This window comes from Bacillus sp. FSL R9-9492, from assembly GCF_038007365.1.
Taxonomy (GTDB): Bacteria; Bacillota; Bacilli; order Bacillales; family Bacillaceae_G; genus Bacillus_A; species Bacillus_A mycoides.
The window spans coordinates 4,228,157-4,337,534 of sequence record NZ_JBBOXC010000001.1 but is presented as its reverse complement, the minus strand read 5'-3'; the positions used below and the strand labels follow the sequence as shown (position 1 = coordinate 4,337,534).

Below are 109,378 nucleotides of genomic sequence, written 5' to 3'. Positions count from 1 at the left end.
TCTCATTTAGATGAAGAGTTAAACGAAAGGGCAGCGCTTTTGGCGAAGCAAGCGGTTAAAGAAAGTGGGAAAGAAGTGTATGTTGCGGGAGCGATGGGACCAACGACGAAAGCGATTAGTGTTACAGGTGGTGTGACTTTTGAAGAGTTAATTGAAGCCTATACAAGGCAAGCGAGAGGACTATTAAGAGGAGAAGTTGATGTATTACTCGTTGAAACGAGTCAAGATATGCGTAATGTGAAAGCTGCGTACATTGGAATTCAATCGGCGTTTGAAGAACTAAACAAAATAGTACCTATTATGATTTCTGGAACAATTGAACCGATGGGAACGACTTTAGCGGGTCAAACGATCGAAGCCTTTTATTTATCGGTAGAGCATATGAAGCCATTATCGGTTGGATTAAACTGTGCTACTGGTCCAGAATTTATGAGGGAACATATACGTTCCCTATCTGATTTATCGGAGTGTTATATTTCGTGTTATCCAAACGCTGGTCTTCCTGATGAAGATGGGCATTATCACGAATCTCCAGCGTCACTTGCTGAAAAAGTAAAACGTTTTGCTGAAGAAGGATGGATTAATATTATTGGTGGTTGTTGTGGCACAACACCAGAACATATACGTGTAATGAAATCGGCGCTTGCCTCGATTAATCCTCGTGAGCATCATGAAAGGGTTGGACATGGAATTAGTGGACTAGAAGCGTTGCAATACGATGATTCTATGAGGCCTTTATTTGTTGGAGAAAGGACGAATGTAATTGGATCGCGTAAGTTTAAAAGATTAGTAGCAGAAGGGAAATTTGAAGAGGCTGCTGAAGTGGCAAGAGCGCAAGTGAAGAAAAATGCTCATATTATTGATATTTGTATGGCAGACCCTGATCGTGATGAAATAGAAGATATGGAAAGATTCTTGGCAGAAGTTACGAAAGTGTTAAAAGTACCGATTATGATTGATTCAACAGATGAAAATGTTATGGCGAAAGCTCTTACTTATATTCAAGGAAAAGGTGTTATCAATTCTATTAATTTAGAGGATGGAGAAGAACGTTTTGAAAAAGTGACACCCCTTCTTCGGAAATACGGTGCTGCGATAGTTGTAGGGACAATTGATGAAGATGGTATGGCAGTTAGTGCAGAAAGAAAGATAGAGATTGCTAAAAGAAGCTATGAATTACTAACGAAAAAGTATGGTATACGCCCATCTGATATTATTTTTGATGCGCTTGTGTTTCCTGTAGGAACAGGTGATGAAGAATATATAGGTTCAGCGGCAGCGACTATAGAAGGAATTCGTCTTATTAAAGAAGCGTTACCAGAATGTTTAACGATTCTAGGTGTGAGTAATATATCTTTTGGTTTACCACCAGCTGGACGTGAAGTATTAAACTCTGTCTTTCTATATCATGCAACGAAAGCAGGATTAGATTATGCGATTGTTAATACGGAAAAATTAGAACGCTATGCGTTAATTCCAGAGGAAGAAAAACGTCTTGCGGATGCATTATTATTTGAAACGACGAAAGAGACGTTAGAAAAATTCACAAACTTTTACCGTGTTGCCAAAAAGAAAGAAGTCGCTACACAAGAAACGCTAACGCTTGATGAACGACTGGCAAATTATATTGTGGAAGGTACGAAGCAAGGACTACAAGAAGATCTAAGTCTCGCGCTTACAGAAGGACGAAAACCTCTGGATATTATTAACGGGCCGCTTATGACAGGAATGGATGAGGTGGGGCGATTATTTAATGGTAATGAGCTTATCGTTGCTGAAGTATTGCAAAGTGCTGAAAGTATGAAAGCTGCCGTAAGTTATTTAGAGCCACATATGGAATCTAGTGAGAGTGCAAAAAAAGGGAAAGTATTATTAGCGACTGTTAAAGGAGACGTACATGATATTGGGAAAAACCTTGTTGAAATTATTTTATCAAATAACGGATATGAAATTATTAATTTAGGAATTAATGTTCGTTCGGATCGAATTGTTCAAGAAGTACAAGAAAAGAAACCTGATATTATTGGCCTTTCTGGTTTGTTAGTAAAATCAGCGCAACAAATGGTAACGACTGCTGAAGATTTAAAAGCAGCGAATATTGATATTCCAATTGTTGTAGGTGGTGCAGCACTAACGAGGAAATTTACAGATAATCGTATTTCTCCATCTTATAAAGGGCTCGTATGTTATGCAAGTGATGCAATGACAGGTCTTGATATTATTAACAAATTACAAAAAGAAGAAGAACGTGAAAAGATGAAGCGAGATAAAAAGGAACGCCATCTTCATATTGTGAAACAAGAGGAGAAAAAAATAGAAATTCCCGCAGTTATTGAGCCGTTGCCAAAAGCAACTGTTATAGTGCCAGATTCGACGAAACGAGTTGTATTACGGGATATTCCTGCCCTCCATCTTGCACCGTTTTTAAATAGACAAATGTTAATTGGACACCATCTTGGGTTAAAAGGAAACGTAAAAAAACTCTTGCAAGAAGGGGATAAAAGAGCACATGAGCTAAATGATTTAATTGATGAATTATTACAAGAAGGACAATCTTGGTTACGCCCAAAAGCGGTGTATCAATTTTTCCCGGCGCAAAGTGATGGACAAAATATAATTATATACGATCCGGAAGATCACACACGTATTATAGAGCGATTTGAATTTCCGAGACAAGGGAAAGCACCATACCGTACTTTAGGAGATTATATACGCCCGATTGGAGATGAGATGGATTATGTCGCTTTCTTATCTGTTACCGTTGGAGAAGGGGTTCGAGATATTGCAGAGGAATGGAAGGCGAAGGGAGATTATTTACGCAGTCATGCGATTCAGTCGTTAGCACTTGAATTAGCAGAAGGACTTGCTGAAAAAACACATATGCTCATTCGTGATCGTTGGGGAATTCCAGATTCACCTGAACTGACGATGGAAGAGAGATTCCGTACAAAATATAGAGGAATACGCGTATCATTTGGTTATCCAGCATGCCCAGAACTTGCTGATCAAGAAAAATTATTTCGCTTAATTCATCCAGAAGAAATAGGTATTTCATTAACAGAAGGATTTATGATGGAGCCAGAAGCGTCTGTAACGGCTATGGTATTTTCTCACCCTGAGGCAAGGTATTTTAGTGTACTATAGTGTAGAAGGGGGAGACGTATGAAAAAAATAGTCTTTACAGGTGGCGGTTCGGCCGGGCATGTAACACCTAATTTAGCAATTATTCCACATTTACAAAAGCAGAACTGGGATATCTCTTATATTGGTTCTCATCAAGGGATTGAGAAAACGATTATAGAAAAAGAAGGAATCCCATACCATAGTATTGCAAGCGGGAAGCTACGTCGTTATTTTGATTTGAAAAATATAAAAGATCCTTTTCTCGTGATGAAGGGTGTTATGGATGCGTACGTAACAATTCGTAAACTAAAACCGGATGTTATTTTTTCAAAAGGTGGTTTCGTATCCGTACCAGTCGTAATAGGAGGGTGGCTAAATAGGGTGCCAGTTTTATTACATGAATCTGATATGACACCTGGACTAGCAAATAAAATTGCGCTCCGTTTTGCCTCGAAAATATTTGTTACATTTGAAGAAGCAGCGAAACATTTACCGAAAGAAAAAGTAATATATACAGGATCGCCTGTACGTGAAGACGTACTAAGAGGAAATCTTGAAAAAGGTTTAAAGTTTCTAGGGTTTTCCCGGAAGAAATCAGTTATTACTGTTATGGGAGGAAGTTTAGGCGCAAAGAAAATTAATGAAACGGTTCGATCGGCACTTCCAGATCTTCTGAAAAATTATCAAATTGTGCATCTTTGCGGAAAAGGAAATCTTGATGAATCCTTACAAAATAAAGAAGGATATAGACAATTTGAATATGTACATGAAGAGTTGCCGGATATATTAGCAGCAACAGATTTTGTTATTTCACGTGCGGGATCTAACGCGATTTTTGAATTTTTAACAATGCAAAAGCCGATGGTTTTAATTCCGTTATCGAAATTTGCAAGCCGTGGAGATCAAATTTTAAATGCTGAATCCTTTAAAAGACAAGGGTATGCATCGGTATTATATGAAGAGGATGTAACGGTGAACTCACTTATAAAGCATATAGAAGAGCTATCTCATAATAATGAGACGTATAAAACAGCATTAAAAAAATATAATGGAAAAGAAGCGATTAAAACTATCATTCAACATATTTCAGAGGCATGATTAAACAATCATGTCTTTTTTAGTAGGATGAAAGATTCCAAGAATTGATATTTTTATGTTACAATAAAGTGAAACTTTAATCAGTGGGGGGGCATCCCCACTGATTATTAGTTGAACCAATCGGGCTTTTACGGGCAGTTAATCCCACATCTAACTTCTTTGCTTTTGCTGAATTTTGAGGTGGGGGTCTTACTGCCCGTTAATGCGGGATAACAAATGGTTAATAGGGAAATTCCAATTGATTAAGCGTGAAAATACGAATGGATTAGGAGTGACTGTGTTGGAGCTAAGTCTCTATGAAAATACTGCACTTATTATATGCTTTGTGTTGTACGTTGGTAGTGTTATTGTTTATATTTCACGGAAATTTTCACAAGAACGAGAGCTTGAAAAATCAGAAATAACAGCTGAACTAGAAATGTTAGCTGATGAAAGTTATAAAAAACAAAAAATAAAAGAAGATCATGAGGCACCCCATCATTGAAACGCAAATAAGTTCTAAGGATGGGGATTTTTTTTGAAAAAATCCCATTAACGCTAAAAAAGGAGTTTCCCCATACATATTTAAGGAGTGAATATAAATGAAATTTTATATTGCTTCAGGATTTCAAAATAAACATCTTGTTCGTTTCGTATCAAGCCAGTTGAAAGAAGTGGGATGGCAGCATACATATGATTGGACGAAAAATGAAAGAGCAACCAATAGAGAACAATTGCAAAAGATTGGTGAAGAAGAACAAGAAGCGATACGAGAAGCTGATGTTTTCTTACTCATACTAGAGGGTGGGAATGGAAGTCATACAGAATTAGGGATGGCAATTGCTTTAGAAAAGAAAATTTATATATATCACAAGGGCAATGAGTTGCAAACGACATTCTACCATTTACGAGAAGTTGATATTTTCGAAGGAGAAATTGAGGGGCTTGTCTCATATATATTGAATAAAGTGGAATGTTAGACGTGGGAATGCAGCGAGAAATATTTCTTGCAAAAAAAGAGTGAAGGTTACCATTAGGCTATTTTGGGCACAGTTATTATAAGTAAAGCATATAAAGGAGTTATAAATATGAAATTAGAAAATGGATGGGAAACAAGTTTTTTAGAGGTTGTACAAAACAGTGAATTTAAGAAAGATGCAATTCTTAGTCAATTGCTTTTTGCGGATAGTGAAGAAGTAGAAGAGCTTGTTGATGATTACGGTTATGAAGAGATTATTGAACGCGAACATGATGATGAGTTAGCAGGAATTTTAGGAGAAGAACTTTTCAGTGAGCTGGAGCGAAACGTATTCTTATCTCCACAGCCAGAAGAAAAACTTATTTCATTCGTAAATGGATTAGGTTTTCATGTGTTAGATTGGATTGTGCTTCTTGAAACAGAATTTGGCATTGATAGCGCAAACTTCACATCGGATGCAGTGAAAATGTTAGAAAAGCGCTTTAGACAGTTTCCCTATATAGAAGAGAAGACAATTTTTGATATGACGTTTGAAGAAGCGATGGATGTATTAGAATCTGTTACAGGATTACAGCTGAAGGGGAAAATGAACGTATAATGAAAAAGAACGTGATAGCTTCACGTTCTTTTTTTTTACATAATAATAATTTTATCATCTAGCTTTGTTTGTCCAGTAAGAAGTGCATTTAAATACTCTACTTTTCGTATGCAAGCTTGTATATGTCTTTCAACCTCTTGTAACTCTGCTTGGTGATGCGTTTCAATTGGATGAATTTGTACGTTAAATTTTTCGAATTGACTACTATATGTTATTTCTGCATAGCCGCTCATAATATCGGTTTCGTTATGAAATAAAAATTGCTTCGTTTCTTCACAGAATGATACATCCTGAAAGCCATATACTTTTAATGCTTCAATTACTTTGTTAATCATGTTTATATTCATTTTTTAACCCTCTTTACGAAGTTCTACTTTTATATTATAACATAAAAAATTACGTAGAAAGCGCTTCCAAGTGTATTTTATTATAAACTTTACGTTTCAATCATAAAAATGAAACAAAGAAAAAATAATTGTAAAGAAGGAAGGACTCTTTTATTGTTTCGTCATATATATAGAGAAATAGTGCAATGAAAGGAAATTTTCCGAGGTGGAGATTGTATTTCCAATTTGAGCGCAGTAAAAGAGGTGAGAATCTTGAACTTTGATATTGTAGGACAAAAAGCATATATAAAAAATGGGCCGCATCGGAACCGAATTGGAACTGTAAAGAAAAATGAAAAACAATTAGAATCCCATTTTGCTATTGTAATTGGAGAACAAAGTATTGATGTAGAGCTAAAGGATATCGTGTTAGTTGGAGTAGATGTAGGACAATTTCATACATGGTGCGAGCAAAATGGTTATTTGTGAAAGGGACGGGCTGTGAGATAATGAAATATATTTGAGAAAAGAGAATATGTTATTGTATTCTCTTTTTCTATGTTTAAGGAGGCGGAAATGAAATATAAAGCACAGGAGCTTACATTGGAGTTGAAAGAGAAGATTCAATGTATGGAGAATGGAATAGAGCGAATATCACTTGAACTTTTTAAAGAGTATTCATATTTATACATAGAGAAAAACATGGAACTATCTATGGAACTTGTTAAAGATAAAGAGCATCCTTTTGAGGTGGGTTATTATTCATCAGTTGCCATAGCTATATTAGATGAAGAAAAAGAGATGATTGGATTTTATAATATTCCAATTTGGAAATGCGAAAGAATCTTTTTAGGAATGCAAATTCAATTAAGCATTTGGGGAAGTAAGAAAGTAGGGGAACTTGTTGATGAATCTTGTTATGAGATTGAGGAAGAGTTAAAAGAGCAACTAGAAGAATACTTGGAGTGATAACTTTCAAGAGAAGATGTATAGAGATGGAACATAATAAAAAAGACGCTAACAGTATAAATTGTTAGCGTCTTTTTTTATTATGAAGCAATCTCACCAGTTTTTACATCATCTTGATTGTACGTATCCTGATCTAATTCACCAAGCCATTTACTAGAAATAAGACCTGCTGTCATAGAACCACTTACGTTAAGAGCTGTACGACCCATATCGATTAATGGTTCAACGGAGATAACAAGAGCGACAATGCCGATTGGTAAGTTCATTGTAGATAGTACGATTAACGCTGCGAATGTTGCACCGCCACCAACACCGGCAACACCGAATGAGCTAATAGCAACGACAGCGATTAAAGTTAAAATGAATTGTGGTTGTAATGGATCAATTCCTACAGTTGGAGCGACCATCATAGCAAGCATTGCTGGATAAATACCTGCGCAACCGTTTTGACCGATAGATACCCCAAAGGATGCAGCGAAGTTAGCGATTCCTTCAGAAATACCAAGCTTTTCTTTTTGAGCTTCAATATTTAATGGCATTGCACCAGCACTAGAGCGAGATGTGAATGCAAATGTTAATACAGGGAACACTTTTTTCAAATATTGAATTGGATTTAAACCAGATAATGCGATTAATAATAAGTGAATGATAAACATTACGATAAGAGCTACGTAAGATGCTAAAACGAAGTTACCAAGTTTTAAAATAGCGTTAATATCGCTACCAGCAACTGTCTTTGCCATAAGAGCTAATACGCCGTATGGAGTAAGACGTAAAATTAATGTTACCATACGCATTACGATTGCATATACAGCATCAAGCATTTTCTTAAATAGCTCTGCTTGTTCTGGATATTTTCGTTTTACACCTATAAAGGCAATCCCGATAAAGGCTGCAAATATTACAACAGAAATTGTTGATGTTGGACGAGCACCTGTTAAATCAAGAAAAGGATTCGTAGGCAACAGTTCTAACAATTTGTCTGGAATTGTTGTCTTTTCAATAGAAGTAAATCTTTCTTCTACTAATTTCAGACGAGCAGATTCTGCATCACCTTGTTGTAATCCTGTTGCTGATACATCAAATCCTGCGCTTGCAGCTATACCGACAGCTGCGGCAATTCCTGTAGTAAGAATTAAAATTCCGATAATAAGACCACTGATTTTACCAAGGTTTTTCGTTAATTGTAATTTTGTAAATGCTGAAATAATAGATACTAAAATAAGTGGCATAACGATCATTTGAAGTAATTTCACATAACCGTTACCAATTAAACTAAACCAGGTATTTGATTCGATAATTACTTTAGAAGTAGGTTCATAAATAAATTGTAATATAAGACCAAAGATAATTCCGACTCCTAAAGCAGTAAATACACGTTTATTAAAAGATACATGCTTACGTTGCATATAATACAATACGCCAACTAAAATGAGCATGACTGTGATGTTAATCCCGACAAGCAGTGTATTCATGTTAATCCCCCCTAATTCCAATGTGTTATATAGAATATAAGGTAATAAAACCTATAAGTCAACTAGGGAATTGCGGAATTAAAAAAAGATGGCAATTTGCCATCTCTTAATGCCCAGCTCCAGGGACAAGCAAAAATGTTGTGTACCATGTAAATCCGATGAAGAAAACGGTTAAATATGCCCCGAATACGTATATATACATACGCTCTGTTAATTTTAAATAACTTAAAAGTACGAAGAATCCTGTTTGTCCTAAAAATAGTAGTGCGGTCGAATGCATATCCCCTACGTAAAACATAACCGAGAAAATTCCAGTCCAAAAGCCGAGAACGCGAAACATGCGCTCCATGCCATCTCCCTCCTTTTCTAAAAAAAGTAAAACCTCTTTTCATTATAGTTTATTTTTCTAACTATTGTAAATATTCATTTATATAAAAAAGAAGCCAATTATAATATTGACTTCTTCTTAGTTGAAAAACTAAATTTGAACTTTATCCCGCTATTTGTGGGCAGTAAAACTCCCATCTCAAAATTCGGCAAATGCGAGGAAATTAGGTGGGAGATAACTGCCCGTAAAAGCCCGATTGGTGAAAGCTAATAATCAGTGGGGGAAGAACACCCCCCACTGATTAAAGTTTCACTTTATAGTTACAAGATTTGCAGCCATCTAGTAGACTATCGTTTCGTGTTAATTCCACGTTCGGGAATAGGATTTCAAAAATCCCCTTCATCATATCTCCGTGCATATTACAAATTTCAGTCGGATGATGCGCAGCAACTTCTTTAAATGGGCAATTGTGTACATCATAGAAAATTTTTGTGCCATCTGTACTTAATTCAAAAGCAGGGGATAAGCCAGCTGTTGAGAATGCTTCTTTTGCGATTAGCATTTTTTGTTCTATCGTCAATGCTTCTGCACTTACATTTAAGCGATGCATATGTTGTTGCATTAATTCTTTGCCGAATTGTTTCCCTGTTTCATATAGCGCTTTTTCACCAGCACTACCTAAGCTTAGCAGTGAATTAAATGCTATCTGCGCTAATAATTGATAATCGCGAAATGGGAATTGTAACTGGATGACATCTTGAGACAAGACGTATAGTCTGCTTGGTCTGCCGCCTTTCCCAGTTTTTTTTGTTTCTGATTTGAGCATATTAACATCTTCTAATTTAGATAAATGTAAACGCGCTACGTTTGGATGAATGTTAAATTCATCTGCGATTTCTTGTACAGTTACGTAATTATGTTTTTGCGAAATATATTTATAAATATAATAACGAGTAGGGTCAGATAATACACCTGTAATTTTTAAAGCTTGTTCCATGAGGATCTCCACCTTTATCACTTTATCCAAGATATTAACATTATAATACAGATAAACTGCTATATAGGTAATTTCAGACAATAATTCGGAAATTGTTCATAATTTCACAAACATATTTTTCCTTTTTCTCTTAGTGAAAATACAAAATCTCTAATTTTTCTTGTGCATTTTTTTATGATATATACATAGTGAGGAGGGAAACTTGATGAATAGTGTCGAGCTTTTTGCAAATATGATTATAAAAGAAGCTTGTAGGGTGCAAGCATCGGACTTACATATTGTGCCCAGGCAGAAGGATGTGGCGATTCAATTACGTATTGGAAAAGATTTAATTACGAAACGGTGTATTGAGAAAGAATTTGGAGAAAAGCTTGTTTCACACTTTAAATTTTTAGCATCAATGGATATAGGAGAGAGGAGAAAACCTCAAAATGGTTCGTTGTACTTACAAATTGATGGACAAGAAGTGTATTTACGCTTTTCAACACTTCCAACAGTATATCAAGAAAGTCTCGTTATTCGCCTCCATTTACAAGCATCTGTACAGCCACTGTCTCATCTTTCGTTATTTCCAAGTTCAGCGGAAAAATTACTCTCTTTTTTAAAGCATTCTCATGGGTTACTCGTATTTACTGGGCCAACTGGTTCTGGAAAAACAACAACAATGTATGCGTTATTAGAAGTAGCTAGAAAATGGCAAACACGTCGCATCATTACACTGGAAGATCCAGTTGAGCAAAGAAAAGACGGTTTATTACAAATTCAAATAAATGAAAAAGCTGGTATCACATATAAAACGGGATTAAAGGCTATTTTACGTCATGATCCAGATATTATTTTAGTTGGCGAAATTCGTGATGAAGAAACAGCAAAAGTAGCTGTAAGGGCCAGTTTGACGGGACATTTAGTAATGACAACCTTGCATACAAATAATGCGAAAGGAGCGATACTACGATTTATGGATTATGGTATTACAAGGCAAGAAATTGAACAATCATTATTAGCAGTAGCTGCTCAGCGGCTCGTCGAATTAAAATGTCCATTTTGCAGAGGGAAGTGTGCAACTTTATGTAAATCAATGAGGAAAGTGAGACAGGCAAGCATTTATGAACTGTTATATGGATATGAATTAAAACAAGCGATTAAAGAAGCAAGTGGAGAACATGTTACGTATCACTATAAAACGTTGGAATCGTCGGTTCGAAAAGGGTATGCTTTAGGCTTTTTAGAAGAAGATGTATATGTTTAAGAGAAAATGGAGTTTAAGTGATCAAGCATTATTATGTAAAAGATTAAGTGATTTATTAGAGAAAGGTTACTCACTTTTGCAGGCGTTAGAATTTTTGCAGTTGCAACTACCATTAGGAAAGAAATTACAGTTACAGCGTATGATCGAGGGATTGAAAAATGGACAAAGTTTGCACGCTTCTTTTCACCAATTAATGTTTCACTCTGAGATGTTAAGTTATTTGTTTTATGCAGAGCGACATGGTGACATTTCTTTTGCTTTGCAACAAGGGAGCGTACTTCTTTACAAGAAAGATAAATATAGGAAAGATATGATGAAAGTAATGCGATATCCTATGTTTTTATCATTTTTTTTAATGATTATGCTTTCTGTTTTTAACCTCATTTTATTGCCTCAGTTTGAAATGATGTATAGTTCTTTACGTTCTACAGCACCACCACTTACGGAGCAAATTTTAGTTGCAATTAAATTATTACCCTACTTCATTTATATGATTGTTCTTATCGTTATAACGGGATTTAGTTTATATATATTTTATTTCCGAAAACTTCCGCCTACTCAAAAGGTAAAGATTATGATCCGTATTCCCCTTATGAAAAAATTTCTTATTTTAAATCATTCGCATTATTTTTCCACTCAATTAAGTGGTTTATTACACGGTGGATTGTCGGTACACGAAGCATTAACAATAATGATGAAGCAAAAGTATCATCCGTTCTTTCAGTATGAAGCAGACCGAATTGAGCGGCAATTAATTGCAGGAGAACCGTTACAATCTATTATTGATAAAAGCGGTTATTACGAGAAAGAACTTTCTTATATCATTACGCATGGACAAGCAAACGGTAATTTAGCAAATGAGCTTGGTGATTACAGTGAGCACATTATTGAAAAGGTAGAACAAAAAATTAAACGTATGTTATTTGTGATTCAACCCATTTTATTTACATGTCTTGGGGTTATAGTCATTTTGATGTACTTAGCGATGATTATGCCGATGTTTCAAATGATGAATTCTATATAGGGGGCATTTACATGCAGAATGAGGAGGGTTTTACTCTTTTAGAAATGTTATTAGTTATGGTTGTCATAACTGTATTATTACTATTAATTATTCCAAATGTAGTTACACAGCGCTCATCCGTCCAAGGAAAAGGATGTGCAGCCTATGTGAAATCTATAGAAGCACAAATACAAGCATATCACTTGCAACATAATAAGATTCCATCAATAGAGGAACTTGAAACAGGAAAGTATATTACTTCAAAAACTTGCCCGAAAGGTGAACCAATCCATATTTCCGATGATGGTACGGTATCAGCTGGGAAATCGTGAAGCAAAAAGGTTTTACTCTTTTAGAAATGCTACTTGTCTTATTTGCTATTTCTGTACTGAGTGTTGTTACGCATTTTAACGTTACTTCATTACATGAAAAACAAAAAGTTGAGCAGTTTTTGAAACAGTTTTCAAATGATATTTTGTATATGCAGCAGTTAGCGATTAAGCGTCAAAAACATTATACGTTACGCTGGTTTAAAGAGAAACATATGTATTATATTTCGGAATCGGAGACAGCCCTTTTAATTGCTAAGGGAGAATATGATAAAGATGTCCAAATTGATCTGCATACCTTTCCAAATCCAATGACATATAATCCGAGCGGGAATATTAATAGGGGTGGTACGATTTTACTTTCCTATCGAGGGTATAAATATGAGATTGTATTTCAGCTTGGAAGAGGGAGATTTACGTATCGTGAAGTGTCAAAAAGGATCAGTAATGGTTGAAATGGTTGTAGCGTTAAGTTTAATAATGATGGCGGCATCGTTATTGCTCCCGCAAACATTATTAATTATGCAAGAAAGAAAAAATATAAAAATGAGCTATAAAGCATTAATATTATTAAAAAAAGAAGCGGCCTTATTTAAGTATGAGAATGAGGAAAAGCGAGTAAAAGAGCAAGTCATAAAAGGAATTGTATATTACACATATTGGAGAGGAGATGAAGTTTGTACGATGTGGAAAGATATGAGAGGAAAAGCGATGGAGCAATGCCTTTATGCAAAGGAAAAATAAAAAAGAAGCGGGATTTACATTAATAGAAATGATTGCATGTTTGTTGCTTTTATCAATGTTCTTTTTACTTTTACCGCGTCTTCATATTATGGGGATAGAAAATACACATTCAAAAGGATTAAATGACTGGGAGTGGGATGTGTTTTTAGGACAAATACTTTAAAGGATTTAGCACCTCTTAATCGGAATTGAATTAAATCCGAAACCCTTTGATAAATAAGGCTTTAATGGGTTTCTTTTCGGGTATCGAAGAAAGGTATTTTGTCTGAAAAAAATGAAATGCCCCGCTTTTGCCCCGCTTTTTTTAAAAAATAAATTCCCTCCCCACATAATCTTCATATTTACTCTGTTCATTTTCAATTATTTTAGGTGTGACATGTGAATAAATATTAGAAGTAATTTCTATACTTTTATGCCCCAATCTTTCCTGGATATATTTCATTTCTACTCCAGCTTCTAAAAGAAGAACAGCATGAGTATGTCTTAATCCATGAACGCCAATTTTAGGTACTTCAGCATTTTTTAAAATACGATCTAAAACGTTTTTTAATGTGGAATGTGGTATCGGTTTTCCGGTAGTAGTGAATACAAAATCAAAGGTTTTATCATACTTAGCGCCAAGTTTTAGTTTACATTCATTTTGATATGTTTTAAATGTTTTAAGCACAGAGACAAGTCTATCCGAAATAGTAATTGAACGCACAGAATCATAAGTTTTCGTTTTGCCTATTAAGTCCTTACTGTTCTTTTGTCCTGTAGGAGTATAAGCGTGATAATTTATAGTTCTATCAATGTGAATCATTTTGTTATCTAAATCAATATTTGTATCCCACTCTAATGCTGTTGCTTCACCTTTACGCATCCCGGATTCCACTAAGGTGTAAATTAATGTATAGTATAGGATTTTATCTTTATGGGCCGCATTCAATAATTTTGAAACTTGTTCTTTTGTTAAATAGTTATCTTTTTTTGAATGTTGATTGAAACGATCCGCGGCGATTAGAATGCTGTTTGTGAAATCTTTGTAGATCATATCTAAATCTATAGCACGTTTTATTGAATTGGACATTGTTGTATGAATAATTTTTACTGTTCGTTTGGAATAACCTTTATTTATAAGGTGATTAATAAATTTTTGGTATTCGATTTTATTCATATCCGCTAATTTGATGTTTTGAAAATACGGAATGATTTGCTTATTAATATTTCTTTCATGGAGAATATAAGTGCTTTGCGCCACTTTTCCTTTTTTATAAGTTTCTAACCATTCAATTAAATATTCACTTAACAGAGTTTTTTTGCCGTCCGCAGCCATTCCGTGAAACAACTGACGTTCTCGTTCGTTAGCATGAAAGGTAGCTTCTTTTTTTGATTCAAATCCACCTTTACTAATTTCTTTTTTCTTACCTGTAGTTTTATCGACATATCGGATTCGATATTCCCATTTTTTGCCCCGCTTTCTGAAAGTCGCCATATGATATCCTCCTTTATATTTGTGACACAGCAACAGATTTGGGATATGTCACTGTCAAACTTAATTAGAATAATATCACGCCAACCTAATTAATGTAAAAATAAAAAAAGAGAGGGATAATACCCTCTCTCCTTCAAATTGTAAAAGGAAGAAAATTTTACAATTTGAAATTGGAAAACATTTCTTCTACAATCAAATCATAACAACTCGTCAGTCTCGGCTAAGACTTTAGAATAAAATACGAGTTGTTTGCAGAAACGCTCTCGTTGTGGTTCTTCCAACGCCGCATACGTTTGTTGAACTTCTTCGAGAGTGTTACGTAGTATTGCATCTTTTGTGTTGCTATACCCATTGCAAAGCAGGTCTAACGATACATCAAAAAAGGAGCTGATTTGAAGAAGTGTTTCCATGCTCGGCTCAAACATTGCATTCTCATAATTATTTATCTGATTGCGACTGAGGTTTAGTTGTTCGCCAAGCTGTCTTTGTGTTAAATCCCTAGATTTTCTAAGCTTCTTTAAATTTTGACCAAATACTTCTAACGCTTTCATAATTCGAGTATAATCTTTAAGTATTCAACATACTATATATGATTGTAAAACAATCATAATGACGAATATTGATTGTCAAGAGGTTTGAAAATAAATAAAATGAGAACTTATGTTCTTATTCAGGTGAATTAGTGGTAATATATTCATATGGGTTCTTAAAAGTCTAAATGCATAATTGCATATTCAAATTATTTTAATTCGAGAAACGTTGTTGTACAGGGGTTTCTCAACTTTCTCAATAATAGTCTGATAACTATACGACTGAATTTTGGGAAATTTGTGTTATTATTAATACAAAATAAAAGGAACGAAAAAAAGACTCACAGCGTGTATAAGTAGTGTTAGCGCACTCTTACACCGTTCGCCCGACTCACGAGGGGAACATCTGCCATAAGTCTCTTTTCGGTTACTACACGAGTAACACTTACATTATAACATGCCGATAATACTAAAACATTACTGTGGTATTAATTTCCTATTAAAAAGTTGAGAAAATGAGCGAAGCGTCTTTGTTCCAAAAGGGAGGAACAAGAAGTGTGGAAGGTATTAAATATTCTTGAGGGAGAATTGTATGTAGCCGGATTTAAGAAAAAACAGTTGGCTGATTATTGGGGAGTGAAACCTGCTACCGTGACCAAAGTTTTTAAAGGAGCTAACGATATAAGTTTCGGATATCTTTCGAAGACGCTTATTTTATTAAAAAAGAGTTTGATTTCACAGGCGAAAGTTGTTAATGACTACGTAACGAACACAGACCCTAAACCTGAAAATTTAAGAGAAGCTATGGAAGATTTAGCTATCAGAGGTAAGTTCGATTTATTGAAGGTAATTATAGATCAAGAGATTCATTCTGACGTCGCCGAAAATAAAGAATTTGCAGAAGTATATGAAATGATTTATAGAAGATATCAGGACGGTTTAGATGCTTCGATTTATTTCCAATTATTAAGACAAAAAAACAAAAATGTTAAAACGATTGAAATGGAGATTTTGACAGAAATCTTATTATGCCAGGCGCAATATCAGTCTGGGAATTACAAAACACTATACGAGAGACTAAAGTCAGTTAATGAAAAAATAAATGACATAACAAATAAATTTATAAAAGAATGCCTGTTACTAAGGTATAAGGAAGCGCTAGCAGTAACTTCTTTACAAGGTGGTGAAGTAGTTGAATCTCGTTTAAAGTGCCAAGAACTATTATCTGATTTGGAATGGGACGGATTTTTCTCATTACCAAAACTAAATGCATATTTAAAAATTGGAGAATCGTTGATATTCGAACCTGAAAAATACGAAAGCGCTAAACATTTTTTAGAAAAAACCTTAGAATTATTAGGAGAACCTTCTTGCAAAGGATTTGAAATAAAATGGAAACTCGTCCAGCAAACCTTATCATTCTTGAAAATTCATTACCAAAGAGATTTGGATACCTTGGAATTTGTACACCCAAGCGAAAATGCATATTCAAAGATACTTGAAGGTGATATTTTAGGCGCTAAAAAGATTTTATTGGACTTAAAAGAAAAAAATGGAGAATGGACAGATATCCAAACGGCGTATTACGCTCTTACATGTGAAGGAAAAGAGAGAGAATCTCTACTACGAAAATCCTTGCTGATGTGTCAAAAGTCTGGGAATATCCATTATTCACAATTACCTAAAATTTACTTGGGTTTACTATGAAAAAATGGTATAATTATCTTCGAAAGAAGAGGTGAAAACAATGAAGAAAATATTAGTTTTATTACCGATTTTATTAGTAGCTGGGTTGTTCACTTTTTCTACTGATAGTCAACAAACAGACAATAAACAAGAAGCGTCTAAACCTGTAGTTCAGCGTATGATGACGGATCCAGGTGGAGGTTGGTAGGGGTTACCAGCTCCAGTATCGCTTTTAATTAAATATAAATCAAAAATGACATCGTCTTAACTGGCGGTGTCATTCGTATTTTACGGAGAAATTTCCTTTTTGGGGAAAAAGACAAAAAAGTAATTAATTCCAAAAATATACAAAAGAGGATGTAGAGGGGGATTTATCATGACAAAAGAAGAAATCGTGAAGATGTTTTTAAATACTGTAGGGGAAGTAGAGCCGGAAAAATTAGATGGATACATAGAAGAAATCAAAAAAAATAGCCAATCCTCTTAATGGGTGGCTATTTTTTGTTTTTATTGTGATGTTTACTAAGTGTTTGAGCTATAGCGAGGAATTGTTCTAGCGCCATATCTTCTTTGTCTTTCGGTAATGGATCCAACCATTCCATAATTTCTTTAAACTTCTCATATTTATCTGCATTCAAATCTTTTTCTGCACTTTCTCCATATAAATAATCAACAGAAACATTAAATCTCTTCGCTATTTTCTCTATCGTTTCACGACCAGGAAACGCTTTACCATTTTCAAACTTCGAAACAGTTCCTTTAGTTAAATCGACTTCTTTACCGAATTGCTCTTGGCTCATTTTGTTTTCTATCCTAATTTGTTTAATCCTATCTTTCATTTCCATTCTAAAAAACTCCCCTTGCTACGACTTATCGTAAACTATGTTAATTTCATTATAAAGTTTCTTGAGAGGAAACGTAAAGAGAAAAAAGTTTCCTTTTATGAAATTTTTTTATAAAAAGTACTTGAAGTTTCATGCAACGAAACATATAATAAGTTTGTAAGCATCAGAAGGGAGTGATCAGATGCAGAACGAAACGGCAAAAACAGAACTTCAAAAAGCATTTGAAGAATCTGGTCTTAAATATCATGAATTAGCTGTTATGGTTGGTATATCGAAGTCATACTGCTATAAAATAATCAATTGGAACTTAAGAGTCTACTATGATGTAGCAGTTAAAATATCAGAGGTTTTAGGTAAAGAGACATCAATCCTGTTTAAAGAACAAGAAAAAATTTTAAACATGTAGTTTCATATAGTGAAACTTTAAAAGGAGGAAAGATAATGAATCAATTACAAGTTGTGCAGCATCCAGTAAGTGAATTTGTTTTTATGGAAGGAAACAAAGTAGTAACAGATAGTTTAACAATGGCCCAAATGTTTGGGAAGGAACATAAGAATGTAATTCGAGATATTGAGGTTCAACTAGAAAAATTGGTTGAAGCAAACGAGACAGAATGGGGGCAGCTCAACTTTGAGCATACCCAATATCAACATTACCAAAATAAACAGTGGTATCCAAAATTCAATTTAACAGAAGATGCATTCGCGATTATAGCGATGAGCTACATAACACCAGAAGCAATGAAGATGAAAATCAAGTTTCTAAATGAATTTAAACGAATGAAAGAACATATCCAAAAAACACAGCAACAACCGAAAAGTGTTGAGGATGCAATTATCTACAGTATGACTGAACTAAAACAAATAAAATCACGACAAGATCATACAGAAGAAGAAATGAACAAAATGAAACTTCTAGTAGATAACGAACTATGGCTTACTGAACAACACAAAGGAGCTGTGCAGCGTAAAGTAAAACAACGTGTTTTTGAACTTAAAAAAGAAGGGTATGATAACGCATCGTATCAAGGAATCTATGGCGCACTAAAAAGACATTTTGGTGTAGCTAAATACGATAAAATCCCACGTAAATATTATCAAAATGCTATGCGATTTATCGCTGGTTGGTATCCGCCAGAAAGACCTAGTTTATTCGATGATCATGTTTCTTAATTACAAAATTAAAATTTTATAGAGAAGGAGATGTAAAAAATGATTAGTGTTCAAGTTGATGAAAAAGAAGTGAGAAATCTTTATCTAGCAAAAGTCGAAGAAAAAGTTAAAGAAATCGATGCTGAGTTAGTGTATTGGGACTCTAATGAATTAAAACGAAGAACTTGTATGGGATGGAATACGATTCAAAAAGAGTTCTTCTTTGATCCTAGATTTCCAAAGCACAAAGTAGGAGGGAAATGGTACTTTCCAGCTCAACAAGTAAAAGATTTTTTATTGCAATGGCTATCTGAAAGATAAAGGAGGTAATTTAGTGGAAGATACAACATCGTTAGCTGTGTTTGTAATGTTTATCGCAATCAGCGCATGGTTGCTTTACATTACTTATGAACCAATAAAACAATGGGCTTGGAGTGATGTAGAACAAAATAAAAAGACCCATGGCAGTGGGTCCTTTAGGAAAAATAATTTGTTATAAGTATACCACGGAAAGTAGGGAAATAGTACATGGATTTAGTTGAATATCAAGTGCTACTACCTAATAAGTTCTGGGATTTAGCAAAAAACGAAGAAGAATTAAAACAGATGATTGAGCGATACTTCAGTGTTGGTTATCCACATTACAAAATAAAGAAAATTATTCAAAATGGTAAATCGTACATAGCGATTTGTGAAAGGAAGTGGCTGGTTTGAACAACGTAGTTTTACAAATAGGACAGATGAACTTCCGTGGAAATGTCATAGATCATGGTTGGTTTAAAACAATCACACTAGACAACGGAAAGCCAAATGTGGTGGCGATTTCCATATTAGGAGAGGTTGTTTATTGGTACAAGCCTACAGAAGTAAGAGATGAACATTCAAATAATGTGAGATACAAACAAAAGTTTAAAGCGGATACGCTTCAAAAAAGTTATCAGCAATTTGCAGATTCATTTGGCTTTACAAAAAGACAAGTGAAAGACGCATGTGATTATTTGAAGGACAGAGGGCTGGTTCGTATTGAGTTTCGTACAGTGTTTGCAAACGGAACTAGGTGCAACAATGTAATGTTCATAGAACCCGTTCCTGAAGAAATACAAAAAATATCAATTTTATATTGGGAGAACAGTACCCCTCCTACATTAGAACGTAATAGGGTATTACAACCAAATGTACCACCCTATTACTATAAAACGGAAGAGCCTCCTACATTAGAACGTAAGACAAATACAGAGATTACTACAAAGATTACTACAGAGAATGTAAGTAGTAGTAGCATCTTCTCTTTCTACGAAAATAATTTTGGAATTTTAAATTCATTCATAGCCGAAAGTATTTCACAATGGGTAAACGATACAAGCGAAGAACTTGTACAAGCAGCTATGGAACGTGCTTTGAAACAGCAGAAGAAATGGAATTATGCTGAGGGCATTTTAAAACAGTGGATTAACAACAACGTGAAGACTTTAAAAGATGTTGATGCTTTAGAAACAGAATATCAACGAAATAAAGGAGGGAAAAAACGTGTCGGAATCAATCGGAAGTGTGATGACTCGGATAGTGAATACATCGGCTTGTAATGAAGAAACAGAAGGATATACATGCGAACATTGTAATAAGTATATCGCAGCAATCACTATTGAAGTTCCGGAGTTGCTTATTAAAAATAAAATCCTTCCTACTTGTGAATGTGTTGTAGAGCGAGAGGAAGCGAAAATACGTGAAGCACAAAACTTTGCTAAGAAGCGAGAAATAGAAAAATTATTCAGTATAAGTAATTTAGGTGAAAGGTTTTCTAAAAGTACATTTGAGTCATTTTTGGATCGAAATGGTTCAGAAACAGCGCACAAGATAGCGATGAAATACGTAAAAACGTATAAGGAATGGAACGGTGAATCATTAATGGTTTGGGGAGAACCTGGAAACGGGAAAACGCACCTAGCAGCTGCAATTGCAAGTGAGCTTTCGAAAAAAGGATATATTGTAGTTTTCCAAAGCGTACCTGAATTGTTACAACGTATTCGCAGTACGTTTAACAATGAAAATAAAGAAAATGAAACGCAAATTATGAGGGCTCTTTTAGAGTGTGACTTGCTTATATTGGATGATATCGGGGCAGAAAAGACTACCGAATGGGTGGAAGAAAAATTATTCAATATTATAGATGGGCGTTATAGAAAAGAACTTCCAACCTTATATACAAGTAATCTTCAACCTAAAGAAATCCAGAATCAGGTGGGGAAACGTTCGTATGATCGAATGGTTGAGACAAGCTTAATAGTTGAGAATAAAGCGGAAAGTTATAGAAGAGAGATAGCAAAGCAGCGTTTACAAAGGTTTATAGAAGCATAAAAGGAGGAATAAACATGTGTGCATTATGTCATGATACAGGAATTATTCGTAAAGAAACTTATCCAGGTGTAATTGAAACGAACGGTTGCAATTGTGAAGTAGTAAAGCAACAGCAAGAAGAAAATGATAAGCGTTGGGAAGCGTGGTTAATAAAATTTGAATCAATGAAACAAGATTTAGAAAGAAAAAAACAACAAAAAGCTAGTTAACAAGGGGGAGTAAGGTATGAAAAACACAGGTGTTGCAAGAAAAGTAGACGAACTAGGGCGTGTAGTAATTCCGGTAGAGTTACGCAGAACTTTGGGGATCGCTGAAGGAACGGCACTAGACTTTCATGTTGATGGGGAAAACATCGTTTTAAGAAAACATGAAAAGTCATGCTTTGTAACGGGTGAAGTTTCCGAATCAAACATGGAATTGTTGGGTGGTCGAATGTTTTTGAGCAAGGAAGGCGCAAGTGAATTACTGGACCTTCTTCAGAAGAGTGGGATGGCACATGCCTAAGCAATTAAATATTTTCGATGTAGAGCCAGCAATTTGTGAGTTCGATGTAATGAAAGCAAATGTAAAAAGGGGAACTGGACGCACTACATATGCAGATGTACGTGTCCAAGTTCCAAGAAATGCAAAGGGTACGGATGAATTACCACGCACAACTAAACAAGATGATCGTTATGACATCTTTGAACAATATACAATGGCAATTTGGAGATTTCAAAGAGCTGTAGATAAGTTTTTTAATTGGGAGACAGCTGAAGAATTGTGTAAGGCAGCAAGGGATAAAAAAGAAGCTATTCCGGTAAGGATTTATTTAGGAAGTGGCTTTAAACCTGATGTTGTCGAGTACATGCGGTAGTAAAAAGGAGATGGACATATGAAAAAAATAGAAATTGATGTTACTAGCAATAAGCTCTATGTAGTTAAGGATGGAAATGTTATAGCAGTTAATCCACCGATGAGCGGATTTGGTGAACAAGTTGCGGTTTGGGTTAACGGTAAAGTTGATCGCGTGGATACTAAGTTTACTGAAAAGATAAAATAATCATTTTTAGAAGGTAGGTTCGCTTATGAGCGTAGCAATAAATCATGAAGCGATGAAGGAATCACGTTTGAAAATATACATCGCTTTAGAAGAAGCTAACTTCATTTGGGATGAAAGGGACATTATACGGTTTCGTGAAATGTGGAAACAAGATATGAGTTTACCAGAAATGGCAAAAGCATTAAGGAGACACCAATCAGAGGTGGCACTTCTCGTAATAGATCAAGCTGATAAATATATGATTGAAAACCGTCCAATAGGATTAGGAGTTTGTTAAAGAGAGGGGAAAGCAAAATGAAAGCAATGGAAAACGGTGTATATGCAACAACTAAATTAGTTAGTGAATCAAAGGGAGGACAAGCTGTAATGAATATCAATCAAATTTGTGAATTAGATCAATATCAAGAAGCAACATTACGTACATGGAATACAAATAACGATTTCGGTGGACGTGTCTTAAATGCAGCATTAGGACTTACAGGAGAAGCTGGCGAGGTTGCTGATATCGTAAAAAAAGCTATTTTTCATGGTCATGGATTCGATCCGGCTCATTGTCCAGGTGAAGAGGACGGGAATACTCATAAATTGGCTTTAGAGTTAGGAGACATCTTGTACTACCTTTCAATTATGTCTCACGAAATGGGATATACCTTAGAAGATATTGCGCAAATGAACATTTCTAAACTAGCAAAAAGATATCCAGATGGGTTTAGCAGGGAAGCAAGTCAAAAACGTGTTGATGTGAAGTAAGACCAAATTTGAATTTTATTAAAAAACGGAGGTAATGAAAATGGAATTAATTCACGAAAGAACCTATCCAGAACAATATGATTTAGAAGGGGCAATCGAGCGTTTTTATGACAGTTTCCCCAATGCATGGGGTTCGTTGGATAATAACAAAATCGAAAGAGATAGTCATGTAGAGAATGTTTATGAAGCAACAGATGTAATGGGAAATGGTCTTAAATTAAAGGTAGAAATTTTTTTAGCAGATGATACGGATTGTGCGGATGAAGATGAAGCGTGGGTTTGCAAAGCGTATAAAGTTTCTTAACAAAAGCGTTATTTGAATACAAAACAAAAATAAGGGAGCGATAATAATGAATTTAGAAAACAGCATTAAAGACGTGATTGGCAAGAAGTTAGCAGAGGGAATGGTTGAGAAGTTAATTGAGGAACAGTTAGAAAAAGGCATTAACAATGCATTAGGAAGTTTATTTGGATCATATGGCGATTTAACAAAAGTGATTGAAGAAAAAGTGAAGTCGGTTATGGTTCCATATCTAGAAAACTATGATTACTCGAATTATATAACTAAATTAGACAGCGTAATGGTCGCTGTTCTAAAGAATTCAGCATTAGAAAACAAAAAGTTATTAAGTAATTTCCAAGAATTAATGATACCGGCAGCAGAAAAAGAAATTAAGGTAACAGACTTATTTGATAAATGGAAAGAACATGTTGAACAAAATGTAGAAACAGATGGATTAGAAGTTGATTACGATGATGAACCAACGTATGAATATGTGGATGTTAGATTTGAAGTAGTTGAGGATGATGATAGGGATTGGAGTTCCTTTAAATATGCAACATTAGTATTTGAATGTGATCATGATGAGAAAATGAACTTTGCCATTCGATTATCTAAATGGAAATCAGGAAAAGGTGAAGGATGGGACATGCAATTTGATAATGTTCCTGATTTAAAATCTTTAAGAAATTTAAACTCATTTGAACTGCTATTAATGAAAATGAATCAAGATTGTACGCAAATAATTCTTGATGAAATAGATGACAGTGATTCCATCGTACCAGAAGAAAGACCAGAGTTATCTTATTAATAATAGGCAATTGGTACTGTACTTACCTAGCGATATTAAAGAGGGGTTTAAAAAAAGTACAGTACCAATTTAATAGGGTTCTAAAACCAAACAAAATAGTTATTTTAAAACGAAAGGGAGAATGAGTGTAATGAAATGGATGTATAACCTTGATAGCGATAATGATATTTGGACAAGTGATAAATACGATACAAAAGAGGAAGCTATTCAAGCAGCCTTAGAAAATTGGACGGATAAAATGCTTGCAGATAGAGCATCAGTTGATAAGGAATTCCAAATCGGACAATTCAAAACATATGCACCATGGATAAATGCGGATGTATTGTTAGATGAATTATATGAGCGTGCTCATGATGAGTGTGGGGAAGTTGCAGAATCATGGCTTTCAAGCATACCGATGAATGAAGGTGAAAAGCTTCAAGAACAAATTAATAAAGTAGTTGTAGAATGGCTAAAAGAAATCAATGAGCATCCAAGTTTTGGGTCAATTGAAAATATCGAAACGTTAGACGCTAGCAAACTTGAATATAAAGAGAATTAAACAAAATTCTTATTTTAAAACGAAGGGGAGAATGAGAGATGTCTAATATCGAAAAAGCAAAAGAAATGTGGAAACAAGGTGCAATTGAAATAAATGCAGTTGATAAGAACGGTGAATCGTTAAAACAATATGATTCTGTAATAGCACATGATGGTTGTGAATGGAGAATCGGATGTATTACGTATAGCGCTATTGATGAAAATTTTGTGGCTCATTTTGAAGAAAGTTGGATTTCATTTGAAGACTTGAATGAAGTTGAAAAATTAAATGATGTAATTGCTCTTGAAGTGCTTGGATGGGTAAAGGTAGAAACTCATTGGGGGAAAGATGGAAAAGCGTTTCATGATATGCCAATAGAAAAATTCGATGCAATCAACTACGCGGCAATCGTCTTAGATCGTTTGGATGAAGATGACCGTGAAGTGAGGATTAAAAATGAAAATGGTAATTGGCAAGTTAACATAGATGAAAATGATTACATCGTTGAAGAAAAGTTTGGAATTGCTGTTTGTGCAGCAGCCGTAAATGCAGTTAGAGAAAATTAAGACAAAATCCTTATTTTAAAAAAAGGAGCTGTGAAATATGAAAGATGTGAAAATCGAATACATTGAAAATAAAGCCAGAATTACTGTAGATGGCAAGGAAATTGCTTTTGCTACTAATACAATCACAAAGAAAGTAGCAGAGAATTTATTAATAAATTTAGATCAAGCTGGAGCTATTAATCTAATCATTGAAAACTAAACAAAATCGTTATTTTAGAGAAAGGTGAGACGGAATGATAAAGATCAGTAAAACTGAAGAGTTTGAAGAAAAACTACGTCGGCACAATAAACGAATGGAAGAAGATGAAACATATAGAGCAGCTACAAAAATGCTTACATTTCCTGCTGGTCATAAACTTGAATTAGTGATTGAGGTAACGGATGAGTATTATAGCCATAATTTACACAACTTGCTTAGAGGGAATATAGAAGGTGCTGAATTGTTGGGATTTAAGGTAAATGAGCTTGTAATTAATCCAAAAGAAAGAGAGAAGAGTACAGTAAGGAAATTCTTAAACCAGGTAGCACAAGATTATAATTTGTAACAAAAACGCTATTTTAGTAGCAAGGAGGCGGAATAGTGGACTTAAAGGAGTACGTCGTTTATAAAGGTGAATCATTCGTGTGTATTGGAACTGTACAAGAGTGCGCTCAACATATGGGCGTACTTCCTAAAACGGTACGATACTATGCAACTCCATCATATAAGAAAAGAGCGGCTAAAAGGAAAAAGGCAAGAAACTACTTAACTGTTTCGGTACTTGAGGAAGATTAGTATAAAAATTTCATTTTGTAGAAAAAAACTAAAAAGAGCACTATCAATTAGTGCCCTTTGTAAAAATAGCGTAAGTGGCCAGCTCACGTTATAAAGAAAGGTAGAATTTAATATATTCAAAACCCACTTGAATGGTGAAAACAAAAGAGCAGCTAGCAAAAGCTAACTGCTCTCCAGAAAAGCATTAAGAAGGAAGTTCAGAACTCAAGTGTATTTATAGTATGAACAAGATTTAGAAATTTATTCAAAGGGGAATGGATATGATTGATGAATTCGAAGCGTTATTTACAAAAGTGGCTCAAGTGCAAGGTGATCAAGAGTTAACATGTAGTTGCACAGAGTGTTACTGGAATATGTATTTTCCTAATCGTTCTAATTCAAAGGAATGCGTATCAGAAAGCTTAGCAGACTTCAAAATGACACCTAATTCAACTGAATGTAAAGGATATTGGGATTATACAGAAGCGTGTGGTCATCCAAAACGATAAAAGAGCAGCTAGCAAAAGCTAACTGCTCGGCTCTCAACCAAGAAAGCTAGAGTGGGAGAAATCGACTTTTTAAAGCCTTATCTACAGTGTTAGACAATGTTTAAAATTTTATTCACTTAAAACATAAAAAGAGCAGCTAGTAAAAACTAGCCGCTAAACTCTCGGGTATGAAGGGAAATCAGAAACTGTATCTACAGTATTGACGGAATATTGAGTTTTAATCAGGGGGGGTAGAGGGAAATGAAAGTTATAGTACATTTTGTCCATGGCGGACAGAGAGAGCTGTATGTTTCTGATGAAGAATTTGAAAACGAGTTTGGACCAATTTTTAACCAAATGTATCAGAAATCAGATTGGCAAACCGGATGTATTCAGTTTCAAAACGCATTAATTCCTAATAGAGAAATTAAATTTATAGAGTTTAAGGAACCACCAGAACCACCAAAATTGCCAAAAAACCAAACAAAATAATCCTTTGAGTAGAAAGTGGGGTGAATATATGGATAAGATATATGCATTTCAAATCGCAACAACAGTGGGCTTATTAGCTATGATCATACTCAATATTATAACTGGACAAGAAGTAAGACCATCTTCAATAGTTGTAGCAGCATTTTGTTGCGTAGGAATGTTCAAATTTAATCCATTGTATAGAGAAATAGTTGAAAAGTATAGAAAGCGAGGTTAAAAGAATGGAAGGCAACGTAAAGTTATTAGGTGTAGACGGAATGTACGGAATGGAGTTTAAAGAGAATAAAGTAAGTGTTTATAACGATGAAGGATACGTAATGGAAAGCATGGCGACAAGGGAGCATGTTCAGGAAGTTATTGATTTTCTTGAAGAGTGTAAAGAACAAATGGAATAGAAAGTGAGGTTAGGAGAAATGTCTAAATTAAAGAAAAAGAAAACCAGAAAAGCTATTGCTCGACGTGCGAAATCCTTTGAAAAATATAGAGTTAAAAGCGCTTGGAGAAACATATTTGTACAAGCTGGTATTTTAAAGTGAAAAGAAACTGAATATAGTCCGGCTAGAAAACTAGAGGACACCAATTTTTAGAGCAGCAATCAAGCTGTTTTAAGAAATGGTGTCCTCTTTATTTTTGAAAGGGGATGTGGAGAATGAAGAACTTAAAAGATCAAATACGTGAATGGAAAAAGCAATCTAAGCTAGCAAAAAAGAAACATAAGAAAAAGAAAGAAGAGAAGCTAACTACTCGTGAAATTGAAGATTTAATGGGGATTCATAGACCTTGTTATGAGCGTAGACGTGGGGCTTTAAGACAAAAGTAATTTAAAAATAAAAAGGAGTGGTCTTACATGACTAAACAATTATCTTTCTTACCGAAAATTGATAGAACGGCAACGCAGAAAAAATTAGAAGGTGTTCTCGAAAATGTACGTTTATATAGACAGTTTGGAATGATGCGTGAAGAAATGAAAGTCACTCCTTCTTATGAAATTAGATATCACGGACCTACAAATGATGTAGGAAATCCATTAGAAGATGTAGCGATGGCTAATATACAACAAAGTGAACGAGAAGAGTGGATTAAGAAAACGTCATTTCGTATTGATCAGTTTCTTAGTCGCTTGGGCAATGGGCGTGCAGGAAAGGATCAAAGAAACATCATCATTAAGCGTTATTTAGAAGATGAAGATGTATGTGATTATATGGTTTATAACGAGATTGGCATGAGTGAGCGTACTTATCGACGCGTTAAGGCTAGAGTGTTTTATAAACTTGCTTTTGCTCTTAGATTAGAAGTTTACGAGACAGAAGAGACTGGAGGTAATGAATAATGAATTTTGTTCAGCCAATACGTGATCCAGAAGAAATACAGCAGCTGAAAGATTATTTTAAGGAAAAGAGCTTACGTAATTACATTCTCTTCATTATGGGAATCAATACAGGCCTAAGAATCTCGGACATTTTGAAATTGAAGGTAGGAGATGTTAAAGGTAGTCATATATCTATGAGAGAAAAGAAAACAGGGAAACAGAAACGAATACAAATTACTGCAGCACTGAAAAGAGAACTTAAATGGTTTATTGAAGAAAGAGAAGATAATGAGTACTTATTGCAAAGTAGACAAGGAAAGAATCGTCCTATTGGTCGTAGCATGGCATATAAGATATTAAGTATAGCCGCAGCAGAGTTTGGTTTAGATGAAATCGGAACACATACGCTAAGAAAGACGTACGGGTACCATATGTACATGCAAACGAAAAACATAGCATTACTCATGGAGATATTCAATCACTCGTCAGAGAAGGTCACGTTACGTTATATAGGTGTAAACCAAGATGCAATGGATAAAGCAATGACTAGGTTTAAAATCTAATCATTGCTTTTTTCTTTTTAAATCTATACAGTTACTCATAAATTTCGTACTGTGTAACTCAAAAGAGAAAGTATTATGAATTCAATAATAGCAAGGGATTCAGCAGAGGGGGCAGTTACACACAATATAAGATATGGGTAAGTCAATACTATTAAAATATTAATGTTATTTGCTAAAATTAAACAATAAGGAGGTGATATCATGAAAACGTATATTATTTATAACTTGTCTGTTAAAGGATTGGATGAAGAAATTAAATTCGATAAGGGGTATCTATATGTACATGAATCGAATTATGTTAATTGGAACATTGATATTGACGGAGCAGAACAAGTTTCAGTATTTAGAAATGCAATAAGAAATAGAGAATATCTAGAACTATCTATTTTTACTAGTAATAAGAACCATTTCAAGGGAACTGTTATGGTTAAAAACATAACTAATGACTCAATTGAATTAAAAGGATCTGGTGAATTATTAGGTTATGTAGAGAAATAAAATAAGTGGCAGAGTCGTGACCGCTTTTTGGCAGGAAAAGTGCCGGTTGTTTTGAACTCAACATGATATATTTGTATTGTGAGAAGTGGCGGAAAACACAACTCACTATGTCGTTTCTAAAATTCTAAACGGTTCATAATGACGGCACATAAAATCCGAAACCAGCAGATGGTACTGATTGAATGTTACCGTTAATAAGGAGAGCTTTTGCTCTTCTTTGAGCTAACAACATCCTAGGTAGATGGAATGAGGGAAACCTGATAAGTTTGCCGATAGTGTCTGTCGTGGTTGTTAGCTGAGAGAAGAATAAAACTTCACATACCGGAATTAAAGTGCAAATTAATAATCTATAAAAAAGCATCCATTTGGGTGCTTTTTATTTTGGAGGAGGATGAATGATGTCTATACTTTTTTCTGATAAAGATGTAAATCAAAACATTGACTTTTATGCTGGTGGTCAAGTGATTATATCTCTCAAGGTCAATGGAGATATCTATGTTAAAGGTAAGCTTGTTGAAAACGATAAAGAAGTTGTAGATGGTATGAGGGGGTTATTGGGGTTATCTAGTGGTGGTAAGTAATGCAACCTCTAACAATACAAGAGATTAATAAACTATATGAGCAAGATAATATCATTAAGTTCTATAAGCATCCTTATTGGAGAAGGAACATTAGGATTAAGGCATTAGAGAGAGACAACAACGAATGTCAAGAATGTAAGCGTAAAGGTAAGTATAGCAAAGGTAGGAACGTCCATCACATCAAAGAGTTACGTGACAGACCAGACTTAGCTTACACGTTAAGTAACCTAGAAACGCTATGCATTCAATGCCATAACAAAGAACATGGCAAAGAGAAGAACATAGTGAAGAAGCGTTGCACGATAGTAGATGAGGAGAGATGGTAAGTGTGGACAGCCTAGCAATACAAGGTAACATATATGACTTACAATTCATCGAGACATTAATGAAAGACGGAACAGATGATGAACGCGCTTTAGATATATTCAAACAGTTCCAGCGTGATATCTACACAACATACAAACAGATACGTCACATATGTAATCCAAGAGCATGTGAGAAGACTACACTTGAAACAGTAAAGAAAAGTCTACGTGAACATTGGCTAGAACATTATCTAAATATGTCATTAAAAGAAGCTCACATTGTTATTGAATATGCTGAGCTCTTCTTCGGTTTAGCTATAAAATAATTTAAAATAATTTTCCCAAGACACCCCCCGGGTAAATTTTAGAAAGTTTTTTGCTGGGGGACCAGGCAACGCGGGGGGGAGATTTCTCTTTTTATTTTTTGCTTTCCGCGCGTGAGACAGAAAAAAACGCAAAAAAATACCATCCCTTCACTTGGATGGTGAAAATTTTTGATATGTATCTGTGATCAGTATGCAGTTGCTACTGTTTCCTGCTAAGTAAAAATAAACACGACTATTTTCGTCATTTTAAGTAATGTTTTTAAAATTAATCTTCGGAAAAATCTAATGAAAAAGCGGGGTGATGATATTGTGAGCGGAAAACAAAGTAAATATAAATTAGCGTTCAAAGATTTCTTAGAAGGCGTTAAATACAAGGATATTGCGAATAAATATAGCGTATCTGTTAGCACTGTTAAATCATGGCGTAGCCGTTATTGGGAAGACATGATAAATGAAAAAGGTCTAAAAAATGTTTCAGAAAAGGTTGCAAAGCTTCAAAAGAACAGAGAAAAAACGCTTAGAAATAAAATAAGAGATGGTTTATATGAACAACTTGGCACAAACGGTATCATACACGCTCATTTTATGGATTTAGTAGAAGATTATATGTCATTTTGGGATATAAAAAACAAATTGATAGCTGATGTAAAAGAGCGCGGTGTTTCAGTTTTTGGTGCTAATGGATTTATGAAGAAAAACGATAGCATTAATGAGTTGAATAAGACTAATACGCAAATGTTAAAGATTCTTAATGAGTTGGGCCTTAAAGCGGTAAGTGAGGATGATGACGATGATACAGAAGTCTAATCTTCCTTATAAATATCACCCTTACATTAGTGAGTATATGTATAGTGTGGAAAGCGGAGCTATCCGTTCTTGTAATGAACAGAAGCAATTAATGGCCTTAGTTCGAAAAACTTTAGATGATCCAAATGTTTATGTTGATGTTCAAGCTATTGAGGATAGTGTTAATATCCCAGCTAAATATTTTCCATTCGAATTATTCGCATGGCAACGTTTTGTTAATGCTTGTGTGTTCGGCGTTCGTTATAAGGACACCAACCGTCTTGTTTGGAATCAAATATTAATACTGATGGGACGTGGTGGTGGTAAAAACGGATATGCTGGATATTTAAACTTCTATATGCTATCTAAACAGTTTGGTATAGATAGATATCACATTGAATGGATCGCGACATCTGAAGAACAAGCAAAAACTACATTCGATGACGTGAAGGAAGTAATAGAAACTCCTGCAAATAAGGTTTTAAAGAAATCATTTAGTGCTACAAAGGTACTAATTAAACATAAAACAAACAAATCTCACATGAAATTCAATACTTCTAATGCTAGAACGAAAGATGGACGACGTCCTGGATCAGTTTGGTTCGATGAAATTCATGAATATGAAGATTATAAGTCGATTAAAGTATTCCGTTCGGCTTTAGGTAAAGTTAAAGATGGACGAACTTTCTATTTAACAACGGATGGATATGTCCGTGGTGGCGTTTTGGATGATATGAAAGAGAAGGCTCGAATGATTCTAAGCGGAGAAGTTGAAAATAGTAAGGTTTTCCCGTTCATTTGTAAATTAGATTCCGAAGAAGAAGTCGAAGATATTGCAAACTGGGAAAAAGCCAATCCTTCTATTCGAGATAACAGAGAATTATTCGAAACAATGAAAGAAGAGTGGGCGGATTGTCAGACCAACATTCCAATGCATGTTGAGTTCATGACAAAAAGGATGAATATTCCTAAGCAGTTATTTCAACATAAAATCGCTACTTATGAGGATCTTCTTGCAACAGATCAACCTTTACCTGAGAATTTACACAAATATGAATGTATTGGTGGTGTGGATTACGCAGAATTACGCGACTTCTGCAGCGTCGGTTTGCTATTCAAACGACAGGGGAAGCGTTATTGGATTCACCACACTTTTATATGGCATCAGGCGTTGAAAATGCAGGATATTAATCAAGATATTATTGATATTGGTGTGGAAAAAGGACTTTTCACCATCGTCTACGATAAGGAAATCAAACCTGAACGTGTTATCAATTGGTTTTTAGAAAAAGCGAAAACATACAGTATTAAATATTTAGCAATTGATAAATTCCGTTCAGTAATTTTAAAGCCTTTATTAGAACAAGCAGGATTTAATGACCGTGTACAAGTTGTAAGGCGTGGACAGTATATTCATGCCATGTTGGACCCATTAATCCAACATCTATTCATCAATAATAATATCGTTTTCCATGATGATCCTGTTATGCGTTGGTATTGTGGGAATATTTATGTGGATGAATTAGGGAATGGCTCAAAAGAATATAAAAAAATCGACCCTGTCAAAAGAAAAACTGACGGGTTTTTTGCATTCACACACGCCCTTAATTTCGATGGTGATCTTGAAGACTATGCAGTCGATTTAAACGATATGCAAGTATGGTCATTCTAAGAAAGGGGGTGAAAAAATGGGAATTCGTAATGTTTTAAAAACCTTTTTAGGTACAAGTGATAGTGGGACGACTCCAGATGTTGATTGTAGTGTAATGACACTTAAAGCTGAAATTGCTTACAAAAAACTGTATGTTAACGCTGCTATTGATTTAATTGCTCGTAGCTTAGTAGCTTGTGACTTTGAATCTTATAGAGATGGCAAGTTAAAACGGTATTTAAACTACTATCAACTAAATGTGGCACCAAATAAGAATGAAAACGCTCATGAGTTTTGGTGTAAGGTTGTCCATCAGTTAATTTACGAAAATGAAGCGTTAATTCTGCCTATTGGAGAAGAAATGTGGGTAGCTGAATCGTTTCATCGTGAAACTGCGAATGGTTTTAATGAATACGTTTATAAAAGTGTTTCAATTAACAACGAATTATTAACTAAACCATTTAAAGAACAAGACGTTCTATATTTGAAGCTTTCTGAAGAGTCGATAAACAACGTGATTGATAGTCTATATAGTTCATATGGACTATTACTAGCTAAAGCGATGTCAGATTACAAAGGCAACGGAAGAATACGTTATCTCTTTAAAGGTAGTTTCATGTCTTCATTAACAGATAAGGAAGGCGAAGCATCTAAAGCCTTATTTGAAGAAAAAATGAAGGATTATATGAACCCTGAAAAGTTATTTTCCGTTCTTTTTCTTCCTAAAAATGTAGAGATGGAAGATCAAAGTAAAGATCCTAGAAATCTAGATACAAGAGACATTAAAAATCTTGCTAAAGACATGCTAGATTTCGTAGCAACTGCCTTCCACATTCCGCCATCTTTATTAAGTGGAATAAGTGAAGGTGGTATTTCAACTTCTGGAAACCCAACAGGAGATTTAGATAACTTCATATTATTTGCCGTTCGTCCTATCGGTGACATGATTGCAAATGAATACAATAAGAAAATGTTTACACGTGATGAATATCTGAATAAAACATACGTTAAATTCAGCATGGACAACTTCAAATTGTTCGATCTTACTAAGTTTGCTAATTCGGTTGACAAGTTATTTGCAGTCGGTGGCATGAGCATAAACGATGTATTAGAACGATTAGGAAAAGAACAAATAGAAGAAGATTGGGCTGATGAACGCTATGTCACTAAGAACTATGAGAGAGCAAGGATAAGCGGAACTATGGAAGGGGGTGAAAATGATGGAAATGGAAAAGATTCAGCCGAAGTTCCTAATGATGGAGAATCAGGAGAACAGTAAAAAAGTTGTTGCTTATATGCATGGAACTGTTGGCGCTGGTTGGTGGGGCGATATTAACGCTAAAAAGACTCGCGAAATGTTCGACAACATTGATGCTGATGAAATCGAACTACACATTCATTCTGGAGGAGGTGACGCATTTGAGGGTATAGCAATCTGCAATTACCTAAGAAGTCATAAGGCTAAAGTTACTGCTGTAGTTGATGGCCTTGCTGCTTCTGCTGCTTCTTTGATTGCAATGGGCGCTGACAAAATTATCATGCCATCAAATACAACAATGATGGTGCACCGTGCTGCAACTTATGCATACGGAAATGCTGATTCATTAGAAAAACAAGCGAAAATGTTACGAGATGTTGATTCAGCTTTAATTCAATCATACAAAAATCGTTTTAACGGCGAATTCCACGAATTAGAAGCGTTATTGGATAACGAAACTTACATGACTGCTGAAACTGCTAAATCTTATGGTTTCTGTGATGAAATTGTAGATTCAATAGATAGTGTGGACAACGAAGAACCCGTTATCGAAGAACCTGAAGAAGAAGCACCTATCGAAAACGAAGGTGACAAACGTATTCAAAACGCTGAGAAATCAGCAAACTTTATGGCTTCACTATTAAAATCTATCAAACTATAGGAGGTACTTTACAATGGGTAAAGATTTAGAAACGAAAATTGACAATAAAAAGAATTTAAGCGAGGTTTTAGCGTCGGGGACACCTGAACAAGTAGATAACGCTTTAGTACAATTCGCGCAAGGTATTCAAAACGAAATTCTACAACAAGCTTCTGTACAATCTAGTGATCAGGCTGTATTAGCTGCTCGTGGAGGTCGTGCTTTAACTAGTCAAGAAACAAAATATTACAACCAAGTAATCGCTGGTAACTCATTCGCTGGAACTGAAGCATTAGTACCACCAACTGTTATCGAACGAGTATTTGAAGACTTAGTTCAATCTCACGAATTACTATCTAAGATCAACTTTGTTAACGTAGGTGCTTTAACTGAATGGATTCTTAAAAAGGGCGATATCCAAACAGCGTTCTGGGGCAAATTATGTGCTGCTCATAAAGAACTTTTAGACGAAGGTTTCGAAACAATTAACATCAGCCAATATAAATTATCTGCATTTATGCCAGTTTGTAAGGCGATGCTTGATTTAGGGCCAACTTGGTTAGACCGTTATGTTCGCACTGTATTAGTTGAGTCTTTAAAAATTGCTTTAGAACTAGCTATCGTTCGCGGTACTGGTAAAGATCAACCTATCGGTATGATGAAAGATTTATTGACAGTTGCTAACGGCGAAAACGCTGATAAAGCTGTAACTGCTGTGTTAAAAGACCTTTCTCCTTACACACTAGGAAACATCATGGCGTTACTTACTCGTGACGGTAAACGCAATCCTGACAATGTAATGCTTATTGTAAATCCAGTTGATTACTGGGCTAAAATTTATGGTTACACTACACGTCCTAATGCGGATGGAACTTACGCTTACAATGTTCTTCCGATTCCTGGTTCAATCGTTAAATCTCACGCTGTTCCAAAAGGAAAAATGGTTGTAGGTATGGCGAAAGATTACTTCTTAGGATTAGGTGGAGCACAACGTTTAGATGTGTACGACCAAACTCGTGCTATCGAAGACGAAGATTTATACATCGCTAAAATGTACGCTAACGGTCGCGCTGATCGTAACGATTCATTCTTAGTTTATGATATTTCAGGATTAACTGATCCTAATGCGGTAAAACCACCAGCAGGAGAATAAGGAGTGATCCTTAATGGGAGAAAATCAATCGAAGGTGGCCTTAGTGTCACCTTTTGATTTGCTTGATGATGTGAAAGAAGCGCTAGCGATTACGTGGGACGAGGAAGACAATAACATCGTAAAGCTGATAGATCGTTCTGTTTACTACATCAATGATTTAGTAGGTGTTGAACTTGATCTTAAGGTTAACTTGTCCGCGCGTGAGTTAGTTATAAACCGCATCCGATACGAGTATAATAACGCTCTCGATCAATATGAATCTAACTTTTACCAACCGCTAACACGACTGATTTTACACGCTGCCTTAAAAGAGAGGGAAGTGTAATGGCAATCGAACGGCATAGAAAGACTTACAATGACGGGTTTGTAAGTGTCATGGAGAAGAAAACCATTCGAAATGCCAAAAAGAAAGTAATTGGATATGAAAATGTCGAGATTATCAAACTTAGATTTGCAGAACTTTCGTGTCGTGAAATCGATATCCAGTTAGTGAACAGTGTGGGTAAACAGTTAGATATGAAGATTGAAACGTTGTATGCTCCTATATTTAAGAAAAAAGATGTGGACAGCCTAACTCTCAAATTGCGTGGTGTTTCTTATAGCATCATTAAAGCTGATCGTTTTAAAAACAGCATGTACTTATATTTACAAAAGGTAGGTGGTCTTAATGACACTGGAACAACTGATTGAAAAGTATAATCTTAGGCTCGTAGAACATCTAGAATCGTTTTTTAACGGCGCTGAAGTGTATCAGGATGTTGTGCAAGAAGATGAAGCTAATCTATCCACAATTAATCACGTTGTGTTTGAGACTGGCGGATTTGAAAGAACAGGCGCTAAAAATTACAGCCAAGAAGTTACTGTTTATTTCTTCTCGGAAAATAGAGAAGACTTGGACATTATGCAATTAGAATTCATGGGCAGCCTTGCTAAAACTGGCCACACTTGCAATAAATCGCTCAAAGATAGGATGAAAAAGAAAGATACTGAATTCTTTGTGGACGTACTCACATTCGAATTGACGAGGAACATCAAAATTGTCTGCTAAGTTTAGCGTTGATTCGGCGCAATTTGAAGCGTATCAAAGGAACATTGAGCGATTACCAAACATTGCGGAAAAGGTCATAAATGAGAATTTACAAAAGAAAGTTTCGCCGATTTTACAAAAATCTATCCTTGGTTTAATGCCAATTTCAGATAGAAAGAAACCGCATGCCAAACTATCTAAGTCCATTCAAGGAACTTTAAAAGTAAACCTAACTTTAACCTTAAAACCTAAAGTCAAATACGCTTATCTAGTGTTTCCTGATTTGGGTGTTGGTAAAAGTAAGGGGAATGATCCTGAAAGGTTTATGGAATTAGGTGTGGACAGAGAAACAAATAAATCTGTCGAAGAGCTTAATAAGGCCTTGATAGAAGAAATTAATAAGACATTAGGAGGAAATTAAATGCCAACAACTACAATTGACGTATTTGATGCGGTCGAGATTAAGAACGCAAGTTTACTTTTTAAAAGTGAAGCAACAACAAGCCCTTTTGGCTGCATCGGTAAATTAGATGCGGAAACGGAAATTAAATCCATCGCAAAAATTTGCGGTGGTGTAACTAAAAAGAAAAAATCTAAACCAACACAATTAACAGTTAAAATTTCGGGACATATGGAATTAAAAGTTGCTCGTAAAATTTTCGGACTTAAAAACGAAGGTTTAATTGCTGACGTGTACTCGTACGGCATTGAAAGTGTGGGCGAAGACTTCTCGTTCGTCGCTGAAGAGTACGACACATTTGAAGATAATAACCGTTTAATTGCGTTCCCTAATTGCTCTGCCGCTACTGGATTTGTTAAGAGCATCGAAAACGGGGCAGACGAGTTAGCTGAATTTGAAGTAGAAATTACAGCTTTACCAGACACTTATGGTGAATTCTATTATGAAGGCATTAACTTGCCAGCTGATGTTCAAAATAAATGGTTAACTAAATTCGACCCTGCTGAATTACGTAAAACAGTTACTCTATAAAAAAAAATATAAAAAATACTATACAGGGCGCTCTAGTTAGCGCTCTTTAATTTTGTCTAAAAGGAGAGATTATTGTGTTAGAACAAATTACATTGGCGAACGGTGAAGAAGTGAAGGTAAATGCAAATTTAACAGCTTTAACGCTTTTTAAATTAGAAAAAGAGGGCGTTATTGGTAAGTCATTCCTAGGAACGTTATTAACAACTGGCGGTACTCAAAACATTGATTTATTAGATGCTTTTCGTGTTGTTTATGCATCTTATCGTCAAGCTACACCAAGTGAATACATGGGTTTTGAAGGATTCATGGAGCAATATGAAGTTAACATGAATGAAGCGTTCGAAATCTTTGGGGCTGTTTTAGGGAAACAAAAGGATAAAAACAAAATGGCGCAAGGTTTCCAGGATAAAGCGAAAAAAAAGGATTAAAACTTCCTAAATTCGAAATTGAGTGCGTCGTAGACCTATATAGTCTATACGTATTTATTTTTGAAATTTCGGAAAAAACTTTCTGGCATCTACCCTTACGTGACGTTCAAAGGATAGCTGAGAATAAGAGTGCTTACGAAGGTTGGAAAGCTTGCCTTCAAGAGAAGGGGAGTGAAAAATAGTGGCTGGACCTTCAAAAGAAACAGTAATAAAGTTTAAGGCTGACACCGCCGAATATAAAAATAAGATAGAGCAAATGAATACGTCTAATAAAGCGTTAAAGCAAGATTTAAAACTATTGCAGACGGAAATGAAGTTAACTGGAACAAATACGGAGAAATTAGCAACTTCATTATCTAGTTTGGAAAAACAATATGAACTAGCCAAAAAGAAGACTAAAGAAACTGCCGACCAACTCGAACGCACAAAAAAAGTGTGGGGAGAAAATTCTATAGAAACACAAAAGGCAGTTGCTGAATTACAACGTGCACAAATTGCCGAAGCCGAACTTTCTAATAAAATAAAAACAACTACCGAATCATTAAAACAAGCTAAACAAGCTGAAGTGGAACGGAATAGTGAATCTGCAAAATCGAAACAAAAGTTAAATGAATTACAACGCGCTGAATCTCTATTAGTAACAGAAACTAATAAATTGAAATCAGCTTTAGAAGAGGAACGTGTCGCGTTAGGTGATAGCATTTCTGAATCTGAAAAGTTAGGCGTGAAACAAAGGCATTTACAACAACAACTAGAAATGAGTGCGCGATCAGTTAAGAATCTCGAACAACAATTAGATACTGCAAAAAGTGCATATGGTTCGAATTCAGCAGAAGTTAACAAATTAGAAACAAAGTTAAATGAAGCTAGAACTGCTGAAATGCATTTAAAAAATGAAGTTGAACAAACTAATTCATCTTTAAAAGAACAAGCGAATGTAGCCGAAAAGACCGCTAATAAACTTAAAGAAGTCGGAAATTCAACTAAAGAGATCGGCGAAAAGTTATCTTCCACTGTTACACCTGCAATCGCTGGTGTTATGGGCGTAACAGGTAAGTGGGCTAGTGATTTCGACACTTCTGCGAAACAAATTCAAGCATCATTAGGCTTAACCGCTAAAGGTGCGGAGAATGTGGGTAAAGTAGCCGAGGATGTATTTTTACACGGCTGGGGCGAAAATTTACGAGAAGTAGATAACGCCGTAATGAAAGTATGGCAAAACATGAAAGATGTTCCGCTCGAGGAATTACAAAACGTTACTGAAGGTGTTATGGCATTATCTAAAACTTTTGATGTAGATTTAAGTGAAACAACTCGAGGCGCATCCGCATTAATGACGCAATATGGAATGGATGGATCAAAAGCGCTTGATGATATCACGGCCGGACTGCAAGTCGGTCTTGATAAATCAGGAGAGTTCACAGATAACTTAGCCGAGTACGTTCCATTATTCAAACAAGCTGGCTTTACTTCTAACGAAATGTTTAACATTCTAAAAAACGGATTGGACGCCGGCGCTTACAACTTAGATTATGTAAACGATCTAGTTAAAGAATTCGGGATCACTGTTCAAGAAGATTCTAAAACTGTATCTGATTCATTTGGCGGACTCTCAAAAGAAACACAAGGGTTATGGGAACAATTCAAAGCTGGGAAGAAACCTGCTGCTGATGTTTTTAGAGCTGTAATTGGCGAATTAAAAGGTATGGACAATCAAGTTAAAGCCACGCAGATTGGCGTAGGTCTATTTGGCACAAAATTTGAAGATCTTGGAAATCAAGGTGTTTATAGTCTTTTAGATGTTAATAATGAATTTGAAAATACAAAAGGTGCAATGGCTGAAGTAGTAAAAATTCAAGAAGAAGCGTTTGGACAAAGAGCAAAAGCGCTTTACCGTGAATTACAAAAGGCTTTAGAACCTTTAGGTAAAGTATTTCTAGAATTAGCAGAACAAGTAATGCCTATCATTGTTGATTCTGTAAAAGGTTTAGCAGATGCATTCAATAGTTTATCTCCGGAAACCCAAAAGGTAATAGGGGTAATAATGGCAGTCGTAGCCGTGTTAGGTCCGTTGCTCTTAATACTCGGTCCGATTATATCCGCTATAGGGTCGATAATAGGTGTTGTAATGACTGTCGTCGGCTGGATAACTACTTTCGGAACAGCTATCGGAACATTAGTAACAACAATTGCGGCATTCGTAGGAGCTCCAGTAGCTGCTGTAGTTGCGGCAATCGTCGGAATTATTGCAATTGTAGTCGCTGTAATCGCTATATTCAAAAACTGGGGTGCAATAACTGACTGGTTAAAAGAAACATGGGAAACATTCACAAATTGGTTTAGTGGAATTTGGGAAGAATTAAGTAACGCTGTAAGTGTAGAATGGGAAAAGTTAAACGATGAATGGAAAGAATTTTGGTTAAGATTTAATGAAGCTGCTGGCGAAATATGGGGACAGATAAAACAAGCGTGGAATGATTTTTGGATTCAGTTTGGTGAGATAGCAAAAACACTGTGGACAGGAATAAGCGACTGGTTCTCTGGAATTTGGGTTTCGTTTACTCAAGTTTGTTCTGATGCTTGGGAAGGCGTAAAATCTGGTTTCTCTGCATTCTGGGAAGGCTTGAAAGAAATTGCGCAAATAGCGTGGGATATTTTATTTCAAATAATAACATTCCCATTACAACTATTGTTAACTGCTTTCATTTTAGGATGGGAATTAATAAAAGAACCGGTAACACAATTCTGGGAATGGATTAAACCTTATATCGTTGATGCATGGAATGCTATATCTTCTACTTTTACAGAATATAGAGATATGTTAGTTAATACTATCACAGAATTGTGGAATACAATCACAAGTGCAACTAGTACAGCGTGGAATTGGATTACTAATATAATCCGCGAAGCGTGGCAATGGATAACTAATACTGTAAATGCGTTTTTGGATCCTATCAAACTTGAAATAAAGCAAGGATGGGACTATGTATCAAATATAACATCTCAAGCGTGGAACGCGGTTTCGACGTTTATTTCTGATGTCTGGAATGGAATTGTTGGACATATTAACGAAAAGATAAATAAGGCGAAAGATACCGTTACAAGTGGTTGGGATTCTACTAAAAAAACAACCTCCAACAAATGGAATGAAATAACTTCTATCATTTCGAGAGTTTGGAATACGATAACTTCGAATATTAGTAATGCAGTAAATGAAGTGAAAAATAGAATCGGAGGCGCATGGAATGTAGTTTATTCTATAACGTCAGGTATTTGGAATAATATCGTATCTAATGTAACTGGCGCTTGGGATACTATGAGTTCTGGTGTATCAGGAGTATTTAATTATATTTCTAGTGTAGTTCGTAGTAATTGGAATTATATTTCAGATATCCTTCAAGGCGTTTACAAACCGATTAATAGTGTGATTGATTTCTTTTATGGTCTTTGGAATTCAATTATTAAAGTAATGAACGGTATTATTGATACAGTTTCAAGAGCGTGGAATAAAGCTGGTGGCATTTTAAACAAATTAAATCCATTTGCTAGTTCGGCAAGCATAACTGTTGAGGGTCGAAGTGCGTCACCTGCATTTTCTTCTTCTAATTCAGTAGCTCCTGCAATGGCTTTTGCTGCTCCTATGAGTTTAGCCAGAAGTATTGCACCTTTAAAAGCTCAAACGTTTTCTGGCGGCATTCTAGGAGACGCTATAGGTAAAATAAGCAAAACGATGAGCGGTGGCGGAATGCTTTCTAATTTGCCTGATTTAGCAGGAAATGCATTAGCAAGTTCCGCTGGCGTTAAAGTAATTCAATCACAACCACAAGAAATTAAAAACGAAGTTACATTCCATACAACGATCAAAAATGAAAGAGATTTAGACAGAATGTTTGAAAAAGCTGACGATTGGTTTACAAAGAAAGGACAAATGTTAAATATAGGTAAAGGGAGGACGTAACGTGTTTGACGTTCGAATCAATGAAATGTTAGGGCGTGACTATCATCTATGTATGGTAGAGCGTCCTAACATACCAACAGCAAAAGAGAAGATAGAATTCATTGAAGTTCCAGGAAGAGAAAACGGATCATTAACAAAGAAGAATGGTTATGAAGACGTTACTTTTAAGATAAATTTTAATCTATTAGAAGATGAAAATATTAAACCTTTATTAAGGCGTATAAAAGCATGGCTACTTAGTGCAAAGACTCTTTCTTTCACAGATGACAACGTGTTTAGAAGGATAAAAAAAGTGGAGATAGACGATATAAACAATGAGATTGAAGAATATGGACAGTTTGAAGTAACTTTTATAGCTGACCCATTTGAATACGCTATCCTACAACCATTGGAAATAACTGCAACAACTACTCTTGTAAACTATGGTACAAAACATTCATTACCTAAAATAACGATTTATGGTAGTGGATCAATTACCGTTACGATAAATGATGTTTCATTCTTAATTAAAAATGTAAATAGTTCAGTAGTAATTGATTCTGAATTAAAAGAAGCATATTCGAACACTACACCGATGAATAGTAATATGGTCGGTAATTTCCCCACATTCTCTGAAGGTGAAAACACAATAAAATGGACTGGAACTGTTACGAAGGTGCAAATTGATCCGAGGTGGCGTTACTTATGATTACACTATATAAACCAACTGAAACAGATTTTACTCACAATGGTATAGGTATTTTAGATGATAATATTTACGATGCAGTTATCGAAGAAGAATTAAATGGTTTATATGTTTTAAGTTTTAAATATCCGTTATTCGCTCCACATGGATTAGAAATAGGTGGTCAATGTTTAATCAAAGCGCCAACACCTGACGGTGATCAATTGTTTCGTGTAGCAAGGCCGGCGCCTTCTATGGGTGAATTGAATGTATTTTGTTATCATGTTTTTTATGATTTGGTTGATAACTTAATTGAAGATACATTTATTCAAGAAAAGGGTGGACAAGCAGCATTACAACAAATGAAAGAACGTATGCAATATAGCACTAATTTTAATTTCATTAGCGATATAAGTACAATTGCTAGTTCTCGTTTAGTTGGAAAAAATCCAGTCGAAGCAATACTTGATAACAGTCAGGACAATTCTTTTCTTAGTCGTTGGGGTGGGGAATTAAAAAGGGATAATTTCACCGTCCACATGCTAAGAGATCGTGGCAGAGATCGTGGCGTCGTCATTCAACATAAGAAGGATTTATTGGGTTATGAATCAGATGTTGATTGGACAAATGTTATTACTCGGATGATGCCAAAAGGATTTGACGGTCTATTATTACCAGAAAAGTATGTGGAAAGCTATAACGCCAGTAAATACATTAAACCTAAAATTAGAGTTGTTGAATTCGATCATATAAAAGCAGCTGTTGGCGATTATGCTGACGACGAAGACGCAGTTCCGTTACCACAAGCATATGAAATGTTACGCGATGCCGCTAAAAAAATGTACGATGAACAATTTGTTGATTTTCCTAAGGCGACATACAAGGTAGAATTCCAAGAATTATCGCAAACGGAAGAATATAAAGATTTGGCGGTATTGCAGCGTGTATATATGGGAGATACAGTAACAGTTATACATGAAGAAGACGGTTTTGAAATTGAAGCTAAAGTTAATTCATATAAATATGATCCTATCAATGAGGAATATATTGAATTGACATTAGGTAATTATAAAGAGTCCTTCGCTGATATAACAGGTAGAGTTGACAATATAGAAAACAACGTTAATAACATGGAAAGTTCTATTTTAGAACAAGCACGAGAGAATGCTACGAATTTAATCAATAGCGGTTTCGGCGGCCATGTTCGTATATATCCAGAAAGAATTTTGATTATGGATACAGCTGATGAAAGAACCGCTAAAAAAGTGTGGCAATGGAATATCAATGGATTTGGTTATTCCTCCACAGGGATTAATGGTCCATATAACACAGCGATAACAATGGACGGTCGTATCGTCGCAGACTTCATTACAACAGGAACGTTAAACGGTAACTTAGTACGAGGTGGCGAGATTGTCGGTTCTACAATAAGAACTGACGGCGGTGCTAACTATGTACACATCCAAAAACAATTCATACGCTTGATGGAATCGAACTTAACACGAATGTATTTTGGTTACTACTGGAATAAAGATGGCAGAATGCAACCAACAATTTTGCTTCATGAGAATGTCAATACCAGTAAATTTACTGACGGAACACTAGCAATTGCACAGCAAAATCTTGGAACATATTACACTGGTAGCATAGGGATAGCTAAAGGGGAAACCTCTCCAGGTGATACGTATTATCCAAGTAAACTAAATCTTAATTCAAACGGAAATACCCTTCTTTTTGGAGACAATATGACAACAGTTGAAGGTACAAACGGGATTGATGTTCGTTCATCTAAACAAGTCAGCACTTTTGCAAATCTTATCCGTTTAGATGCTTCTGGTAGTGTGGACATTTTATCCGGAGATCGTTTATTTATAAGGGGAACAAACGGAATAACATTCAATACTAACGGGACGGTGGCGTTTAATACTCAAGTGAGTACACAAGGAGTAAACATAGCTGGTGGTGGTCCAGACGCTTTAGGAACTATCAAATATATGAATGGAAGTAAGGGATGGGGCGCTTATCTTCATATAGGAACAAGCGGATGGGCATTTATTAACATTTCAATTTAGGAGGTCATCATGGCATATCAATATTTAGGTGTTACAGTAACAATTAATGAAGACGGTTCGGTAAAAGTGCCATTAGATAAATTAGCCGATATTGGCGTGAAACCTGGTGATGTAGTTGAGATTTTCTCAGATCATGACCAGGTTTATTTGCGTAAAACAGATACATTTTGTGATATGTGTAAGAAGAATGCTCATTTGCATAAATTAGGCACTTTAAATGTGTGCTCTGATTGTTTAGCTAATTTGCAACAACAAGCAGTACAAGCAGCTAAATACTAATTAATAAGGATTGATGACATGAAAACCAAATTAATTCTAGACGTTAATAAAACACAACACGCTCAACTCAATTCTATCGTCACTGGAAGGGTAGGTGATAAAGCTAGTAATACTGTTGATGTATATGTTGTTGACGGTTTTATTCCGTATAATTTAACTGGAAGTGACGTATATTTCGAATGCGCTAAACCTGACAATACTTCCGTTAGAGATAAGAACGGAATCACTATGATAGATGCAGCGAAAGGTCATTTCGAATATACATTCCCAGCTCAAACTTTTGCATCCGTGGGAAAATCTAAACAAGCATATTTCACTGTGGAGAAGAATTCAACTGTAAAAGCTACGACTCAAGACTTTATTATCGTTTCGTTGCCAGATGCATTGACTAACAGAATTCCATCTAAAACTTATATTTCTCAATTAGATGGGTTAATTAAACAGTTAGAACAAATGCAATTAGATGTGTTGAATAGTGAAGCGTATAAAGAAGCTCATAACGCAAAGGAATTCGCTGAACAAGCTAAATTAATTTCTGAAAGTGTACAAGAACAGTTGAATCAAATCGTTATAGAGGGTGATTCTTCAGTTGAAGCAGCTCAAGCCAGGGTAGATTTGAAAAATCAAGTTTTCCCAACATTAAAAGAACGAATTGACGCAGAACAAAATAAAATTTTTGATTTGTTTGATAAAGGTAACTTTGTAAGTGTAAAAGAATACAAAAACTTAAAAGTAGCAATTTCAAATGGTTATGATTGGTATCCCGCTATCAATAAAGCGGTATCCGATGCGAAAATTACAAACAAACAAATCGTAATACATGCTGACGAAGATATGTATCTTACATCACCAATTAAGCCTGCGGCAAACACAAAGATTGTGGGGTTTGGTAAATATAATTCGGTACTAAAACCCGTTGGCAAAACTGCAATTGATTTAAGTGACAATAACGCTAAAATCGGAGTGGAGATATCATCCTTAGCGATTTCTGGTGATAAATCATTAGGTCAAATCGGCATCGATGCTAATTATCTAGTTAACGGAAGTGCAATAAGAGATCTTAGGATTGAAAATGTAGATATTGGAATGCGAATAAAAAAATGTTGGTATGCATCTTTTTCCGACATATTTATTCGTGGGTGTAATTCTTATGGTTTGCATCTTGTTAGTCCTTCAGCAGCTGAGCAAGTAAATGCTATTTCATTTAAATCTTTATTTATACAAAGCTGTAAAAATAATGTATTTTTAGAAGGTTCTAATGTAGCAGCTTCTGTTAAGTTTGATTCATGTACTTTTGAACAAAGTATAAAAACTGCTGTTGTAAGTAATGGATTCTCGCCTATAAAATTCGATAATTGTTACTTCGAAGGTAATTATCAAGACGGTTCAACTACAGATATGCTATCATTTGATACACCGATAGATGTTAAAGTTACAGGGACACAAGTGCGGAATTTAGTTAAATTTGATTCGTGTTATTTTGCTAGGAAAAATGATTTTCTAACAAGCGCGCAAAAAACTAGTATATATATTGGCGATTATATAAAATCGCAATTCGATAATTGTCAATTTGTATGCAATACATCGAATTACATTGACGTTAACATCTATACAACAACGCTATCACCACCAGCTATTATGAACAATATATCTGAAGATGGTTATGCAAAAAAAATGTATAGTGGAGTACAGAAAAATATTGCTATTGCGTTTGATGCAGATAATAACTTGAAATTCACGTCTGCACTTTCGCTTGCTTCTGTTGTGAATAAAAAAGGAAATTATTATCTGCAATTCACCCCAAAAGCAACAGTAATATCATCTGTGGCTCCAGTTTTCAAATTGTATAATACAATTTCGAATACACAATTAGGAAGTGATATAGTAATGACTAAATCATTCGTAGCAAATACACCAATCGAGTTGAACTTAGGGTATGTAAACACTGATGTGGTATCCGTTGTCGATATAAGACAATCAATATCAAGTGATGTGGATGTGTTAGGAAGTACGATTTTGTATTATAAAGATCCACAGTAATAATAAAAAAGCGCATATCAATCATGCGCTTTTTGGTTTAAATCAAAATGAAATTTCAGAGTACTAAACAACATAAAGAACCATACGTAGTTAAAATAGTTATTTCTTAATAGATAAAACTCTGTGCATTGGTGAATTAATAATACTATTAATAAACAAAGTGATCCTTTACTAATAATTTGTTGATGATAGTTTGCATTGGTGGTTATTCTTTGTTTTAAAAGTAACGATATACTATATACAGCGAAAACAAAGAATAACAACATGCCAATTAATCCAGTTTCAGTCATGAATCCGATGTAGAAACTGTGAGCGCCACCACTTATTACATTTTCATCAACGCCAGAGGAAAGTAGTAATTCTTGTGTTGTATTAAATCCAACCCCATTTAAAGGATGGGATGCGAATTCGTTCAGTAATATGTCCCAAATGTCATTTCTTCCAGATAAGCTTACTGTCTTTTTATCACTGGAGCTAAATAGATAAAAACTAGCTAGTGCAGCTAATAAAATAGATGCTATAGTGATGTTTTTAAAAACATTCTTTTTGTGCATAAAAGGCGTCTTTGTTTTTGCTAAATAAAACAATGTTATAAAAATGAATGAAATCAATATGGATGTTCTTGAAGAACTTAAATATAGAGAATAACACTGTATCAGGAAAATAAAGAAGAAATTCCATTTTTTTAGATTTTTAGAAAAGTGCAGTATACATGCAGATGCGATACCTAAAACAAGTATCCACCCAAAAAGATTCGGGTTTCCTGTAATACTTGAGTATCTAAAATATGTATCAAACTTATACAAATATTGATTAATTGTAACTCCAAAAACAGATATGAAGTTAACGGAAATTTCGTTTTTTAACCAGTATGTAGAGCCAAAGACTTTAATTGTAATCGCGATTACGGAAAGAAACATAGATATCAAGACGTTTATTTTTAATATCTTAACGAAAAACGTTTGAGAATCTTTAACATTCATAATTAATAAAGCTAGTGCTAAAATCGGAATAAATGTTTGACAGGATCTCCATAGTGTTTCAAAGGATATAGAGCTCCAAAAACCTGACAGAGCACAGAAAGCAAACAAAATAGAAAGAAGAAACATCGCTACTGTAATTTCTTTATAATATGATATTCTTCTCTTGAAGATTAAGAAAAAAATAAAGAATAGTGGTAATGACATTGCTAGATAGTATCCAAAAGGTCTAGGTATCCAATGTGTATCATCACCATTAGTAGGTATGTAAATAAAGAATAGAAGAACATAATAATAGGTCAAAGTAACATCAAGTAATGCATTTTTTTTCATGTTTTTACTCCTTTAAAGAAACTGTAAGACACTAAATTTTAACATACATTTTCTATTTATGAGTAAGGAAATTCTATTTATAGAATAAGAAACAATTAAATTTATTTATTTTAGAGCAATCTCATGAAATCGAGGTGCTCTTTTTATTTTGAAAGGAGTGGAACAATGGATCGTATTGATGTATTAATAAAATCATTTATTTTTACCTTCGGTGGCTTCTGCGGGTACTTTTTGGGAGGGTGGGATACAACATTGAGGGTTCTACTAATCATGGCAGCTATCGATTATATCACAGGAGTATTCGCAGCAGGATTCAACGGGGAATTAAAAAGTAAAGTAGGATTCAAAGGCATCGCCAAAAAGGTGGTGCTTTTTCTTTTGGTCGGGGCTGCTACTCAAGCTGATGCAGCCATAGGGACAAATAGTGCTATTCGTGAAGCGACAATCTTTTTCTTTATCGGAAATGAGTTGTTATCGCTTTTAGAAAATGCAGGTCGTATGGGAATACCACTTCCACAAGCTTTGACAAATGCAGTTGAAGTTTTAGGCGGTAAACAAAAACAAGAAGTTAAAAAAGGAGATGTTGAGTAATGGGTTGTTTCGCAGGTTCAGGTGGTCACAATAATATTGTACAAGGTGCAAATAGTGTTTATGGGAAAGAGCACATAGAGGATAGAAAGTTCCTTGATGCTGTTGCTAAGTATGTACAAGCAGCAGGATGGAAATATGTGAATTGTTCTGATGAAGTTGGAACAACACAAACCGCAGTTTGGAGCAATGCAGCAAATAATCATTTGCGTGTGAAAGATAGTACTGTGGACGCGCAATTCCATTTAAACGCTACTCCAGGAGGTACAGGGTGCGAAGTATGGTTGCATCCTGAGTATGGTAATAGAGAATTAGCCGCAAAGATTTCAAAAGCGATGGCTGATGCTTTCGGATTAAGAGATCGAGGAATCAAGTTCTCGACCGAATTAGGTTGGATCAATAAAACAAAAACAGGATTACTTCCGGAAATTTGTTTTATCGATAATGAAGTGGATATGCAAAAATACCGCGCTAACTTTGATAAAGCGGCTAAAGCGGTAGCTGAAGTCATTGTAGGCAAATCAATTCAAGGGTCATCAGTGCCGACAGGAGGAAATAACATGCAATGGACAATGAAGTCAGGCGGATTAGGTGCTCCTTTAGCTCAAGAGGTAATGAACAAACTTGCTGAATTCAAAGTAAAGGGTAGCTTAGTTTATGAAGGAGACGGCATCTTTTATCTTCAATGTGCACCTGTTGCAGACAAAAATCAATTAGGAGCTATCGTATGGTATTTCAAAGATTACAAAGATTGGTTCTGTGAAGTTTATGAAGTAGAAGCTTAATATAATAAAAGAATAGTTTGATTAGCAAAAATAAGAGCCGTCCTATTGGGCGGCTTTTATTATTTCTTTCATTCAAAAAGAAAATCTATTTATTCATTTTATTTAAAGCTTTATCCATTTGACGTTCATTAGCTTGAGTAGCGCTACTTGTTGCATTTTCTACGCCACGGTAATTATATTTAGAGTTTTGCCAGAAATCAAATGCGAAATCTTTTAAATTTTTATCTGATGCATTTTTATCAACAATTTGTGACTTGAAAAGATTTTTCAACATGTATTCATGATTAGATACATCTTTAATATAGTTTTTATCTTTATATTCTTTAATAATTTCATCACCGAATTGTTTAACTTCATCTTTGGATGGTTTGTAATCCTTAGCATATTTGCTTATTTCATCAAATTTTTCAGTTGTAGATTTATCACTCGATGCAACTTCTTTAATTTTCCCTTCCCATTTTGCAGTTACTGCAACAGTTTCCTTCGGTTTACTTTTTTCTTTTGGATCATCATTAGATATATCGATAATTAGTGCAATAACAAGGATTGCAAATAATGCAATAAACCCAAAACAACCGAATTTGAAAGCCTTTTTCATAAATATTTCCCCCTAATTGATATTAACAACTGTATTATTATATCAAATTTTATGAATTTTTGTATTGCCTCAAAGCCAGAATTTCAATAAAAAGAGCTGAATGGAAATCCAGCTCTTTTGCCCCTTTTTTTCTGACTAATGCCCCACCTTTGCCCCGCTTTATATAAAAAGATAGAAAACACTTTGAAAAGGTCATGAGTAAAAACACTGATACAATAAGATATTTGCAAGGATAAAAAACAAATAAAAGGGGTGTATCTATTTTTAGGACAAATGCAATTAGAGTTTCGTGAAGTATCAAGTGGGAGGAAGATAGAGCTAGAAAACGGTGGGAATATTTTACGCTTCCAACTTCGTAATGGTGATCAGGTGACGTATGAAAAGTTGAATAGTAATTTAATAAGAAAAGTAAATATGCGCGGAAGGGAATTTATATTACAAAGGATTGAAGCGATTTCGTATAAATTAACACCTCATTTGTTATATATATATGTGAAAGATATAAGTGGTGAAATATATGAAGGCGTGGCTGTGCGCTATAGTGAAATTGAGATAGAAACATGAGAAAACAAGATGGATTTGTAATGCCAGGAACAATTATTTTTCTTATTTTATTCATTTCATTTTTGATGTACGAAACGAATATGTTACTTTCGGATAAAAAATTTTATTCTGAAATAGAACAAAGTTTTTTCATGGAGGAACTTGTTGATCGAGCTATTTCAGATATAAAAAGAGACTTACAGCAAAAAGAAAAAGAGGAGGTTTTTTTATTTCAGTATGAAAGAGGAGAAGTGAGTGGAAAGTACGTCTTTGAAAATGATGTTATTATCATTTCGTTGCAATGTGTTACAAAACAGAGAGTTTTCTATACAGTGAGCTTTCACTATAGGAAAAAGGATAATAAAATATTTGATTGGGTAGAAGGATAATATGTAAAATATATGGAGAAGAACCATGAGTTTCTATTGTGGAGGGAGTCAATTTCTTTGAGGAAAGGGATAAGAACGATGTTCAAAAGTTTAAATTTTCTCAAAAAAGAGAAAGGTAGAAAGAATATGATATATTCATGCTATCCAATCATTTTTTCTAGGGAGATAAGAAAATGACAAATAACAATCAAATAGGTGAAAATAAGGAACAAACTATTTTTGATCATAAAGGAAATACGATTATGACAGAGGATAGGGAAATACAAATTATTTCAAAATTCGAAGAACCTCTTATTGTTGTATTAGCAAATGTATTAAGTGATGAAGAGTGCGCTGAATTGATTGAATTGTCTAAAAGTAATATGAAACGTTCTAAAGTTGGTTCATCACGTGATGTAAATGATATTCGAACGAGTAGTGGTGCATTTTTGGAAGAGAATGAACTTACTTCGAAGATTGAAAAACGAATTTCATCTATCACGAATGTTCCTGTAGCGCATGGAGAAGGATTGCACATTTTAAATTATGAAGTGGATCAAGAATATAAAGCGCACTATGATTATTTTGCAGAACATAGCAGGTCAGCTGCTAATAATCGTATAAGTACTCTTGTGATGTACTTAAATGATGTAGAAGAAGGCGGGGAAACATTCTTTCCGAAATTAAATCTTTCTGTACACCCTAGAAAGGGAATGGCAGTATACTTTGAGTATTTTTATCAAGATCAATTACTAAATGAGCTTACGTTACATGGAGGAGCACCTGTAACGAAAGGTGAGAAATGGATTGCAACGCAGTGGGTGAGAAGAGGTACTTATAAGTAAAAGTGAGCCAGCTTGTTTGATTACGAGAAAATAGTGAGTATGTTACGTTTTGTTCTTCATAGCATAAGAAGAACAAAACGTTTTTTTATTAAATAAAGTAACATCTTTCGTTATAATAACAAATAATAACGGATGATTGAGAGGAACAAAAATGAAATCTATATACATAACTGGCTATATGGGAGCCGGGAAAACAACAATTGGAAAAGTGTTAAGTAAAGAACTTCATATGGATGTTGTAGATACAGACCAAAAAATTGAAGAGAAGCAAGAGAAGGCAATTCGTGATATTTTTGCCGAAGAAGGCGAAATGGCTTTTCGGGAATATGAAAGTGAAATGTTACGTTCACTACCGGTTCAGAATGTAATTATTACAACGGGTGGAGGGATTATTGAACGAGCGGAAAATCGAAAGTGGATGAAGGAAAATGGAACTGTTGTGTATTTATATTGCGATCCACATGTAATTGCAGAAAGGCTTCGTGAAGATACGACACGTCCACTATTTCAGAAGAAAGATATAGATGCATTTATAACGAAATTTGAATCGCGCCGAGCTTATTATGAAGAGGCTGATATTCATATCGATACGACAAATAAGTCGGTAAAGCAAATTATGAATGAATTAAAGCAAAAGATTAATGAATAAAAAAGTGGACATACTAATCAAGTAGAGGTGATGATAATATGTCTACTAATGATTATGTACGCTTTGTGACACAGCAATTTGTGTCATATATGGATGCTCCAAAAGAGGATCGAAAACAACAGAAACAACAACGTCGTGCGGAGAAAGAGCCATTCTTAAATAAATGGTTTGGTGTTATGCCACTGAGCGCTGCTTTGTTTTATCGAAATGTAAAAAATAAAAGAAAAAAATCAAGCTAACTTTTTCGTAATATGTCTGGCAAAATAAAGATCCCCTAGTGCAATAAGCTGCTAGGGGATCTTTATTTATTGTTGCACAGATTCTTTTTCTTCAGTAACCGCATGTATCTTATTATTTACCCATACAAACCCTATTCCGATGCAAATAGAAATACCCCAGCCAACAGCGGTCATAATAGCTCTCATTTCACCATATCCATCTACACCGAAAACAGAGATGAAATAGATTTTCAAGAAGCTTTTTAATATAAATTGAAGGCCGAAAAATAGTGTTAAATATTGCAGTGCTGGATATATACGACTATCACGATAAAGCTCACGACTTTTATCACGATCATGACCTTGCAGTGCTGAAATATCCGCTGCGAAATATAACATAAGTGGTTTTTTTATAAAGATTGTACATATAACGATGCAGCCAAGTACGATATGATAATATGCATCATTCCATAGCATTCGTTCCGCTGATCCAGATATTAAGTCTACCGTTGTATTAGAAATGAGTGTAATTAAAATAAAGAACCCTGTAACGTTAAACTGTTTTTCTTTTTTAAAGGTATACAGTGTATAAATAATCCCCGGAACAGAGGAAATTAACATTGCGTAATAAGGATCGATATAAGGTTTTGCAAATTTCCAAATGAGGAATGGGAATACGAGATAAAAGACAAGATCTAATATAGCTTTTTTATTTTGATTCATACAAATCCTCCTTAAGTCATACATATATTTTATAATATAATTTCTGAAAATTGTATAAGGTTTAATAAAAAAAGAAAAGTAGATGATTAGTAGATTAAAAAAATTGTCCCTAGCGTAGTAAGTTTTTTTAGTATATAATAAAGGAAACGCTTTCATTTTTGATTTGTTCACAAAATGGATGGAAAATCACATATTTACTATTGATATGTTACTTTATAATGAAACTAATTAAATATACATGCATACAATATTGTGAAATAAATAACATAAATAATCTATATAAATGTAAACGTTATCAAAAGAGAGGTGGAGACAATGAGTAAATTTTTCTTCAATCATAATCCAGCAACATTAGAGGATGGAAGACTGGTTAAGTATGCTGAAATTATTTATGGAGAAGGTGGCCGTTCTGTATTAGAAAATTTAATGGTGAAGGCATCTATCAGATTACGTGATCGTTATCCGAATAAATCTGACGAACAGATCTCGAACCTCGTAAATCAAGGCATCCATGATATGTTTCAAAAATACGTGAATGAGTAAGAGCAGCTACTGGCTGCTCTTACTTTTTTGTATAAGGATTGTGCCTCTAGCTGAAAATAAAGATGCATTTTGAAACATGCAAAAAGGAGGCGAAAAAGATGAGTAATGGAATTGGTCGTTCAAAAGAGAATCTTCCAACTGATGCAAACCATGTGAGTGCAAAGGATCGTGCATATCAGAAACGTATGACAGAGAAAAAACAGCAAGAGCGTAATGAAGATAGAGAATAGGCTGGGAACATATCTTAAAAGAAGCTCCTTCAATCTGAAGGAGCTTTCTTTAAGATAGAAAATGATTTGCGGTAACATAAAAGAGACCACCGTTTATAATTTGTATTGTAATGCGTGGTTCGTATTGTTCTTGTAATGCTTGCTTTTCAATTTCATAGCTTTCTGGAAGTTCATCGCTATCTTCGTAAAATCGATTTAAAAGGTCTAAATCGTGATTCCAACGCACTCTCGCTTCTTTTGCCCACGTGTGGTCATCTTCAGCGATTATACTTTTTAAAGCATCCTCTATACGTTGTAAGCCACTTTGTGGCTTAATGATAGGTGAGAGGGTAAAACAAAAGTCAGGTATTTTCGGTGTGAGTTTAATCTCTGCTAAAGTGTCGTGAAAGTTTGCAATCATTGTCCCGGAAATAAGATGAATACCGATGGAATGAAGTATGTCTTTTTTTCGGTCGCATTGATAAGATACTTTTATATTTACACCAAGCCAAGGATGAAGGGGGGTATGAGTTGCCCCGCTATGTTTCACTTCCTCATATAAACGTATGTATGAACCTAGTTCTTTTGTTGTTTCAAATATTTGATGCAAACGGGGTGAACCGTAATGAATAAGTTCACCGTCGTTTTCTTCGTTTTCTGGATTTGTAATAAGAGTAAGGCGCATCGGGTTCGGAACGCCTCCTGTTTTTTCAAGATAGTGCCAATAGAAAGGGCGGTTCATTAATAATTTATCCATTTCAATTGTTAACTGCACGTCTAATAGGTGAGGGGAACGTTCTAAAATTTCGCAGTTATTCGCCTCAAAAAAGTTATATAAGTAATTATGAATTTCATTTTGCTGCATAGTCCTGCACCTCTGCTTCATTGCGCTTCGCAAAATCGATAATAGATGTTAAATTTTCCATCTTGATTCGAATTTCACCTTCGCTTTTTGACTGCGCGAAAATTTCTTGAATATGCGCATCAATATTTTTCATGTTGATTCTCGTTAAAATTTCATCGAGTTCACCGATTACACGTTCAAATAAATTAATTTTTTCATATAGTAGTTTTAAAATGTGCTCTTCAACAGTGTGCTTTGTTGCTAAGTTATAAATATGAACATCATTTTTTTGTCCAAGACGGTGAATACGTCCAATCCTTTGCTCGAGTCGCATTGGATTCCACGGTAAGTCGTAATTAATCATATGGCTACAAAATTGTAAGTTAATTCCTTCACCACCAGCTTCGGTCGCAATTAATACTTGGGCATGATTTTGGAAAAGCTCCTTCATCCAATCTTTCTTCCCGCGCTTAAATCCACCGCGAAATGGAACAGAGGAAATGCCATGTTGTTGTAAGAACCATTGTAAATACATTTGTGAAGCTCTATATTCAGTGAAGATAATGACTTTATCGTCAACTTCTTTTATAAGCTCTAGTGCTTTATTTGCTTTGGAGTTGAACGGAATATGATTAATTTTGTCCATCAGCACATCAATATGTGGGTCCTTTATGTAGTGCTCATTTTCTTTCTGTCTTTTTTCTACATGTTTTTTTAATGAATAGTAAACAGCTTCACGACTACTACATGCTTCCCGTTTTAAAGTTAAGGATGAGAAAGCAGATGTGACGGCATCTTGTCCACGCCAATTTTCAATTTCATTATACAAAGCTTGTTCTTCTTCATTGAATTCAACGAAGATTGTTCGTACATGCCTCTTCGGCCAATCAATGCCAGTGTTATTGCGTCTATTTCGAACCATTACTTTATTGATAAGAGCTTTTAAATCTTCATCGGATTCAGTGGAACGATTTTTGGAAGCGTAATATTCTTCAAAATTAGATTGATTGCCTAAATGACCTGGTTTTAATAAAGAAACGAGGTTGAAGATTTCATCGATTTTATTTTGAACAGGAGTTGCAGTTAGTAATAAACAAAACTTCTTTTTTAATCGCTGTGCAAATTCATAGTTTTTTGTTTTATTATTTTTTAGTTTATGTGCTTCATCGATAATAATAAGGTCATACTCTAGGTTTAAAACGATATCGCGATGCGGTGAACGTTTCGCAGTATCGATTGATGAAACGATGACATCAGCTTGTTCCCAAGAATAACTTTTCTTTTGAGCGACCGCAGGAATAAAAAATTTTGTGTTTAGTTCATACGCCCACTGAGATACGAGAGAAGCTGGAACGAGAATGAGTACCTTTTTTACAAGTCCTCGAACCATATATTCTTTTAAAATAAGTCCAGCTTCAATCGTTTTTCCAAGTCCGACTTCGTCTGCTAGAATCGCTTTACCATTCATTTGTTCAATGACATTTTGAGCGACCTCTAATTGATGTGGAAGCGGCGTGAAATGTGATAAATGTTTCGGTGCTTGCAATCCGTCAAAAGTAGGGACGAGTAACGATTTCTCTGTTTTATAAGCTAAATGATATAAATCCCAATTTGTCCAAGGACCATCTTCATCAATTCTTTTTAAAAAATTGTTTTGCCACGTTCGATCTACGGAAATATCGACATTCATTAAGACTCTCCCACCTTTTATAAACTAAAGTGATTATTTAAAAAATCTTTATTATAAGCCTCGTAATAAGGCGCTATCACAATTACTAAAAGTTAAAGAATAGGCAATGATAAAGGGCTAAATTTCAAAATTTGTATTTAATAAGATTAAGAATGAAAAATTCTAAATTATTTTTTATGCTAGAATATTGATGAAATATAGCGAATAATGTTAGGATAATGGTGTGAAATGTGTGGAATCTTTCGTATTTTATCCAAGAAAGTAACTTTTTATTTACGCTTTCATAAAAAAATATACTGAGATTCCGTATAACCTTATCTTTTCAGAATGAAAATGTTTAGATATGGGAAGCAACTTTTATTGATTTGTCAGAGCATAAGGGGGAAAGAGCATGATTACATTACAACGTACACCGTTATTTGATGTATACGCGAAGTATGGTGGGAAAACAGTCGACTTCGGTGGTTGGGAATTACCAGTTCAATTTTCAAGCATTAAAGAGGAACATGAAGCTGTACGTACAGGAGCAGGTTTGTTCGATGTATCTCATATGGGAGAAGTAGAGGTAAAAGGTGTAGATAGTTTAGCATTTTTACAACGTGTTGTTACAAATGACGTATCTACCTTAAAGGTAGGGGGCGCACAATATACAGCTATGTGCTATGAAAATGGTGGCACAGTAGATGACTTATTAATCTACAAACGTGGTGAAGAAGACTATTTATTAGTAATCAATGCATCAAATATCGAGAAAGATTACGAATGGTTAGCTAGCCATGTAATTGGCGATGCGAAAGTAGTCAATGTTTCTAGTGAAGTTGCGCAGCTTGCAATTCAAGGACCAAAAGCAGAAGGCATTTTACAAAAAGTTGTGTCAGAAGATTTAAAAGAAATTAAGTTCTTTAAATTTAAAAATAATATTCTTGTAGATGGAATTCCTGCACTTGTATCTCGTACAGGTTACACAGGTGAAGATGGATTCGAAATTTACTGTAAGAGTGAAGATGCAGCAAAACTTTGGGAGAAACTTCTTGAAGTGGGAGCAGAAGAGGGCTTAAAACCATGTGGCTTAGGTGCTCGTGATACACTTCGCTTCGAAGCAACACTTCCGTTATACGGACAAGAGTTATCAAAAGATATTACACCGATTGAAGCGGGAATTGGCTTTGCGGTAAAACCAAATAAAGAAGCAGATTTCTTTGGAAAAGAAACGTTAAAAGAGCAAAAAGAAAACGGTGCATCTCGTAAATTAGTCGGCATCGAAGTAATCGAACGCGGTATTCCTCGTACGCATTACCCTGTATTTATAGGAGAAGAAAAAATCGGGGAAGTAACGAGTGGTACACAATCTCCAACGTTAAAGAAAAGCATTGGTTTAGCACTAATTGATGTAAAATACGCAGCAGTTGATACAGAAGTAGAAATTGAAATTCGTAATAAACGCGTCAAAGCAGTAGTTGTTCCAACACCATTTTATAAACGTTCAAAGTAACGGGGAGAGGGGTAGATTTCATGTTGCATCGTTATCTTCCAATGACAGAAGAAGACAAAAAAGAAATGTTACAAACAATCGGCGTTCAAACGATTGATGAGTTATTCTCTGATATTCCAGAGAGTGTTCGTTTTAAAGGGGATTTAAAAATTAAAGAAGCAAAATCAGAGCCAGAGCTTTTAAAAGAGCTATCTCAAATGGCTAGCAAAAATGCGAACTTAAAAGAATATGCTTCTTTCTTAGGAGCAGGTGTATACGATCATTACGCTCCAGTAATTGTTGATCATGTTATTTCTCGTTCAGAGTTTTATACAGCATACACACCATACCAACCAGAAATTTCACAAGGGGAATTACAAGCAATTTTTGAATTCCAAACAATGATTTGTGAATTAACAGGAATGGATGTAGCAAACTCTTCTATGTATGACGGAGGTACAGCTTTAGCTGAAGCGGCAATGCTAGCAGCTGGTCATACTCGCAAAAAGAAAATTCTTGTATCTAAGGCAGTTCATCCAGAATCAAGAGCGGTACTTGAAACATATGCAAAAGGTCAAAATCTTGAAGTTGTTGAAATTGATCATAAAAACGGTGTAACAGATTTAGAAGTATTACAAAGTGAAGTAGATGATACAGTTGCTTGTGTAATCGTTCAATATCCAAACTTCTTCGGACAAGTGGAAAAGTTAGCTGATATCGAAAAAATCGTTCATCAACAAAAATCATTATTTATCGTTTCTTCAAATCCATTATCATTAGGCGCATTAACACCGCCAGGAAAATTCGGTGCTGATGTTGTAATCGGTGATGCACAACCATTCGGTATCCCAACGCAGTTTGGTGGACCGCACTGTGGTTACTTTGCAACAACGAAAGCATTTATGCGTAAAATTCCAGGACGTCTTGTCGGACAAACTGTAGATTCAGATGGTAAACGTGGATTTGTATTAACGTTACAAGCACGTGAACAGCATATTCGTCGTGATAAAGCGACGTCTAACATTTGTTCAAACCAAGCGTTAAATGCATTAGCAGCTTCTGTTGCAATGACGGCACTTGGCAAACAAGGTGTAAAAGAAATGGCACGTCAAAATATTTCTAAAGCACAATATGCAAAACGTCAATTTGAAGCGAAAGGTTTCACAGTAACGTTCGCTGGACCATTCTTTAATGAATTTGTTGTAGATTGTAAACGTCCAGTTAAAGAAATAAATGATGTATTAATACAAAAGAATATTATCGGTGGTTACGACCTAGGCCGTGATTATAAAGAGCATGAAGACCATATGCTTGTAGCGGTAACAGAGCTTCGTACAAAAGAGGAAATTGACACACTTGTAAACGAAATGGGGGCTATCCAATGAAGAACCAAGACCAAGCACTTATTTTTGAAGTGACTAAAGAAGGACGAGTAGGATATAGCTTACCCAAATTAGATGTAGAAGAAGTAAAATTAGAAGATGTGTTTGAGAGTGATTATATTCGAGTAGAAGATGCAGAGCTTCCAGAAGTATCTGAACTTGATATTATGCGCCATTACACAGCGCTTTCAAACCGTAACCACGGTGTGGATTCTGGATTCTATCCACTTGGGTCTTGTACGATGAAATATAATCCGAAAATTAATGAAAACGTAGCTCGTTTCGCAGGCTTTGCAAATATTCATCCACTTCAAGATGAAAAAACAGTGCAAGGTGCAATGGAATTAATGTATGACTTACAAGAACATTTAATTGAAATTACAGGTATGGATACTGTTACGTTACAACCAGCAGCTGGTGCACACGGAGAATGGACAGGATTAATGTTGATTCGTGCATATCATGAAGCGAACGGTGACTTTAACCGTACGAAAGTAATTGTTCCTGACTCTGCTCACGGAACAAACCCGGCGTCTGCAACAGTAGCTGGTTTTGAAACAATTACGGTGAAATCAAATGAACATGGTCTTGTTGACTTAGATGATTTAAAACGTGTTGTAAACGAAGAAACAGCAGCACTTATGTTAACAAATCCAAATACATTAGGCCTATTCGAAGAAAATATTTTAGAAATGGCAGAAATCGTCCATAACGCAGGCGGTAAATTATACTATGATGGTGCAAACTTAAATGCGGTATTAAGCCAAGCACGCCCAGGAGATATGGGATTTGACGTTGTGCATTTAAATCTTCATAAAACATTTACAGGTCCGCATGGCGGCGGTGGCCCAGGTTCTGGTCCAGTAGGTGTGAAAGCTGATTTAATTCCGTACTTACCAAAACCGATTTTAGAGAAAACGGAAAATGGCTATCACTTTAACTATGATCGTCCAGAAGCAATTGGGCGTGTGAAACCATTCTATGGTAACTTCGGAATTAACGTTCGTGCATACACATATATTCGTTCTATGGGCCCAGATGGCTTGCGTGCAGTAACTGAGTATGCTGTATTAAATGCGAACTATATGATGAGAAGATTAGCACCATTCTATGATCTTCCGTTCGATAGACATTGCAAGCATGAATTTGTATTATCAGGTCGTCGTCAAAAGAAACTTGGTGTACGTACATTAGATATTGCAAAACGTCTGCTTGATTTCGGTTACCATCCACCAACAATTTACTTCCCATTAAATGTGGAAGAATGTATTATGATTGAGCCAACAGAAACAGAATCAAAAGAAACATTAGATGGTTTCATTGATAAGATGATTCAAATTGCTAAAGAGGTAGAAGAAAATCCAGAAGTTGTACAAGAAGCACCACATACAACAGTAATAAAACGTTTAGATGAAACATTGGCTGCTCGTAAACCAGTTTTACGTTATGAAAAGCTAGCACCTGTACAAGTGTGATTGGAAAAAAAAGAACTCGCTACATGCGGGTTCTTTTTTTTGCGACATTGGTGCGGATAGAATGAAAAAAATGTTAAAAATTTATATTTTTTGTTTCATATTGCTGTAAAGATGCGGTTTTATAGGTGTTTTTGTTGAAAAAGTCGGTTTGATAAAAGTATTTATTTTTGTTAGAATTTTATTGAAATTAAGAAGATGTGATGAGGTAGAAATTACTCATTTTTATGTATATGTGAAAAAACGAGCAAGACGGGGGTGGAAGCGTGGGATATCGATGTTATAGAATGGTATACCATTTAGAAAATGGAGAAACAATTAAAGATGTAAAAGAATTTTGTTACCGAGACCAAGAGAAAGTGTTAGAAAGAGTAGCGCACCGTGTAATGGATAATAGAGAAGTGACAGCGATTGATAAACAAGGAACAATCATTTCAATAGCGTGTGAGGACATTGTAAAGGTAGAACTTGATTACATAACAGAAAGTTAACCTTGAGTCATATCGAATTATTCGATACAATATACTGTTGAATGGTGAAGAGAGAAGAGAGGAGTTTATCATGGGTAATACAAGACACTTTTATATGTTTATTTTAGCGTTTGTTCTTGTTGTGGCGTTAACGATTTATTTAATTGTTGATAGCAGCTGGTACAATACAGTTCATCCAGCATTCCTTCTTTTTATGTATGTAGGAATTGCGGTTGTTAGTTTCGGAATGAGAGACGAAATGTTAGATCGCTTTGAAAAGTGATACATATACGAAAGACCAACAGAAAAATGTTGGTCTTTTTTTCTTGCCAAAAATAGGATGTTTTGTATATACTGTGTATATAAGGTATATACAGTATATACACACTGGAGGAAAACATGAATATTATTATTTCGAATTCTTCCCAAGACCCTATTTATGTGCAAATAAGGAAACAATTAAGCCAGCTTATTTTAAATAGTGGTTTAAAGGGTGGAGACCAATTACCGTCTATTCGTAGCTTAGCGAAGGAATTACAAATTAGTGTAATTACAACGAAACGTGCGTACGAGGAGCTTGAAAAAGAAGGATATATAGAAACTGTTGCTGGGAAGGGGACTTATGTTTCACATAAAAATAATGAACTATTAAAAGAACAGCGGCTACGTCTATTGGAAAGTAAAGTAGAAGAGATTGTGAATGAAAGTAAAGTGTTGCAGCTTTCACTGGAAGAGTTGCAACAGATGATTGCGTGTTTATACAAGGGGGAATAAGAGATGTTAGAGCTAAAAAACGTTTGTAAAACTTATCAAGATTTCTCAGTGAAAAATGTAAGTTTTACATTGCCACGTGGATATATTATGGGATTTATCGGACCGAATGGAGCTGGAAAAAGTACGACGATCAAAATGATTATGAATTTAATCAGAAAAGAGAGCGGTGATATAAAAATTTTTGGTAAGGACAATAAGAAAGCCGAAAAGGAAATAAAACAAAATATTGGTTTTGTATATGATGAAAATCATTATTACGTAGATTTAACGTGTGAGCAAATGAAACGGATTATTGCACCGTTATATAAAAAGTGGGACGAAAAGCAGTATCAATCGTATATGCAGAGATTACAAGTTCCAACGTATAAAAAGATTAAAGAGTTATCCAAAGGGATGAAAATGAAATTTGCGATTGCAATCGCACTTTCACACCATGCGGAATTCATTATTATGGATGAACCAACAGCAGGATTAGACCCAGTTGTTCGAAGTGAATTACTTGATATGCTGCAAGAGATTGTAATGGAAGATGAAGTATCTGTATTATTCTCAACACACATTACAACAGACTTAGAGCGCATCGCGGATTATATTACGTTCATCAACGATGGAGAAATTATATTTACTGGTGAGAAAGATGAATTAATGGAGAATTACGTAATCGTAAAGGGAAGTAATGATTTATTAGACCGAGAAGGAAAAGAGCTATTTGTTGGATTACGAAAAAATAAATTTGGTTTCGAAGGTTTAGCAGAGGATAAACAAGCAATTGTCGATTGGTTTGGAAATGAAGTTGTACTAGAAAAGCCTACATTAGATGATATTATCGTTTACACCGCGAAAGGGAGAGGTGCTTATGCGTCAGCTCATATATAAAGATTTGTTCTTTTTTAGGGTAACGTGGTTAGTGAATCTAATTGTGCCTCTTGTATTATTTATGTTAGATCCAAGTGGTGAATTGTTATTTTCGATGAGTTGTCTATTTATAACTCTTTCTTCCGTTATGACGTTAACTTTTATGGATGAAAGGAATAACAGTGACATTATTATAAATAGTTTACCGGTAAGCCGAAAGGATATCATAATTGCTAGATATGTTTCCAGTGCAATATTTATTGTTGGTGGCATACTCTCTACGATGTTAGTTGTTTTTCTTGTAAGAGGCATTGTGGTCATTGGTGATATCGGTACCTATCATCCGAATCTATACATTGAAATTCCATGGTATGAAGTAATAAATGGAGCTGTTTACGCCGTATTTTTTGTTGTAACATTCTTTCCTAGTTATTATGTTACAAGGTCAAAGATAGCACGAAGTATAGTGTCAGGAGCATCAATGGTAGTTGGTGGAATTGCTTGGATATTCATAGGAGATGGATTGGATGAAACAACACCTTCATTCATTGAGTGGATTATGAATCCAGTGCATATCGGTGTATTTATAGTTGGAGGAATTATATTAGCTAGTGTCTATATCGCTTCTATGTTTCTTACAATTAAAATTTATGAAACGCGTGATTTATAGAGAGGGGAATTCATATGCAACAGTTGATTTTGAAGGAGTTTTTCTTACAGAAGAAGATGTTTCCTTTCTATTTTTTAATACCTATTTTATCTGTTTTTAGAAATTCCGTAGAACCGATGGGGATTGCAATAGGATTATTTATAACATGTAGTACGATTATATATATTTCTTTTTATTATGACGAGAAAAGTAAAATAGAAAAAGTATTAGTGAGTTTGCCGATAATGAGAAAAGAGATAGTTATAGCTAAATATATTTCAAGCACATTATTTATTATAGTCGGTTTGAGCATAACTTCTATAGTCGTAATATTAGGAAATATTTTGTTGAACAGAGATATAGTTATTCCTGGATATGCAATATTTTCAGCAATAGTAGCAACTTTGATTTATTGTGTAGTAACGATACCTACTAATTACATTGGAGGATATAAAGCTATTACTGTCTTGAATGTGATTATGATTTTTCCTTTAATGGGTATGATTGGCCTTATGTGCAATATTTTTGGTGATGAAATAATTATGTTAAAAGTACTCCACTCTCAAGAGGCTACACTAGCAATGAGTGTTCTTGGTATCGGAGTGTTAGTAAGTATAGTCATATCAATGTTTCTCTCAATGAAAATGTTTCAGGAGGCAGAGTTATAGAAGGGACATTTTCATATTAGGAGGGTAAAACATGATCAAGCAATTAGTCTTAAAAGATATAGTGTTGCAAAGAAAGTTAGGGTTTGCGTATCTTATATGTTTGTTTTTCCTTGCTATTGTTGATTTTCGTAGTGATAGCTTCCTTATGACGATTAGCTTATCTATACCTTTTCTTGGCATGGTACTGTCAATGAGTTATGAGGGGAAAAATAAAAGTGAAATAATAGTAAATAGTTTACCGTTACAACGTAAAGGAATTGTCATAGCAAAATACATATTTGTAAGTATTTTAGTTGCGTTAGGGGGGATTCTCTCACTTGTGGTTGGTTTGATTCAGTTACAAAATGAACATATAACTGGATTTATGCTGTGGGGAGAAATTCTCGGAGGTATAACAGGTGGGCTTGTTTGTAGCATAATTGTACTTCCGATTGAATTCTCAGTAGGATATAACAGTGCAAAACAAATTGCTCCTTTTATCGGAATAGCATTTGGGTATTTAAGTGGACTAATTGTAAGTAACGTATGGTTAGATGTAGAGAATGTTTGGAGCACGAGTCTAGTCGTAAATGTTTGTTTTATAGCTGGGCTGCTTCTTTTATATATCATGTCTATGTTATTCTCAATTCATTTGTATAGTGAGCGTGATTTGTAAGAGAGAGGAGAATAGTGTTGAAACAACTAATTTTAAAAGATTTCATCATTCAATGGAAATTTTTAATTTGGTACATATTGTATCCTGTTTTCTTTTATATGGCTTTAACAGATACGGAAAATCTGTTCATAATTATGTCAGTAATTATTACAATTGGGGCAACAGTAAAAACATTTGAAGCAGATAGTAAAAATGAGAGTGAAGTTATAGCGAGTAGTTTGCCAATATTCAGAAAACAAATTGTGTATGCGAAATATATAGTAGCAATTATTATTCTCTTTATAAGCGTAACGGTCGGTTGTTTCACGATGGGAATGAAGAATGGGGTTAACCTATTTGAATTTATTGAAACGACAATGGTTGCTAGTATTAGCTTTATTTTAGTGTATTTAAGCTTTGTTTTACCGATATCGTTTTGGCTAGGGTATAAAAAAACTATTTTTATTACGATAGTAATATTCATGGCGCCGATTGTTATTTTAGAAACTTTGTTTCAAATCAACCTGGAACAAATTCAACTATACAACAGCGTGTTATTCGTTAGTTCAATTTTCATGTTCATAGTATCTATCTTCGTTTCAGTGAAATTGTATGAGAAGAGAGAATTTTAAAAGGTGCCTCGTAAAAGGCACCTTCTTCAATAACGGCAATACGAGAGCAAAAGTTTATAAACAGAAAGGCTATTAGGCACATCTTTCGGAGTATGTAATATAAAGCTGAAAACGATAACGAAAATGAGAAAGAGGAAAAATAAAAATAGGATCTGCTTATGTATAGAATTTTGCATATAACCCACTCCTTTTTTAGGTAGTATGTCCAAAAGAAAGAAGGATATGAAAAATTTTAGGAGGGAGAATGATGAACAAAAGAAAGTGGTTATATAGAATTGGGGTACTTTTATTTTCAATTGGTCTCATAATAGCAAATTTTTACTCGGATATACCACCGCCATTTCCTAATTTGCATAAAGGGATTGGTATAAGTATTGTCATAGCTGGTCTGCTTTGTCTGATCGCATCAAATTTCTATAGAAAATCAGAATGAATATAAAGTGAAACTTTAATCAGTGGGGGTCTTACTGCCCGTTAATGCGGGATAAAAAAAGGACAGTTACTTCTTTTCAGAAGAACTGTCCTTTTTAAATAACTTGTTCCATAGCTTGGCGATACTCCATATAATCACGATTGTAATGGAGGCGATAATTGACCAAGCGATAGATGCAATTTCAAGTGCCATGTTAGGAAGGAATGTAAGAATGAATAGTACTTTATGAAACAGCCATTCTATTATATGAAAACTTATTTGTAATAGAATGACGATCCCGAGTGTAATCCATGCTAAGATTTGTTTTCCTTTTTCTTTCCACATGACATTCACCTCACGTTAGCCTAATAATTTTAAGCCAACAGCGCCGCATAGAATGCAGCTTAAGAAGGCAAGGCGACGCCAATCCGCTGACTCGCGGAAAATAAGAATACCGAGAAGTGCACTTCCGGCAGTTCCGATTCCAGTCCAAATTGCGTAAGCAGTTCCCATCGGTAATGTGTTCATTGCAAGAGATAAGAAGAAGAAGCTTACGCCAAAGTTAGCGATTAAAATAACTTTTGGTGCCCAGCCTTTCTTTTCAGTGGCTACTTTCATAAAGAGTACACCAACAATTTCACAAATACCAGCTAGAATTAAAAATACCCAAGCCATTTTATGCGGCCTCCTTCGCTTCTTTTTCTTCTGTTACTCGTTTTAAACCAATTACTCCGAAGAAGATTAAACCAATTAATAAAACTTTTACGATAGAGAAAGGTTCTCCGAAGATGAAAATCTCTGTAAGAACGATTCCACCAGCTCCAATTCCTGTAAAGACTGCGTATACAGTGCCGACAGGTAAATCTTTATATGCTCTAAATAATAAGACGAAACTAATTGTAATTAATAGAGCAACACCAGCCCACTCAAGTGGTGCCTCCGCTTTTTTAAGTCCAATAACCCAAAAGATTTCAATAATACCAGCTATGATTACATAAATCCATGCCATATGTCATTTCTCCTTCCTACCAGTCGTTAGGTAAAGGGCTTAAAAACGACGCATTGCAAAGGAGCAATCCGTCAGTTTGAAAGTCCGCGCCAAAATACTTTCCAAGAAGCTTCTAAACGTGTCTCAAAACGATTTAAACCTGCGTATAGTAGTTCAACCATAAGGCCGTCAAGTAAGCATAAAAAAGCCTCCAAAGCGTCTTTTACTTCAATGTTATGCAGTTCATCTTGTTCGCTTGCTCTTTTAAACACAGGGAATAAAAGTTTTCCGACATTTTCAATGTGTACATTCGCTTTATCAATAATTTGTTCGCGAAATGCATCCGGCGGAAAATAAGAAGTTCGTAACCAAAACATTGATTCTTCACTTTCACCAAATCGTTTTGCATAACCTTTTAACAGATTTACTAGCAATTCTTCAGTAGACGATTTTGAAAAATTTTCGATATCGTCAGTGAAGCTTTGTAAATCTTTTTGAAGAGCGGATTCTAAGCATGTAAAATATAGCTCTTCTTTTCCTTTAAAGTGTGCGTAAATCGATGGTTTTTTAATCCCAACTTCTTGAGCAATATTTGCTAATGAAGTTCCTTCGTAGCCGTAGCGTGCGAAATGAGAAAGTGCTACAGCTTTAATGCGGTTTGCTGTCATTTTCATCCCCTACCTACCGTTCGTTAGGTTCATTATATGAGATAAAAAATATAAAGTCAATAGGTGAAGAACTGAAAAAAGAGTGCTATGGTTGGCACTCTTTTCTAGACTGTTTTTCGCTCAATTAAATGGAATGAAAGTTCTTCTGAGTTTCCAATAATGTGTTCGTTTTGTATCTGTTTATGAAATAAAGAAAAAGCACGTGATCCCATTGTGAGCCCGGGATGCTCAATAGTTGTAATTTCTAATGCTTTTGAAATTTCATGGTTATCAAATCCCAGGATAGCGAGGTCTTCAGGTATGCGAATTCCATGTTTTTTTGCCTCTGTTAATAAACCAGCAGCTACTTGATCGTTCGCTGTGAAAATAGCGGTTGGACGATTTTTCATGTTTAAAATACGATGAAGTATTTTTGCCCCGTTCTGCATCGTATAACATTGATGGAAAATCCAATCAGGGTGTACTGTTTTTCCTTCGTGACGAAGAGTATCGGCGAAAGCTTTTTCACGCTCGATTGAATTAACACTTGTTTTTCTTGCTAAACAAATGCCGATTTTTTCATGACCTTTACTGAGTAAATAGGAAGTACCGAGACGGAATCCTTCGTAATGATCTACATAGACAGATGAAATGAGGGGATGGTTCATTTTTTCACATGAAATAATAGGGGCAAATTTTGCGAACGGTTCAATTTGTTCCCATGAACTCGTGCGAGAGCAAATAATCATCCCGTCAAATTGTTTCATTTTCATCATTTCAAGAACGCGAATTTCTTCAATACTATCGTAATTCGTTTGGCATAAATTAATATGATATCCAGCTGCTAACGCTTCGTTTCCGATTCCTTCAATGATCGTGCTAAAGTACGGAAGATTAATAAAAGGTAGCATAACCCCGATCGTATACGTTTTTCCCTTTATTAAATGGATAGCATTTATATTTTTGGCATAGTTCAATTCTTCAACTGCATCTAAAACACGCTTACGCTTTTCTTCTTTTACGTAAGGATGATTATTAAGAACACGAGAAACAGTTGATATAGATACACCAGCAGTTTTTGCAATTTGTTTTATATTGGCCATATGTATCACCTCTTTACTTAATTATAAGGGGAAAATAATAAGAATGAAAAAATCTTGACCTGAAAAGCTTTTCACAATCTATGTTATAAGCATGACTTCTGTTATTCGCGTAACCTTTTTATTTGGGCGTAAGAATAGCGAGGTCTTTTTTGTATGTCTGCAAAGAGTTTTTGTCAAAATGTGTGAGAATAACGTGGAAAGTTTTCGGAGGAGGCGTTTGATAACGAAGCGAATAGAAGAGAGTATAAACGCTTCGCTCGTTAAGAGAGCGGTATGAAAGGGCGGAAACAAATTGAAAAAAGGAATCATTTGTTTCGTGTTTTCTAGTGTAATACTTAGCTCATGTTCATTTCAGCAAACGATGCAAGAAGAAAAAACATTTGTAGGAACAACAGGAGGGGCTAAGGACCGTGTTACTGATCCGATTCCCCTAAAGGAACTTCCAAAATATTTTCCGGCAAAGTTTAAAGTTCCAACGTTTTTACCTTATGACATTACGAGTGATGTGAAGGGAGAGGTAAGAACGATGGGAAAGAAGAATGCTGTCTTAACGATTAAATATAAGCAACAAGAGAAAGGAAGGCACGATTATATAGAATTAACAGTGGCCAACTTTTCTTACAGTTTTCCATACCTCGTAGAAGAGAATCGATTTCAAGAACAAATGAAATTGAATAATGGAGCACCTGCTTATTTTAAAAATAAGGATGATTACGAGAGAGGGGACGAATTTGCTACGCTTATATGGAAAGAGAAGGGGATTGAATATCAGCTATTATATCGTAATGTAGATGAGAAAGATGAAGATGTGATTAAACAAAATCTGCTGTACATTGCGAACAATATGGAATGAAAAAACTAGCTGTATCGTGCAGCTAGTTTTTTGTATATTATTTCTTTTTAATTTTTCCTGACCAAGATTTAAATCCACCTTTTAATTGGTAGAAATCTGTGTAGCCTTGTTTTTTTAAGTATTGAGCTGCACGACCTGTACGGAATCCGCTTTGGCAATATAAATAAACCGGTTGATCTTGGCGAAGTTCTTTGTGGCGAAGGCGAATTTGTGATAATGGAATGTTACGCGCACCTAAAATATGTCCCGCGTTAAATTCATCCGCTTCGCGAATATCGATAAGCTGTGCTTTACGGTAGCCAGCGCGAAATTCATCTTCTGAAAGTGTTTTAATTAATTTTTTCTGATAGAAATACATCCATACAGTGTAGCCGATGAATGCTGCAATTGCGGCTAGTATAATAATCAAGTTTGTTGACACGATTCTATCGCTCCCTTTTTTCTTATCCTACTTTCAATATTATAATGCCCATATGTATTTATGCAACAGATTCATTTGTATATAAGAAGAAATTTCGTATTCTTTCACAAATTTTGTCGAATTTGGTAGACTAGAGAATGTGAAAAATAATTGGTTATATGAGGTGCAGGATGGGAAAAGAAAAATGGTGTTATATTAACTCTGGTCAATGTTCACCAGCATTTAATATGGCGTTAGATGAATGTTTATTAAATTGGCAAAGTGCAAAGAAAATGTCACCAACAATTCGTTTTTATGAATGGGAAGTACCAACATTAACAGTCGGGTATTTCCAGCGTGTTGAAAAAGATATAAATATGGATGTAGTTAACGAAAAGAAATATGGATTCGTTCGTCGTCAAACAGGCGGCAGGGGTGTACTACATGACAAAGAATTAACGTACAGTGTTATTGTGTCTGAAGATCATCCGAATATGCCAAAAACAGTTACAGAAGCATACCGAATTATTTCGCAAGGCTTATTGGACGGTTTTAAGGCATTAGGATTAGAAGCGTATTATGCAGTTCCGAAAACAGAAGCGGATCGTGAGAATTTAAAAAATCCGCGTTCAGGAGTATGTTTTGATGCACCATCTTGGTATGAGATTGTAGTTGAAGGAAGAAAAATAGCGGGTAGTGCCCAAACACGTCAAAAAGGTGTTATCTTACAACACGGTTCTATTCCGTTAGAAATAGATTTAGATGAGTTATACGACCTATTTTTATTCCCAAATGAGCGAGTAAAAGAGCGTATGAAAAACATGTTTTCTTCTAAAGCGGTAGCGATTAATGAATTAACAGACCGCACATTTACGATTGAACAGTTAATTAAAGCGTTTGAAACTGGATTTGAAAAAGGTTTAGATATAGAGCTTGTGCCGTATGAACTAACAGAAGAACAGCTTCATGAAGTTCAAACTTTAGCAAAAGAGAAGTATGAAAGTAATGAATGGAATTATAAAAAATAAGGAGATGGCGACCGCCATCTCCTTATTTTTATAGTAAATTAAGTACTTTTTCTACTTTGATTCCTTTATCTTGTAAAGAACGAAGGCGATTTACAACGTCCATAATTTCTTTGTCGAATGTAACGCTAATACCTTGGCTTTGTAGTTCTTTTTTTAATCCTTCAATAGAATCATCTATGTCGATGCCAAGCTCGTAATCTTGACAAACTTCAATTGTCTTTTTCACAAGTTTAACATAATTTTCTTGTAGTTTTGTATTTGTTTCAGTCAAAGCAGGTTGCTTCGGTTTTATAGGAGTAACCGGTGCTGTCTCTTGCTTTGTAACTGGAGTAGGTACTGCTTTTTTCACAGGTGCTGGAGTAGATAGTTCTATAGCTGCTTCAACACTTACTGACTTCGGCGTTGGTACCGGAGTAGGTTTAGGCGCAGCAGGTGTTTCTACTCGCGTAATAGGCTTTGGAGCAGGTGTAACTGCTTTTGGAGCTTCTACAACTGTTTCTTCTTGCTCAGCAGCTTCTTTATTTTCTTTGCTCCACATAACGCGTTCAACTTCTAGAGAAACATTGTTTTTGTTCATCGCTGTTAATGTAACTTTACCAACCTCAGCGTTCCCAGTGAAATCAACAATTTTATAAATAACACTCTTGTTCCAATCCACGTTTCCGCTCAAAAATAATTCTTCGTTACATTTCGGCGTTAAGCCCTCGATTTTAATTTCTGCGTTTACACCGTTTTCACTATATACCATAATTAGCGAAGCATTTACATCTTCGTCTGCTAACATTAGTTCACGTACCATTTTGCCGGTGCGTACTTGCGTTTTCTTCTTAACTGACATCTAATTTCTCCTCTCAAAAATTCAGTAATAATAAAAAAATCGTATAACGAAAAATAATTGCTCACGAAGATTTATGATACCGATAATAAAAGCATCACGTCAACAATTAACTTTAATTATTTTGCATTTTTCTTATTTTCTTTATGAAATTTTTCAATTTGTAAAATTATACAGAAGAAAAACAGCCGTTTGAAGGGCTGTTAAAAATTTGATTTTTTGTATAGTAATTTATATAAAATAAAAAATAGGATAGCGAGTAAGGCGTTTTGCCAAAAGGTTAGATGATAAATGAAATAAGGTTGTTTTTTAAAATAGATATTTAAAAATACAGCTGAACAAAATGGAGTAGCAAATGCGAATCCAAATAGAATCCTTCTTTTCCAATTCATTGTTTGATCAAAAGAGTAGCGTTTTAATAAATATAAAATGAAAAGTATACCTAGTACGATAAGTGAAATAGACAAAGTAGTCCCAGGAATACTAAAAGGTGGACTTAATCTTTCTGTATTCTTTTCAAAAAGAAAAATGAAAAGAGAAGCAACGGTATCCATTCCAAACTGTATAGCAAGAAGTAGGCTAATAATAAAGCTAATTAAAGAAAATTTTTCAAACTTAGTTGGAGTTGGCAAAGCCGCTATAAGTTCATCGCAATAAGGTTGTAGGTCATCACCAAAGATGTCATAAGCATTTTTATTTTCTGCTTGTGCTTCGATGAGGTGATCTAATATTTCTAATAATAGTTCTTCTACTTGATGTTCAGGTACGTTAGATAACCGAAGATATACTAGCATATCGCCATAAGCAGCTTCGTTTTCAGGTGTTAGAAGTTTGCGTTTTCTGTTGTTTAGTTCTATCATATCTTGAGCTTTCATCCCTATCACTCCCCTTGTAATAAGTTGTTTACCGTCGTTGAAACCATTCCCCAACTTTTTTTAAATTCTTCAAGTTGTTCTAATCCCTTATCAGTTACGTGATAATATTTTCGCTTCGGTCCAAGAGAGGAAGCCTTTAATGTACCTTCAATAAGTTTCTCTTTTTGCATGCGTAACAATAAAGGATAGATGCTTCCTTCACTTACGAATGTAAAGCCGTGTTTATTTAATTTTGTACTTAGTTCATATCCGTACACTTCTTCTTGTGAAATGATATATAGAATGCAACCTTCTAGTACACCTTTTAACATTTGGCTGTGCATGATTTCACCACCTTTTATCCAGGTAACTTGCCTTGCAAGGTAGCTGTTATCCAAATTATAACAGTCAGTAACTTGCAACGCAAGTTACTGAAGTGGAAAACTTTAATCTGTGTTAATTTTCATGTGCTTCCCATACTAATGAGAGGAGGGAAGCACATGAAACCATTTATGCCAAAACTCGTTTACTTTGAACCGAGGGCACTCGAATATCCGCTTGGAAAAGAGCTTTATGAGAAGTTTACGAAGATGGGATTAGAAATCCGTGAAACGACATCACACAATCAAATTAGAAATTTTCCAGGGGAAAATGAATTGCAAAAGTATCGTAATGCAAAAGCAACACTTGTCGTTGGGGTGAGGAAGACGTTAAAGTTCGATACATCAAAACCTTCAGCTGAATATGCAATTCCGCTTGCAACAGGGTGTATGGGACATTGTCATTATTGCTATTTGCAAACGACACTTGGGAGTAAACCTTACGTAAGGGTGTATGTGAATCTAGATGAAATCTTTGAGAAGGCAAAGCAATATATGGATGAAAGGGCCCCTGAAATAACAAGATTTGAAGCGGCGTGTACATCAGACATCGTTGGAATTGATCATTTGACACATGCATTAAAGCGGGCGATAGAGTTTATCGGAGAAAGTGAACATGGACGTTTACGCTTCGTTACCAAATATTCGCATGTTGATCATTTATTAGATGCAAAGCATAATGGGAAAACGCGTTTTCGATTTAGTATTAATTCACGTTATGTTATTAAAAATTTTGAACCAGGGACATCGCCATTTGAAGAGCGAATTGAGGCTGCTCGTAAAGTAGCGGGGGCTAATTATCCTCTTGGCTTTATTGTTGCGCCAATCTATATGCATGAAGGGTGGGAAGAAGGGTACCGTGAATTGTTTGAACGATTGTACAATGCGTTAAAAGACATGACGATACCAAATTTAACGTTCGAATTAATTCAACATCGTTTTACGAAACCAGCCAAAAAAGTCATTCAAGAACGTTATCCGAATACGAAACTTGAAATGGATGAAGAGAAGCGGAAATATAAATGGGGACGATACGGTATTGGGAAATACGTATATCAAAAGGATGATGTGGAAGTATTAGAAGAAACAATACGAGGTTATATATATGAGTATTTTCCCGATGCAGAAATTCAATATTTTACATAAGGGGAATCTGGATTCTTTTTTTGTTTTATATATTTAGGCTCGTTTCCACCTTGTCACGTTATTCTTTCTGGTGTATCATTTTATTGATTGCTTCGTACGGAATAAGCAAAATGAAATTGGATGGAGGAAACCGATGCCTACCCCTAGTATGGAAGATTATATTGAACAAATTTATTTGTTGATTGATGAAAAGGGTTATGCCCGTGTATCTGATATTGCTGAAGCGCTTAGTGTACATCCATCCTCTGTAACAAAAATGGTACAAAAATTAGACAAAGACGAATATCTAATTTATGAAAAATATAGAGGGCTTGTATTAACATCAAAAGGTAAAAAAATCGGAGAACGTCTCGTATATCGTCATGAATTGTTAGAACAGTTTATGCGCATTATCGGTGTGGATGAAAGCAAAATTTATAATGATGTAGAAGGAATTGAACATCATTTAAGTTGGGAATCAATTGACCGTATCGGTGATTTAGTACAATACTTTGAACAAGATGAAGTTCGAGTAAAAACACTTCGTGGTGTTCAAAAAGCAAATGAAGAGAAAAGTAATTAAGGGGAACGTGTGGCGTTTCCTTTTTTATTTCAATCGAAAAGGATGGGAGAATAATGAAAGCAATTATTTTTGATTTTGATGGATTAATTGTGGACACAGAAACAATATGGTTTCACTCTTTCAGAGATGCTGTTCGTGAATACGGCGGTGAGTTACCTTTAGAGGAATTTGCAAAATGTATTGGAACGACAGATGAAGTGCTTTATGCATATTTAAAAGAGCAATTAAAAGAAAAATTTAACGAGCATGCATTAAAGGGAAAAGTAACAACTTTACATAAAGAGAAAATGAAAATACCAAAAGCGCGTGACGGGGTAAAAGAATATTTAGAAGAAGCGAAAGAACTTGGATTGAAAATCGCATTGGCCTCTAGTTCATCTAGGGAGTGGGTCGTTCGTTTTTTAGAAGAGCTACAAATTAGAGATTATTTTGAAGTGATTAAAACGCGAGAAGATGTAGAGAAGGTAAAACCAGATCCAGCTCTTTATAAAGTTACGATAGAAGAATTAGGAATTGAACCATCAGAAGCTGTTGTATTTGAAGATTCATTAAATGGATTGAAAGCAGCGGTGGCAGCAGGATTAAAGTGTGTCGTCGTACCTAATGATGTGACAAGAAATTTGCAATTTGAAAACCATCACCTTCGTATCGAAAGTATGAAAGAGAAAAGTTTGAAAGAAGTGCTTCAACATATAAAGTGAAACTTTAATCAGTAGGGTTTTTCGCATCTTCCACTGATTATTAGCCCCGCACCAACCAGGATAAAAAAAGACCGTATTTCCTAAAAGGAAGCACGGTCTTTCTTTTTGTTTTTTTTACCTTCAATGACAGTTAAATGAGATTGTTTTCTTTTTCTTTTCAACGATGGAGAATTACCCTTTTTCCCCTTGTCATCAGAAGCATTTCGTTTCAAGAAAGAATTGCTTAGGGGTGCTACATTTTGTTTCCCGTGTTTGCGGTTCGATTGTTTCGCTGCACGCTTATATGAGCTTTGCGAATTTGCAGAACCACTAGAGTTTGTAAACATTTTGTAGAGTAAGTAAAAGATACCGACGACAGCTAACATGATACCAATGTTTTTCAATACTTCCATTGGATTTGTAATAACAGATGAAACAAGGCCGAATATTGCCAATCCGATAATAAGCACAAATATAGCGAATGTAAACGAACGACCGTTCATAAGGGACACCTCCTAAAAACATATATTAAAATTAGTATATTAACGATGAGGAAAGGAGTTGAACACCATTTTTAAATAATTATTGTTTGTTTTCTAAACGTAATAATTCTTCAAACGATGCGATTGCAACTTCCGCTTGATCATCTGTTGGTTCTTTCGTTGTTAATAGTTGCAGCCATAATCCTGGATATCCAAGTACTCGTAAAACAGGGACATCTCGTAATCGATTGGTAAATTGTAATACTTCAAAAGAAATACCGAGAACAACTGGAATTAATAAAATTCGGTTTACTACCCTTGCCCAAAGCGGATCTGTAGGGACGAGGAAATAGACAAACATTCCAATAATGACTGTAAATATAATAAAGCTACTGCCACAGCGATAATGGAGGCGAGTTTGCTTTTGAACATTTTCTACAGTCAGTGGAAGATTATTCTCATAAGCATTGATTACTTTATGTTCCGCACCGTGGTACTGAAATACCCGCTTAATAAGTGGGGTTAAAGAAATGAAGTATATATAGCTCAATAATAGCATGAGCTTAATGACACTTTCGACAATGATTTGCCCTGTATGAGATGGGAAAATCGGTCTCGTTAATTCAGCTAAAAGTGCAGGAACTGCTGTGAAAATTACTTTACCGAATATGAACGATAAAACGCCAACTGCTGCAACTCCTAATACCATCGTTAATTTTGATTGTTCTTCTTTTTTATTTGCAAGTTGTTCATCTTCTTCTGGGTGGACATCAAATCGTTCTGAAGCAAAGTTTAAATGTTTCGCTCCATTCGCACTTGCATCCACAATAGCGGCAATACCTCGTAAAAATGGAATTTTCTTTAGTAGAGATAATGCTTTATTACGAACGCGTGGTAAACGATAAAATTCAATCGATTTATCTTTACGACGAACCGCTGTAACAGTATATTCTCTACCGCCAAACATAACTCCTTCTATGACTGCCTGCCCGCCATATATTTGTTTTGACTCTTCTGCCATGTTAACACCAACCTGTATTTGTTTCTCTCTTATGTAGAAAAAGAGGCAATTGTCATACTTGGTTTTGTCATCTTGAAATAAGACAATCACCGAGTTTCCTTTATTTTATCGACAAATACAGGCAGATGACAAGGGAAAATGTTACGAGAGTCGGACATTTCTTATTCTTTTTATAGACAAATTTTGCAGGATTTAAACATGCCTCAAAATAGTTTCGGGCATACTATTGAGCGGAGGTGTCAATGTGAATCAAGAACAATCAACAATAAGAAACTTTGTACAAATTGGTTTATTTGGTGGCTTATTTTGGGGAGGTATATGGTATTTCCTTCATATATTCTCATTTACAGAAGCTGGACCTAACTATTTACTTTTACCGTTTGCATTTGGAGATTGGAAAGAAGGGGTTTGGGGAAATGTACTAGGTATCGTTTGTATGGGACTTCTTTCAATTTTAGTGGCATTTCTCTATAAAGCCCTTTTTAAAAAGTTTGAAGGAGTATTCCCTGGCGTACTATACGGTTTGTTTTGGTGGGCATTATTATTTTTGGGGATGGGGCTAATGGCACCTGTTATTAAAAGTGCACTCCATTTACCGAAAGAAACAATTGTAACGACAATATGTATCTTTATATTATATGGTGTTTTTATTTCGTATTCTGTAGCATTCGAATCGAATAATACAAATAGAGGAGAAGGGGTCGAGAAGACAAACTATTCAAATAAGTGATTCCTATGTTAAAATGTCGTATAGACATTTTTTAATATTAAGGAGTTTTAAGAAAATGAAAAAGTTACTCCTCGTAAATGGTCCTAACCTAAATCGCCTTGGCGTTAGGGAAGTAAATGTATACGGAAAAGGAACGTTAGCGACGCTTGAAACAGATATGAAACACGAAGCAGAGAAAATGGGAGTGGAGTTAGAATGTTTCCAATCGAATCATGAAGGTGCTATTATCGATCGTCTTCATGAGGCTGAAGATATATATGAAGGGATCATTTTAAATCCTGGAGCATTTACGCATTATAGCTATGCGATTCGAGATGCAATTGCGAGCATTTCGATCCCTGTTATTGAAGTACATATTTCTAACATTCACCAGCGTGAATCGTTCCGTCACGAATCTGTGACGGCGGCTGTTTGTGCGGGACAAATTGTTGGATTTGGTTTTTATGGCTATAAGTTAGCGTTATTTGCATTAATGGAGAAATTGAGGGAGGCATAAAGTAATGGAAAAGATCGGGAGATTAAGAAGTGCGTTTGATGAGGCTGGTATTGACGGTATCGTATTAACGAATGAACATAGCCGTAGATATATGGCGAATTTCACAGGAACAGCTGGTGTTGTACTAATTTCAAAAGAGCGTGCTCTATTTATTACAGATTTCCGTTATGTAGAGCAAGCTAGTAAGCAAGCGGTTGGATACGAAATAGTGCAGCATCCAGGATTAATTCTTGATGAAGTTGCGAAACAAGTTAAAGAACTTGGAATTCAAAAGCTAGGCTTTGAGCAAGATACTCTTACATATAGCTCTTACGTAACGCATAATGAAGCGATCGAAGCTGAATTCATCCCAACTTCTGGGCTTGTAGAAAAGTTACGCTTGATAAAGACTGATTCAGAGATTAAGATATTAAAGGAAGCTGCACAGATTGCAGATGCTGCCTTTGAGCATATTCTATCATTCATTCGCCCGGGAGTATCTGAAATTGAAGTGTCAAATGAACTTGAATTTTTCATGAGAAAACAAGGAGCAACATCTTCTTCGTTTGATATTATCGTTGCTTCAGGTCTTCGTTCGGCATTACCGCACGGCGTGGCATCTGAAAAAGTGATAGAAAAAGGAGATTTCGTTACATTAGACTTCGGCGCTTATTACAAAGGATATTGCTCTGATATTACTCGTACGATTGCAGTCGGTGAACCATCTGATAAATTAAAAGAAATTTATAATATCGTTTTAGAAGCACAACTACGTGGTGTGAACGGTATTAAAGCTGGTTTAACGGGTCGTGAGGCTGATGCATTAACGCGTGATTACATAACGGAAAAAGGATATGGTGAATACTTCGGACACTCTACTGGTCATGGAATCGGTCTTGAAATCCATGAAGCACCAGGTTTAGCGTTCCGTTCTGATACAGTACTTGAACCAGGTATGGCTGTAACAGTAGAACCAGGTATTTATATTCCAGGTGTTGGCGGGGTACGTATTGAAGATGATATCATTGTAACAAGTGAAGGCAATGAAGTAATAACGAAATCACCAAAAGAACTTATTATTTTGTAATACACAGGAGGATTTTTTTACATGATTTCAGTAAACGATTTTCGTACAGGTTTAACAATTTCAGTGGACAATGCCCTTTGGCAAGTAATGGATTTCCAACACGTAAAGCCAGGTAAAGGTGCTGCATTCGTTCGCTCTAAACTACGTAACCTTCGCACAGGATCTGTTCAAGAGAAAACATTCCGTGCAGGTGAAAAAGTAGAAAAAGCACACATCGAAAACCGTCGTATGCAATACTTATACGCGAGCGGTGAGTCTCACGTATTTATGGATAACGAAACTTATGAGCAAATCGAACTTGGCGAAAACCAAATCGAGCGCGAATTAAAATTCTTAAAAGAAAACATGGGAGTATCTATTATGACATACCAAGATGAAGTACTTGGTGTTGAGCTTCCGAACACAGTTGAATTAACAGTGTCAGAAACAGAGCCTGGTATTAAAGGTGACACAGCTTCTAACGTAACAAAACCAGCTAAATTAGAAACTGGTCTTGTTGTACAAGTACCAATCTTCATTAACGAAGGCGAAATGCTTATCATCAACACTGGTGAAGGTAAATACGTTTCTCGTGCATAGTAGAAAAGCACTCGTGATTATCACGAGTGCTTTTTTTATAGGAAGTAGGGAAGATAGTAAATTGCAGTTATAACAAAACTAACTGTGACGAGTGAAAGGGTACCCATAATATATGGAGTCAAAACAATTTGAAACGGGCGTATTTCACCAGTTTCAATACCGGTAAAAGTTTTATTCGTTACATGATCCATATTGTTATTTCTAAAGTTACTCATAATAATTAACCACGTAATTGCAAATATTGCTAGACTGCCAAGGAAAAAGCTCTCCAAAAATGACCAGCCGACCATTTTTGAAAAAAGATAAATAATAGCTAATTCTACTACAATTGTTAAACTAATTTTTAATGCTTTCATATTTTCCCCCCTCATTTTGTACGTCCAGCCAATTTGAAAAATTCTTGCGTGATACGACATGTAGTGAGCAAGGTGACTTTACTTCTTTCTCAAGTGCAGCATGTTCGCCTGGAAACTTGTTTTCCACATGCAATGAAATATAAGGTAGTTTCTCTTGCGCCTTTAAAGAGCGAATGTTAGTCGTTTTGGCACCAGCGAATACGTATGTGAGTTGTAAGTCTAAGAAAGCAACTTTAAAGATTTCTTTTTTAGCGGCCTCGTTATATCCTTTTCCCCAGTATGGATAGCCGATCCAACTGCCAATGTGAGATTGCTTTTTCTCATAATTAATATGTTTAAGTGTGGTGAGGCCAATTATTTCATTTTCTTCATTTACAATCACTCTTGATAAGGAGTGCTTTTTTCGTTCCTCTTCAATTGCAAAAAGAATGAATGTTTTTGTATCTTCCACTGATTCTACTTTTAGCCCTAATGCATTTTTTACATGTGGATTGCTTGATAGCTCAAAAATCACATTTGCATATCGTAAATCGAGCGGTAATAAAGTAACTTGCTTCATCATCTATGCTCCTTTTCTATTAAATATACCATAAATTAATTAGAATATTCAGTTTTAGATTAAGTCGATAGAGAAAAATTATGTTTTTACTTCTGAAATAGACAACCTCTGCATATGGTTGTACAAATATATTCTTTTTCAGAATAAGGAAGTAGTAACTGTTATGGGAGAAGGTGGGAGAATGAAACAGTGGCTAGCGGCAATGGAAACATCCGTGCTTGTTATGGGATTACTTCGGTTGTTTTCAGGAAGCGCGGAAATATTCGCCGCTTTGCTTATGCTTTACGTGAATGATGCGAAGAAAGCATTGTTTATAAATGGTATGTTGGCGTTTGTTGGACCGACCGTATTAATTTTAACAATGACAATTGGCATAGCGAGTGTAGCAAGTGAGATTTCTTTCTTGAAACTCTTTTTTCTAGCACTTGGAATTGGCTGCATTTTTATCGCGTTGTTGAAATAGTAAGTCGAGTATAGTGGGGAGAAGCTTATGAAAGAAGTATTAGAAGTTTTACCGAAAACGATGAAACAGTTAGTTGAAGACTGTAAACAATACGATACTCTAGAGGAAATTCGCGTTCGAATTGGAAGGCCACTAGAGTGTATCGCACATGGAGAAGTGTTTTTCTATGACTATATCGCTACAGCGGAAGATGCGATCCATTTATTGAATAAATTAAGCCAATTCTCAATTTATACGATGGAAGAGGAATTGAAACGTGGATATGTGACACTACGAGGAGGACATAGAATTGGCCTAGCTGGAAAAGTCATTACAGAAAAAAGTGCAGTGAAAATGATTCGGGATGTCTCTTCTTTTAATATTCGTATTGCCCGTCAAAAAATAGGGATTGCTGAGCCGCTTCTGCCATATCTTTATGAATCGCGATGGTTAAACACGATGGTAATTGGCCCACCGCAAACGGGGAAAACAACACTTTTAAGAGATGTAGCACGCTGTATGAGTCAAGGTGTAAGTGCTTCGAAAATTCCTTCATGTAAAGTGGGGATTGTTGATGAACGATCAGAAATTGCGGGTTGTGTGAAAGGAATCCCGCAATATGACTTTGGCGTGCGAGTAGATGTATTAGACGCTTGTCCAAAAGCTGAAGGAATGATGATGATGATTCGTTCTATGAGCCCAGACATATTAATCGTAGATGAAATTGGACGTAAAGAAGATAGTGAAGCGATTATGGAGGCGGTACATGCAGGTGTTCAGCTTTTTATAAGTGCACATGGATTTTCTTATGATGACGTTGTGAAACGTCCATCGTTACAGGCGGTGCTGGAACTTGGTGTATTTGATAGGTTTGTGGAATTATCAAAAGCGAGAGGGCCAGGAACAGTTATGCAAGTGAAAGATAGAGATGGAAAACCAGTATTATCCCATAGAAAGGTTCAAGGCGTATGGTGAAAATATTTGGTGCGGTATTAATAGTTGCTGTTAGCACTTTTTTCGGATTTTCATACGCTAAAAGGTACAGTGAGAGACCGCGGCAACTTAGGTTATTGAAGGCAGCATTGCAATCATTAGAAGCTGAAATTATGTATGGACACACGCCGTTATCTGAGGCTGCAGAGCGTTTAGTCAAACAAATGCCGAAGCCGTTAAATTGGATATTTCAAAGCTTTTCGAAACGGCTAGAGGACGGGGAGCAAACAGTTAGAGAAGCTTGGATTGATAGTTTGAAGGAGAACTGGACGTTAACGGCGTTTAAACAAACCGAGTATGAAATCTTACAACAATTTGGTGAAACACTTGGACAACATGATCGTGAATCACAGCAAAAACATATTCGCTTATGTATTACACATTTGGAGAGAGAAGAAGGAGAAGCGAAAGCATTACAACTACAATATGAAAAAATGATAAAGAGTTTAGGGGTACTAGCAGGGCTACTTATCGTAATTTTACTGCTATAGGGGGGAGAAAGGCGATGTCCATTGATGTTGGATTAATATTTCAAATCGCCGGAATCGGCATTGTTTTAGCTTTCATTCATACTGTACTAAAAGAATTAAAGCGAGAGGATATTGCAAATTGGGTTATCCTTGTCGGTTTTGTCGTTATTTTGTTTCATGTTGCATTTTTAATTAATACTCTATTCGACAAGATTAAAAGTGTCTTTCTCTTCCAGTAAAGGAGGCGGTTCGAATCGAAATTATACAAATTGTCGGATTAGGCCTCGTTGCTACATTTTTAGCTGCTGTTTTAAATCAGCATAAGTCTAGTATTACATCGTTATTTATTGTGTTCATTGGTAGCATGATGTTTCTTCTCTTAATCGATCAAATTCATTCTATTTTACAAATGATTGAGAGAGTGGCGAGTGAAGCGAAGGTTAGCAACGTATATGTAGAAACGTTATTGAAAATTATAGGGATTGCTTATATCGCTGAGTTTGGTGCGCAAATTACAAAGGATGCTGGTCAAGGTGCAATCGCTTCGAAAATTGAATTAGCTGGGAAAATCTTAATTCTCGTCATGGCAATTCCTATTTTGACGGTTGTAATTGAAACAATTCTCGGTTTTTTACCTACGGGATAAGGGGGAGTGAATGTTGAGGAAGTTTGGAGCTAAGCTATTATTTGCTTGCTTCCTTTTCTTTTCTTTACCGATTGTTGTACAAGCTTCTCCTATAGAAACAAACGTCGTTGATCAACAATTGGATAAGCTCGGAATTGAAGATGTGAAGCAATTTTGGGACGGGCTTGTTACAAAGTATGGAGGCTATTTACCAGAGAGTCAAAAAGGAAGCTTTATGGAGTTTGTAAAGGGAGAAAAAGAGTTCTCCATAAAAGAGTGGATGATAGGTCTACTAAAATATTTATTTCATGAGCTTGTTGCAAATGGAAAGTTACTTGGAACGCTCATTATGCTCACGATTTTCAGTGCATTGTTGCAATCGTTGCAATCTGCTTTTTCAAAGAGTAGCGTGAGTAAAATCGCTGATGCAGCCGTATACATGGTACTTATTATTTTCGCTTTAAATAGTTTTTATGTCGTCATGACATATGCAAGAGAGACGATACAAACAATGGTAGATTTCATACTAGCGTTATTACCAATTTTACTCGCACTCATAGCAACAGGCGGCGGTGTTGTTTCTGTATCGTTTTTTCATCCGATTATCATTTTCTTAATGAATACGAGTGGGCTTCTTATGAACTATATCGTTCTACCACTTTTATTACTTGCAACTATATTAAGTATTGTAAGCACGATGAGTGATCAATATAAAGTTACGAAATTGTCCAAGCTTTTGCAAAACGTTAGTGTTGGGATTATTGGTATCTTTTTGACGGTTTTTTTAGGCGTATTATCTGTACAGGGAACAGCGTCAGCCGTTGCTGATGGTATAGCTGTGAAAACGGCCAAGTTTGTAACAGGAAACTTCATTCCTGTAGTAGGAAGGATGTTTACTGAGGCGGCGGATACTGTTATTAGTGCATCTGGATTATTAAAAAACACAGTCGGAATTATCGGGCTCGTTATTTTATGCTTAATTGTCGCTTTCCCAGCGATTCAAATTTTTTGTATCGCGTTTATTTATAAATTCGCAGCAGCAGTATTGCAACCAGTAGGCGGAGGAGCAATTATTCAATGTTTAGATATCATTGGACGAAGTATCATTTACGTATTTGCTTGCTTAGCTATCGTATCATTTATGTTCTTTTTAAGTATCACAATTATTATTGCTGCCGGGAACATTACTCTCATGATGCGGTAGGAGGTGAAGAGTATGCAATTTGTTACAGAGTGGATTAGAAATATTATCGTTTTTTTACTCTTAGCGACAATGCTTCATCTTATTCTTCCAAATTCAAATTTGCAAAAGTACGTTAAATTCGTTGTAAGTCTATTGTTAGTCGTATTAATTTTAACGCCTCTATTTAAGTTGTTACAAACAGATGTAAATGAAGTTATCGCAAATTTCAATGAGGAAAAGTACGTAGCAGATGGATCTGTAAAAAATTCGATAGATTCGAAGAAAAAAGAAATACAAGCTCTAACACGTGCATATAGTTTAGAAGAGATGGCTACCAAAATGAAAAAAGACGTAGGAAAAGAGTTTGAGAAAAAGTATGGTATGACAGTCTCTGAAATACAAATAGTCGCAGTGGAACATGCAGAAGAAGTAAAGTCAGCGAAAGATATTCAATCTGTTGTTGTGACGTTGAAAGAAAAAGAACGTAGTAAAAATGATGCAATCGAAACAGTAAAGCCAATTGAAATTAATATGAAAGAACCTCCAAAAAAAATAGAAGAAACGAATGTAGAAATGAAAGATTTCTTTTCAAGCAGGTGGCAACTAGAGGATAAACAAATCCAAGTTCAGATGGAAGGGAGGACAGGTAGCGTAAATGGACAATAAAGATAAAAATTCGAGGTTCTCATTTTTTCGAAACCTATTAAATGGGGATGGAAAAGAAAGTAATGAGAAGGGGAAAAAGGTAACACCTAAGTTTTTGCTTGTCCTACTCATACTTGGGATTGCGCTTATGTTTTCTAGTAATTTCTTATCACCTAAAAAAGAAGAAGTGCCTGTGTTTAAAGAAAAGACAAGTCAAAGCCAAGATAAAGATGTACCAACTTTCGGTCAAAAAAACAATGATAATATGTCAAATGTAGAAAAATACGAAAAAGCGTATGAACAAGAATTGAAAGCTTCTTTAGAAGAGATAGCCGGAGTAAAAGATGTAACTATTAAAGTGAACTTAGATTCATCTGAAGAAAAAATACTCGAGAAAAATACAGTAAAACGTTCACAAACGACAGGTGAAACTGATAAAGCAGGCGGGAAAAGGGAAGTAGAAGACGAGTCTCTTGATGAAAAGACAGTCATTATACGTGAAGGTGATAAAGAAACTCCAATTGTTTTGCGAACAGAGAAACCGAAAGTACGAGGTGTTCTGGTCGTAGCAAAGGGAGTGGATAATATACAAATAAAAGCAATGGTAAAAGAAGCTGTGACGCGATTATTAGATGTACCAGCTCATCGCGTTTCAGTATCACCGAAAAATTGATAGGGAGGAAATAAAGTGTTAAAAAAACAAACGGTTTGGCTATTAACGATGTTAAGTTTAGTGGTTGTACTATCTGTTTATTACGTAACAACTCCTGATAAAATGAATACAGCAGCACCGGCAACGGGTGAAAAGATGGGACAAGAAAAGCAAGGTGTTGATAAAGCAGTTACAAAAGAAACAACGAAAGAAACTACAAATAAAGAGACAACAAAAGAAAATACAAGCAAGGAAACTACAAATAAAGAAACAGACAAAAAAGAGAATGACAAAAAAGAAACAAGTAAAAAAGAGGCTAGCGTAACAGTTCAATCAAGCGATGAGAATTTTACAGCGCTACGTATGCAAATGGAAGATCAGCGTAGTGTAGAGAAAGAAAAGTTACAAAATGTAATGAAGTCATCAAAATCTTCAGCAGAAGAAAAGAGTAAAGCGAAAGATAATCTTGATGCAATCACTACGATGGAAACGAAGCAACAATTACTTGAGACAGTGATTAAATCTCAAGGCGGATATAAGGATGCTCTTGTAAGAGCTGATGGAACGGACATTAAAGTAACAGTTAAATCGGCAAAGCATTCACAAAAAGAAGCGAATAAAATTATTCAGCTCGTAAGAAGTGAAGGTGGTTCAAAAGATGTAGGTGTGAAATTTGATCCATCAGTAAAATAAATTGAAATTATAATAGGTGTTGCTGCTTCAAATTAGATAAAAGAATAATAGAAAAAAGCTATCGTTTTCGATAGCTTTTTTCTATTTCATCTTTGCAGTTGTATTTAGTATTTTCAATTGGAAACGGGGAAATACGCTGTGAGTAAAAGATTAATGGTTCGTGATGATGGTGATTAGTTTTTCCAGATTTGACGTGAATGAAGAGGACCAATGTCCAAATCACTACGGCAGGCAAGAACAGGATGAGCCATATCATATGTCCGCACCTCACTACAATAAATTTGCTACACTTTGAACATACTATTCTTTTATGAAGGAAGAATGAACGGCGCGTAAACAAAAAAATAATATTTGGTAAAAATATGTTTTTTTACCGTAGATAAAATGAAGAATGCTGAGGGAATTACGTTTTTACACTTTGCAGTTTTGAAAAAGTAAAGAATGTTTTTTAGGAAGTGGTCTTGCCAATTTTGTGTGAAACTTGGTATTATTACTAGGTAATAATTTTTTGGCGGAATAATATTTTTACAGGAGTTTCGATTTATAATAAAGAAATATAAATTGGAATGTTTAAAAAATTTAGCGTAAGATGGGAATAGTAAATATTTCTATTAGTAAATGTCATAGGAATAAATTTTCTAATAGAATACATCGTATTTTTACAGTAAATCAGTTTGATGCCAATCTGTAAAAACGGGACAAACAAGAGTATGGGAGTGGATTTTACATGTTTAAAATTCAAGAAGTTCGTGAATTAATTAAATTAATTGATAGCTCTAATATTGATGAATTTGAATACAAAAAAGACGGTACAGCAATCAAAATGAAAAAACGTGGTAATGAAGTTGTTGCTGTGCAAGCACCGGTAACGAAACAGGTAGTACAACCAGCAGCATCTGTTGAAGTAGAAACAGCAGTAGCGGCAGCGCAAGTAGAAGCGCCAAAACAAGAAGAGAAGACAGCTGTTCAAAATGAAAACCTACATAAAATCACATCACCGATGGTAGGGACATTTTATTCCTCTTCTTCGCCTGATACACCTCAATATGTAAGTGTTGGGGACAGAGTATCGAAAGATTCTATCGTATGTATTGTTGAGGCTATGAAATTATTTAACGAAATTGACGCAGATGTAGAGGGCGAAATTGTTGAAATTCTTGTTAATAACGGACAGCTTGTTGAGTATGGACAACCGCTATTTCTTGTAAAAGCGTAATAAGGGAGTCTTTGTGATGATAAAAAAAGTATTAATAGCCAATCGTGGGGAAATTGCTGTACGAATTATTCGTGCTTGTAAAGAAATGGATATTGAAACAGTTGCAATTTATTCAGAAGCAGACAAAGAGTCACTTCATGTGCAAATTGCAGATGAAGCGTATTGTGTTGGACCAACGATTTCAAAAGAAAGCTATTTAAATTTGACGAACATTATTAGTGTTGCGAAATTAACAGGTTGTGATGCAATTCATCCGGGATATGGATTTTTAGCAGAGAATGCAGATTTTGCAGAATTATGCCGTGAGTGTAACTTGATTTTTATCGGTCCAAGCCCAGAAGCCATTTCAAAGATGGGCACAAAAGACGTTGCACGTGATACAATGAAAGAAGCAGGGGTTCCGATTGTACCAGGTTCACAAGGGATTATTAAAAATACCGAAGAAGCGATCGAGCTTGCTAATCAACTTGGATATCCAGTTATCATTAAAGCGACTGCAGGTGGCGGCGGAAAAGGTATTCGTGTTGCGCGCCATGAAGAAGAGCTTGTAAAAGGAATTCAAATTACACAGCAAGAAGCCAGTACCGCTTTTGGGAACCCTGGTGTATACTTGGAGAAGTACGTTGAAGATTTCCGCCATGTTGAGATTCAAATAATGGCAGATACACATGGAAATGCCATTCATTTAGGAGAGCGTGATTGTACAATTCAGCGCCGTCTGCAAAAATTATTAGAAGAAAGTCCATCACCTGCACTTGATGAGAATATTCGCAAGCAAATGGGTGAGGCAGCAGTTAAAGCGGCGGTAGCGGTTGATTATACAGGTGCTGGTACGGTTGAGTTTATTTATGAATATAAAACGAAAAGCTTTTATTTCATGGAGATGAATACGAGAATCCAAGTTGAACATCCAGTTACTGAAATGGTAACAGGGATGGATTTAATTAAAGAACAAATTCTTGTTGCTTCTGGAGAAAAGTTATCGTTACAGCAAGAAGAAGTACAATTTAATGGTTGGGCAATGGAATGTCGAATTAATGCGGAAAACCCTGCCAAAAAATTTATGCCATCTCCAGGTAAAGTAGAAATGTACTTACCACCAGGCGGATTTGGTATTCGCGTCGATTCAGCTGTATATCCGGGATATTCAATACCACCTTTCTATGATTCGATGGTTGCTAAATTAATTGTTCACGGAAAAACACGTGAAGAGGCAATTGCAAAAATGAAGCGAGCGCTCAGTGAGTTTGTCATTGAAGGCGTACATACAACAATCCCGTTCCATTTGCAATTGCTAGAGCATCCTGATTTTGTAAAAGGTGAGTTTAACACGAAATTTTTGGAAGAGCATGAACTTGTGACGCAGTGATACATTAAAGGAGGTTTTTTTCATGGCTGAACATATGTTAGATATGGGTCAAGATACAACTCTTGGAAAAGTAGAAATTGCACCAGAAGTAATCGAAGTAATTGCAGGTATTGCAGCTGCTGAAGTAGAAGGTGTAGCGGCAATGCGTGGTAATTTTGCTACAGATGTTGTTGAGAAGTTAGGTAAGAAAAATCATGGTAAAGGTGTAAAGGTTGAATTAGCAAACGAAGATATTATTGTTGACCTTTATGTTGTGATGTATTTTGGTGTAGCGATTCCGGTTGTTGCACAAAAAATTCAAGACAATATTCGCCAAGCACTCTTTACAATGACAGGACTTGAGCCAAAAGAAGTGAACGTTCACATCGTTGGCGTAACATTCGAAACACAAAAAACAGAAATCGAACCAGTGTAAGAGTGGAAAAAGGTGCCTAGTAAAATAGGCATCTTTTTTATCGTTTCATTTCTTCACAAATTAAAACCCTCTAATTATTATACTATTTCAAAAAAAAAGAAAAATAAAACGGTATGTTTCATTTTTCCAAAAAACGTACATTGTGATAAGATATGGAACTTGAAGTTAATCTTTTTATTATTTTTCAGCCTTGTACCCCGTGTGTGAAACGATAAATTGTGTTATTATCATTGTATTATAAGGTTGGAAAATCAATGAAAACTGCAAGAGTAAGTGAATTGACGGCTTATAAATTATAATAATATAACAAAACATAAGGAAAGACTTGAAGTATAAAGGAGAGTTACAATGAAACGTAGGACGGCTAGAGAAAGAGCAATGCAAGCATTATACCAAATGGATATTACAGGTGAATTAGAACCGAAAGTAGCGGTGGAAAATACGCTAGATGAAGGCGAAGAAACTAATGAGTTTCTAGAATCACTTGTTGTAGGATTTGTAGACAACAAAGAAGAAATTGACGCAGCAATTCGTCAAAATTTAAAAAAGTGGAAGCTTGAGCGTATTAGTATTGTTGATCGCAGTATTTTACGTGTAGCTGTGTGTGAGATGAAATACATGGAAGAAATTCCGCACAATGTAACAATTAACGAAGCAATTGAAATCGCAAAAACATTTGGGGATGAGGAATCTCGTCGTTTTATTAACGGCGTTTTATCTAATATAAAAGATACACTGTAATTTCTTTAAGGGGGAAACTTAAAATGGTAGCAGTAATCATCAAAGGAAATGAAGTTGCGGAGAAAAAACGAGCACAATTAAAAGAAAAAGTTGTGAAGTTAAAAGAGCAAGGGATTGTACCAGGATTAGCAGTTATTTTAGTTGGAGAAGATCCAGCATCTCGTTCTTATGTAAAAGGAAAAGAAAAAGGCTGTGAGCAAGTAGGAATCTATTCAGAGCTAATTGAACTTCCTGAAACGATTACTGAGGAGCGTTTGCTTGCTGAAATCGATCGCTTAAATGGAGACGACCGCATTAATGGCATATTGGTACAATTACCTTTACCAAAACATATTGAAGAAAAAGCTATCATTGAAAGAATTTCACCGGAAAAGGATGTAGATGGATTTCACCCAATCAGCGTAGGACGTATGATGACGGGACAAGACACATTCCTTCCATGTACACCGCATGGCATTTTAGAATTAGTAAAAGAAACGAATCTTGATATTTCTGGAAAGCATGTTGTTGTAATTGGAAGAAGTAATATTGTTGGTAAACCAGTGGGGCAACTGTTTTTAAATGAAAATGCAACTGTCACATATTGTCATTCTAAGACGCAAAATATAAAAGAATTATCGAAGTTAGCTGATATTTTAATCGTAGCCGTTGGACGACCGAAAATGGTAACAGCTGACTATATTAAAGAGGGTGCGGTTGTAATTGATGTTGGTGTTAACCGTTTAGAAACAGGCAAACTTTGTGGTGATGTTGATTTTGACAATGTATTAGACGTTGCAGGTTACATTACGCCTGTGCCAAAAGGAGTCGGCCCAATGACTATTACAATGCTTCTTCACAACACTGTGGAGTCTGCAAAGCGTGCAGGTGTTGTTTGTCAATAATTTGAATCGGCTATGAGGAGAGAGAAATGGAGAAACAATATTTAACCGTTACAGCATTAACACGCTATATTAAAACAAAAATAGAGTATGATCCGCATTTACAGTCTGTTTGGTTAAAAGGAGAAATTTCCAACTTTAAATATCATAGTCGTGGTCATATGTATTTTACATTGAAAGATGAAAATGCAAGAATTGCAGCGGTTATGTTTGCGGGTCATAATCGTAACATTAAATTCAGACCGGAAAATGGAATGAAAGTACTTGTAAAAGGAAAGATTTCTGTTTATGAGGCGAGTGGTTCTTATCAAATTTATATTCAAGACATGCAGCCTGACGGAATTGGAAACTTGCATTTAGCTTATGAGCAATTAAAAGTTCGTTTAGAGGAAGAGGGCTTGTTTTCTCAAGTTTATAAAAAAATAATTCCTCCGTATGCTAAAACAATAGGTGTAATCACGTCGCCAACAGGAGCAGCAATTCGCGATATTATAACAACAATTAAACGTCGATATCCAATTGGAAATGTTATTGTGTTTCCTGTACTTGTACAAGGGGAGTCAGCAGCTCCCTCGATTGTACAAGCAATTCGTACAGCGAATGAAATGGGAGATATTGATGTTTTAATTGTTGGACGTGGTGGAGGCTCTATTGAAGAATTATGGGCCTTTAATGAGGAAGTAGTTGCAAGAGAAATTTTCACAAGTGAGATTCCGATTATTTCGGCTGTAGGCCATGAAACAGATTTTACAATCGCAGATTTTGTCGCGGATTTACGTGCACCAACACCGACTGCAGCAGCTGAGTTGGCGGTACCTAATACTATAGAGTTACAAGAAAAGGTATTACAAAGAACTCTGAGATTGCAAAGAGCAATGAGAGAGAGAGTACATAAAAAAGAAGAAAAACTGCAAGTGTTACAAAAATCTTATGCGTTCCGTTATCCAAGGCAAGTGTACGAGCAAAAAGAAGAGCAGTTAGACAGGGCTCTTGAACAACTTGTTTTAGCGAAAGAGCGTTATATAGATAAAAAAGTAAATCAATTAAAGCAACTTTCATTTTATTTAGAAAAGCACCACCCATCTCAAAAAATTATACAAACGAAAACGGCAATTGAAACGTTGCAAAAGCAGTTGCAACGTGAAATGCAAACATTACTTCAAACGAAGGAGTTCGTATTTGTGAGAGCGGCTCAAAAGCTTGAGGTATTAAGCCCGCTTAAAGTAATGATGAGAGGGTATGGGCTTGTATACGATGAAGAGAAACAAGTATTAAAAAGCGTGAAAGATGTTAGCCTTGGAGATGCTGTTTCGGTTCAATTACAAGATGGAATACTAGATTGTAGCGTATCAAGCATAGAGGAGCGTGAATTGAATAATGGAAAATAAGTTAAGCTTTGAAGAAGCAATTTCGCAGCTTGAGCATCTCGTTTCTAAGCTTGAACAAGGTGATGTACCTTTAGAGGAAGCAATTTCTTATTTTAAGGAAGGCATGGAATTATCTAAGCTTTGTGATGAGAAATTGAAAGATGTACAAGAACAAATGGCAGTTATCCTTGGGGAAGATGGAGAGCTTAAACCGTTTACTGCTTTAGGAGATGAGGCATAGTGACACATATAGCTTTTGATGCTTTTTTGAAAGAGAGTAAAACTTTCGTAGAAGAAAAGCTTGTAAGCTATGCAAATGAATTACAATGTCCAAATGTGCTTCGTGAAGCGATGGCATATTCTTTGGAAGCGGGTGGGAAATGTCTCCGCCCGTTACTTTTATTTGCAACGTTACAAGCGTTTGGGAAAGAAAGAAATCTTGGAGTGGGGGCAGCTTGTGCCCTTGAAATGATTCATACATATTCGTTAATTCATGATGATTTACCTTGTATGGATGATGATGATCTAAGACGAGGAAAGCCTACAAATCATAAAGTATTTGGTGAAGCAATGGCAGTTTTAGCGGGAGATGGTTTGTTGACATATGCTTTTCAAGTTATTATGGCATATGAGCAAAAAGAAATCTCTGCTGAAAAAAAAGTAAGACTTGTACTTGAGCTTGCGAAAGCAGCAGGACCTGAAGGAATGGTTGCTGGACAAGTGGCAGATATGGAAGCTGAAGGAAAACGACTTACAATTAATGAATTAGAGTACATTCATAATCATAAGACAGGTAAACTGCTTGAGTTTGCTGTACTTGCAGGAGCGATACTTTCTGATGCTACAGAAGAGCAAGAAGAGAAGTTACTTGCATTTGCGAAATATATCGGTCTAGCTTTCCAAATTAGAGATGATATTTTGGATGTAGAAGGAACAGAAGAAGAGATTGGAAAACCGATTGGTAGTGATGCTTCCAACGAGAAGAGCACATATACGACGTTATTTACTGTAGATAGAGCAAAATCTATTTTAGAGGAGAAAATTGCAAAAGCAAAAGATTCTATTAGCTCCTTACAATTACAAGATGAATATTTACTATCTATTTGTGATTTAATCGCAAAACGTAATAACTAATATAACAGCGTTTCCATTTGTTGAGTCATTCATCATTTTATGATATAAATGTAGGAAAGGTTTTTCTTTTCTTGTTATTGGCAAAAATATATGTAGATTACATTGCCGTTATCACTTCGTGTTAGCGGCTATTTTTTTCATCACGTAAAGAAATATGATGTATAATATGATAAGTGAAAAAATGGAAGTGTTTTCTGAAAGCAGGACAAGATAAAAAGAATAGAAAAGATAATTTCTTGTGTTGTGTAAATGTTTCTTATAATATTTGACATGTTGACAGATTATGAAATGAAAGTGAGTGATCCATGTGGATCTAACGCAAATTCAAAACCCTAGTTTTTTGAAAGATATGTCTATCAGTGAACTAGAGGGGTTGAGTGAGGATATTCGTAAGTTTTTAATTGAAGAGCTCTCTCAAACAGGTGGACATATTGCACCTAATTTAGGTGTAGTAGAACTCACAATTGCTCTGCATAAATTATTTGATAGTCCGAAAGATAAGTTTTTATGGGACGTAGGACATCAATCCTATGTACATAAAATTTTAACAGGGCGTGCGAAAGAATTCGGCACATTAAGGCAATACCAAGGTCTATGTGGTTTTCCAAAACGCTGCGAGAGTGAGCATGATGTTTGGGAAACTGGTCATAGTTCAACGTCGTTATCTGCTGCAATGGGAATGGCTCTAGCACGTGATTTAAAGAAAACGGAAGAATACGTTATACCAATCATTGGCGATGGTGCATTAACAGGCGGAATGGCTTTAGAGGCATTGAACCACATTGGGCATGAAAAAACGGACATGATTGTTATTTTGAATGACAATGAAATGTCAATTGCACCAAACGTCGGTGCACTTCATAATGTACTTGGTCGTTTACGTACCGCAGGGAAGTACCATTGGGTAAAAGATGAACTAGAGTATATATTGAAGAAAATCCCAGCAGTCGGCGGGAAAGTTGCTGCGACAGCAGAGAAAATAAAAGATAGTCTAAAATATTTACTAGTATCAGGCGTCTTTTTTGAAGAATTAGGCTTTACATATTTAGGTCCGGTCGATGGGCATGATTATGAAAAGTTATTCGAAACGTTGCAATATGCAAAGAAAACAAAAGGCCCAGTACTTGTTCATGTTATTACGAAAAAAGGAAAAGGTTATAAACCAGCTGAAAGTGACGTTATTGGAACTTGGCATGGAACAGGATCGTATAAAATTGAGTCAGGTGACTTCGTTAAACCGAAAGAAGTTGCACCAGCATGGAGTGCTGTTGTTAGTGAAACAGTGCTTAAGCTAGCGAGAACGGATGAACGTATCGTTGCAATTACGCCTGCAATGCCTGTTGGATCGAAACTTGAGAAATTCCAAAAAGAATTTCCGGATCGCATGATTGATGTAGGTATTGCAGAGCAGCATGCTACAACAATGGCAGCTGGTATGGCAACACAAGGGATGAAGCCGTTCCTAGCAATTTATTCAACATTTTTACAAAGAGCATATGACCAAGTTGTTCATGATATTTGTCGCCAGAATTTAAATGTTTTCATTGGAATAGATCGCTCTGGATTAGTAGGAGCAGACGGTGAAACGCATCAAGGTGTATTTGACATCGCGTTTTTACGTCACTTGCCGAATATGGTGCTTATGATGCCGAAAGATGAAAATGAAGGTCAACATTTAGTATATACAGCGATGCAATACGAAGATGGACCGATTGCTTTACGTTATGCACGCGGAAATGGACTTGGCGTTCAAATGGATGAAGAATTAAAGGCGATTCCAATCGGTACATGGGAAACGTTAAAAGAAGGCACACAAGCAGCAATTTTAACGTTTGGTACGACAATCCCGATGGCAATGGAAGCAGCTGAGCGTCTTGAACAAGCTGGAGTATCAGTGAAAGTAGTGAATGCTCGCTTTATTAAGCCGATGGACGAAGCATATTTACATGATCTTTTAGGGAAAAATATACCGATTTTAACGATTGAAGAGGCTTGTTTAATCGGTGGCTTTGGAACGGGAGTAGTTGAATTTGCTTCTGAGAACGGATACCATAGTGCTTTAATTGAACGAATGGGTATTCCTGATCGCTTCATAGAGCATGGTAGTGTAACAAAACTGTTAGAAGAAATTGGTTTAACAACAGATGCTGTTGTAGACCGTATTCATACAATGATTCCATCAAAACAAAAAAGGGCGTAACAAATGAGCGTAAAAAAAGAAAGAGTAGATGTACTATTAGTAGAGCGAGGACTTATAGAAACGCGTGAGAAGGCTAAACGTGCTGTTATGGCAGGTCTTGTATATGCGAATGAAATGAGACTCGATAAGCCAGGGGAGAAAATCTCACAAGATACGGAGATTACGGTGAAAGGGCAAGTCATGCCGTATGTAAGCCGTGGTGGTTATAAGCTTGAAAAGGCATTAGAAACATTTCAACTTGATTTACAAGATAAGGTTATGATAGATATTGGTTCATCAACTGGTGGTTTTACAGACTGTGCGCTTCAAAATGGGGCGAAGTTATCCTACGCATTAGATGTAGGATATAATCAACTTGCGTGGAAATTGCGTCAAGATGAGCGTGTTGTTGTGATGGAACGAACGAACTTCCGTTACGTGACACCGGCAGATTTAGAGCGTGGTTTACCGCAGTTTGCAAGTATTGATGTTTCATTTATATCATTAAGGCTTATATTGCCGGTTTTAAAAACAATGCTTATGCCAAATGGTGATGTAGCTGCATTGATTAAACCTCAGTTTGAAGCTGGACGAGAACAAGTCGGGAGAAAAGGCATTGTTCGTGATAGAAAAGTACATGAAGCTGTCGTGGAAATGATTGTCGATTTTGCTCTTAAGGAAGGCTATAATATCGAAGGTTTAACATTCTCACCAATTACAGGCGGGGATGGAAATATTGAATTTTTAATTCATCTAAAGTGGCACGGTGAGCGTGAGAATGGCGAAAATCATTCTCCGGTTTCTATTGAGCAAGTTGTTACAGAAGCACATGATGTTCTAAAACAAAAAGGGAAAGGGGAATAACATATGTTGTTCCTCTTTTTGTTGTAATCGTATAATGATTGTAAAAACAATTGTGTACAAGTAATGGATTATACGGTAACATAAATAAATGAAGTATACCAATGTTTAAACTATGGTAAGAGATAGTGTGAGGTGCAAATGTATGAATAAAGGTCAGCGCCATATTAAAATCAGGGAAATTATTGCTAACAAAGAAATTGAAACACAAGATGAGCTAGTTGATATTTTACGTAATGTGGGGTTTAATGTAACGCAAGCAACAGTATCGCGCGATATTAAAGAACTGCACTTAGTGAAGGTGCCATTACATGATGGCCGCTATAAATATAGCTTGCCAGCAGATCAACGATTTAATCCGTTGCAAAAATTAAAACGAAATCTAGTGGATTCATTTGTAAAATTAGACACGGCAGGACATATGCTTGTGCTAAAAACATTGCCTGGTAACGCTCATTCACTTGGGGCACTCATTGATCATTTAGAGTGGGATGAGATCGTCGGAACCATTTGTGGTGATGATACTTGCTTAATTATTTGCCGTACACCTGAAGATACAGGTGTTGTCTCTGATCGTTTCTTAAATATGCTTTAACAGAAAAATCTTGTTTGCTTTCCTCTGTAAAGTGGAAAGTAAACAAGATATTTTTATTGGCGAAAAATACGGATTTTTAAATACAATACATTATTTTTTTTGAATGAAGTTAGAAAATAGGTGGATTGACCCGTAAAACGAATGTTTGGTACAATGGAGCGGGTTAGAAGAGTAATTTATACATACAAACATATAGTATAACTATTTGAATGAAGAATACTGAGAAAAGCCCTTAATAGGGGATTAGTTTATAACGAGGTGAATGGGGCATTGTTATCGGAATTATCGATCAGAAACTTTGCTATTATTGAGGCATTAAATATTTCTTTTCAAAAAGGTTTAACCGTTTTAAGTGGTGAAACAGGAGCTGGAAAATCCATTATTATTGATGCAATTAGTTTGCTTGTTGGTGGCCGTGGTTCAGCAGAATTTGTTCGATATGGAACAGAAAAGGCTGAGATAGAAGGCTTATTCTATGTAGAAGATGACAAACATCCATGTATCGCAAAGGCAGAAGAGTTAGATATAGAAATAGAAGATGGCATGATTATTTTGAAGCGTGACATCGCTGCGAACGGAAAAAGTGTCTGTCGTGTAAATGGGAAACTTGTTACACTCAGCATATTAAAAGAGATTGGAAAAACGCTAGTTGATATTCATGGACAGCATGAAACACAAGATTTAATGAATGAAGAGCGTCATATGTTTATGCTTGATCATTTTGATGGAAATCGCATTGTTAAACAATTGGGCATATATCAAAATGTATATACAGACTATGAGAAGTTAAAAAAACAGCTGAAATCTTTAAGTGAAAATGAACAACAAATGGCCCATCGTCTAGATTTAATTCAATTCCAACATGAAGAAATTCGTAAGGCGGATTTAAAAATGGATGAAGAATATGAATTGACTGAGGAACGATTAAAAATCTCCAATTTTGAAAAGATTTATAAAGCATTAGGAGATGCGTATCGTTCGTTAAGTGGAGACGGACAGGGATTGGATCACGTAAGAAATGCAATGGGACAAATGGAGAGTATTACGCACTTAGATGAAGCGTATCAAGAAAATCATGATTCTATTGCGAATAGTTATTACTTATTAGAAGAAGTTGCATACCAGCTTAGAGAAAAATTAGATATGATGGAATATGATCCGAAACGTCTAGATGAAATTGAAACACGTTTGAATGAAATCCGTATGTTAAAGAGAAAGTATGGAAATACTGTAGAAGAGATTTTAGCGTATGCTGATAAAATTGAACAAGAAATTTTTACGATTGAAAATAAAGACGTGCATATTGAAACGACGAGAAAGCAGTTAACGAAATTAGAAGGTGTTATTGTAAAAGAAGCAACGTTGTTAAGTACTATGCGTTATGAGCTTGCAGATCATCTTACAAGCGCTATTCATCAAGAATTAAAAGAACTATATATGGAAAAAACGAAATTTGAAGTGAGAATTATGAAGAGGGTAGGAAATGTAGAAGAACCTCTCGTGGAAGGAACACCGGTAAAACTTACGGCGGATGGCTACGATCATGTGGAATTTTATATTTCAACGAATCCGGGTGAACCGTTAAAGCCACTTTCAAAGGTCGCTTCTGGCGGAGAGTTATCTCGTATTATTTTAGCTTTAAAAAGCATTTTTTCTAAGCATCAAGGTGTTGCATCTGTTATTTTTGATGAAGTGGATACGGGTGTGAGTGGTCGGGTTGCACAGGCTATTGCGGAAAAAATTTATCGTGTATCAGTAAACTCGCAAGTACTTTGTATTACGCACTTACCTCAAGTAGCTTCAATGGCGGACTCTCATTTATTTATTAGAAAACAAGTGGCGAATGATCGTACGATTACATCGGTTACTGTGTTAAGTACGGATGAAAAAGTAACAGAAATTGCTCGAATGATTTCTGGTGTTGAAATTACAGATTTAACGACAGAGCATGCGAAAGAGTTACTTACGCAAGCGCATCATTTCAAACAGACAGCAGAGGCTATCCAGTAATGGATAGCTTTTTTTTCTCAAATGACGATTTCTTAATTCTTCCGGTTATAAATAAAGCGCTGCAAGGAGAGATTAAAAAGTGAAGCCAAGAGGCTGAATGTGGGGTAGGAGCGAGGAGAGTGAACAAATTGAAATTAGAAAGATTTCGAAAAATAATAGGTCTTTGTCTCCTTGTTTCTCTAGTTTTTATTGGATGTTTTAAACCGCTTCGAACGTTTATTTCATCTCCGAAGCAACTTGTTGTTTTTGAAGGACAACAATCAGAAATAGCATCATTACCAGTTTTTAAGGCTGCATCTACAAATCGTAATGTGTTTACTGTAAGTTCAAATGAACAAGAACTTATGGTAAATTCTCACCAAAATGGTGAAGCTGATATGGTGTTTCAACTTGCTGGTTTTCCAGTGAAAAAAGTAAATGTGAAAGTATTAAAAGATTTTAAAGTTATTCCAGGTGGACAATCGATTGGTGTAAAATTGAACACAAAAGGTGTACTTGTTGTAGGCCATCATTTAATTCAAACTGAAAAGGGTAAAGTATCTCCTGGTGAAACAGCTGGTGTACAGATTGGAGATATGATTACTGAAATCAATGGTAAAACAATTGAAAGAATGAGTGATGTAGCACCATTTATTCATAATAGTGGAGAAACAGGTGAACCGCTTAATCTTGTTTTATTAAGAGATGGAAAATATATTCATGCTAAGCTAACACCACAAAAAGACAATGGTGAATCCTCTTACCGAATTGGACTGTATATTCGTGATTCAGCAGCTGGTATCGGAACGATGACATTTGTACATCCAGATTCCATGAAATATGGAGCGCTTGGTCATGTGATTTCCGATAATGATACAAAAAAGCCAATTCAAGTAGAAGATGGACAAATTATGCGTTCGACAGTAACGTCTATTGAAAGAGGAAGTCACGGGAACCCGGGAGAAAAATTAGCAAGATTTTCACCGGATCGTGAAGTGATTGGTAATATTACAATAAATAGCCCGTATGGTATTTTTGGGAAATTAAACACAGATATGACAAACGGCATAATGGATAAAGCAATGCCTATCGCATTATCCCATCAAGTAAAAGAAGGGCCAGCGAAAATATTAACAGTTATTGATCAAGATAAGGTGGAAGCGTTTGATATTGAAGTTGTTAGTACGGTACCACAAAAGTTCCCGGCTACAAAAGGTATGGTTATAAAAGTGACAGATAAACGTTTACTAGCAAAAACGGGTGGTATTGTACAAGGAATGAGTGGAAGTCCGATTGTACAAAATGGGAAAGTAATTGGTGCGGTTACACATGTATTTGTAAATGATCCAACGTCAGGATACGGTGTTCATATTGAATGGATGTTACATGAGGCTGGAATTAATATTTATGATCAAGAGAAAAAAGCGAGCTAATACATATTAGCTCGCTTTTCTTTTGAAAAATTCGTTGAAATTTTGTAAAAGCTCCGCAAGAGCTGTTTTTTGTTGTAAGATATAAGCAAAGGGTTGAACGTTTCGCTGTAATTCTATGATGGAATGTGTTGCGAAAGTAAAAAAATGAACGATAAACATATTTTTTTGTGATTTTATCGGAAAGTAAGAAACTTTAAAGGGAATTTTCACACAATTGTCGAACAATTCATGTAGCCTAGAAGCTTACACATGTCGGAAGAATCGATTCGGTAAGGGAGGAAAAACTGTGGAGAAAATTAAAGTATGTCTTGTGGATGATAATAAAGAATTGGTATCGATGCTAGAGAGTTATGTTGCTGCCCAAGATGATATGGAAGTTATCGGAATTGCTTACAATGGTCAAGAATGTTTAAACTTATTGAAAGAAAAGCAGCCTGATATACTCGTTTTAGACATTATTATGCCACATTTAGATGGTCTGGCTGTGCTAGAGAAAATGCGACATATTGAAAGGTTAAGACAACCTAGCGTTATTATGTTGACAGCATTCGGACAAGAAGATGTGACGAAAAAAGCGGTTGATTTAGGGGCATCATATTTCATATTAAAACCATTTGATATGGAGAATTTAACAAGTCATATTCGTCAAGTTAGTGGTAAGGAAAGTGCTACTATTAAACGTCCATTACCATCTTTCCGATCAGCAACAACGATCGATGGAAAACCGAAAAACTTAGATGCGAGTATTACAAGTATCATTCATGAAATTGGTGTACCCGCTCATATTAAAGGGTACATGTACTTACGAGAAGCAATCTCTATGGTGTACAATGATATCGAATTACTAGGATCTATTACGAAAGTATTATATCCAGATATTGCAAAGAAATATAATACAACAGCAAGCCGTGTCGAGCGCGCAATCCGTCACGCAATTGAAGTAGCTTGGAGCCGTGGGAATATTGATTCTATTTCGTCCTTATTTGGTTATACTGTATCCATGTCAAAAGCAAAACCTACGAATTCCGAGTTCATCGCAATGGTTGCGGATAAGCTAAGACTTGAACATAAGGCTAGCTGAGAGGAAAAGTAGTAAGGGATTTAAGTTTTAGTAGAGCTTAATAATTCTTGAAATTTATACTCGATATCAATTTTAAAACTAATAAACTTTTATTTAATGACCAATGAATTTTAGAATTCGTTGGTCTTTTTATTTTGTTGAGAAAAAGAGGGAGAAGTGATATCGATTTTATCAAAATTATTTGGGTAGATAAAAAGGGTTGTTTGATATTATGGAAAATAAAACCTGTTTTTAGTAATATTACATATAAGTGAGTTTTTTAAGGTAATTAAATAGGTATACAGAGGGAGAAGGAAATGAAAAACAAAATATTAACTTGGCTAGGAATAGTAGCAGCTATGGGAGTTCTTGCTGTTGCAGTTACATTTGGAATGTTAGAGCTTGCCGATAATCCAGTAGATAAAGAAGTGAGTGCTCAAATAGATAAAAAAGAAGACCCAACGATAGTAGGTAGAGAGGTAGATGGAGTCTTTGTTGATGTGTATGTTACTGAAAATTCTACTGAAAGCGAAGTCATTACAGCGATGTATCACATGACTCATCAAAAAGTAGTGGCAGAACGAAAATCGGGATCCATCCCAATGATTCAAAATAACGCTGAAAAATTTAAAAAAATCATAAATAAGAGTAGTTTTGCGAAGAAAAATGAGCTTGTAGCAATTGCTGATAGATGGGCGAAAAAAGATTTTAGTAAAATTGTAGAAGATCACAATTTTTTCTCGGATGCTCAAGAGGGTAATGTTTGTAAAGCCACTAGAGCGATGGATGCGGTAGAAGAGCAACATTATATTTTAACTACATTCGGGGAGGAAAAAGCGAAAGAACTATACGAATCAGGGGATACTCCGCACGTTCAATAAAAAATAATATGAAGGGCTTCTAGTTTTTTTATTACCTTGCTTTAAGGGGGCAATGGTGACTTGTGAATAAATATTCTGCTTTCTTTATGACTTGTAACAAAAAAGAAGATATATAATTCATTATTAAATGATGAAGTGAAGGCTAAATCGCATCGTAGTACATCTGTTAAAGGATTTTAGCGGGGAGGTCATCCATGATATAATAGATGATAATAAAAAGCCCTGCAAAACAGGACTATATTATTCTTTGTCTTTATTTTGTTTTTCTAATTCAACTAACTTTTGGATTAAAATATGCTGTGGCATATGCATAAGTTGTTCAAGTGGAACACCTAACGCTTTTGATAGGCGGACTGCAGTGTCTGGAGAAATTTGTAATGGTCTCATAGAAGTACCTCCTTTTTCGTATAGTATAGCATAAGATTGGGGGAGTGAGGATGACTCTTATATTTGCGCATCGTGGTGCGGCGGGAACGTATCCGGAAAATACAATGATTTCATTTGAAGCGGCGGAGGCTTTCGGGGCAGACGGAATTGAACTCGATGTTCAATTCACGAAAGATGGAAAAGTTGTCGTTATTCATGATGAAACGGTGGATCGGACAACAAATGGAAAAGGTGCGGTTCGAAATTATTTATATGAGGATTTATGTAAGTTGGATGCGAGTTATAAATTCGGTGACAAAGTAGGTTTTTGCAAAATACCTCTTCTAGAAGAGGTGTTAGAATGGCTCGCAAAAACGAAATTGCTACTCAATATTGAACTGAAAAATAATAAAATCCCATACAGAGGTTTAGAAGAAGAGGTTATAACACTTGTACGTAAGTTTAGTCTAGAGGATCGGATTGTGTTTTCTTCTTTTAATCACTACAGTATGAAGCGATGTCATATGATGGCTCCTGATATTCAAACAGCTATTTTGTATCGTGAAGGTTTGCATAGCCCGTGGGCATATGCAAAAAAGATGGGTGCTACTGCAGTACATCCGAATTATCGTTATCTTCAAGATGCTATCGCTGAATTAACGATGGAAAGTGGTGTGGAGGTTCGTCCTTACACGATAAATGAAGAAACGCTTATGCGTAAATATTTTGATATGAATATATCAGCGATTATTACTGATTATCCTGAAACAGCAAGAACTTTATTACCGATAAAAAAATGAGACCTAATATAATGGTCTCATTTTTTATTTATGATATGTGAAAACTTTGACTTATCTTCTGAAGCGTGCTTGTACTTTATTTCTCTTACGATCTCTGTGTAAGACGAAGCCGCCGAAGATATAAAACCCGAGTGCGAAGCAAAGAGCGCCGATTAAAAATTGTAACCATAATATAGGGATTGGGGAGAACAAAATCCCAAATACAGTATCTCTCATTAGTTTAATACCAAGCACGGCTAATGAAATGGGGATGAGTGCTAATAATAGAGCGAGGTAACGCTGCATACATAACGCTCCTTTTCAGATTGTTTTGTGTATTTTAATGATGTTATATGGAATGGGGGTTTGTCAAGAGGTTGCTGAGCGAGTAAGATAAGAATGTGAAAAATTTTGCAGAGATACTTCGAGAGGAAGTGTAATGTATGAAACAAAATGTGTTAATTGTTGGAGCAGGTGAAGGTGGGAGTACACTGCTGAGTCTGTTGCAAAATTCGAATATATTTCAAATTATAGGAGTTATTGATAGTAATCCAATTGCGAAAGGATTACAAATCGCAAAGGAATATGGGGTTCCGATTGGTGATAGTGTAACTCCGTTTCTTTCTATGCATATTGATGTAATGTTTGATATGACAGGTGATTATGATTTACATAAAGTTTTATTGGGAAGCAAGCATAAAGACACCCTTCTTATACCAGGGGATATTGCAAAAATTGTTACGAGACTAGCGCATGAGAAGGAAAGCTTAATTGGAAAGCTAGAAGAACAGACGCAACAAGGGAATTTAATTTTAAATTCAACGCATGACGGTATGATTGTTATAGACCAAGAGGGACAAGTTCGTCTGTTTAATAAAAGCGCAGAGCGTATTACTGGATATAAAAAAGAGGAAGCAATAGGGAAATATATTTTAGAAGTTATTCCAACGAGTAAGTTGCTTCGTATTATACGCACGAAAAAAATAGAAGTGAATCATGAACTGACGTTAGAGAATGAAAAAAAGATTATTACAACGCGTATTCCGATATTAAAAGAAGGTGGAGAGGCTCAAGGGGCATTTGCGATTTTTAAAGACATTACAGAAGTTGTAGATTTAGCGGAAGAAGTTACAGACTTAAAAGAAATTCAAACGCTACTTGAGGCGATTATTAACTCATCTGAGGAAGCAATTTCGGTTGTTGATGAGAAAGGAAGAGGACTAGTTATAAACCCTGCTTATACGAAGTTAACGGGTTTGACTGAAGAAGAAATTATTGGGAAGCCGGCTACAACTGATATTGTGGAAGGTGAAAGTATGCATATGAAAGTACTTCGGACGCGCCGAGCGGTACGAGGAATACATATGAAGATTGGGCAAAAAAAGCGAGATGTAATTGTAAACGTAGCACCGGTTATTGTCGATGGAATATTGAAAGGGAGCGTCGGGGTAATTCGCGATGTATCAGAAATTCAAAAGTTAACAAATGAATTGAATAGGGCAAGACAAATTATTCGAACGTTAGAAGCAAAATATTCATTTGATGATATTGTTGGTGATTCAGATGAAACGACGGCAGCTATTGAACAAGCAAAACTTGGAGCGAATACACCGGCAACAGTATTGCTTAGAGGGGAATCTGGTACGGGGAAAGAGTTATTTGCACACGCTATTCATAACAGTAGTAATCGAAAATACAATAAGTTTGTACGAGTAAACTGTGCTGCTATTTCTGAGACCTTATTAGAAAGTGAATTATTCGGTTATGAGGAAGGCGCGTTTTCTGGAGCGAAAAGAGGCGGGAAACGAGGATTCTTTGAAGAAGCGAATAATGGAAGTGTTTTTTTAGATGAAATCGGAGAGTTATCTGCAAATACGCAAGCGAAGCTCCTTCGTGTGCTACAAGAAAAAGAAATTGTGAAAGTAGGGGGAACGAAAGCGATACCTATTAATGTCCGGGTAATTGCAGCAACACATGTGAATTTAGAAAAGGGCATTCTAGAAGGAGAGTTCAGAGAGGACTTATATTATCGTTTAAATAAAATCCCGATTCAAATTCCTTCCCTTCGTCAGCGTAAAGGAGATATACCAGCGATTGCAGAAAGGTTAATTCAAAAAATTAATCAAGATTATGGTCGTAATGTAGAAGGACTCACCGATTCAGCCGTTTCGTATTTACAATCATATGAATGGCCAGGGAATGTTAGGGAACTTGAAAATATTTTAGGACGAGCTATTATCTTTATGAATTATAACGAAATATATATTGATGTACATCATTTACCGCCTTTACATAAAGAAGAACAAGTAGAGACGAAACAAAATAATTTATTACCTGAATTAGAAGAGAAGGCCCTTGAACACCTAGTGACAGAATTTGAGGGGAATATTATCCGTGAATATTTAGAGAAATTTGATGGGAACAAAACGAAGACTGCAAAAGCGTTAGGAATTTCAGTTCGAAACTTATATTATAAGCTAGAAAAGTTTGACTGTGCAAAAAATAGCATGCAATAAATTGCGTACCGTGCAATTTATTGCGTGGTATACAAAAAGCGACAAAACGAGACAGAATATTTCGTTGTTTTCCAAAGTATTGATTTTACTGCATTTTGAATGCGTTTTCATTATTGGTAAGACCACTTTTGAAAGTTGGCACGGTATTTGCTTAATGAATAGACGAGGGACGACGGAAAGGGTTGATTACAAAATATGAAGTTAGAACACTTAATTGATCAAGCAGCAGGACAGCCTAAAAAAACTGTGGCTGTAGCAGTAGCTGAAGATCATGAAGTAATTGAAGCTGTAGCGAAAGCAATCAAGTTACAGCTAGCTCAATTTCGTCTATATGGAAATCAAGAGAAAATAATAGGGATGCTACAAGAGCATGGGCTACAAACTTCAGAACATATTGAAGTGATTGCAGCAGCGTCAAGTGCTGAGGCTGCAGAACTTTCTGTTAAATCTGTAAGCAATGGCGAAGCAGATGTGCTGATGAAGGGGAACATCCCAACAGCAAATATTTTGAAAGCTGTATTAAATAAAGAGTGGGGACTTCGTAAGGGCAGCGTGCTTTCACATGTTGCAGCGTTTGAAGTTCCAAATTACGATCGTCTTATTTTTGTTACAGACGCAGCGATGAACATTGCACCTGATGTAACACAAAAAGCTGCTATTATACAAAATACTGTAGAAGTTGCCCAGGCAATAGGAATTGATTTGCCAAAGGTAGCGCCAATTGCAGCGGTAGAGGTTGTTAATCCTGCGATGCAAGCGACAATTGATGCAGCGATGTTAACTCAAATGAATCGCCGCGGACAAATTAAAAATTGTGTCGTTGATGGACCACTTGCTTTAGATAATGCAGTATCACAAATTGCAGCAGAACATAAAGGCATAGTAAGTGATGTAGCAGGTAAGGCAGACATTTTACTCGTCCCAACGATTGAAGCTGGAAATGTGCTATATAAATCACTCGTCTATTTTGCAAATGCAAAGGTAGGAGCGATGATTGCTGGCGCTAAAGCACCGATTGTTTTAACATCACGTGCTGATTCAGCAGAAACAAAAGTATATTCATTAGCATTGGCAGTTGCGACTGCTTCAAAATAAACCAAATAGGGTAAAACAATTAGGGGGAAACGACAATGACATTAGAAATCTTCGAATACTTAGAAAAATATGATTATGAGCAAGTGGTATTTTGTCAAGATAAAGAATCTGGTTTAAAAGCAATCATTGCAATCCATGATACAACACTTGGACCAGCTCTTGGTGGAACAAGAATGTGGACATATGATTCTGAAGAAGCGGCGATTGAAGATGCATTGCGTCTTGCAAAAGGGATGACATACAAAAATGCAGCAGCTGGTTTAAATTTAGGTGGTGCAAAAACAGTAATTATCGGTGATCCACGTAAAGATAAAAGCGAAGCGATGTTCCGTGCATTAGGACGCTACATTCAAGGACTAAACGGACGTTACATTACAGCTGAAGATGTTGGTACAACAGTAGATGATATGGATATTATCCATGAGGAAACTGATTTTGTAACAGGGATTTCACCATCATTCGGTTCTTCTGGTAACCCATCTCCAGTAACTGCATACGGTGTTTACCGTGGTATGAAAGCAGCTGCAAAAGAAGCATTTGGTACAGATAACCTAGAAGGAAGAGTGATTTCTATTCAAGGTGTTGGTAACGTAGCGTATCACCTATGCAAACATTTACACGCTGAAGGAGCAAAATTAATCGTTACAGATATTAATAAAGAAGCTGTACAACGTGCAGTAGAAGAATTCGGTGCAACAGCAGTTGAGCCAAATGAAATTTACGGTGTTGAATGTGATATTTACGCACCATGTGCATTAGGCGCAACAGTTAATGATGAAACTATTCCACAACTTAAAGCAAAAGTAATCGCTGGTTCTGCAAATAACCAATTAAAAGAAGATCGTCACGGCGACCTTATTCATGAAATGGGTATTGTATACGCACCAGACTATGTTATTAATGCAGGTGGCGTAATTAACGTAGCAGACGAATTATATGGATACAATAGAGAACGTGCATTAAAACGTGTTGAGTCTATTTATGACACAATTGCAAAAGTAATCGAAATTTCAAAACGCGATGGCATAGCAACTTATGTAGCAGCAGATCGTCTAGCTGAAGAGCGCATTGCAAGCTTGAAAAACTCTCGTAGCACATACTTACGCAACGGTCACGACATTATTAGCCGTCGCTAATCATTCATATATAACTTTTACAAAAGGTGTGGTTACCTCTTATGAGGTTTCCACTTCCTTTTAAATTTATTAGTGGAGGTAGCAACATTGT

The 109,378-nt window shown here is 35.6% G+C and carries 148 protein-coding genes and 3 pseudogenes (2 of these 151 cut by a window edge); 122 read left to right on the top strand and 29 right to left on the bottom strand.

Going from position 1 to position 109,378, the window contains the following annotated elements:
• The 5 genes from metH to MKY70_RS22230 form a co-directional block, all read left to right on the top strand.
• Window positions 1-3,144 carry the 3' portion of a methionine synthase gene (gene metH, locus MKY70_RS22250; RefSeq protein WP_088034270.1) on the top strand. 255 nt of this gene lie to the left of the window's left edge, so the window shows 3,144 of its 3,399 coding nt (coding positions 256-3,399); its start codon lies beyond the left edge, outside the window; its stop codon occupies window positions 3,142-3,144.
• A gap of 18 nt (window positions 3,145-3,162) precedes the next feature.
• On the top strand, window positions 3,163-4,221 hold the full coding sequence (locus MKY70_RS22245; protein ID WP_002067149.1) for an undecaprenyldiphospho-muramoylpentapeptide beta-N-acetylglucosaminyltransferase: 1,059 nt from the start codon (window positions 3,163-3,165) through the stop codon (window positions 4,219-4,221).
• Between the two features lie 241 nt (window positions 4,222-4,462).
• Window positions 4,463-4,705, top strand: a complete 243-nt coding sequence (locus MKY70_RS22240) for a DUF3966 domain-containing protein (RefSeq protein WP_085960924.1) — start codon at window positions 4,463-4,465, stop codon at window positions 4,703-4,705.
• Window positions 4,706-4,802: 97 nt separating this feature from the next.
• On the top strand, window positions 4,803-5,180 hold the full coding sequence (locus MKY70_RS22235; RefSeq protein WP_002034029.1) for a nucleoside 2-deoxyribosyltransferase: 378 nt from the start codon (window positions 4,803-4,805) through the stop codon (window positions 5,178-5,180).
• Window positions 5,181-5,288: 108 nt separating this feature from the next.
• On the top strand, window positions 5,289-5,777 hold the full coding sequence (locus MKY70_RS22230; protein WP_002015119.1) for a hypothetical protein: 489 nt from the start codon (window positions 5,289-5,291) through the stop codon (window positions 5,775-5,777).
• Window positions 5,778-5,812: 35 nt separating this feature from the next.
• On the opposite strand, the gene MKY70_RS22225 is transcribed toward MKY70_RS22230, so the two are convergent.
• The gene (locus MKY70_RS22225; RefSeq protein WP_002165070.1) at window positions 5,813-6,124 is read right to left on the bottom strand and encodes a hypothetical protein; all 312 of its coding nucleotides are present in this window, start codon (window positions 6,122-6,124) and stop codon (window positions 5,813-5,815) included.
• 252 nt (window positions 6,125-6,376) lie between these two features.
• Between MKY70_RS22225 and MKY70_RS22220 the strand changes: the two genes are divergently transcribed.
• Window positions 6,377-6,592 (top strand): DUF3912 family protein, encoded by a 216-nt coding sequence (locus tag MKY70_RS22220; protein ID WP_002034026.1) that lies wholly within the window; start codon window positions 6,377-6,379, stop codon window positions 6,590-6,592.
• A gap of 69 nt (window positions 6,593-6,661) precedes the next feature.
• On the top strand, window positions 6,662-7,072 hold the full coding sequence (locus MKY70_RS22215; protein WP_165689457.1) for a hypothetical protein: 411 nt from the start codon (window positions 6,662-6,664) through the stop codon (window positions 7,070-7,072).
• A gap of 80 nt (window positions 7,073-7,152) precedes the next feature.
• On the opposite strand, the gene MKY70_RS22210 is transcribed toward MKY70_RS22215, so the two are convergent.
• From MKY70_RS22210 to MKY70_RS22200, 3 genes are all read right to left on the bottom strand, one after another.
• On the bottom strand, window positions 7,153-8,547 hold the full coding sequence (locus MKY70_RS22210; protein ID WP_002138338.1) for an L-cystine transporter: 1,395 nt from the start codon (window positions 8,545-8,547) through the stop codon (window positions 7,153-7,155).
• 106 nt (window positions 8,548-8,653) lie between these two features.
• On the bottom strand, window positions 8,654-8,896 hold the full coding sequence (locus MKY70_RS22205; RefSeq protein WP_002015110.1) for a DUF2626 domain-containing protein: 243 nt from the start codon (window positions 8,894-8,896) through the stop codon (window positions 8,654-8,656).
• 280 nt (window positions 8,897-9,176) lie between these two features.
• Window positions 9,177-9,872, bottom strand: coding sequence for a helix-turn-helix transcriptional regulator (locus MKY70_RS22200; RefSeq protein WP_002014995.1), 696 nt, complete (start codon window positions 9,870-9,872; stop codon window positions 9,177-9,179).
• Window positions 9,873-10,077: 205 nt separating this feature from the next.
• On the opposite strand from MKY70_RS22200, the gene comGA reads away from it, so the two are divergent.
• The 6 genes and pseudogenes from comGA to MKY70_RS22170 form a co-directional block, all read left to right on the top strand.
• The gene (gene comGA, locus MKY70_RS22195) at window positions 10,078-11,121 is read left to right on the top strand and encodes a competence type IV pilus ATPase ComGA (RefSeq protein ID WP_088034273.1); all 1,044 of its coding nucleotides are present in this window, start codon (window positions 10,078-10,080) and stop codon (window positions 11,119-11,121) included.
• Window positions 11,108-12,145 carry a competence type IV pilus assembly protein ComGB gene (comGB, locus tag MKY70_RS22190; protein ID WP_088034275.1) on the top strand — a complete coding sequence of 346 codons (1,038 nt, stop codon included), beginning with the start codon at window positions 11,108-11,110 and terminating at the stop codon, window positions 12,143-12,145. Before comGA ends, comGB begins: the two co-directional genes overlap by 14 nt.
• Window positions 12,146-12,156: 11 nt before the next feature.
• Entirely contained in the window at window positions 12,157-12,456 is a 300-nt protein-coding gene (gene comGC / locus MKY70_RS22185) for a competence type IV pilus major pilin ComGC (RefSeq protein WP_002088623.1), read from the top strand.
• Entirely contained in the window at window positions 12,453-12,908 is a 456-nt protein-coding gene (gene comGD, locus MKY70_RS22180; RefSeq protein ID WP_002165074.1) for a competence type IV pilus minor pilin ComGD, read from the top strand. Before comGC ends, comGD begins: the two co-directional genes overlap by 4 nt.
• A complete protein-coding gene (locus MKY70_RS22175; RefSeq protein ID WP_002088621.1) occupies window positions 12,901-13,197 on the top strand; it encodes a hypothetical protein in 297 nt (98 codons plus the stop codon). The genes comGD and MKY70_RS22175 overlap by 8 nt, the downstream gene beginning before the upstream one ends.
• Window positions 13,181-13,354: pseudogene (locus tag MKY70_RS22170) on the top strand (pilus assembly FimT family protein); the annotation flags it as partial. The gene MKY70_RS22175 and the pseudogene MKY70_RS22170, both read left to right, overlap by 17 nt.
• Before the next feature lie 147 nt (window positions 13,355-13,501).
• Here the strand turns inward: MKY70_RS22170 and MKY70_RS22165 are convergent.
• Window positions 13,502-14,671 (bottom strand): site-specific integrase, encoded by a 1,170-nt coding sequence (locus tag MKY70_RS22165; RefSeq protein WP_078204585.1) that lies wholly within the window; start codon window positions 14,669-14,671, stop codon window positions 13,502-13,504.
• Window positions 14,672-14,868: 197 nt separating this feature from the next.
• Complete coding sequence (locus MKY70_RS22160; RefSeq protein WP_078204584.1) at window positions 14,869-15,222, bottom strand: helix-turn-helix domain-containing protein; 354 nt, start codon at window positions 15,220-15,222, stop codon at window positions 14,869-14,871.
• Window positions 15,223-15,756: 534 nt separating this feature from the next.
• Between MKY70_RS22160 and MKY70_RS22155 the strand changes: the two genes are divergently transcribed.
• On the top strand, window positions 15,757-16,908 hold the full coding sequence (locus tag MKY70_RS22155; protein ID WP_341074609.1) for an AimR family lysis-lysogeny pheromone receptor: 1,152 nt from the start codon (window positions 15,757-15,759) through the stop codon (window positions 16,906-16,908).
• Window positions 16,909-16,948: 40 nt separating this feature from the next.
• Window positions 16,949-17,095 (top strand): complement C1q protein, encoded by a 147-nt coding sequence (locus MKY70_RS22150; RefSeq protein ID WP_078204583.1) that lies wholly within the window; start codon window positions 16,949-16,951, stop codon window positions 17,093-17,095.
• A gap of 286 nt (window positions 17,096-17,381) precedes the next feature.
• Here MKY70_RS22150 and MKY70_RS22145 read toward each other — a convergent pair whose 3' ends face one another.
• The gene (locus MKY70_RS22145) at window positions 17,382-17,732 is read right to left on the bottom strand and encodes a helix-turn-helix domain-containing protein (protein WP_078204581.1); all 351 of its coding nucleotides are present in this window, start codon (window positions 17,730-17,732) and stop codon (window positions 17,382-17,384) included.
• Window positions 17,733-17,913: 181 nt separating this feature from the next.
• Between MKY70_RS22145 and MKY70_RS22140 the strand changes: the two genes are divergently transcribed.
• The 48 genes from MKY70_RS22140 to MKY70_RS21905 all read left to right on the top strand — a co-directional run bounded on the left by MKY70_RS22140 (window position 17,914) and on the right by MKY70_RS21905 (window position 47,471).
• Window positions 17,914-18,138: a helix-turn-helix domain-containing protein gene (locus MKY70_RS22140; protein ID WP_341074608.1), complete on the top strand. Its 225-nt coding sequence runs from the start codon at window positions 17,914-17,916 to the stop codon at window positions 18,136-18,138.
• Window positions 18,139-18,173: 35 nt separating this feature from the next.
• Window positions 18,174-18,905, top strand: a complete 732-nt coding sequence (locus tag MKY70_RS22135) for an ORF6C domain-containing protein (protein WP_341074607.1) — start codon at window positions 18,174-18,176, stop codon at window positions 18,903-18,905.
• 39 nt (window positions 18,906-18,944) lie between these two features.
• Complete coding sequence (locus tag MKY70_RS22130) at window positions 18,945-19,205, top strand: group-specific protein (RefSeq protein ID WP_341074606.1); 261 nt, start codon at window positions 18,945-18,947, stop codon at window positions 19,203-19,205.
• Window positions 19,206-19,218: 13 nt separating this feature from the next.
• Window positions 19,219-19,383 carry a hypothetical protein gene (locus MKY70_RS22125; protein WP_341074604.1) on the top strand — a complete coding sequence of 55 codons (165 nt, stop codon included), beginning with the start codon at window positions 19,219-19,221 and terminating at the stop codon, window positions 19,381-19,383.
• 29 nt (window positions 19,384-19,412) lie between these two features.
• Window positions 19,413-19,598, top strand: coding sequence for a hypothetical protein (locus MKY70_RS22120; RefSeq protein ID WP_341074603.1), 186 nt, complete (start codon window positions 19,413-19,415; stop codon window positions 19,596-19,598).
• Window positions 19,595-20,467 carry a DnaD domain-containing protein gene (locus tag MKY70_RS22115; protein WP_341074601.1) on the top strand — a complete coding sequence of 291 codons (873 nt, stop codon included), beginning with the start codon at window positions 19,595-19,597 and terminating at the stop codon, window positions 20,465-20,467. Before MKY70_RS22120 ends, MKY70_RS22115 begins: the two co-directional genes overlap by 4 nt.
• On the top strand, window positions 20,436-21,239 hold the full coding sequence (locus MKY70_RS22110; protein WP_341074629.1) for an ATP-binding protein: 804 nt from the start codon (window positions 20,436-20,438) through the stop codon (window positions 21,237-21,239). Before MKY70_RS22115 ends, MKY70_RS22110 begins: the two co-directional genes overlap by 32 nt.
• Window positions 21,240-21,253: 14 nt before the next feature.
• On the top strand, window positions 21,254-21,448 hold the full coding sequence (locus tag MKY70_RS22105; RefSeq protein WP_341074599.1) for a hypothetical protein: 195 nt from the start codon (window positions 21,254-21,256) through the stop codon (window positions 21,446-21,448).
• A gap of 16 nt (window positions 21,449-21,464) precedes the next feature.
• Window positions 21,465-21,743, top strand: coding sequence for an AbrB/MazE/SpoVT family DNA-binding domain-containing protein (locus tag MKY70_RS22100; RefSeq protein WP_341074598.1), 279 nt, complete (start codon window positions 21,465-21,467; stop codon window positions 21,741-21,743).
• A complete protein-coding gene (locus MKY70_RS22095) occupies window positions 21,736-22,095 on the top strand; it encodes a cell division protein SepF (protein WP_341074596.1) in 360 nt (119 codons plus the stop codon). Before MKY70_RS22100 ends, MKY70_RS22095 begins: the two co-directional genes overlap by 8 nt.
• Window positions 22,096-22,113: 18 nt before the next feature.
• Window positions 22,114-22,281, top strand: a complete 168-nt coding sequence (locus MKY70_RS22090; protein ID WP_264539059.1) for a DUF3954 domain-containing protein — start codon at window positions 22,114-22,116, stop codon at window positions 22,279-22,281.
• 25 nt (window positions 22,282-22,306) lie between these two features.
• Window positions 22,307-22,558 (top strand): hypothetical protein, encoded by a 252-nt coding sequence (locus tag MKY70_RS22085; protein WP_060748919.1) that lies wholly within the window; start codon window positions 22,307-22,309, stop codon window positions 22,556-22,558.
• Window positions 22,559-22,575: 17 nt separating this feature from the next.
• Window positions 22,576-23,031 carry a nucleoside triphosphate pyrophosphohydrolase family protein gene (locus tag MKY70_RS22080; protein WP_341074592.1) on the top strand — a complete coding sequence of 152 codons (456 nt, stop codon included), beginning with the start codon at window positions 22,576-22,578 and terminating at the stop codon, window positions 23,029-23,031.
• 40 nt (window positions 23,032-23,071) lie between these two features.
• The gene (locus MKY70_RS22075) at window positions 23,072-23,335 is read left to right on the top strand and encodes a hypothetical protein (protein ID WP_445662175.1); all 264 of its coding nucleotides are present in this window, start codon (window positions 23,072-23,074) and stop codon (window positions 23,333-23,335) included.
• Between the two features lie 46 nt (window positions 23,336-23,381).
• Window positions 23,382-24,122, top strand: a complete 741-nt coding sequence (locus MKY70_RS22070; protein WP_341074589.1) for a hypothetical protein — start codon at window positions 23,382-23,384, stop codon at window positions 24,120-24,122.
• A 130-nt stretch (window positions 24,123-24,252) separates the two neighbouring features.
• Complete coding sequence (locus MKY70_RS22065) at window positions 24,253-24,663, top strand: hypothetical protein (protein ID WP_341074588.1); 411 nt, start codon at window positions 24,253-24,255, stop codon at window positions 24,661-24,663.
• A gap of 38 nt (window positions 24,664-24,701) precedes the next feature.
• A complete protein-coding gene (locus tag MKY70_RS22060) occupies window positions 24,702-25,208 on the top strand; it encodes a BC1872 family protein (protein WP_341074587.1) in 507 nt (168 codons plus the stop codon).
• Window positions 25,209-25,245: 37 nt separating this feature from the next.
• Window positions 25,246-25,407, top strand: coding sequence for a hypothetical protein (locus MKY70_RS22055; protein WP_341074586.1), 162 nt, complete (start codon window positions 25,246-25,248; stop codon window positions 25,405-25,407).
• A gap of 34 nt (window positions 25,408-25,441) precedes the next feature.
• Window positions 25,442-25,753 carry a hypothetical protein gene (locus MKY70_RS22050; RefSeq protein WP_201054048.1) on the top strand — a complete coding sequence of 104 codons (312 nt, stop codon included), beginning with the start codon at window positions 25,442-25,444 and terminating at the stop codon, window positions 25,751-25,753.
• Between the two features lie 35 nt (window positions 25,754-25,788).
• Entirely contained in the window at window positions 25,789-25,983 is a 195-nt protein-coding gene (locus MKY70_RS22045) for a hypothetical protein (protein ID WP_341022827.1), read from the top strand.
• Between the two features lie 260 nt (window positions 25,984-26,243).
• The gene (locus MKY70_RS22040) at window positions 26,244-26,471 is read left to right on the top strand and encodes a hypothetical protein (protein ID WP_097994727.1); all 228 of its coding nucleotides are present in this window, start codon (window positions 26,244-26,246) and stop codon (window positions 26,469-26,471) included.
• Window positions 26,472-26,711: 240 nt separating this feature from the next.
• Window positions 26,712-26,942, top strand: coding sequence for a hypothetical protein (locus tag MKY70_RS22035; RefSeq protein WP_341074584.1), 231 nt, complete (start codon window positions 26,712-26,714; stop codon window positions 26,940-26,942).
• Between the two features lie 28 nt (window positions 26,943-26,970).
• On the top strand, window positions 26,971-27,159 hold the full coding sequence (locus MKY70_RS22030; protein WP_341074583.1) for a hypothetical protein: 189 nt from the start codon (window positions 26,971-26,973) through the stop codon (window positions 27,157-27,159).
• 4 nt (window positions 27,160-27,163) lie between these two features.
• Window positions 27,164-27,337 carry a hypothetical protein gene (locus MKY70_RS22025; protein WP_341074582.1) on the top strand — a complete coding sequence of 58 codons (174 nt, stop codon included), beginning with the start codon at window positions 27,164-27,166 and terminating at the stop codon, window positions 27,335-27,337.
• A gap of 18 nt (window positions 27,338-27,355) precedes the next feature.
• On the top strand, window positions 27,356-27,478 hold the full coding sequence (locus tag MKY70_RS22020; RefSeq protein WP_002138060.1) for a DUF3983 domain-containing protein: 123 nt from the start codon (window positions 27,356-27,358) through the stop codon (window positions 27,476-27,478).
• 113 nt (window positions 27,479-27,591) lie between these two features.
• On the top strand, window positions 27,592-27,762 hold the full coding sequence (locus tag MKY70_RS22015) for a hypothetical protein (RefSeq protein ID WP_341074581.1): 171 nt from the start codon (window positions 27,592-27,594) through the stop codon (window positions 27,760-27,762).
• Window positions 27,763-27,789: 27 nt separating this feature from the next.
• Entirely contained in the window at window positions 27,790-28,272 is a 483-nt protein-coding gene (locus MKY70_RS22010) for an ArpU family phage packaging/lysis transcriptional regulator (RefSeq protein ID WP_078204473.1), read from the top strand.
• A complete protein-coding gene (locus tag MKY70_RS22005) occupies window positions 28,272-28,814 on the top strand; it encodes a site-specific integrase (RefSeq protein WP_002010102.1) in 543 nt (180 codons plus the stop codon). Before MKY70_RS22010 ends, MKY70_RS22005 begins: the two co-directional genes overlap by 1 nt.
• Before the next feature lie 201 nt (window positions 28,815-29,015).
• Window positions 29,016-29,312, top strand: coding sequence for a hypothetical protein (locus MKY70_RS22000; RefSeq protein ID WP_316281669.1), 297 nt, complete (start codon window positions 29,016-29,018; stop codon window positions 29,310-29,312).
• A gap of 398 nt (window positions 29,313-29,710) precedes the next feature.
• A complete protein-coding gene (locus MKY70_RS21995) occupies window positions 29,711-29,893 on the top strand; it encodes a hypothetical protein (RefSeq protein ID WP_341022846.1) in 183 nt (60 codons plus the stop codon).
• Window positions 29,893-30,219, top strand: coding sequence for an HNH endonuclease (locus MKY70_RS21990; RefSeq protein ID WP_270722786.1), 327 nt, complete (start codon window positions 29,893-29,895; stop codon window positions 30,217-30,219). The genes MKY70_RS21995 and MKY70_RS21990 overlap by 1 nt, the downstream gene beginning before the upstream one ends.
• A 59-nt stretch (window positions 30,220-30,278) precedes the next feature.
• Window positions 30,279-30,524, top strand: a complete 246-nt coding sequence (locus tag MKY70_RS21985) for a hypothetical protein (protein WP_341026351.1) — start codon at window positions 30,279-30,281, stop codon at window positions 30,522-30,524.
• A 309-nt stretch (window positions 30,525-30,833) separates the two neighbouring features.
• On the top strand, window positions 30,834-31,331 hold the full coding sequence (locus tag MKY70_RS21980; RefSeq protein ID WP_341074578.1) for a P27 family phage terminase small subunit: 498 nt from the start codon (window positions 30,834-30,836) through the stop codon (window positions 31,329-31,331).
• Window positions 31,306-32,982 (top strand): terminase TerL endonuclease subunit, encoded by a 1,677-nt coding sequence (locus MKY70_RS21975; RefSeq protein WP_341074577.1) that lies wholly within the window; start codon window positions 31,306-31,308, stop codon window positions 32,980-32,982. Before MKY70_RS21980 ends, MKY70_RS21975 begins: the two co-directional genes overlap by 26 nt.
• Window positions 32,983-32,998: 16 nt before the next feature.
• Window positions 32,999-34,240, top strand: coding sequence for a phage portal protein (locus tag MKY70_RS21970; RefSeq protein WP_341074576.1), 1,242 nt, complete (start codon window positions 32,999-33,001; stop codon window positions 34,238-34,240).
• Window positions 34,182-34,880, top strand: a complete 699-nt coding sequence (locus MKY70_RS21965) for a head maturation protease, ClpP-related (protein WP_341074575.1) — start codon at window positions 34,182-34,184, stop codon at window positions 34,878-34,880. The genes MKY70_RS21970 and MKY70_RS21965 overlap by 59 nt, the downstream gene beginning before the upstream one ends.
• 13 nt (window positions 34,881-34,893) lie before the next feature.
• Window positions 34,894-36,012 carry a phage major capsid protein gene (locus tag MKY70_RS21960; protein WP_341074574.1) on the top strand — a complete coding sequence of 373 codons (1,119 nt, stop codon included), beginning with the start codon at window positions 34,894-34,896 and terminating at the stop codon, window positions 36,010-36,012.
• Window positions 36,013-36,025: 13 nt separating this feature from the next.
• On the top strand, window positions 36,026-36,337 hold the full coding sequence (locus tag MKY70_RS21955; RefSeq protein WP_341074573.1) for a hypothetical protein: 312 nt from the start codon (window positions 36,026-36,028) through the stop codon (window positions 36,335-36,337).
• On the top strand, window positions 36,337-36,702 hold the full coding sequence (locus MKY70_RS21950; protein WP_341074572.1) for a phage head-tail adapter protein: 366 nt from the start codon (window positions 36,337-36,339) through the stop codon (window positions 36,700-36,702). The genes MKY70_RS21955 and MKY70_RS21950 overlap by 1 nt, the downstream gene beginning before the upstream one ends.
• Window positions 36,680-37,060, top strand: a complete 381-nt coding sequence (locus MKY70_RS21945) for a hypothetical protein (RefSeq protein WP_341074571.1) — start codon at window positions 36,680-36,682, stop codon at window positions 37,058-37,060. Before MKY70_RS21950 ends, MKY70_RS21945 begins: the two co-directional genes overlap by 23 nt.
• A complete protein-coding gene (locus tag MKY70_RS21940; protein WP_341022875.1) occupies window positions 37,050-37,460 on the top strand; it encodes a hypothetical protein in 411 nt (136 codons plus the stop codon). Before MKY70_RS21945 ends, MKY70_RS21940 begins: the two co-directional genes overlap by 11 nt.
• Window positions 37,461-38,030: a phage tail protein gene (locus tag MKY70_RS21935; RefSeq protein ID WP_341027039.1), complete on the top strand. Its 570-nt coding sequence runs from the start codon at window positions 37,461-37,463 to the stop codon at window positions 38,028-38,030.
• 74 nt (window positions 38,031-38,104) lie between these two features.
• The gene (locus MKY70_RS21930) at window positions 38,105-38,458 is read left to right on the top strand and encodes a hypothetical protein (protein ID WP_341027035.1); all 354 of its coding nucleotides are present in this window, start codon (window positions 38,105-38,107) and stop codon (window positions 38,456-38,458) included.
• A gap of 181 nt (window positions 38,459-38,639) precedes the next feature.
• On the top strand, window positions 38,640-42,416 hold the full coding sequence (locus MKY70_RS21925) for a phage tail tape measure protein (RefSeq protein WP_341074570.1): 3,777 nt from the start codon (window positions 38,640-38,642) through the stop codon (window positions 42,414-42,416).
• Between the two features lies 1 nt (window position 42,417).
• The gene (locus MKY70_RS21920; RefSeq protein ID WP_341074569.1) at window positions 42,418-43,104 is read left to right on the top strand and encodes a phage tail protein; all 687 of its coding nucleotides are present in this window, start codon (window positions 42,418-42,420) and stop codon (window positions 43,102-43,104) included.
• Entirely contained in the window at window positions 43,101-45,152 is a 2,052-nt protein-coding gene (locus tag MKY70_RS21915) for a phage tail spike protein (protein ID WP_341022891.1), read from the top strand. Before MKY70_RS21920 ends, MKY70_RS21915 begins: the two co-directional genes overlap by 4 nt.
• 9 nt (window positions 45,153-45,161) lie before the next feature.
• On the top strand, window positions 45,162-45,431 hold the full coding sequence (locus MKY70_RS21910) for a transcriptional regulator (protein ID WP_341022894.1): 270 nt from the start codon (window positions 45,162-45,164) through the stop codon (window positions 45,429-45,431).
• An 18-nt stretch (window positions 45,432-45,449) separates the two neighbouring features.
• Window positions 45,450-47,471 (top strand): BppU family phage baseplate upper protein, encoded by a 2,022-nt coding sequence (locus MKY70_RS21905; protein ID WP_341074567.1) that lies wholly within the window; start codon window positions 45,450-45,452, stop codon window positions 47,469-47,471.
• Between the two features lie 17 nt (window positions 47,472-47,488).
• On the opposite strand, the gene MKY70_RS21900 is transcribed toward MKY70_RS21905, so the two are convergent.
• Window positions 47,489-48,784 (bottom strand): O-antigen ligase family protein, encoded by a 1,296-nt coding sequence (locus MKY70_RS21900; protein ID WP_341022898.1) that lies wholly within the window; start codon window positions 48,782-48,784, stop codon window positions 47,489-47,491.
• Between the two features lie 165 nt (window positions 48,785-48,949).
• Between MKY70_RS21900 and MKY70_RS21895 the strand changes: the two genes are divergently transcribed.
• Together MKY70_RS21895 and MKY70_RS21890 are read left to right on the top strand one after the other, a co-directional pair.
• Window positions 48,950-49,375 carry a phage holin family protein gene (locus MKY70_RS21895; protein ID WP_341074565.1) on the top strand — a complete coding sequence of 142 codons (426 nt, stop codon included), beginning with the start codon at window positions 48,950-48,952 and terminating at the stop codon, window positions 49,373-49,375.
• Window positions 49,375-50,157: an N-acetylmuramoyl-L-alanine amidase gene (locus MKY70_RS21890; RefSeq protein ID WP_341074563.1), complete on the top strand. Its 783-nt coding sequence runs from the start codon at window positions 49,375-49,377 to the stop codon at window positions 50,155-50,157. The genes MKY70_RS21895 and MKY70_RS21890 overlap by 1 nt, the downstream gene beginning before the upstream one ends.
• Window positions 50,158-50,242: 85 nt before the next feature.
• Here the strand turns inward: MKY70_RS21890 and MKY70_RS21885 are convergent, their stop codons facing one another.
• Window positions 50,243-50,755 (bottom strand): hypothetical protein, encoded by a 513-nt coding sequence (locus MKY70_RS21885; RefSeq protein WP_341074561.1) that lies wholly within the window; start codon window positions 50,753-50,755, stop codon window positions 50,243-50,245.
• 231 nt (window positions 50,756-50,986) lie between these two features.
• Between MKY70_RS21885 and MKY70_RS21880 the strand changes: the two are divergent.
• The 5 genes and pseudogenes from MKY70_RS21880 to MKY70_RS21860 form a co-directional block, all read left to right on the top strand.
• Window positions 50,987-51,319 (top strand): annotated as a pseudogene (locus tag MKY70_RS21880) (competence type IV pilus minor pilin ComGF); the annotation flags it as partial.
• Complete coding sequence (gene comGG, locus MKY70_RS21875; RefSeq protein ID WP_088034277.1) at window positions 51,316-51,687, top strand: competence type IV pilus minor pilin ComGG; 372 nt, start codon at window positions 51,316-51,318, stop codon at window positions 51,685-51,687. The pseudogene MKY70_RS21880 and the gene comGG, both read left to right, overlap by 4 nt.
• Window positions 51,688-51,860: 173 nt before the next feature.
• A complete protein-coding gene (locus tag MKY70_RS21870; RefSeq protein ID WP_002138329.1) occupies window positions 51,861-52,511 on the top strand; it encodes a 2OG-Fe(II) oxygenase in 651 nt (216 codons plus the stop codon).
• A 151-nt stretch (window positions 52,512-52,662) separates the two neighbouring features.
• A complete protein-coding gene (locus tag MKY70_RS21865; protein ID WP_002129082.1) occupies window positions 52,663-53,160 on the top strand; it encodes a shikimate kinase in 498 nt (165 codons plus the stop codon).
• A 38-nt stretch (window positions 53,161-53,198) separates the two neighbouring features.
• Window positions 53,199-53,399 carry a YqzE family protein gene (locus MKY70_RS21860; protein WP_002015009.1) on the top strand — a complete coding sequence of 67 codons (201 nt, stop codon included), beginning with the start codon at window positions 53,199-53,201 and terminating at the stop codon, window positions 53,397-53,399.
• Between the two features lie 66 nt (window positions 53,400-53,465).
• Here the strand turns inward: MKY70_RS21860 and MKY70_RS21855 are convergent, their stop codons facing one another.
• Window positions 53,466-54,101 (bottom strand): VC0807 family protein, encoded by a 636-nt coding sequence (locus tag MKY70_RS21855; protein WP_002015010.1) that lies wholly within the window; start codon window positions 54,099-54,101, stop codon window positions 53,466-53,468.
• Between the two features lie 127 nt (window positions 54,102-54,228).
• Window positions 54,229-54,345: pseudogene (locus MKY70_RS21850) on the bottom strand (GTP pyrophosphokinase).
• A 71-nt stretch (window positions 54,346-54,416) separates the two neighbouring features.
• Between MKY70_RS21850 and MKY70_RS21845 the strand changes: the two are divergent.
• Both MKY70_RS21845 and MKY70_RS21840 read left to right on the top strand, forming a co-directional pair.
• Window positions 54,417-54,644, top strand: a complete 228-nt coding sequence (locus MKY70_RS21845; protein ID WP_000032698.1) for a hypothetical protein — start codon at window positions 54,417-54,419, stop codon at window positions 54,642-54,644.
• Window positions 54,645-54,742: 98 nt separating this feature from the next.
• A complete protein-coding gene (locus MKY70_RS21840; protein ID WP_002088613.1) occupies window positions 54,743-54,874 on the top strand; it encodes a hypothetical protein in 132 nt (43 codons plus the stop codon).
• 49 nt (window positions 54,875-54,923) lie between these two features.
• Here MKY70_RS21840 and MKY70_RS21835 read toward each other — a convergent pair whose 3' ends face one another.
• Window positions 54,924-55,718, bottom strand: a complete 795-nt coding sequence (locus MKY70_RS21835) for a YqhG family protein (RefSeq protein WP_002088611.1) — start codon at window positions 55,716-55,718, stop codon at window positions 54,924-54,926.
• Window positions 55,705-57,387, bottom strand: coding sequence for a DEAD/DEAH box helicase (locus MKY70_RS21830; RefSeq protein ID WP_002015016.1), 1,683 nt, complete (start codon window positions 57,385-57,387; stop codon window positions 55,705-55,707). Before MKY70_RS21830 ends, MKY70_RS21835 begins: the two co-directional genes overlap by 14 nt.
• 391 nt (window positions 57,388-57,778) lie before the next feature.
• Here MKY70_RS21830 and gcvT point away from each other — a divergent pair, with 391 nt between their 5' ends.
• The 12 genes from gcvT (at window position 57,779) to MKY70_RS21770 (ending at window position 66,827) form a co-directional block, all read left to right on the top strand.
• Entirely contained in the window at window positions 57,779-58,879 is a 1,101-nt protein-coding gene (gene gcvT / locus MKY70_RS21825; RefSeq protein ID WP_002034013.1) for a glycine cleavage system aminomethyltransferase GcvT, read from the top strand.
• A 20-nt stretch (window positions 58,880-58,899) separates the two neighbouring features.
• Window positions 58,900-60,243 (top strand): aminomethyl-transferring glycine dehydrogenase subunit 1, encoded by a 1,344-nt coding sequence (gcvPA, locus tag MKY70_RS21820; RefSeq protein WP_002034012.1) that lies wholly within the window; start codon window positions 58,900-58,902, stop codon window positions 60,241-60,243.
• Window positions 60,240-61,715 (top strand): aminomethyl-transferring glycine dehydrogenase subunit 2, encoded by a 1,476-nt coding sequence (gcvPB, locus tag MKY70_RS21815; RefSeq protein ID WP_002122485.1) that lies wholly within the window; start codon window positions 60,240-60,242, stop codon window positions 61,713-61,715. Before gcvPA ends, gcvPB begins: the two co-directional genes overlap by 4 nt.
• Before the next feature lie 284 nt (window positions 61,716-61,999).
• Window positions 62,000-62,203 carry a DUF3929 family protein gene (locus MKY70_RS21810; RefSeq protein ID WP_341026415.1) on the top strand — a complete coding sequence of 68 codons (204 nt, stop codon included), beginning with the start codon at window positions 62,000-62,002 and terminating at the stop codon, window positions 62,201-62,203.
• Between the two features lie 70 nt (window positions 62,204-62,273).
• Window positions 62,274-62,465, top strand: a complete 192-nt coding sequence (locus tag MKY70_RS21805; RefSeq protein WP_002088608.1) for a hypothetical protein — start codon at window positions 62,274-62,276, stop codon at window positions 62,463-62,465.
• Between the two features lie 116 nt (window positions 62,466-62,581).
• Complete coding sequence (locus MKY70_RS21800; protein ID WP_044442613.1) at window positions 62,582-62,956, top strand: GntR family transcriptional regulator; 375 nt, start codon at window positions 62,582-62,584, stop codon at window positions 62,954-62,956.
• A gap of 3 nt (window positions 62,957-62,959) precedes the next feature.
• The gene (locus MKY70_RS21795) at window positions 62,960-63,832 is read left to right on the top strand and encodes an ABC transporter ATP-binding protein (RefSeq protein WP_341074559.1); all 873 of its coding nucleotides are present in this window, start codon (window positions 62,960-62,962) and stop codon (window positions 63,830-63,832) included.
• Window positions 63,813-64,481, top strand: a complete 669-nt coding sequence (locus MKY70_RS21790; protein WP_002143120.1) for an ABC-2 transporter permease — start codon at window positions 63,813-63,815, stop codon at window positions 64,479-64,481. Before MKY70_RS21795 ends, MKY70_RS21790 begins: the two co-directional genes overlap by 20 nt.
• Window positions 64,482-64,495: 14 nt before the next feature.
• On the top strand, window positions 64,496-65,128 hold the full coding sequence (locus MKY70_RS21785) for an ABC-2 transporter permease (RefSeq protein ID WP_002034007.1): 633 nt from the start codon (window positions 64,496-64,498) through the stop codon (window positions 65,126-65,128).
• A gap of 31 nt (window positions 65,129-65,159) precedes the next feature.
• Complete coding sequence (locus tag MKY70_RS21780; RefSeq protein ID WP_088034287.1) at window positions 65,160-65,783, top strand: ABC-2 transporter permease; 624 nt, start codon at window positions 65,160-65,162, stop codon at window positions 65,781-65,783.
• A 14-nt stretch (window positions 65,784-65,797) separates the two neighbouring features.
• Window positions 65,798-66,394: an ABC-2 transporter permease gene (locus MKY70_RS21775; protein ID WP_341025698.1), complete on the top strand. Its 597-nt coding sequence runs from the start codon at window positions 65,798-65,800 to the stop codon at window positions 66,392-66,394.
• A 247-nt stretch (window positions 66,395-66,641) separates the two neighbouring features.
• Window positions 66,642-66,827 carry a hypothetical protein gene (locus tag MKY70_RS21770; protein ID WP_002143118.1) on the top strand — a complete coding sequence of 62 codons (186 nt, stop codon included), beginning with the start codon at window positions 66,642-66,644 and terminating at the stop codon, window positions 66,825-66,827.
• Window positions 66,828-66,893: 66 nt separating this feature from the next.
• On the opposite strand, the gene MKY70_RS21765 is transcribed toward MKY70_RS21770, so the two are convergent.
• From MKY70_RS21765 to MKY70_RS21745, 5 genes are all read right to left on the bottom strand, one after another.
• Complete coding sequence (locus MKY70_RS21765; protein ID WP_088034289.1) at window positions 66,894-67,151, bottom strand: DUF3975 family protein; 258 nt, start codon at window positions 67,149-67,151, stop codon at window positions 66,894-66,896.
• Between the two features lie 15 nt (window positions 67,152-67,166).
• Window positions 67,167-67,481 (bottom strand): DMT family transporter, encoded by a 315-nt coding sequence (locus MKY70_RS21760; protein ID WP_002015033.1) that lies wholly within the window; start codon window positions 67,479-67,481, stop codon window positions 67,167-67,169.
• 1 nt (window position 67,482) lies between these two features.
• Entirely contained in the window at window positions 67,483-67,815 is a 333-nt protein-coding gene (locus tag MKY70_RS21755) for a DMT family transporter (protein WP_000312339.1), read from the bottom strand.
• Between the two features lie 71 nt (window positions 67,816-67,886).
• On the bottom strand, window positions 67,887-68,468 hold the full coding sequence (locus MKY70_RS21750; RefSeq protein ID WP_002034003.1) for a TetR/AcrR family transcriptional regulator: 582 nt from the start codon (window positions 68,466-68,468) through the stop codon (window positions 67,887-67,889).
• 98 nt (window positions 68,469-68,566) lie between these two features.
• The gene (locus MKY70_RS21745) at window positions 68,567-69,544 is read right to left on the bottom strand and encodes a LacI family DNA-binding transcriptional regulator (RefSeq protein WP_341025697.1); all 978 of its coding nucleotides are present in this window, start codon (window positions 69,542-69,544) and stop codon (window positions 68,567-68,569) included.
• Window positions 69,545-69,860: 316 nt separating this feature from the next.
• On the opposite strand from MKY70_RS21745, the gene MKY70_RS21740 reads away from it, so the two are divergent.
• Complete coding sequence (locus MKY70_RS21740) at window positions 69,861-70,397, top strand: DNA polymerase III subunit delta (protein ID WP_078181004.1); 537 nt, start codon at window positions 69,861-69,863, stop codon at window positions 70,395-70,397.
• Window positions 70,398-70,434: 37 nt separating this feature from the next.
• On the opposite strand, the gene MKY70_RS21735 is transcribed toward MKY70_RS21740, so the two are convergent.
• Window positions 70,435-70,818, bottom strand: coding sequence for a rhodanese-like domain-containing protein (locus MKY70_RS21735; RefSeq protein WP_002015038.1), 384 nt, complete (start codon window positions 70,816-70,818; stop codon window positions 70,435-70,437).
• A gap of 170 nt (window positions 70,819-70,988) precedes the next feature.
• Here MKY70_RS21735 and MKY70_RS21730 point away from each other — a divergent pair, with 170 nt between their 5' ends.
• Window positions 70,989-71,825, top strand: coding sequence for a lipoate--protein ligase family protein (locus tag MKY70_RS21730; protein WP_002015039.1), 837 nt, complete (start codon window positions 70,989-70,991; stop codon window positions 71,823-71,825).
• A 28-nt stretch (window positions 71,826-71,853) separates the two neighbouring features.
• On the opposite strand, the gene MKY70_RS21725 is transcribed toward MKY70_RS21730, so the two are convergent.
• The 3 genes from MKY70_RS21725 to MKY70_RS21715 form a co-directional block, all read right to left on the bottom strand.
• Window positions 71,854-72,663 (bottom strand): hypothetical protein, encoded by an 810-nt coding sequence (locus tag MKY70_RS21725; protein WP_002192502.1) that lies wholly within the window; start codon window positions 72,661-72,663, stop codon window positions 71,854-71,856.
• Window positions 72,664-72,863: 200 nt separating this feature from the next.
• On the bottom strand, window positions 72,864-73,535 hold the full coding sequence (locus MKY70_RS21720; RefSeq protein ID WP_061689637.1) for a hypothetical protein: 672 nt from the start codon (window positions 73,533-73,535) through the stop codon (window positions 72,864-72,866).
• 5 nt (window positions 73,536-73,540) lie between these two features.
• A complete protein-coding gene (locus tag MKY70_RS21715; RefSeq protein WP_000556081.1) occupies window positions 73,541-73,858 on the bottom strand; it encodes a PadR family transcriptional regulator in 318 nt (105 codons plus the stop codon).
• A 156-nt stretch (window positions 73,859-74,014) separates the two neighbouring features.
• Here MKY70_RS21715 and splB point away from each other — a divergent pair, with 156 nt between their 5' ends.
• The 3 genes from splB (at window position 74,015) to MKY70_RS21700 (ending at window position 76,303) form a co-directional block, all read left to right on the top strand.
• Window positions 74,015-75,040: a spore photoproduct lyase gene (gene splB / locus MKY70_RS21710; protein ID WP_002015042.1), complete on the top strand. Its 1,026-nt coding sequence runs from the start codon at window positions 74,015-74,017 to the stop codon at window positions 75,038-75,040.
• Between the two features lie 133 nt (window positions 75,041-75,173).
• Complete coding sequence (gene mntR, locus MKY70_RS21705; protein ID WP_002143106.1) at window positions 75,174-75,602, top strand: transcriptional regulator MntR; 429 nt, start codon at window positions 75,174-75,176, stop codon at window positions 75,600-75,602.
• A 53-nt stretch (window positions 75,603-75,655) separates the two neighbouring features.
• Window positions 75,656-76,303 (top strand): HAD family hydrolase, encoded by a 648-nt coding sequence (locus MKY70_RS21700; protein WP_002111771.1) that lies wholly within the window; start codon window positions 75,656-75,658, stop codon window positions 76,301-76,303.
• 80 nt (window positions 76,304-76,383) lie between these two features.
• On the opposite strand, the gene MKY70_RS21695 is transcribed toward MKY70_RS21700, so the two are convergent.
• Window positions 76,384-76,785, bottom strand: coding sequence for an SA1362 family protein (locus MKY70_RS21695; protein ID WP_002015046.1), 402 nt, complete (start codon window positions 76,783-76,785; stop codon window positions 76,384-76,386).
• Window positions 76,786-76,864: 79 nt separating this feature from the next.
• The gene (locus MKY70_RS21690; protein ID WP_002015047.1) at window positions 76,865-77,785 is read right to left on the bottom strand and encodes a DUF1385 domain-containing protein; all 921 of its coding nucleotides are present in this window, start codon (window positions 77,783-77,785) and stop codon (window positions 76,865-76,867) included.
• A gap of 244 nt (window positions 77,786-78,029) precedes the next feature.
• On the opposite strand from MKY70_RS21690, the gene MKY70_RS21685 reads away from it, so the two are divergent.
• Genes MKY70_RS21685 through efp form a run of 4 tightly spaced genes read left to right on the top strand, consistent with a single transcriptional unit; the run spans window position 78,030 to window position 80,656 of the window.
• Window positions 78,030-78,515: a YqhR family membrane protein gene (locus tag MKY70_RS21685; RefSeq protein WP_002015048.1), complete on the top strand. Its 486-nt coding sequence runs from the start codon at window positions 78,030-78,032 to the stop codon at window positions 78,513-78,515.
• A 55-nt stretch (window positions 78,516-78,570) separates the two neighbouring features.
• Window positions 78,571-79,011, top strand: coding sequence for a type II 3-dehydroquinate dehydratase (aroQ, locus tag MKY70_RS21680; protein WP_002015049.1), 441 nt, complete (start codon window positions 78,571-78,573; stop codon window positions 79,009-79,011).
• A gap of 4 nt (window positions 79,012-79,015) precedes the next feature.
• Window positions 79,016-80,077: a Xaa-Pro dipeptidase gene (pepQ, locus tag MKY70_RS21675; RefSeq protein ID WP_002088584.1), complete on the top strand. Its 1,062-nt coding sequence runs from the start codon at window positions 79,016-79,018 to the stop codon at window positions 80,075-80,077.
• 21 nt (window positions 80,078-80,098) lie between these two features.
• Entirely contained in the window at window positions 80,099-80,656 is a 558-nt protein-coding gene (gene efp, locus MKY70_RS21670) for an elongation factor P (RefSeq protein WP_002033989.1), read from the top strand.
• Window positions 80,657-80,691: 35 nt separating this feature from the next.
• Here the strand turns inward: efp and MKY70_RS21665 are convergent, their stop codons facing one another.
• Both MKY70_RS21665 and MKY70_RS21660 read right to left on the bottom strand, forming a co-directional pair.
• Window positions 80,692-81,012, bottom strand: coding sequence for a hypothetical protein (locus tag MKY70_RS21665; protein ID WP_016100630.1), 321 nt, complete (start codon window positions 81,010-81,012; stop codon window positions 80,692-80,694).
• Window positions 80,993-81,571, bottom strand: coding sequence for a GNAT family N-acetyltransferase (locus tag MKY70_RS21660; RefSeq protein ID WP_176280945.1), 579 nt, complete (start codon window positions 81,569-81,571; stop codon window positions 80,993-80,995). The genes MKY70_RS21665 and MKY70_RS21660 overlap by 20 nt, the downstream gene beginning before the upstream one ends.
• Window positions 81,572-81,752: 181 nt before the next feature.
• Between MKY70_RS21660 and MKY70_RS21655 the strand changes: the two genes are divergently transcribed.
• Genes MKY70_RS21655 through MKY70_RS21615 form a run of 9 tightly spaced genes read left to right on the top strand, consistent with a single transcriptional unit; the run spans window position 81,753 to window position 87,274 of the window.
• Complete coding sequence (locus tag MKY70_RS21655; protein ID WP_000816054.1) at window positions 81,753-82,034, top strand: YqhV family protein; 282 nt, start codon at window positions 81,753-81,755, stop codon at window positions 82,032-82,034.
• A 27-nt stretch (window positions 82,035-82,061) separates the two neighbouring features.
• The gene (gene spoIIIAA, locus MKY70_RS21650) at window positions 82,062-82,988 is read left to right on the top strand and encodes a stage III sporulation protein AA (protein WP_341025691.1); all 927 of its coding nucleotides are present in this window, start codon (window positions 82,062-82,064) and stop codon (window positions 82,986-82,988) included.
• Window positions 82,982-83,497 carry a stage III sporulation protein SpoIIIAB gene (gene spoIIIAB, locus MKY70_RS21645; RefSeq protein ID WP_002088574.1) on the top strand — a complete coding sequence of 172 codons (516 nt, stop codon included), beginning with the start codon at window positions 82,982-82,984 and terminating at the stop codon, window positions 83,495-83,497. The genes spoIIIAA and spoIIIAB overlap by 7 nt, the downstream gene beginning before the upstream one ends.
• 14 nt (window positions 83,498-83,511) lie before the next feature.
• Window positions 83,512-83,715: a stage III sporulation protein AC gene (gene spoIIIAC, locus MKY70_RS21640; RefSeq protein ID WP_000020914.1), complete on the top strand. Its 204-nt coding sequence runs from the start codon at window positions 83,512-83,514 to the stop codon at window positions 83,713-83,715.
• 23 nt (window positions 83,716-83,738) lie between these two features.
• Entirely contained in the window at window positions 83,739-84,122 is a 384-nt protein-coding gene (spoIIIAD, locus tag MKY70_RS21635; protein ID WP_078172833.1) for a stage III sporulation protein AD, read from the top strand.
• 10 nt (window positions 84,123-84,132) lie between these two features.
• Window positions 84,133-85,305, top strand: coding sequence for a stage III sporulation protein AE (spoIIIAE, locus tag MKY70_RS21630; protein ID WP_341025687.1), 1,173 nt, complete (start codon window positions 84,133-84,135; stop codon window positions 85,303-85,305).
• A gap of 12 nt (window positions 85,306-85,317) precedes the next feature.
• A complete protein-coding gene (gene spoIIIAF / locus MKY70_RS21625) occupies window positions 85,318-85,950 on the top strand; it encodes a stage III sporulation protein AF (protein WP_002015059.1) in 633 nt (210 codons plus the stop codon).
• A complete protein-coding gene (gene spoIIIAG / locus MKY70_RS21620) occupies window positions 85,940-86,602 on the top strand; it encodes a stage III sporulation protein AG (RefSeq protein ID WP_002088572.1) in 663 nt (220 codons plus the stop codon). Before spoIIIAF ends, spoIIIAG begins: the two co-directional genes overlap by 11 nt.
• Window positions 86,603-86,617: 15 nt before the next feature.
• Window positions 86,618-87,274, top strand: coding sequence for a SpoIIIAH-like family protein (locus tag MKY70_RS21615; protein ID WP_002015062.1), 657 nt, complete (start codon window positions 86,618-86,620; stop codon window positions 87,272-87,274).
• Window positions 87,275-87,332: 58 nt separating this feature from the next.
• Here MKY70_RS21615 and MKY70_RS21610 read toward each other — a convergent pair whose 3' ends face one another.
• Window positions 87,333-87,530 carry a hypothetical protein gene (locus MKY70_RS21610; protein WP_012261697.1) on the bottom strand — a complete coding sequence of 66 codons (198 nt, stop codon included), beginning with the start codon at window positions 87,528-87,530 and terminating at the stop codon, window positions 87,333-87,335.
• A 471-nt stretch (window positions 87,531-88,001) separates the two neighbouring features.
• On the opposite strand from MKY70_RS21610, the gene accB reads away from it, so the two are divergent.
• From accB to MKY70_RS21535, 15 genes are all read left to right on the top strand, one after another.
• The gene (gene accB, locus MKY70_RS21605; RefSeq protein WP_002192509.1) at window positions 88,002-88,490 is read left to right on the top strand and encodes an acetyl-CoA carboxylase biotin carboxyl carrier protein; all 489 of its coding nucleotides are present in this window, start codon (window positions 88,002-88,004) and stop codon (window positions 88,488-88,490) included.
• 16 nt (window positions 88,491-88,506) lie between these two features.
• Entirely contained in the window at window positions 88,507-89,859 is a 1,353-nt protein-coding gene (gene accC / locus MKY70_RS21600; protein ID WP_002015065.1) for an acetyl-CoA carboxylase biotin carboxylase subunit, read from the top strand.
• 22 nt (window positions 89,860-89,881) lie between these two features.
• Window positions 89,882-90,274 (top strand): Asp23/Gls24 family envelope stress response protein, encoded by a 393-nt coding sequence (locus MKY70_RS21595; protein WP_000807630.1) that lies wholly within the window; start codon window positions 89,882-89,884, stop codon window positions 90,272-90,274.
• 348 nt (window positions 90,275-90,622) lie between these two features.
• Entirely contained in the window at window positions 90,623-91,015 is a 393-nt protein-coding gene (gene nusB, locus MKY70_RS21590; RefSeq protein WP_002067080.1) for a N utilization substance protein NusB, read from the top strand.
• Window positions 91,016-91,038: 23 nt separating this feature from the next.
• A complete protein-coding gene (folD, locus tag MKY70_RS21585; RefSeq protein ID WP_002067081.1) occupies window positions 91,039-91,899 on the top strand; it encodes a bifunctional methylenetetrahydrofolate dehydrogenase/methenyltetrahydrofolate cyclohydrolase FolD in 861 nt (286 codons plus the stop codon).
• 26 nt (window positions 91,900-91,925) lie between these two features.
• The gene (xseA, locus tag MKY70_RS21580; protein ID WP_002015068.1) at window positions 91,926-93,284 is read left to right on the top strand and encodes an exodeoxyribonuclease VII large subunit; all 1,359 of its coding nucleotides are present in this window, start codon (window positions 91,926-91,928) and stop codon (window positions 93,282-93,284) included.
• Window positions 93,274-93,504: an exodeoxyribonuclease VII small subunit gene (gene xseB / locus MKY70_RS21575; protein ID WP_000428422.1), complete on the top strand. Its 231-nt coding sequence runs from the start codon at window positions 93,274-93,276 to the stop codon at window positions 93,502-93,504. Before xseA ends, xseB begins: the two co-directional genes overlap by 11 nt.
• Window positions 93,504-94,397, top strand: coding sequence for a (2E,6E)-farnesyl diphosphate synthase (gene ispA, locus MKY70_RS21570; protein WP_088034301.1), 894 nt, complete (start codon window positions 93,504-93,506; stop codon window positions 94,395-94,397). The genes xseB and ispA overlap by 1 nt, the downstream gene beginning before the upstream one ends.
• A gap of 307 nt (window positions 94,398-94,704) precedes the next feature.
• Entirely contained in the window at window positions 94,705-96,597 is a 1,893-nt protein-coding gene (gene dxs, locus MKY70_RS21565) for a 1-deoxy-D-xylulose-5-phosphate synthase (RefSeq protein ID WP_002143098.1), read from the top strand.
• 3 nt (window positions 96,598-96,600) lie between these two features.
• Window positions 96,601-97,440, top strand: a complete 840-nt coding sequence (locus tag MKY70_RS21560; RefSeq protein WP_088034303.1) for a TlyA family RNA methyltransferase — start codon at window positions 96,601-96,603, stop codon at window positions 97,438-97,440.
• A gap of 142 nt (window positions 97,441-97,582) precedes the next feature.
• The gene (gene argR / locus MKY70_RS21555; protein WP_002015076.1) at window positions 97,583-98,032 is read left to right on the top strand and encodes an arginine repressor ArgR; all 450 of its coding nucleotides are present in this window, start codon (window positions 97,583-97,585) and stop codon (window positions 98,030-98,032) included.
• A 270-nt stretch (window positions 98,033-98,302) separates the two neighbouring features.
• Window positions 98,303-100,042 carry a DNA repair protein RecN gene (gene recN / locus MKY70_RS21550; protein WP_341025680.1) on the top strand — a complete coding sequence of 580 codons (1,740 nt, stop codon included), beginning with the start codon at window positions 98,303-98,305 and terminating at the stop codon, window positions 100,040-100,042.
• A 119-nt stretch (window positions 100,043-100,161) separates the two neighbouring features.
• Complete coding sequence (gene spoIVB, locus MKY70_RS21545) at window positions 100,162-101,454, top strand: SpoIVB peptidase (protein ID WP_088034305.1); 1,293 nt, start codon at window positions 100,162-100,164, stop codon at window positions 101,452-101,454.
• Between the two features lie 286 nt (window positions 101,455-101,740).
• Window positions 101,741-102,535 carry a sporulation transcription factor Spo0A gene (spo0A, locus tag MKY70_RS21540; protein WP_002015081.1) on the top strand — a complete coding sequence of 265 codons (795 nt, stop codon included), beginning with the start codon at window positions 101,741-101,743 and terminating at the stop codon, window positions 102,533-102,535.
• Between the two features lie 296 nt (window positions 102,536-102,831).
• Entirely contained in the window at window positions 102,832-103,395 is a 564-nt protein-coding gene (locus tag MKY70_RS21535; RefSeq protein ID WP_088034307.1) for a PRK06770 family protein, read from the top strand.
• A gap of 240 nt (window positions 103,396-103,635) precedes the next feature.
• On the opposite strand, the gene MKY70_RS21530 is transcribed toward MKY70_RS21535, so the two are convergent.
• Window positions 103,636-103,782: a YycC family protein gene (locus MKY70_RS21530; RefSeq protein WP_016125813.1), complete on the bottom strand. Its 147-nt coding sequence runs from the start codon at window positions 103,780-103,782 to the stop codon at window positions 103,636-103,638.
• A gap of 50 nt (window positions 103,783-103,832) precedes the next feature.
• On the opposite strand from MKY70_RS21530, the gene MKY70_RS21525 reads away from it, so the two are divergent.
• Window positions 103,833-104,561 carry a glycerophosphodiester phosphodiesterase gene (locus tag MKY70_RS21525; RefSeq protein ID WP_088034309.1) on the top strand — a complete coding sequence of 243 codons (729 nt, stop codon included), beginning with the start codon at window positions 103,833-103,835 and terminating at the stop codon, window positions 104,559-104,561.
• 51 nt (window positions 104,562-104,612) lie between these two features.
• Here MKY70_RS21525 and MKY70_RS21520 read toward each other — a convergent pair whose 3' ends face one another.
• Window positions 104,613-104,846, bottom strand: a complete 234-nt coding sequence (locus MKY70_RS21520; protein WP_001190193.1) for a DUF2627 domain-containing protein — start codon at window positions 104,844-104,846, stop codon at window positions 104,613-104,615.
• Between the two features lie 137 nt (window positions 104,847-104,983).
• Between MKY70_RS21520 and MKY70_RS21515 the strand changes: the two genes are divergently transcribed.
• The 4 genes from MKY70_RS21515 to buk all read left to right on the top strand — a co-directional run.
• Window positions 104,984-107,056, top strand: coding sequence for a sigma 54-interacting transcriptional regulator (locus tag MKY70_RS21515; protein WP_088034311.1), 2,073 nt, complete (start codon window positions 104,984-104,986; stop codon window positions 107,054-107,056).
• A 195-nt stretch (window positions 107,057-107,251) separates the two neighbouring features.
• Entirely contained in the window at window positions 107,252-108,151 is a 900-nt protein-coding gene (gene yqiS, locus MKY70_RS21510; RefSeq protein WP_002033959.1) for a phosphate butyryltransferase, read from the top strand.
• A gap of 35 nt (window positions 108,152-108,186) precedes the next feature.
• A complete protein-coding gene (locus tag MKY70_RS21505) occupies window positions 108,187-109,287 on the top strand; it encodes a leucine dehydrogenase (protein WP_002015088.1) in 1,101 nt (366 codons plus the stop codon).
• Between the two features lie 87 nt (window positions 109,288-109,374).
• A protein-coding gene (gene buk / locus MKY70_RS21500) for a butyrate kinase (protein ID WP_002088555.1) crosses the window boundary here: on the top strand, window positions 109,375-109,378 show its start. The gene runs 1,100 nt beyond the window's last position; 4 of the gene's 1,104 nt are visible here — the first part of the coding sequence; the start codon lies at window positions 109,375-109,377; its stop codon lies beyond the right edge, outside the window.

Excerpts from the sequence above, each read along its gene's own strand:
- MKY70_RS22005 (WP_002010102.1), top strand. The coding sequence starts at position 28,272 with ATGAATTTTGTTCAGCCAATACGTGATCCAGAAGAAATACAGCAGCTG.
- MKY70_RS21830 (WP_002015016.1), bottom strand. The coding sequence starts at position 57,387 with ATGAATGTCGATATTTCCGTAGATCGAACGTGGCAAAACAATTTTTTA.
- MKY70_RS22215 (WP_165689457.1), top strand. The coding sequence starts at position 6,662 with ATGTTTAAGGAGGCGGAAATGAAATATAAAGCACAGGAGCTTACATTG.
- MKY70_RS21835 (WP_002088611.1), bottom strand. The coding sequence starts at position 55,718 with ATGCAGCAAAATGAAATTCATAATTACTTATATAACTTTTTTGAGGCG.
- MKY70_RS21885 (WP_341074561.1), bottom strand. The coding sequence starts at position 50,755 with ATGAAAAAGGCTTTCAAATTCGGTTGTTTTGGGTTTATTGCATTATTT.
- MKY70_RS22010 (WP_078204473.1), top strand. The coding sequence starts at position 27,790 with ATGACTAAACAATTATCTTTCTTACCGAAAATTGATAGAACGGCAACG.
- MKY70_RS21755 (WP_000312339.1), bottom strand. The coding sequence starts at position 67,815 with ATGGCATGGATTTATGTAATCATAGCTGGTATTATTGAAATCTTTTGG.
- comGC (WP_002088623.1), top strand. The coding sequence starts at position 12,157 with ATGCAGAATGAGGAGGGTTTTACTCTTTTAGAAATGTTATTAGTTATG.
- mntR (WP_002143106.1), top strand. The coding sequence starts at position 75,174 with ATGCCTACCCCTAGTATGGAAGATTATATTGAACAAATTTATTTGTTG.
- MKY70_RS22110 (WP_341074629.1), top strand. The coding sequence starts at position 20,436 with ATGACTCGGATAGTGAATACATCGGCTTGTAATGAAGAAACAGAAGGA.
- MKY70_RS21810 (WP_341026415.1), top strand. The coding sequence starts at position 62,000 with ATGGTATACCATTTAGAAAATGGAGAAACAATTAAAGATGTAAAAGAA.
- gcvPB (WP_002122485.1), top strand. The coding sequence starts at position 60,240 with ATGAAGAACCAAGACCAAGCACTTATTTTTGAAGTGACTAAAGAAGGA.
- MKY70_RS21720 (WP_061689637.1), bottom strand. The coding sequence starts at position 73,535 with ATGAAAGCTCAAGATATGATAGAACTAAACAACAGAAAACGCAAACTT.
- MKY70_RS22175 (WP_002088621.1), top strand. The coding sequence starts at position 12,901 with ATGGTTGAAATGGTTGTAGCGTTAAGTTTAATAATGATGGCGGCATCG.
- argR (WP_002015076.1), top strand. The coding sequence starts at position 97,583 with ATGAATAAAGGTCAGCGCCATATTAAAATCAGGGAAATTATTGCTAAC.
- MKY70_RS21725 (WP_002192502.1), bottom strand. The coding sequence starts at position 72,663 with ATGTCAGTTAAGAAGAAAACGCAAGTACGCACCGGCAAAATGGTACGT.
- MKY70_RS21665 (WP_016100630.1), bottom strand. The coding sequence starts at position 81,012 with ATGAAAGCATTAAAAATTAGTTTAACAATTGTAGTAGAATTAGCTATT.
- spoIIIAC (WP_000020914.1), top strand. The coding sequence starts at position 83,512 with ATGTCCATTGATGTTGGATTAATATTTCAAATCGCCGGAATCGGCATT.
- splB (WP_002015042.1), top strand. The coding sequence starts at position 74,015 with ATGAAACCATTTATGCCAAAACTCGTTTACTTTGAACCGAGGGCACTC.
- MKY70_RS22200 (WP_002014995.1), bottom strand. The coding sequence starts at position 9,872 with ATGGAACAAGCTTTAAAAATTACAGGTGTATTATCTGACCCTACTCGT.
- MKY70_RS21695 (WP_002015046.1), bottom strand. The coding sequence starts at position 76,785 with ATGAACGGTCGTTCGTTTACATTCGCTATATTTGTGCTTATTATCGGA.
- MKY70_RS21770 (WP_002143118.1), top strand. The coding sequence starts at position 66,642 with ATGAACAAAAGAAAGTGGTTATATAGAATTGGGGTACTTTTATTTTCA.
- MKY70_RS22035 (WP_341074584.1), top strand. The coding sequence starts at position 26,712 with ATGAAAGTTATAGTACATTTTGTCCATGGCGGACAGAGAGAGCTGTAT.
- MKY70_RS21525 (WP_088034309.1), top strand. The coding sequence starts at position 103,833 with ATGACTCTTATATTTGCGCATCGTGGTGCGGCGGGAACGTATCCGGAA.
- MKY70_RS22050 (WP_201054048.1), top strand. The coding sequence starts at position 25,442 with ATGATAAAGATCAGTAAAACTGAAGAGTTTGAAGAAAAACTACGTCGG.
- MKY70_RS22130 (WP_341074606.1), top strand. The coding sequence starts at position 18,945 with ATGATTAGTGTTCAAGTTGATGAAAAAGAAGTGAGAAATCTTTATCTA.
- MKY70_RS21560 (WP_088034303.1), top strand. The coding sequence starts at position 96,601 with ATGAGCGTAAAAAAAGAAAGAGTAGATGTACTATTAGTAGAGCGAGGA.
- MKY70_RS21915 (WP_341022891.1), top strand. The coding sequence starts at position 43,101 with ATGATTACACTATATAAACCAACTGAAACAGATTTTACTCACAATGGT.
- yqiS (WP_002033959.1), top strand. The coding sequence starts at position 107,252 with ATGAAGTTAGAACACTTAATTGATCAAGCAGCAGGACAGCCTAAAAAA.
- MKY70_RS21745 (WP_341025697.1), bottom strand. The coding sequence starts at position 69,544 with ATGGCCAATATAAAACAAATTGCAAAAACTGCTGGTGTATCTATATCA.
- MKY70_RS21530 (WP_016125813.1), bottom strand. The coding sequence starts at position 103,782 with ATGAGACCATTACAAATTTCTCCAGACACTGCAGTCCGCCTATCAAAA.
- MKY70_RS21660 (WP_176280945.1), bottom strand. The coding sequence starts at position 81,571 with ATGAAGCAAGTTACTTTATTACCGCTCGATTTACGATATGCAAATGTG.
- MKY70_RS22055 (WP_341074586.1), top strand. The coding sequence starts at position 25,246 with ATGAAAGATGTGAAAATCGAATACATTGAAAATAAAGCCAGAATTACT.
- xseB (WP_000428422.1), top strand. The coding sequence starts at position 93,274 with ATGGAAAATAAGTTAAGCTTTGAAGAAGCAATTTCGCAGCTTGAGCAT.
- folD (WP_002067081.1), top strand. The coding sequence starts at position 91,039 with ATGGTAGCAGTAATCATCAAAGGAAATGAAGTTGCGGAGAAAAAACGA.
- MKY70_RS21960 (WP_341074574.1), top strand. The coding sequence starts at position 34,894 with ATGGGTAAAGATTTAGAAACGAAAATTGACAATAAAAAGAATTTAAGC.
- MKY70_RS22070 (WP_341074589.1), top strand. The coding sequence starts at position 23,382 with ATGAATTTAGAAAACAGCATTAAAGACGTGATTGGCAAGAAGTTAGCA.
- MKY70_RS21975 (WP_341074577.1), top strand. The coding sequence starts at position 31,306 with ATGATGACGATGATACAGAAGTCTAATCTTCCTTATAAATATCACCCT.
- MKY70_RS22025 (WP_341074582.1), top strand. The coding sequence starts at position 27,164 with ATGGAAGGCAACGTAAAGTTATTAGGTGTAGACGGAATGTACGGAATG.
- MKY70_RS21765 (WP_088034289.1), bottom strand. The coding sequence starts at position 67,151 with ATGTGGAAAGAAAAAGGAAAACAAATCTTAGCATGGATTACACTCGGG.
- MKY70_RS21990 (WP_270722786.1), top strand. The coding sequence starts at position 29,893 with ATGCAACCTCTAACAATACAAGAGATTAATAAACTATATGAGCAAGAT.
- MKY70_RS21515 (WP_088034311.1), top strand. The coding sequence starts at position 104,984 with ATGAAACAAAATGTGTTAATTGTTGGAGCAGGTGAAGGTGGGAGTACA.
- accB (WP_002192509.1), top strand. The coding sequence starts at position 88,002 with ATGTTTAAAATTCAAGAAGTTCGTGAATTAATTAAATTAATTGATAGC.
- efp (WP_002033989.1), top strand. The coding sequence starts at position 80,099 with ATGATTTCAGTAAACGATTTTCGTACAGGTTTAACAATTTCAGTGGAC.
- MKY70_RS21840 (WP_002088613.1), top strand. The coding sequence starts at position 54,743 with ATGAGTAATGGAATTGGTCGTTCAAAAGAGAATCTTCCAACTGATGCA.
- MKY70_RS21970 (WP_341074576.1), top strand. The coding sequence starts at position 32,999 with ATGGGAATTCGTAATGTTTTAAAAACCTTTTTAGGTACAAGTGATAGT.
- spoIIIAA (WP_341025691.1), top strand. The coding sequence starts at position 82,062 with ATGAAAGAAGTATTAGAAGTTTTACCGAAAACGATGAAACAGTTAGTT.
- MKY70_RS21805 (WP_002088608.1), top strand. The coding sequence starts at position 62,274 with ATGGGTAATACAAGACACTTTTATATGTTTATTTTAGCGTTTGTTCTT.
- MKY70_RS22205 (WP_002015110.1), bottom strand. The coding sequence starts at position 8,896 with ATGGAGCGCATGTTTCGCGTTCTCGGCTTTTGGACTGGAATTTTCTCG.
- comGG (WP_088034277.1), top strand. The coding sequence starts at position 51,316 with ATGAGAAAACAAGATGGATTTGTAATGCCAGGAACAATTATTTTTCTT.
- MKY70_RS21855 (WP_002015010.1), bottom strand. The coding sequence starts at position 54,101 with ATGAATCAAAATAAAAAAGCTATATTAGATCTTGTCTTTTATCTCGTA.
- MKY70_RS21655 (WP_000816054.1), top strand. The coding sequence starts at position 81,753 with ATGAAACAGTGGCTAGCGGCAATGGAAACATCCGTGCTTGTTATGGGA.
- comGB (WP_088034275.1), top strand. The coding sequence starts at position 11,108 with ATGTATATGTTTAAGAGAAAATGGAGTTTAAGTGATCAAGCATTATTA.
- MKY70_RS21870 (WP_002138329.1), top strand. The coding sequence starts at position 51,861 with ATGACAAATAACAATCAAATAGGTGAAAATAAGGAACAAACTATTTTT.
- MKY70_RS22235 (WP_002034029.1), top strand. The coding sequence starts at position 4,803 with ATGAAATTTTATATTGCTTCAGGATTTCAAAATAAACATCTTGTTCGT.
- MKY70_RS21995 (WP_341022846.1), top strand. The coding sequence starts at position 29,711 with ATGTCTATACTTTTTTCTGATAAAGATGTAAATCAAAACATTGACTTT.
- MKY70_RS22165 (WP_078204585.1), bottom strand. The coding sequence starts at position 14,671 with ATGGCGACTTTCAGAAAGCGGGGCAAAAAATGGGAATATCGAATCCGA.
- MKY70_RS22060 (WP_341074587.1), top strand. The coding sequence starts at position 24,702 with ATGTCTAATATCGAAAAAGCAAAAGAAATGTGGAAACAAGGTGCAATT.
- MKY70_RS21535 (WP_088034307.1), top strand. The coding sequence starts at position 102,832 with ATGAAAAACAAAATATTAACTTGGCTAGGAATAGTAGCAGCTATGGGA.
- MKY70_RS21800 (WP_044442613.1), top strand. The coding sequence starts at position 62,582 with ATGAATATTATTATTTCGAATTCTTCCCAAGACCCTATTTATGTGCAA.
- MKY70_RS22080 (WP_341074592.1), top strand. The coding sequence starts at position 22,576 with ATGAAAGCAATGGAAAACGGTGTATATGCAACAACTAAATTAGTTAGT.
- MKY70_RS21795 (WP_341074559.1), top strand. The coding sequence starts at position 62,960 with ATGTTAGAGCTAAAAAACGTTTGTAAAACTTATCAAGATTTCTCAGTG.
- MKY70_RS22160 (WP_078204584.1), bottom strand. The coding sequence starts at position 15,222 with ATGAAAGCGTTAGAAGTATTTGGTCAAAATTTAAAGAAGCTTAGAAAA.
- MKY70_RS22245 (WP_002067149.1), top strand. The coding sequence starts at position 3,163 with ATGAAAAAAATAGTCTTTACAGGTGGCGGTTCGGCCGGGCATGTAACA.
- MKY70_RS21905 (WP_341074567.1), top strand. The coding sequence starts at position 45,450 with ATGAAAACCAAATTAATTCTAGACGTTAATAAAACACAACACGCTCAA.
- MKY70_RS22040 (WP_097994727.1), top strand. The coding sequence starts at position 26,244 with ATGATTGATGAATTCGAAGCGTTATTTACAAAAGTGGCTCAAGTGCAA.
- MKY70_RS21610 (WP_012261697.1), bottom strand. The coding sequence starts at position 87,530 with ATGATATGGCTCATCCTGTTCTTGCCTGCCGTAGTGATTTGGACATTG.
- MKY70_RS21965 (WP_341074575.1), top strand. The coding sequence starts at position 34,182 with ATGGAAATGGAAAAGATTCAGCCGAAGTTCCTAATGATGGAGAATCAG.
- gcvT (WP_002034013.1), top strand. The coding sequence starts at position 57,779 with ATGATTACATTACAACGTACACCGTTATTTGATGTATACGCGAAGTAT.
- MKY70_RS21935 (WP_341027039.1), top strand. The coding sequence starts at position 37,461 with ATGCCAACAACTACAATTGACGTATTTGATGCGGTCGAGATTAAGAAC.
- MKY70_RS21860 (WP_002015009.1), top strand. The coding sequence starts at position 53,199 with ATGTCTACTAATGATTATGTACGCTTTGTGACACAGCAATTTGTGTCA.
- MKY70_RS21520 (WP_001190193.1), bottom strand. The coding sequence starts at position 104,846 with ATGCAGCGTTACCTCGCTCTATTATTAGCACTCATCCCCATTTCATTA.
- spoIIIAE (WP_341025687.1), top strand. The coding sequence starts at position 84,133 with ATGTTGAGGAAGTTTGGAGCTAAGCTATTATTTGCTTGCTTCCTTTTC.
- MKY70_RS21890 (WP_341074563.1), top strand. The coding sequence starts at position 49,375 with ATGGGTTGTTTCGCAGGTTCAGGTGGTCACAATAATATTGTACAAGGT.
- MKY70_RS21865 (WP_002129082.1), top strand. The coding sequence starts at position 52,663 with ATGAAATCTATATACATAACTGGCTATATGGGAGCCGGGAAAACAACA.
- MKY70_RS22065 (WP_341074588.1), top strand. The coding sequence starts at position 24,253 with ATGAAATGGATGTATAACCTTGATAGCGATAATGATATTTGGACAAGT.
- MKY70_RS21895 (WP_341074565.1), top strand. The coding sequence starts at position 48,950 with ATGGATCGTATTGATGTATTAATAAAATCATTTATTTTTACCTTCGGT.
- MKY70_RS21950 (WP_341074572.1), top strand. The coding sequence starts at position 36,337 with ATGGCAATCGAACGGCATAGAAAGACTTACAATGACGGGTTTGTAAGT.
- MKY70_RS21760 (WP_002015033.1), bottom strand. The coding sequence starts at position 67,481 with ATGGCTTGGGTATTTTTAATTCTAGCTGGTATTTGTGAAATTGTTGGT.
- MKY70_RS22085 (WP_060748919.1), top strand. The coding sequence starts at position 22,307 with ATGAGCGTAGCAATAAATCATGAAGCGATGAAGGAATCACGTTTGAAA.
- MKY70_RS21910 (WP_341022894.1), top strand. The coding sequence starts at position 45,162 with ATGGCATATCAATATTTAGGTGTTACAGTAACAATTAATGAAGACGGT.
- gcvPA (WP_002034012.1), top strand. The coding sequence starts at position 58,900 with ATGTTGCATCGTTATCTTCCAATGACAGAAGAAGACAAAAAAGAAATG.
- MKY70_RS21595 (WP_000807630.1), top strand. The coding sequence starts at position 89,882 with ATGGCTGAACATATGTTAGATATGGGTCAAGATACAACTCTTGGAAAA.
- MKY70_RS21945 (WP_341074571.1), top strand. The coding sequence starts at position 36,680 with ATGACACTGGAACAACTGATTGAAAAGTATAATCTTAGGCTCGTAGAA.
- MKY70_RS22095 (WP_341074596.1), top strand. The coding sequence starts at position 21,736 with ATGCCTAAGCAATTAAATATTTTCGATGTAGAGCCAGCAATTTGTGAG.
- MKY70_RS21715 (WP_000556081.1), bottom strand. The coding sequence starts at position 73,858 with ATGCACAGCCAAATGTTAAAAGGTGTACTAGAAGGTTGCATTCTATAT.
- MKY70_RS22230 (WP_002015119.1), top strand. The coding sequence starts at position 5,289 with ATGAAATTAGAAAATGGATGGGAAACAAGTTTTTTAGAGGTTGTACAA.
- MKY70_RS21845 (WP_000032698.1), top strand. The coding sequence starts at position 54,417 with ATGAGTAAATTTTTCTTCAATCATAATCCAGCAACATTAGAGGATGGA.
- MKY70_RS22120 (WP_341074603.1), top strand. The coding sequence starts at position 19,413 with ATGGATTTAGTTGAATATCAAGTGCTACTACCTAATAAGTTCTGGGAT.
- MKY70_RS21790 (WP_002143120.1), top strand. The coding sequence starts at position 63,813 with ATGCGTCAGCTCATATATAAAGATTTGTTCTTTTTTAGGGTAACGTGG.
- spoIIIAF (WP_002015059.1), top strand. The coding sequence starts at position 85,318 with ATGCAATTTGTTACAGAGTGGATTAGAAATATTATCGTTTTTTTACTC.
- MKY70_RS21730 (WP_002015039.1), top strand. The coding sequence starts at position 70,989 with ATGGGAAAAGAAAAATGGTGTTATATTAACTCTGGTCAATGTTCACCA.
- MKY70_RS22145 (WP_078204581.1), bottom strand. The coding sequence starts at position 17,732 with ATGGAAATGAAAGATAGGATTAAACAAATTAGGATAGAAAACAAAATG.
- MKY70_RS22105 (WP_341074599.1), top strand. The coding sequence starts at position 21,254 with ATGTGTGCATTATGTCATGATACAGGAATTATTCGTAAAGAAACTTAT.
- MKY70_RS22225 (WP_002165070.1), bottom strand. The coding sequence starts at position 6,124 with ATGAATATAAACATGATTAACAAAGTAATTGAAGCATTAAAAGTATAT.
- nusB (WP_002067080.1), top strand. The coding sequence starts at position 90,623 with ATGAAACGTAGGACGGCTAGAGAAAGAGCAATGCAAGCATTATACCAA.
- spoIIIAB (WP_002088574.1), top strand. The coding sequence starts at position 82,982 with ATGGTGAAAATATTTGGTGCGGTATTAATAGTTGCTGTTAGCACTTTT.
- comGA (WP_088034273.1), top strand. The coding sequence starts at position 10,078 with ATGAATAGTGTCGAGCTTTTTGCAAATATGATTATAAAAGAAGCTTGT.
- MKY70_RS22075 (WP_445662175.1), top strand. The coding sequence starts at position 23,072 with ATGGAATTAATTCACGAAAGAACCTATCCAGAACAATATGATTTAGAA.
- MKY70_RS21955 (WP_341074573.1), top strand. The coding sequence starts at position 36,026 with ATGGGAGAAAATCAATCGAAGGTGGCCTTAGTGTCACCTTTTGATTTG.
- pepQ (WP_002088584.1), top strand. The coding sequence starts at position 79,016 with ATGGAAAAGATCGGGAGATTAAGAAGTGCGTTTGATGAGGCTGGTATT.
- MKY70_RS21785 (WP_002034007.1), top strand. The coding sequence starts at position 64,496 with ATGCAACAGTTGATTTTGAAGGAGTTTTTCTTACAGAAGAAGATGTTT.
- MKY70_RS21750 (WP_002034003.1), bottom strand. The coding sequence starts at position 68,468 with ATGAAAATGACAGCAAACCGCATTAAAGCTGTAGCACTTTCTCATTTC.
- MKY70_RS22020 (WP_002138060.1), top strand. The coding sequence starts at position 27,356 with ATGTCTAAATTAAAGAAAAAGAAAACCAGAAAAGCTATTGCTCGACGT.
- spoIIIAG (WP_002088572.1), top strand. The coding sequence starts at position 85,940 with ATGGACAATAAAGATAAAAATTCGAGGTTCTCATTTTTTCGAAACCTA.
- MKY70_RS22030 (WP_341074583.1), top strand. The coding sequence starts at position 26,971 with ATGGATAAGATATATGCATTTCAAATCGCAACAACAGTGGGCTTATTA.
- MKY70_RS22210 (WP_002138338.1), bottom strand. The coding sequence starts at position 8,547 with ATGAATACACTGCTTGTCGGGATTAACATCACAGTCATGCTCATTTTA.
- accC (WP_002015065.1), top strand. The coding sequence starts at position 88,507 with ATGATAAAAAAAGTATTAATAGCCAATCGTGGGGAAATTGCTGTACGA.
- MKY70_RS21505 (WP_002015088.1), top strand. The coding sequence starts at position 108,187 with ATGACATTAGAAATCTTCGAATACTTAGAAAAATATGATTATGAGCAA.
- MKY70_RS22140 (WP_341074608.1), top strand. The coding sequence starts at position 17,914 with ATGCAGAACGAAACGGCAAAAACAGAACTTCAAAAAGCATTTGAAGAA.
- MKY70_RS22000 (WP_316281669.1), top strand. The coding sequence starts at position 29,016 with ATGAAAACGTATATTATTTATAACTTGTCTGTTAAAGGATTGGATGAA.
- MKY70_RS21985 (WP_341026351.1), top strand. The coding sequence starts at position 30,279 with ATGAAAGACGGAACAGATGATGAACGCGCTTTAGATATATTCAAACAG.
- MKY70_RS22150 (WP_078204583.1), top strand. The coding sequence starts at position 16,949 with ATGAAGAAAATATTAGTTTTATTACCGATTTTATTAGTAGCTGGGTTG.
- MKY70_RS22015 (WP_341074581.1), top strand. The coding sequence starts at position 27,592 with ATGAAGAACTTAAAAGATCAAATACGTGAATGGAAAAAGCAATCTAAG.
- aroQ (WP_002015049.1), top strand. The coding sequence starts at position 78,571 with ATGAAAAAGTTACTCCTCGTAAATGGTCCTAACCTAAATCGCCTTGGC.
- MKY70_RS22100 (WP_341074598.1), top strand. The coding sequence starts at position 21,465 with ATGAAAAACACAGGTGTTGCAAGAAAAGTAGACGAACTAGGGCGTGTA.
- xseA (WP_002015068.1), top strand. The coding sequence starts at position 91,926 with ATGGAGAAACAATATTTAACCGTTACAGCATTAACACGCTATATTAAA.
- MKY70_RS22090 (WP_264539059.1), top strand. The coding sequence starts at position 22,114 with ATGAAAAAAATAGAAATTGATGTTACTAGCAATAAGCTCTATGTAGTT.
- MKY70_RS22135 (WP_341074607.1), top strand. The coding sequence starts at position 18,174 with ATGAATCAATTACAAGTTGTGCAGCATCCAGTAAGTGAATTTGTTTTT.
- MKY70_RS21690 (WP_002015047.1), bottom strand. The coding sequence starts at position 77,785 with ATGGCAGAAGAGTCAAAACAAATATATGGCGGGCAGGCAGTCATAGAA.
- MKY70_RS21700 (WP_002111771.1), top strand. The coding sequence starts at position 75,656 with ATGAAAGCAATTATTTTTGATTTTGATGGATTAATTGTGGACACAGAA.
- MKY70_RS21780 (WP_088034287.1), top strand. The coding sequence starts at position 65,160 with ATGATCAAGCAATTAGTCTTAAAAGATATAGTGTTGCAAAGAAAGTTA.
- MKY70_RS21900 (WP_341022898.1), bottom strand. The coding sequence starts at position 48,784 with ATGAAAAAAAATGCATTACTTGATGTTACTTTGACCTATTATTATGTT.